A 115343-nucleotide genomic window follows, 5' to 3' on the forward strand; every position below is an offset into this window, starting at 1 on the left:
TCGGCGAAGACACCTCGACCCCGGAGGAGCCCGCCACGCACGAGGACGAGCCGGACGACGCCACGGAGTCCACCGCGCGCCCGCCGGTCCCCGGCCAGTACCTGACCCTCCGCGAGTACCGCGAGCAGACCGAGCGCAAGTACATCGTCGACACCCTGAAGCTCACCGGCTGGAACATCTCCCGCACCGCGGTGGTCCTCGGCGTCGAGCGCACGAACCTCCACAAGAAGATCCGCGGCTACCAGATCAAGCGCGGCGAGGGTTGAGTTGCCAGAGTCCGCTTCGCCGCGAGAACAACCCCGCAGGGTCGTGCTCGAGTCCTCGGGGCGAAACAACCCGCTCGACGACGACTTCTTTGCGACGATCGACAGCGATGCGAAGGCATATCTGCTCGGCTGGATCGCGAGCGACGGCTCGATCCACAAGAACGGGTCGATCTCGATCTACATCCATCAGAAGGACGCCTACGTCCTGGAGCAGCTACGCGACGCCGTGTGCCCAGCGCTGCCGATTCGGCCCAAGAAGGGCACTCTCCTGCGTGGCCTCTCGTTCTCGTCCAAGGCGATCGTTCGAGATGTGTGTCGGTGGCTCGGCATCACCCCCGGAAAGAAGGATGCCGTCGTCCGCTTTCCGGCGCTCCCCACCGACGCTCTCAAGTGGGCCTTCGTCCGCGGCTTCTTCGACGGCGACGGCTCTGTCTCCTCGCCCCGAGCGGGGAAGAAGAACGGAACGCCGTACCCGCGATGCACGATCGCCAGCACGTCCGAGAAGCTCCTCGAAGCGATCGAGACGTTCTGCGCGATTCCATGTCATCGCGGTCGCCGGCACATCGAGTGGGCCGGCAACAACGCGCTGGACTTCATGGCGCGCATCTACGAGGGAGCACCGACCGCGCTCGTTCGCAAGCGGAGTCTCTACGAGGACTGGGCGGCCTGGGTGCCGAGCTTGAGTGGGACCGGCGACCATGGACGCGAGCTCTCGTTCCGCTGGGTGAAGTGCCTCGACCAGGCTCGCGCTCCAACGAAGGCGCATGCCTCCGACTCCGGCTATGACCTGATGCTCCTCGAAGCGGGGCACCGCGTCGGCAAGGTCCAGTTCTTTCGGACGGGCGTGAAGATTCAGCCGTCCTACGGGTGGTACTTCGACCTCGTGCCTCGAAGCTCGATCTCGAAGACGGGCTACATGCTCGCCAACAGCATCGGCGTCATCGACCGGACCTACGTCGGTGAGGTCCTCGTCCCCCTCATCAAGGTCGACGAAAACGCGCGCGACCTCGAGCTGCCCGCACGCATCGTTCAAATCGTTCCGCGGCCGATTGTCCACGCCGCGTTCATCGAGGTCCCGTCCCTCGAAGAGAGCACGCGCGGAAGCGGTGGCTTCGGCTCGACGGGCGTGCGCTGAGAACCGACCACGACGCAGCTTCGCGCGGAGATGACCACACCACGCTCCCGTCGCGTACAAATCCGCGCCATTCTGCGTGGACGATTGCGTCCTGCGTGTGCGTCTCGGGTTAGTCTCCATTCGTGCACGGCGTTGCCGACGCTCAGATGACCCCGCGCGCGGTGGGTCGTTACGTGCTCTACGGAGAGCTCGCGTCCGGCGGTATGGCCACCGTCCACTTCGGACGGCTGAGCGGGCCGGTCGGGTTCTCGCGCACGGTCGCGATCAAGCGGCTGCACCCGCACTTCGCGAAGGACCCCGAGTTCGTCACGATGTTCCTCGACGAGGCGCGCCTCTGCGGGCGCATCCGTCACCCCAACGTCGTGCCGACGCTCGACGTCGTCACGGTGGATGGCGAGATCTTCATCGTCATGGAGTACGTCGCCGGCGAGGCGCTCTCCAAGCTCCTCCGCACCGCCGCGCAGAAGAACGTCCTCATGCCGCCGAAGGTGGCGGCCACGATCATGTCCTCCGTCCTCCACGGCCTCCACGCCGCGCACCAGACGAAGGACGAGCACGGCCGCGAGCTCGGCATCGTGCACCGTGACGTCTCCCCGCAGAACGTGCTCGTCGGCGCGGACGGCACCGCGCGCGTCCTCGACTTCGGCGTCGCCAAGGCGGCGGGCCGACTCCAGACCACGCGCGACGGGCAGGTCAAAGGCAAGATCGCGTACATGCCGCCGGAGCAGCTCTCCGGCGCGCCGGTGAACAAGCAAGTCGACATCTACGCCGCCGGCGTCGTGCTCTGGGAGATGCTCACCGGTCGCCGCCTCTTCGACGGCGAGACCGAGGCGATCGTCCTCGCGCGCGCGCTCGAAGGCACCGTCGATCCGCCGAGCTCCCACAACGCGTTCCTCGAGCCCGCGATCGACGGCATCGTCCTCCGCGGCCTCGCGCGCGATCCGGAGATGCGTTACGCGACCGCGCGCGAGATGGCGCTCGCGATCGAGCAGACGATCGGCCTCGCCTCGCCCTCCGAGGTCGGCGAGTGGGTCGAGATGGTCTCCGGCGACGAGCTCGCGCGCCGCGCGCAGACGATCAGCGCGATCGAGGTCGCCGCGCTCAACGCCGCCAACGAGCCGCCGAAGATCAGCCTCTCGAAGCAGCCCCTCTCCGAGCCGCACTCGCAGGTCTCGAGCATCTCGGTCTCGCGTCCGGCGGTGAGCATGGCGCCGCCGAAGCGCACCTCGCCGAAGCTCATCGTCGCGGCCTTCGCCCTGCTCGCGTCGATCGGCGGAACGCTCGGCACGATCGCGATGAAGAACGTGCTCGCGGGTCCACATCGCGGCGAGGTCAATCAGCTCGCGAGCGAGCCGAAGCGCACGATCGTGTTCCTCTCTCCGCCGGAGAAGGCGGCGCGCGAGACGCCCGCGCCGCCGGCCGCGCCCGTCGTCACGTTCAAGCCGCCGCCCGTCATCACGAAGCCGCCGCCGAAGCCGCCGGCGAAGAGCTGCGATCCCCCCTACAGCGTCGATGGGAACGGCCATCGGGTGTACAACAAACCGTGGTGCTACTGACGCGTCGCTGATGCTCGCTCGCCTCAGTCGCCCGAGCATCACGTAAGTTTTCCGGTCCGATCGAGACCTATACGCTGTAGCCTCCGACGCTGGAGGCTGGACTCGATGAGGCAACGTACGTGCTGGACGCTGGCTGCCGTGACGACGGTGATCACCACCTTCGCCACCGAAGCGATCGCGTTCGCGGCATCCGATGCCGAGCAATGCGCGGCCGCCGCCGGTCAAGCACAGGAGCTGAAGGACGAAGCCAAGTACCGCCGCGCGCGCGAGCAGCTCCTCATCTGCGCGCGCGACGTGTGTCCGGGACCAATCAAGAGCGACTGCGGTCGCTGGCTCACCGAGGTCGATCGCGATGCGCCGACGGTGGTGCTCGGCGCGCGCGACGCGAAGGGCGACCTCACCGACGTGAAGGTCTCGATGGACGGCGTCACCGTCCAGGAGAAGCTCGACGGCAAGCCGATCCTCGTCGACGCCGGCGAGCACACCTTCACGTTCGAGTCGAAGGACGGCTCGGTGAAGGAAGAGAAGGTGCTCCTCCGTGCCGCGGAGAAGGCGCGTCCGATCATCGTCACCTTCTCGAGCGGCGGCCCGCAGCCTCCGCCGGAGCCTCCGCCCGACCCCACCGGCGGCGGCTCGCTCGTGTTGCCGATCATCCTCGCCGGCGTCGCGGTCGTGGGCCTCGGCACGTTCGCGTTCATGGGCCTCACCGGCAAGGGCGAGGTCGACGACCTCGAGAAGTCGAACTGCAAGCCGAACTGCGACAGCGACAAGGTCGACAGCGCGCGGACGAAGCTCATCATCGCGGACATCGGTCTCGTCGGCGGCCTCATCGCCGGTGGCGTGGCCACCTACCTCTTCCTCACGCGCCCGAAGGCGCCCGAGGTGAAGACCGCCGCCAAGAACGAGTCCTTCCTCGGCCGGATGCGGCTCGATGGAGGGATTGTCGCGGGCGGTGCGATGGCCGGACTTTCCGCGAAGTTCTGAGCGCTCGTTCGCGTCCGCCAGCTCTATAATCGCCTCGAACGTCTTGGGTCGAGGCGCCGCCGCAAAGCAAGGAAAGCGCAAGGGGGACTTCCTCGCCGGGAAGTACCTCCTCGAGGACTGCCTCGGCGTCGGCGGCATGGGCGAGGTCTACCGCGCGACGAACGTGTCGCTCGGCCGCAAGGTCGCGATCAAGGTCCTCGCCGCCGAGTACGCGAACATCGACGACGACGTGAACCGCTTCCTCCGCGAGGCGCGGGCGGCGGCGGCGGTCACCCACGCGAACGTGGTCGACGTGTTCGACGTCTCGCGCGACGACGACGGGACCCCCTTCATCGTGCAAGAGCTCCTCGACGGCGAGGACCTCGAGAAGTACCTGAAGGCGCGCGGCGGCACGCTCTCGGCGGAGGAGACGCTCGAGATCATGATCCCGGTCGCGGACGCGGTCGCCGCCGCGCACGCGCGGAAGGTGGTGCATCGTGACCTGAAGCCCGCGAACATCTTCCTCGCGAAGTCGGGGACGAAGATCACGCCCAAGGTCCTCGACTTCGGTGCCTGCCTCTTCCCCACCATCGCGGAGCGCTCCGCGAAAGAGGCGCGCATGCTCATCGGCACGCCGCACTACATGGCGCCGGAGCAGATCATCAGCAAGGCGGAGGTCGACGCGCGATCGGACGTCTGGGCGCTCGGCGTCATCCTCTACGAGATGATGGTCGGCGAGACGCCGTTCGAGGCCGCGACCGCCGGCGCCGTCCTCGAGAAGGTGAAGACCACGCCGGTGCCGCCGCTCCGCCAGCGCGCGCGAAACGCCCCCGCCGAGGTCGAGCAAGTGATTGCAAAATGCACGGAGCGCGATCGCGAGCGGCGCTACGCCGACGGCGCCGCGGTGCGCGCCGCGCTCGAGGCCGCGCGGAAGAAGCTCCGCGGCGACCCCTCCTCCACGCGCATGGCCACGCTCGACGCGCCCGTCGCCGCCGCCGCCGCGCCGCCGCCGCCGCTGCGCGCGGCCCCGCGCATCCCGTCCCTCGACGCGCCGGGCATCCCGCGCGCCGCTCCGAAGTCGAAGCTCGACTCGCTCGACATCCCCTTCCCCGCCGACGCCGGACCGGCGAAGCGGCCGCTCATGACGCTGAGCTCCCCCGGCAGCGAGCCGCCGGCGCGCGCGAAGCTCGACTCGCTCGACATCCCGCTCCCGGGCGAGGTGCCGATGCCGGCCTCCGCCGAGCGCCCCATCGCCGCGAGCCGCGATCCCTCGGGCCTCCGGAGCATGCCCGACCCCTCCGGCGTCCGCTCGATCGGCGTCGAAGACCCCGCCGCGCTGGATCTCCACGCCCTCGACCTCGAACCGCCCAGCCCGCTCGCCCCGCTCGCCCCGCTCGCCCCGCTCGATCGCGAGGAGGCGCGAGGAGCGGGACCGTCGTCACTCCCGCCGATCCTCTTCGGCGCCGCGCCGGCGGTGTCGATCCCCGGGCCCGCCGGGGTCCCGCGCGAAGACCTCACCTCGTCGCGCTCGCGCCCGAAGACGCCGGCGCTCTCGTCGGGCGGCGAGATGCGCCCCGTCGGTCCGCCCGCGGTGCGCGCGCAGGACTTCGTGAAGGAACGAGTCGCCCCGCCGGTCGAGTGGCGGCTCACCGACACCCTCAAGCTCGGCGCTCGCGTCGCGGTCCCGGCCGTCTTCGTGTTCCTCGCCGCGGGCCTGGTCCCGCCGCTGAGCCAGCCGGTCGGCCACGCGCTGCGCGGCGACTCCCCGCTCGCGAGCGGCATCTTCACCGTCGTCTCGCTCATCGTCGCGGCGGGCCTCTGCGCGCGCGCCGCGATGATCGAGCGCACGCGCCTCGCCTGGACCGCCGCGGCGGCGGGCGTGTTGTTCGGCATCGCGATGATCATCACGACGTTCTCGGCGAGCGAGGTCTCCGTCCTCGACGCGCCCGCCTCGACCGCGAACCTCGCGACGTTCGTCTGCCCGCTCGCCCCGCTCGTCCTCGCCTTCGACTGGCTCACGAAGGCTCGCGACGCGTGGCACGATCCCTACTCGAAGGCCGAGGCGACGCGCGGCGCGCTCCTCGCGTCGCTCTTCCTCTTCCTCACGCTCGCGTTCAGCCCGGTCGGCGCGGTGCGCGCCCCGCCGCGTCCGCTCCACGCGATCAAGGCGATGCTCGCGCATACGCCCCCGCCGGCGCCGCAGCAACCTCCGCCGCAAGCCCCGTAGTCGCGCCTCGGAGCGCGTGGTAGGTCCGCGTCATCATGGCGAAGGATCTGGTCCTCATCCTCGACTTCGGCTCGCAGACGACGCAGCTCATCGCGCGCCGCGTCCGCGAGCAGAAGGTCTACTGCGAGATCCATCCCTGCACGCTGACGTTCGAGCAGGTCCGCGCGATGGAGCCGCGCGCGCTGATCCTCTCGGGCGGCCCCGCGAGCGTCTACGAAGACGGCGCGCCCACGGTCGACAAGCGGGTCTTCGAGCTCGGCGTCCCGGTCCTCGCGATCTGCTACGGCATGCAGCTCATGGCGCACCTCCTCGGCGGGAAGGTGGAGAAGGCCGCCAAGCGCGAGTTCGGCCTCGCGCAGCTCGCGATCGCGGACACGAGCGGCCTCTTCCACCGCTTCAAGAAGGGCGAGTCGATCGAGGTCTGGATGAGCCACGGCGACCGCGTCGACGCGATGCCGGCGGGGTTCACCACCATCGGCGAGTCGGGCAACACCCCGTTCTGCGCCGTCGCCGATCCATCCAAGAAGTTCTACGGCGTGCAGTTCCATCCCGAGGTGGTGCACACGCCGCGCGGCACGGACATGATCGCCTCGTTCCTCTTCGAGGTCGCCGGGCTCCATCCGACCTGGACGCCGGGCTCCTTCACCGACGAGGCCGTCGCGGCGGTGAAGGCGAAGGTCGCGCCCGACGAGCACGCGATCTGCGGCCTCTCCGGCGGCGTCGACTCCTCCGTCGCGGCGGTGCTCTGCCACAAGGCGCTCGGCGCGCGGCTCACCTGCATCTTCGTGGACAACGGCCTCCTCCGCCAGGGCGAGTACGAGCAGGTCGTCTCCACCTTCCGCGAGACCTTCCAGCTCAACCTGGTCCCGGTCGACGCGAGCGAGAAGTTCCTCTCCGCGCTGAAGGGCGTCACCGACCCGGAGCAAAAGCGAAAAATCATCGGTAAAGTCTTCATCGATGTCTTCGATGAAGAAGCGGCCAAAGTGAAAAACGCCGCCCACCTCGTCCAGGGCACGCTCTACCCCGACGTCATCGAGTCGGTCTCGTTCAAGGGCCCGAGCGCGGTCATCAAGAGCCACCACAACGTCGGCGGCCTGCCCGAGCACATGAAGCTGAAGCTCATCGAGCCTCTGCGCGAGCTCTTCAAGGACGAGGTCCGCGCCTGCGGCGAGGCGCTCGGGATGCCGCGCGACATCCTCTGGCGCCAGCCTTTCCCGGGGCCGGGCCTCGCGATCCGCTGTCTCGGTGAGGTGACGCCGGAGCGCCTCGCGGTCCTCCGCGCGGCGGACCACATCGTGACGGAGGAGATCCGCGCGGCGGGCCTCTACGACAAGATCTGGCAGAGCTTCTGCGCGCTCCTCCCCGTGCGGAGCGTCGGCGTGATGGGCGACCACCGCACCTACGAGGAGACGTGCGCCATCCGCGCGGTCACGAGCGTCGACGGCATGACCGCCGACTGGGCGGCGATCCCGTACGAAGTCCTCGGCCGCATGTCGAACCGCATCATCAACGAGGTCCGCGGCATCAACCGCGTCGTCTACGACATCTCCTCGAAGCCCCCCGCCACGATCGAATGGGAGTGACGCGCCTCCCCCACCCGGGCGGGGCCGCGGCCGCAGCTTCCACCGATCCCCTTCGTCCACCGCCGGGCGGGGTCGAAACGCACATGGCGACGCGAGGTTCATTTTATGGCCCGCACGACGTCGTCTCGTGTTTCGGCGTGATCGCGTGGGGCGCTGGTGGGCCTTCTCACCTACGGCGTCCTCTCCTCGCCGCCGGCGCCTTCGCTGCGCGGCTCGTCTCTCTCGTGCTCTTGCTCGCGCTCGTGCTCTCCGTCGCGTCGTGCGGGCCGGCGAAGGAGGTCCGGCGCGTCTCGCTCCGCATGACGGGCTCGCCGTCGCAGGCCTCGGTCACGATCGACGACATCTTCGTCGGCCGCCTCGAGACCGTCGCCGCCCGCGGCGTCGCCCTCCCGCTCGGCCCACACCACGTGACGGTCGAAGCCGCCGGCTTCTTCCCCAACGACCAGGTCATCGAAGCGACCGAAGCCGCCTCCCCGATCCGCCTCGACGTCCACCTCATCCCAATCCCCGACTGACCCATCGTCGACCTCACGGCCACACGCGGCCGCCGCCGAATCAGTCGCGAGGCCGCGGGCGGCCGACGTCGCGCGTGATGGGGCTGAATCGGCGTGGTCGTGCGACGCCGCGCTTGCATCCCCGGCGGAATTTCGGCATGTTCCGCGCCGATATGGCGAATCGCGCGATTTGGGGCATGAGGAAGCGTCACGAGTGGCTGGCTACGCCGCTCAAGAAGAAGCGTGTGAAGCGGGCGACCCGCGTTCGTTGCGGTCTGCAGGACGCGCTCGACCGCAAGTCCGACAAGAGCGAGCCCCAGGCCTGAGCCCCCACCTCCGACCGCCAAGCGCCGAACGCCCCACGCGTTCCGGCGCTTGCACCGTTTTGTGCGCTCGCCGCCTTCGCAACGTCGGCGCGCCCGAGTCGGTGCGCACGAGCCGGTGCGCACGAGCCGCGGGTCACGCGCCCGAGTGGCGGTCGCCGTCGCTCGTCGTGGCGGCCCAGCTCATCGTGCGGGTCGTGCGCGCGAGGCCGAGGGAGCCGTCGGGGCGGACGAGGATGGCGCCGCCGGTGCCTCGCGTCCGCGCCTCCATCGTCGCGAGGGCGCGGCGGACCGCGTCGGCGGGTGGACCCGCGGCGTCGACCGCGGTCTTCGCGAGGCACACGCGCATCATCATCTCGCCGTGGCCCGTCGTCGAGCACGCGCCCGCGACGTCGTCCGCGTAGGTGCCGGCGCCGACGAGCGGCGAGTCGCCGACGCGACCGGCGAGCTTGTTCACCATCCCGCCCGTGCTCGTCGCCGCCGCGACGTGTCCGTTCGCGTCGCGCGCGACCGCCCCCACCGTCCCGCCGGTCTCGACCTGCGTCGTCCGCAGCCGCTTCGCCGCGGCCCAGCGCGTGCGCGCGTGCTCCGTGATCATCGCGTCGAGCTCCGCTCGCATGAAGCCGTGCGCGAGCGCGAACCGGACCGCGCCTTCGCCGGCGAGGAGCACGTGGCGCGAGGCATCCATCACCCGCCGCGCGATCGCGATCGGGTTCCGGAACGGCGGCAGCGCGCAGACCGCCCCCGCGCGCAGATCGGCGCCGTCCATGATCGCGGCGTCGAGCTCGATGACGCCGTCTTCGTTGAGGCACGCGCCGGTCCCGGCGTTGAAGAGCGGATCGTCCTCGAGCGCCTCGACCGCGCGCTGCACGGCGTCGAGCGCGGAGCCTCCCGCCGCGAGCACGTTCGCGCCCGCGGCGGCCGCGCGCGCGCAGCCCTCGACGTGGAGCGGGAGCCGCGCGGGCGCCACCTCCCCCGCGCCGCCGTGCACGAGGATCGACCACGCCGCCGGGCCGCGCGTCCACGTCACGTGAGCCGCCGGTCCTCGATCCCGCCGAAGTCCCAGCGCAGCCGCGCGAGCGCGAGCGCGAGGAGCAGGAGCGGCGGGATCACCGCCGCCGCCGCCGGCACGAGCCGCACCGCGGCCGCCTGGAAGAGGATCAGCGTGAAGAGCGCACACGCGATCGCCTCCGCGAACGCGGTCGCGCGCATCCGCCGGCGGAGCCGCGCGTCGAGGAGGCTCCGCCGCAGCGCCGCCCGCGCCGACACGAGCGCGAGCGCGAGGCCCGCGAGCGCGGTCGACCCCGCCGCCGCGAAGCGCGCGCCGCGCGGGAGGCCCTCGTCCGGAGCCGGCGGCGGCAGCTCGAGCGGCGTCGTGGCGCCGTCGTCCTCCACGCGCACGCCGAGGCTCGTGCTCTCGAAGCCCTGCGGCGTGAGCACGAACGCGTCCGCGTGCGCGGCGCGAGGATAGAACCCGCTGATGTCCACCGCCGGCACCGCCGCGATCGTGATCGCGACGACGAGGGACGGGAGCGCCGCGCCCATCGCCGCCGCGCGCGACGTCTCGGCGGGCGATCGCCCGAGCGCCTCGAAGGCGCGCGACTCTTCGCGGAGGCGCGCGGTGCCGAGCGCGAGCGCCGCGCCGACCGCGCTGCACAGCGGCGCGAGCGGGAGCGAACGGCTCGCCCGCGCCCCGGCCGTGAGCTGCCCCTCGTCGCTCGCCGCGGTGACGATCCACACGACGACGAGCCCGAGCACCGCCGCCCCGAACGCACGGCTCAGCGCGCGAAGGTCCCAGGGGTTCACGGCGGCCTAGTTCGCGTAGACCGAGGGGGCGATCGCGCTCCCCGTGATCGAGAGCGAGACCTGGATCGTGGTCAGACCGCGCGCGCACGAGGCGCCGATCGAGATCCCATGGGACGAGGCGACCTTCGGATCCGCCTGCGGCGGGACCATCACGAGGAGTCGGATCCCCTTCCCCTGCTTCGTCGACTCGACGACGCTGAGGTTGTTCGGCGTGATCTCGCCGAGCGCGACGTCGTCCTGCGTGAACGCGACGTCGATCTCGACGAGGCGCCCGCCTGCCGCGAGGACCGGGCCTCCGTCGCCCTTCGCGCTCTTCGATGCGCCCGCGTCGCCGGCGACGAAGACCGCGGTGATCGTGGGCTGGGGTCCGTCGAAGCACGTCGGCAGCGGCATCGGATCGACGACGCCGTACGGCTCGGGATCGCCGGGCTTGTGGCTGTCGGCGAGGCCCTTCGACTTGCCGCAGCTCACGACGATTCCGGCGCCGACCGCGGTGAGGACCTTGAGCCGCGCGAGCGCACGCGCGCGCACGCTCGACGGATGCGCCTGCGACGGCGCGGGCAGGACCTCGGGCATGAGCGCGAGGCGGCGCTTCGGCGGATGCTGGCTCGTGCTCATGCGACGGCGACCTCCCGGGCGCGCTGGAGCGGCGTCGCGACGCGATCGCCGAGGAACGTGAGCGGCTTTCCACGCTGGACCTTGTCGAGGAGCGCCTGCGCGAGATCGGCCGCTCGCTGGCGCACCGAGTCCTCCGCCGCGCGCAGGAACGTGGCCTCCCGCGCGACGAGCTCGTTCTCGGCCGAGAGAGGATTACCCTTTTTCACGAATTCTACGATCCGCTCGAGTGAGTCGGCGCTCGATCGCGACATCACGCGCGAGAGCTCCTTGCCCTCCTCGAGCCATTCGGGGCGGAAGAGGTCGCGATGGAAGTGGCGGAAGACCTCGACGTCGAAGCGCGTCCCCATGATGCGGTTCGCGAGCGCGTCGGCGCCGAAGTTGCGCGTCTCGAAGCAGCGCATCGAGAGCTGGAACACGCGCTCCGCGAGCGGATCGCCGAGGGTGTAGTCCCACGAGAGGTAGTCGCCGCGCGCGCGACCTTCCTGCTGCATGCGCGCGAGGAGCGGCGTGCCGGCGTAGAGCTCGACGCGGCCGAAGTTCGAGGGGAACTCCGCCGCGTAGCGCATGAACGCGATGTTGATCTCGATGCTCTCGAGCGTGGTGTCGGGATCGAAGAGCAGCATGTTGAAGCACGAGTACATGTCGAGCGCGCGCGCGACCTCGATCGAGCGGTGGTTCTGCTTCGACTGCGACCAGCGCTGGAGCGTGGAGAGCCCCTGGTCCGCGTCGGTCTCGATCCCGATGTAACAGCGGATGCACTTGAGCCGCGTCTTCAGCACCTCGAAGACGGGCAGCGTCACGTCGGTCGGCCGCGCCTTCACCACCGTCGCGAACTCGCCGATGCCGCGGCGCTCGAGCGCGTCGGCGAGCGCGTTGAAGCGCTCGATGTTCTTCTTGTGACCGGGGACGAAGAAGTTGTCGTCGTGGAAGACGAAGACGTCGATCCCGCGCTCCTTCTGCATCGCGACCATCTCCGCCGCGACGTCCTCGACGTCGCGCAGGCGGTAGCGCTTCCCCGGCAAGCTCTGCTCGTGCCACGCGGCGATGCAGCAGAACGAGCAGTTCGCGTAGCAGCCGCGGCTCGACACGAGCGGCGAGATCGCGTGCCCGAAGCACGCCGCCGGCTCGCCGCGCCGATCGGGCCACGGCAGCTTCGCGAGGTCCGGCAGCGCGGGGTGCCCCGTCGCGTAGGCGATCCCGTTCGCGTCGCGGAGCCAGAGCCCGGCGATCCCGTCGAGCGCTTCGCCGCGGCCGACGCGCTCGACGAGCGCGACGAACGTCTCCTCCGCCTCCTGCACGCAGATCGAGTCGAGCTCCGGGAAGTCGGTCATGATCTCGCGCGCGGCGAAGGTGCCGAAGTGACCGCCGGCGGTGACGTGCCCGGTGAAGCCGCCCTCGCGCAGCGCGACGACGAAGGCGAGGAAGTCGTTGGCGCGCCACTGGAACGCGAGCGACACGCCGACGACCGCCGGCTTGCGCGCGAGGACGTGCTCGAGCGCGGGCGCGAAGTCGCCGTCGACGTTGAACCCGACGATGTCGCTCGTGTGCCCTCGCTCCGAGAGCGCGGCGGCGATGTAGCGAAGGCTCAGGTTCTCTTCGATCTCGGGCCCCACCAGCGCGACGTGAACCATGGCTCGACCGTATCAAACTTGGCCGACCCGGTCCGGCTTGGGTACCGGTCGAAGATGCTCCGGCTTCGAGGACTTCTCCCGCTCGCCGCCGTCGTCGCCGTCATCGCGGCGTGCTCCGGCAAGGACCCGTACGAGCCCGGCGAGGCGGTCGGGACCTTCCGCGTCACGGGCCAGCTCACGCAGACCACGTGCGGCCAGCCGCCGAACCCATGGGAGTTCGACGTAAAGGTGAACCGTGACGGCTCCACGCTCTACTGGATCCAGGGCGCGCAGCCGATCGCAGGCGAGGTCGACGCCAGCGGCCGCACCACGATGAAGGCGAGCTTCGTGCACGAGGTGCGCCCCGCCGACGAGCGCAAGAAGCTCGCCGCGTGCTCCATCGCGCGCACCGACGTCCTCGCGATGGCGCTCGCGCGCGCGGACGAGCGTCCCGCGGCCGACCCCGCGGACGTGCGGAGCTTCAGCGGCATCATCAGTTACACGTTCGCGCCGACGGAGGGCTCGAGCTGCGACGATCAGCTCACCGCGACGGGCGGCGGTTACGACGCGCTGCCGTGCGTCGTCTCGTACCAGCTCACCGCGAAGATGACGAAGCCGGCCGAGTCGAACTGATGACCTCACGAGGAAATCTCGCGCCGAGCCCTGGCTGGCGCATGTTCGAGTGTTAGACTCCAATCATCCGTTGCGTTCGGGACCGCGAGGCCCCGGATGGTCCGGCGGAGGAGCACCTTCGCATGCGCGACAAAGGCCCCGGAGCTAGCGCTCCACCAAGGAAACGTTCGCGCGAGGCGACGGCATCGTCCGTCGGGCCCGCGAACGCCGGCACGACCGGAGGAGGAAAAGCAAATCATGCAGAATCGTAGTGGCTCTCATCCGGGAGAGCGTACGTAACGAATGCGCTGATCACGTCAGCGCACGGTCGTCGTCGCCCCGCATGACCTGAACGGGCCATGCTCGGTGACGCGTCGCGGCCCCGGACCTAGAGGGCCGACGCTGCGGGGGTGAACCAAAGAGCAAGCGCCCGCAGCGCCGCGCAAGCGGAATGGCCCGGATCGCCTCGCGCGATCCGGGCCGTTTCTTTCACCGGACCTGGACCGTGACGTCCTCGCCTGCGACCGTCAAGACGAGGACGACGACGTGTTGATTCGTCGACCAGTGGGTGACGACCTCGGTGAGGTCCTTCGTCGCCTTCAGGACGCAGCGAAGTCCGTTCGTGGTCGCCGCGCGCTCGACCACCTCCAGTCGCTGGCCGGTCGAGTCGCTCGCCGCGCACTCGCTGACGGTGACGTCTCCCTCCGCGTACGACAGGGCGACCTCGAGGAAGCGAATGCCGGACGCCTCCGACTCGGCGCGCTTCACGAACGACGCCGTCACGGTGGGCTGAGGCCGGGCGTAGTAGCTCGGCGGCGGCATCGGGTCGACGACGCCGTATCCGGAGTCGTGGCAACCGGCCGCGGCAACGCCCGCGCCGGCGAGGAGCTTCAGACGCGCAAGCGTTCGCGCACGGACGTGACTCATGCCTCTTCCCTCCCTACCCGAGCCTTGCCAGCTTACCAGCGCCCCCGGATTGACGCGCCAGACGCGAATGCGTAGCCTCCCCTCACTCTGCGGGACTAACTCAGTTGGTAGAGTGCCAGCTTCCCAAGCTGGATGTCGCGGGTTCGAACCCCGTGTCCCGCTCCGATAGGGCTCCGAGCGTTCAGCGCGAGGTCGTTGCGGGGTTGTACAGATCGGCGAGGTCGTGGATGGCGACGCCCGTGAGCTTGGACTTTGGGCGTGAGATGACGAAGACGTGCTCGCGGATGGTGCGACCGCCGGTGGGGTAGCGTGCGGACCGCACGGGGCGCGATCGCTGGACGGCGTTGCCAGCGGCACTCCCCGAGATCGAGATCCCAGAGGCGCTGGAGCACGGAAGGAAGCTCGGGGCTCGCCTCGCACAGCCACTGGAACTCGTCGAGGACGATGACCAGCTTCTTCCCCTTCGGCGCAGCTGCGACGACGACTCCCAGGTGGCGGGCGCCGTCTCGGCGAGAGCAGGAACCCTCAGCCACTCCGCGGCAGCTCGCATGAAGTTCGCGATCTGCGGCCCTCGCAGCTTGCTGCTCGCCGTGAAGTACACGCCCGGCTTCTTGTCGATGAAGCGAAGGAGGAGCTCGGTCTTGCCGAGCATCCAGCTCCGCGCGGCGCCCGATGAAGTCTCTCACCGGCATGGGTGACATGTTGCTTTGCGATGACTTACTAAGTCGACGCTTAGTAAGTCAGGCGTGAGCTTCACTTCGCGCAGCGGTAGGCGTAGCCGTTGTAGTCGGCGAGGGTGACGTGGCCGTAGGGGGCCGAGAACGTCGGCTCGGAGCGATACACGTAGTCGGCGCCTTGCGCCGCGGCCGCGTTTCGGAGGTCGTTCAGCGCGTAGGCGGCGAGGCCGGGCTTGTCGAGGCCGACGATCGAGCCCTCGATGACGCCGCCGGCGCGACCGTGCACGTCGGCCAGGCGCTCGCACGACGGAGCAGGCGGCGACGTCGACGCGACGACCGCCGCGCCCGCCGGCGTGAGCGCGGGACGATGACAGCCCGCGAGAGCGACGAGCATCAGCGGCATGAGCTCGAGCCGTCCTATCGCCGCGCGGCTCCAGAGCGCTCGTGCGGGCGCGCGGTCGCGGATCGCCATGTCGTTCGGAGCGTATCGCGGGTCTCCGGAACGTGCTCCCTTTCGGCGCGGCCCGGACGCAGACGCAGCACCTCACGACGTCGGTCGCACGCGTCTCGCTGCGGTGGTGGTCGTGGGACCATCGGGGGGTGGGAGCGACGCGACGAGGCTCGCGATGTTCGCGAGCGCCGCGAGGGTACCGACGGGTGCGCCCGCCTTGCCTCCCGGGAGCGCGGTGAGGTGACCTCTGCGCCTCGGCTCGTCGAGAGCGTGCGCGAAGACTCGCGTTCGAATCGCTCGCACGTGACCGCCGCGACGCAGCGGACCGCCCACGAGGGCGTACGTCAAAGTGGCAAGAGAGAACGCGACCGGATGACGTTATGACCCGTGCTGGCCGAGCGGGCATACGGAAGCTCGCGGAAGGACGCGCGGCACTGGGCTTGCTCGACGCGATGCCATGAGCTCTCTCGCCAAACGTGTCGTGGTCGTCGTCGCCGTCGGGATCGGCGTCGTCGGGGCCGCGAAGATCTTCGGACGCAACGACGACGCGGCGCGCTTCGCCGCGGAGAAGAACCGGGTCGACGCCGAGTGCCGCGCCTACCGGAGCGACCCGCGCCATCGCCACGCCGCGGTGTGCCGCGGGAGCGACGCCTACGAGCCCAAGGCGATACCGCTGCGCAAGAGCGCGGTCGCAGCGCTCGACGGCGCGCGCGTGTTGCTCGCGCGCGCCGACACGCGCGGCGCCGAGGCCGCCGTCCGCCGCGCGCTCGACGTCCTCGGCGAGCTCGACCAGCTCGGGACGTTCATCGCGCAGATCGTCGCGAACAGCGTCGTGCGCGACACCCTCGACCTCCTCGCCGCGCACCCCGCGCTCGACGCCCGCGCGCTCCTCCGCGACGTGCGCCTCGACGTCCACAAACCGTTCGAGGCGGAGCGGCTCCAGCGCGAGTGGACGCTCGTGCACTGGAACGACATGCCGGGAGAGCAGGGCCGTCGCAGCGACGGCGACCTCGCCGACGAGATCGCCGCGAACGAGGCCCAGTTCGACGCCATGCACGAGGCCGTCGTCCGCCGCCGCGACGTCGCCGCGTGCGAGGCTGCCGCGCAGAAGGACCTCACCGTCGCCGTCCCCTCCGTCCTCTGCGTCAAGGTGCACGAGGTCGTACGCACCGCCGCGCGCCTCGACGCCGCGCGCCGATGAGGGCTATCGTGGACACGTGGGCCCCCCCTTCCGCGTCCGTGTCGGCGACTCGCGCACGGGACCCATCTTCCGCTTCGAGAGCGACAGCTTCTCGATCGGGCGGACGCAATCGAACGATCTCGTCCTCCCCGACGAGTCGGTCGGGCTGCGTCACGCCCGCGTCGAGCGCACGGACGTAGGCGCCGCGTTCATCGTCGTCGACGTTCGCACGAACGCGCGGACGAGGCGCGACGAGGGCGAGCCCTTCACGATCGGATGCTACGAGCTCCGGCTGCTCGATCGCGATCCGCCCGCCGCCGAGGAGCAGACGTTCCTCGACGCGCTCGAGCGCGGCCCGACCGACGACGAGACCCGCAGCGTCTACGCCGACTGGCTCGAGGAGCAGGGCCGCCCGCTCGAAGCCGAGTTCCTCCGCGCGCAGATCGAGATCCGCGGGCTCGCGGCCGACAGCGTTCGCTTCGCGATGCTCTCGGGGCGCGTGCGCGAGATCGGGCGCGACCTCCCGCCGAGCTGGCGCCGCACCGTCGCGCGGCCCCCGGTCGAGAAATGCCATACGCGCTTCGAGGTCACCTGCCCCAAGGCGTGGGACAAGATGACGCCGACGGCGAACCCGAACCAGCGCCACTGCGGGACGTGCGACCAAATCGTGTATTATGCACGCACCGTGGAGGAGGCGCGGCTGCACGCGATGAACCGCCGCTGCCTCGTCGTCGACGTCGTGCCGCTCCGTAAGCGCGGCGACCTCGACGCGCCGCCGCCGATGATGATGGCGGGCATGCCGGCCCCTCCCCCTCGGCTCCTCCGCGGAAGGTGATCCGTCCCCGCGTCCGTCTCTGGGCGTTGCTCGCGGGGCCCGCCGTCGTCGTCGCGTGCGGCGCGCGCACGGGGCTCGGGTTCGAGCTCGCGCCGGACGACGACACCGACACGATGGACGCGACGGCGCGGCTGGACGCGCGCGCGGAGATCGACGCGGGCATCGTCACCTGCGTCGATGGGCGCTTCCCGCTTCGCCGCGCCTCGCCCGCGGTCATGTTCGTCCTCGATCGCTCGCTGTCGATGCGGCAGAGCCTCGCCGGCGCGTCGCGCTGGCAGACGCTGCGGAGCTCGCTCGCCGCCGCGCTGCCGCCAGTCGACGACACGATGGAGCTCGGCGCGCTCGTCTACCCGATCTCGAACGGCGGCGCGCAGAGCTGCGTCGTCCCCGGCGCGCCGGACCTCTTCCCCACGTTCCGGAACGTCGACGCGCTGATCGACCTCCTCGACGCGAACGGCCCGCGCGGATCGACCCCGACCGCCGACGCGATCGACAGTGCCGCGACCGCGCTCTACGGGTTCCGCGCCGCGTCGCGCGCGCGCGCGATGGTGCTCGCGACCGACGGCGAGCCGACCTGCAACCCGAGCCTCGACGGCGACACGTGCGACTGCGTCGACGGCCGCTGCCGCGGGAACCCGCGCGGCTGCCTCGACGACGCCCGCACCGCCGATCGCCTCGCGTTCCATCGCGACCGCGGGCTGCCCACCTACGTGATCGGGATCCAGGACGCGAACAACTCGCGGCTCGTCAGCGTCCTCAATCGCCTCGCCGACGCCGGCGGCCGCGCGCGCAACGGCGCGCGCCGGTACTACGAGGCCACGTCGCAGGCGCAGCTCACGCTCGCGCTCTCCACGATCCGCGATCAGGTCAGCGCCTGCACGTACCTCACGACCTCGGTGCCGACCGAGAACGGGAGCATCTCGTTGCTACTCGACGGGCTCCCGATCGACGGAGCGGACTGGTCGTGGAGCAACCGCGCCAACGGCGAGATCCTCTTCGCCGGCACCGCGTGCGACGTCGCCCGCGACGCGGTGCTCGAGGTCGACGTCCGCTGCGACGTCCGCGACGAGTGAGCCGTGAAGCCGAAGCCCGCGCAGGTCTGTGTCGTCGTCGCGCTCGCGGGCGCGCTCGTTCGCCTCGCCCTCGCCTTCCGCGACGAGACGTACCTCGATCGTCTCTTCGTCCCCGACGACACGTACTACACGCTCGCGATCGCGCGGTCGATCGCGCGCGGGCTCGGCCCCAGCGCCGACGGAGCTCACCTCACGAACGGGTTCCAGCCGCTCCTCGCGTTCTTGCTCGTCCCGATCGCGAGCCTTCGCGGCGCGCTCGCGATCGGCGCGATCGCCGACGGCGTCACGGCGTGGTGCCTCGGTCTCCTCGCGCGGCGGAGCGCGGGCTCCGACGTCGCCGCCGTAGCCGCGACGACGATCTGGGCGCTCTCGCCCTCGGCCGTCGCCGTCTCCTCGAACGGCCTCGAGACGTCGCTGACGATCGCGTGCGTCACCGGCGCGCTCGTGCTCTGGCAGAAGGACACGTCGCGCTGGCTCACCGGCGCCGCCCTCGGCCTCTGCCTCCTCGCGCGCGTCGACACCGTGTTCGTCGTCGTCGCCGTCGGCGTGCTCACGCTCCGGCGCGACGGGCTCCGCGCGACGTGGCCGCTCGCCGCCGGCGCGGCCGCCGTCGTCGCGCCGTGGTGGATCTACTCGCTGAGCCGCTTCGGCACCTTCGTCCCCGAGAGCGGCGCGGCGGTCCGCGAGCAGGCGATGATGTACCGCGCGGCCGGGATGGTGATCCGCGATCAGGTCGCGTGGGCGGCCGGCGCGATCGTCGGTCCGCCGTTCGTCGACTGGACGCCGCTCCGCGAATTCCTCGGCAAGACGGCGTCCGGGATCGGGCTCGTCATCGGCGTCCTCTGCGCCGGCGCAGCGGTCTGGCTCTTCCGGCGCACGCGCGACGACGTCGTCCGCGCGGCCCTCGCGTACGCGCTCGCGCTCTTCGCGTTCTATTCGCTCTACCTCCCCGCGACGTGGTTCTTTCGCCGCTACCTCGCGCCGATCCACGCCGTCACCGCGCTCGTCGTCGCGCTCCACGTGCGGCGCCGCGCGTGGGCGGGGTGGTGCTTGCTCGCGCTCGTCGCGATCGGACGGCTCGCGCTCGCGACGCCGGTGATGACGATCGATCAGGGACATCACGGCGCGAAGGGCTACCGCGAGCCGGCGCGTCAGGTCCTCGCGCTCGCGCCGCCGGGCGCGGTCGTGGGCTCGTTCCAGAGCGGAGCGCTCGCGTGGTTCGCGGACGGGACCGGGCGCGCGGTCGTGAACCTCGACGGCGTCGTCGACCGCGAGGCCGCGCGCGCGGTGCGCGAGCACCACCTCGCGGCGTTCGCACGATCGCGCGGCGTCACGCACTTCGCCGACTGGGAGGTCAACGTGAAGCGCTTCCGCGAGCGCGCCGGGGACGCGACGTTCGTGCTCCGCCGCGTCGGCGAAGCAGAGCCGCAAGGCCGCGACGAGCGCTTCGTCCTCTACGCGATCGACTGGCCGGACTGAGGAGGCTCAGGCCGCGCGCGCGTGGGTGCAGAGGATCTCGCCGAGGACGATCTCGATCTCGCTCAGCGTCGCGGGCTTCTCGACGAAGCGTGTGCCGATGATCGCGAGGAGATCGTCGTCGACGTTCGATCGCGCGACCCCGGTGAGGATGAGCGCGCGCGCGGCTTGCTCCGGGAGGATCCGGTCGAGCGCGAGGATGAACTGCTTGCCGCTCATCCCGCCGAGCGTGAGGTCGCAGATGATCGCGTCGTACCGCTGGCCGTTCGCGATCTCGGTGAGCGCGACCTCCGCGTCGTCCCGCTCGTTGACGGAGTAGCGACGCTTCAGCCCGCGCACCAGCGCGCGTCTGAGCATCGCGTCGTCGTCGATCACGAGAACGGACGGCCCGGTCGGTTGCGACCTCGGAGGCAAGTTACCCATGCCTCACTGAACGGCCGCCTGAACCGCAACAACAGCCCTGCGCCCCATTTTTCTTCGCTCGTAGGCCCGCGAAATTTGCGCGCAATTCGGCGCGTCAGCGAAAAAAAGACCGAATTGACGCGGTGCATGAATGCAAAGGTGGGATATAGGTGCTAGCCGACCCAACGCTTTCGGTGGCCATGGGGAAAACGGCCACGAGATTCGGAAGATTCGGAAGGAGCCGAGCAGCCCATGATGCAGACCAGCCGCGCAGACGATCGACGGGAAACGACACGCACTCCGGCGGTGCTCGCGGTGGGGCTCGCGACCGACGCGAAGGCCAACCGTCACGGCGTCACGCGCGACCTCAGCACGAAGGGCCTGCTCATCGTCACGCCGAGCCACTTCTCGAAGGGCGACCGCCTGAAGATCACGGTGCACGGCAACGACGGCGGCGTCGACGTCGAGGGCCGCGTGGCCCGCGTCGACGAGAACCCGATCTCGTCGCCCGAGCTCTGGCGCTACCGCGTCGGCGTCGAGCTCGATCGGCCGCTCCCCGAGGAGCTCGTCGACGTCGTCGCGAAGGCTTAAGCCGTCGCCGTCGCGGCGGCCTTGCCGCCCTTCTTCAGGACGTACTTCGCGAAGAGACCGACCGGCACGAGCGGACCGGCGAGCACGATCGAGGCCGCGACGACGCCGAGCGCGGCGACGGCGGTGAGCGCGAAGAGCGCCACGTCCGTGAGGGTCGCCTTCGGGCGCGTCGTGCACGGCGTGAAGCGCGCGCGTGCCTCGCCCACCGTCATGCCGAGCAGCGTCGCGACGTCTTCGCCGTACGTGCTCTGCTCGCGGCGGCCGCGCACGAACGCGCGGAAGGTCCGGCGCGGCGCGCCGAACAGGCCCGCCCCCAGCCCGCCGAGGTTCAGCCACCACGCGGCGTAGAAGTCCTTGCACCCCGCGCCGAGCTCCCAGGCTCCGATTTCCATCTCGCCGGTGAAATCGGTGTCGTAGCCGGTCAAGAGGTGATGCGCGTCGTGATGCGCGAGCGCGCGCGCACGTCCCTTCGTGTTCGGAAAGGGCACGGAGAACGGGCCGACGTAGAAGTCGACCCACGCGTCGTCGTAGCCACCGTCCGCCCCGAACTGGTTCACCGCGAAGTACCGATCCCGCGCCGCCCGCATGGTCATCTCGTTCTCGTAAACCGTCTTCATGGCTTCCGTTTCCTTTGACTGAGCGTACTCAGTGAGTACACTCAATTCATGACCTCTCCGGCGGCTCCGCGCAAGGGCAAATCGGCGGCGCCGCGCAAACGCGCCGAAATGCGCGCGGAGACCCGGGCCGCGGTGAAGCAGGCGGCGTTCGAGCTGTTCGCGACGCAGGGCTTCGACGAGACGACGACGCAGGCGGTGGCCGAGCGCGCGGAGGTCGCGGCGGGCACGGTGTTCGTGCACGCAAAGGACAAGGTCGACCTCCTCTCTCTCGTGATGCACGACCTCCTCGCGGAGGTCCTCGCCGAGCGCCTCGCGACGCTGCCGGAGGGCCCACTCCTCGAGCGCTACCTCCACGTGTTCCGCGGGATCTTCGCGATGTACGCGAGGCATCCGAAGCTCGCCGCCGCGTTCGTGCGAACGCTCCCCGCCGCGCGCGGGCCCAACACGGACCAGGTGAACGCGCTCACGTTCGACTTCCTCCATCGCCTCGCCGTGCTCTTCACGGAGGCGCAGCAGAAGGGCGAGGTCGCCGCCAACCTCAACCCGATCGTCTGCGTGCAGAACGTGTTCGGGCTCTATCTCATGGTCCTCATGACGTGGCTCTCGGGGCACGTGCCGATCGAGGCGCTCGACGCGTTCCTGCGCGCGTCGCTCGAGGTCCAGTTCCGCGGCTTCCGCCCGTGAGCCGGCCGGGTCGACGGGTCTTAGAGGAGCGGCGGAAGCGCGAGCAGCGCGTAGAGCGCGCCGATCACCGCGAGGACGACGAGGACGATCGCCAGCGCCGGGCTCATCGGTGTGCCCACGTCCTCGACGGGGCGAGGGCGCTCCGCGCGAGGCCGCACGGACGGCACGCGCGGCTCCGCCACGCGCATGGGCGGGAGCGACGGCGGGAGGTCGACGGCCTCGTCGCCGACGTCGACGAACTCCTCCGCGCGCGGCGGCGTGCTCTTGTCGTCCTCGGCGTCGGGCGACGACGCCGAGAGCGTCGCCGCCTCCTCTGCGCCGCGCACGAGATCGAGGAGATCGATCGCGTCGGCCGACGAGGGACGACCGGTGAACCCTTCGTCGTTCTGTGAGTCGTCCACGTCTGCCAAAACCCCGCCCTCGTCGTCTCGAGCTAGATTCTCCCTGACCCCCGTGCGGCAAGCAACCGCGAGCAAGCTCCTCCTTCTTCTCCTGGCGCCGGGATGCGCGCGCCCGGCCCCTGCACCGGCGCCTGCGCCCGATCCGACGAACGCCGCCGCGCCGCAGCCCGCTCCCCCGCGCGCGCCCGATCCGGCGGTCGTCGAAGTCGAAGCGGAAGACGCCGGCGCGACCGACGCCGCGGTCGAGATCCGGCCGCTCGCGCGCGAGGCGGTGGACGGGCCGCACGAGGAGCTCGCCCTCGAGGCCGGCCGGCCGGTCTTCTACGCGCTCGCGAAGGAGGCCTCCGTCGAGCCGCGCCTCATCGGACACCTTCACGGAGTGTGCGGAGCGCCGTCGTACGCGTGCGGCAAGTGGATCGGCGCCGGCAGCGCGGCCGGCATCATGGTTTGTCCGACGGGGAACGCGCGCTGCGGGGATCCGTCGCTCGGGCCGCCGAGCTGGGAGGCCCCGTCGTGGGGCGAGCTCGTCGGCATCATGGACAAGGACCTCGAAGCCGCGGTCGCGAAGGTCGCGAAGAAGAAGCCGCTCTCGCGCGAAGGCGCCATCCTCACCGGCTACTCTCGCGGCGCCTACGCCGCGCCATCGATCGCGCGCGCGCACCCGAAGCGATGGCGCCACCTCGTGCTCATCGAGGCGAACGCGCCGCTCACGCCCGCGGGCCTCCGCGCGGCGGGCGTGCGGTCGGTCGCGCTCATCGCCGGCGAGCATGGCACCGAGATCCGCGGCATGAAGAAGACGGAGGCCGCGCTCGAGGCCGAGTCCTTCCCAGCGAAGCTCTTCGTGATGCGAAAGACCGGCCACCCCTACTCCGCAGACATGGAAGACGTCATGAGCGCCGCCCTCACCTTCGTCCTCACCCACGACACGGACTAACCCAACCTCGCGCGTCCGAACGAGCATCCCAGAACGCACAGACCACAACCGCCCCAATAGCTAAACCGGTCAATTAGTTAAATTCGATAAATGAGCTAAGGGCCTGCCCGGGCAGCGTTGCGGGGCGCCTCGGCCCAGCTTCGCCCCGCCATCGAGAAGGGGCGGCGCCGGCGAGCGGCCACGGTCGGGTGCCGAAGCCCGACGTTGAACCGCGGACAAGCTGGCAGGGGACGCCGGCAGCGGCTGCCCCACGCGCGAGGCGAGAGCCGTGATGTCCGGACCGAAGCCCCGACGTTGCAAGCGGGCCCCAGAAGCGGCCGCGTAGCACCCCGAGCACGCAGCGGGGGACCGCGTGTCTGGGGGTGTCAGGCCGAAGCCCCGACCTTGCAAGCGGGCCCCAGAAGCGGCCGCGAAAGCGGGCGCGTAGCGCCCCGAGCGCGCAGCGCGAGGGCCGTGTCTGGGGTGGGGTGTCGGGGCAACGCCCCGACCTTGCATGCCGGCCCCAGAAGCGGCCGCGAATGCGGGCGCGTAGCGCCCCGAGCGCGCAGCGCGAGGGCCGTGTCTGGGGTGGGGTGTCGGGGCAACGCCCCGACGTTGCAAGCCGGCCCCAGAAGCGGCCGCGAATGCGGGCGCGTAGCGCCCCGAGCGCGCAGCGCGAGGGCCGTGTCTGGGGTGGGGGTGTCGGGGGCAAAGCCCCCGACGTTGAGAGATACCTAAGCTCGCCAAGCGAGGGCGACGAGGTGCACCGTGATCCCCGTCTTCTTTGGCTTGTTCACGACCGATTCGAGCGGCAAGGTCGCGGGGTCGTGTGTCGTCGCGATCGCGGCGAGCTTGGATTGGGCTTCGCGTTGGAGGTCGGCGTAGCGTGCCGTCAGCGTCGCGAGGTCCTCCTTGTCGCGTGCGGCGTTGCGCGAGTTGCGGGAGGCGCTGCCGACCTTGCGCAGCGCGCCGCCGGCGCTCCGCGCGGTGAGAAGACCGAGCGCGGCGACGGCGAACCCGCCCCTCTCCTCGTGGCGCTCGGCGGAGTCCTGCTTGCGGCGGATGCGGTCCTGGAGCGTCTCGAGCTTCTTGCCGTACTTCTCGCGCACGTCGGCGATCTCGGCGTCGCGCCGCTCGCGCGCGAGGAGCGCGAGCCGGGCGCGGAAGGCGCGCTCGTCCTCGTTCGGCGCGGACATCACCTTGTGCTCCTTGCTCTTCAGGCGCGCGATCCCCTGCGTGCGCGCGAGCCAGCTCGCGAGCTCGGTCGACCACTTCGCGTAGCTCTTCGCGTCGAGCGCGCCGCCGGGCGGCGCCGCGAACCGCGCCCCAGGGACGGGATCGCTCGCGAGATCGCGGAGCGCGATCCCGCCCGCCCACTTCGCGTCCTCCCAGCGCACCGGCACCGGACCGTCCGCGATCGGCGTCGTGAACATGACCTCGCGCGTGAAGTCGAGGCCCGTCTTCGCGTCCTCGAAGTGAACGCGCGCCGCGCCGATCACCATCGGTCGATAGAGCGCGCCCGGCTGCGTCGTCGGGAAGAAGACCTCCTGCACGCCGGGCGGGACCACCGGCCGCGCGCCGCCGTCGTCCGCGCGGACCGGCATCGCGGCCGTCACCGGCAGCGCCGGCGCCGGGCCCGCGAGCCGCTTGATCTCCTCCTTCGTCAGCGGACCGCGGAGGTACGAGAGCGTCCAGCGCGACTCGATCACCGCGGGCGACGGCGCGTGGACGTCGTGCACGAGGAACTGACGCTTGCCGAGGCTCGAGAGGAGCTTGTCCATCGCGCCGCGATCGAACGAGGACTGCGCGCCCTCGAGACCGTCGAGGACGCGCGCCTTGTCGCGCTCGGTCTGGAGCCGGCCGATGATCCACGTGCCGGCGTTCGCGAGACCTTTGTAGTCGAGGTCGACCGGGTTCTGCGTCGCGAGGACGATCCCGAGGCCGAACGCCCGCGCCTGCTTCAACAGCGTGAGGAGCGGCCGCTTCGACGGCGGCATCGCGACGGGCGGGAAGTAACCGACGACCTCGTCCATGAAGAAGAGCGCACGGAGCGAGGGCGTTCCCGGCTGCGCGCGCATCCACGCGACGAGCTGACCGAGGAGGAGCGAGACGAAGAACATGCGATCGGCGTCGCCGAGGTGAGCGATCGAGAGGATCGCGATGCGCGGCCTTCCCTCCTTCGTCCAGAGGAGGCGGCCGACGTCGAGCGGCGCGCCCTCGAGCCACGCGTCGAACCCGGGCGACGCGAGGAGCGCGTTGTAGGCGACGGCGAGCTCGAAGCGCTCCTTCTTCGGGAAGAACGACTCGAGGCCGAGGACGCCGAGCTTGTCGAACGGAGGATCCTGGATCCGGAGCACGAGGCCGGCGAGATCGAGGCTCTCGCCCGCCGCCCAGGCGCGGTGGAGGATCGTCGCGACGAGGACGTGCTCGCGGCTCTTGCCCGGCTCGGCTTGCACGCCGACGAGGCCGAGGAGGCTCGTCGCGACCTGCGCGACGCGCTCGGTCATCCCCTCGCCGTCCGCGCGCTCCTCCGGCGACGGCAGCGCGAGCGAGCCCGCGATCGAGATCGGCCGCCCCGCGCGGCTCCCCGGCGTGTAGATCGTGACGTCGGCCGCCGCGCGGAGCCGCTCGATGCGCGCGCCGTCCTGCCCCCACGCCGCGAGGCCCTCCTTCCAGCGCTGCGCCTCGGCGGCGGGATCGGAGCCGTGCGGCGCCCACGGCGCGAAGTCCGCCTGCGCGAGGCTCGGGAACGTGAGGAGCAAGTTCCCGAGGTCGCCCTTCGGGTCGACGACGATCGCCGGGATGCCGTCGATCGCCGCCTCTTCGAGGAGGCCGATCGAGAGGCCGGTCTTGCCGCTCCCGGTCATCCCGATGACGACGCCGTGGGTCGTCAGGTGGCGCGCGTCGTAGAGGAAGGGCTGCCCGGCGGGCTCCGGCGCCACCGTACGGCCGAGGTAGAAGGCGCCCAGCTTCTCGAAATCCACGGGATCCTGCGTAGTTTCCACCGTTCAGCGGTCTACCATGGAGCGGATCGCGCGCGGACCACACGTCAACATAAAAATCGCGCGAAACGGGTTGCTCGTCGGCAGATGGACGCTAAACACCCACATGCGCTCGAAGTTGTTGCTTGGGGGTCTTACTTCCGTTGCACTCGCCACGATGGTGGGGCTCCTCTCCGGTTGCCCGTCGGAGACCATCTACACCACCGCGGACGGCGGCGGTGGCGACGGAGGGTCGACGATCCCGAAGAGGCCGCGCGTCCCCGTCGACGGCGAAGAGCCCGACGAGCCGGACGACAGCACCGAGCCGAGCCCGGTGGTCGAGAACTTCGACATCAAGGGGACGAAGATCGCCGAAGCGAGCTCGATCCCGATCGGCATGATCGGCGACGACATCATCATCTACGACACGGCGGCGAAGACCCTCCTCGCCCAGCCGTACACCGGCGGAGAGGCGACCAAGATCGCGGACGTCCCCGGCTACGGCGCGACGCCCACGACCGAGAACTTCCGCGTGTCGGGCGGCGTCGTCGCGGTGTGGAAGGAGCTGAACGCCGAGTTCGTCGGAAAGCTCAACGTCTGGACGCGCGAGGGCGGCCTCAAGGAGCTCGACACGAACTCCTACGCGACGCTGTTCGTCGGGAGCCCGGACGCGAAGCGCGTCAACTACCTGAAGGACCCGACGTTCGACGCGAGCACGCCGAAGAAGATCCAGACCGTGGCGGTCGTCGGCATGAACCTCGACGGCTCGCAGCGCCAGGCGCTGGAGGGCACGTTCGCGCTCAACATGGTCGCGTCGAAGACGTGCCCACCGCAGTTCATCCCCGGCGGCGCCGGCTCGCTCTGGGTGAAGTACTGCCTCGGCAGCTCCCCAACCGTCGGCCGCGCCCGCCTCGTCCTCCTCACCAGCACCGGCCCGCTCCGCGTCGACGGCATCGACGTCAACTCGGCCGACACGCTCCGCGGCGACACCCCGTTCGCGCCCGGTCCCCTCACCTTCGCGGTCGAGCTCAGCCCCGCGGAGACGGGCGGCAAGGGTCGCCTCATCAACCTCCAAGCCACCCCGCCCTCCTCGCAGTACATCGAGGACGGCGTCGTCAGCGGCACGATCATCGGCGACCAGCTCTTCTGGATCACCGCCGACGGCAAGCTGAAGCAGCAGAAGACCGACCTCACCGGCACGGCGAAGGAGCTCGCCGCCGACGCGGCGCAGCTCTTCGGCGCGAGCGCCAACGGCCAGTACATCGGCTACGTCCAGAAGGGCGCCGCCGCGTCGGTCAAGGACGTGCTCCTCGACGTGAAGACGGACCCGGCGCCCGCGCCCGTCATCCTCGGGGACGACGCGAAGATCCCGAACGCGATCTTCACCTCCGACAACAAGAACCTCCTCTACGTCGCGAACGACACGTACCGCGTCCGCGACCTCGCGGCCGGTGCGGTGAAGGACGCGACGAAGCCGGCGTACGGCTTCCGCGCCGCGCCGAACGGCAGCGCGCTCATCTACACGCAGAAGACGGCGACGAACCAGCCCGGCACGTTCTTCTACCAAGTCGGCTTCGTCCCCGACATGGTCGCCGGCGGCAAGCCGCAGTCGCTCACGTTCGCGCTCGCGACGCAGGTCTATTACAAGGAGTCGAAGGTCATCTTCCGCTACGCGCGCCCCGCCGAGGGCGGCGGCGGCATCTACATCGCCGACCTCCCGACGAACGCGCCCCCGCCGCCTCCTCCCCCGCCCGACGCCGGCACCGACGCGGCGCCCTGAACGCTCAGAGCTGGCTGACGCAGGCGGCCAGCGGAAAACACAAGGTGACGACGAGCATCACGAGCGCGGCGACGCGAGCGTGGTGCTCGAGCGTTTTTGGCGCGTGAAGCTCCCAATCTCCGACATCGGCCACCGCCGGCACGCCGCACGACGTGCAGTAGGCCCGGCCGGCCGAAAAGATCAGCTCTGTCGTGGGGGTATACACGGAGCAACGCTCGCAGCGAGCCGTGTCGCAAGTCGCCCAACCGTGCATGAGCCTCTACCGTAACCACGGCGCGCCAAATGTTCCGGCCGGCGCGTGATACGACACGGCCATGCCGCGCAACGTGAAGGTCGGGTTGATTCAAGCCGCAACTCCCTACGAAGACGGGTGGAGCATCCAGAAGACGCAACAAGCCGCGCTGGACGCCCACATGCCGCTCATCGAGCAAGCCGGAAAAGAGGGCGTACAGATCCTCGGGCTGCAGGAGATCTTCAACGGTCCCTACTTCTGCCCGAGCCAGGACAAGTTCTGGTACGACGCGACCGAGGCGATCCCGGGTCCGACGACCGAGCTGATGCAGCCCATCTGCAAGAAGTACGAGATGGCGATGGTCGTGCCGCTCTACGAGCGCGATCAGCCGGGCGTCTACTACAACAGCGCGGCGGTCATCGACGCCGACGGCACGTACCTCGGCAAGTACCGCAAGCATCACATCCCGCACACGTCGCAGTTCTGGGAGAAGTTCTTCTTTCGCCCCGGAAACCTCGGATTTCCCGTCTTCCAGACGCGCTACGGCAAGGTCGGCGTCTACATCTGCTACGACCGCCACTTCCCCGAGGGCGCGCGCGCGCTCGGCTTGAACGGCGCCGAGATCGTCTTCAACCCGTCCGCCACCGTCGCGGGGCTCTCGCAGTACCTCTGGAAGCTCGAGCAACCCGCGCACGCGGTCGCGAACGGCTACTTCGTCGCCGCCTCGAACCGCGTCGGCACCGAGGCCCCGTGGAACATCGGCAAGTTCTACGGCACGAGCTACATCGTCGACCCGCGCGGCAACATGCTGAGCGTCGGCTCGGAGGACAAGAGCGAGCTCGTCACCGCCACCTGCGATCTCGACCTGATCGAGGAGGTGCGGAAGACGTGGCAGTTCTACCGCGATCGCCGCCCCGACGCGTACGGCGACCTCACGAAGCCGTGATCGCGCCTGCGGCCGTGATGCTTGCCTAGCGCCGTAATCTCCGAGATGATTTGCCTTTCTCGGCGGGAGGCGACCGGATGGCGGATCGAAAATGGAGCAGCGCGGAGCTCCGGAAGAAGCACAAGGAGGTGCTCTTTCCGAGCGTCGGCACCTTCTACGAAGAGCCCGTTTGTCTCGACGAAGGCAAGGGCGCGCGGCTCAAGGATCTCGACGGTCGCGAGTACCTCGACTTCTTCGGCGGCATCCTCACCGTGTCGCTCGGGCAGACCCACCCGAAGGTCAACGCCGCGCTCCACGCCCAGATCGATCGCCTCGGCCACGTCTCCACGCTCTACCCCACCGTCGGGATCGTCGAGCTCGCGGAGAAGCTGCTCTCGCTCGCGCCCGGCAAGATCGGCAAGGCGGGGAAGGCGTTCTTCACCGCGAGCGGCACCGAGGCGGACGAGACCGCGGTGGCCCTCGCGCAGATCGCGACCGGGCGGCAGGAGCTCATCGCGCTCCGCCACGGCTACTCGGGGCGCTCGCTCCTCGCGCAGTCGCTCACCGCGAACAAGAACTACCGCGCGGTGCAGAGCCAGGTCGCCGGCATCAAGCACGCGCACTCGCCGTACTGCTACCGCTGCCCCTTCGACGCGACGCCCGAGCACTGCAGCATGAAGTGCGCGACCGACATCGAGGAGCTGATCCAGACGACGACCACCGGCCAGATCGCCGGCTTCCTCGCGGAGCCGATCCAGGGCGTCGGCGGCTTCATCGTCGCGCCGAACGGCTACTTCAAGGTCGCGACCGACATCGTCCGGAAGTACGGCGGCCTCTTCATCTGCGACGAGGTGCAGACCGGCTTCGGCCGCACCGGCGGCAAGATGTGGGGGATCGAGCACCACGACGGCGTCGAGCCCGACATCATGACGATGGCGAAGGGGATCGCGAACGGCCTCCCGATCGGCGCGTGCCTCGCGACCGTGCCGGTCGCCGACACGTGGAAGGTCGGCAACATCGCGACGTACGGCGGCAACCCGATCTCGACCGCGGCCGCGAACGCGACGATCGACGTCATCGTCGAGGAGAAGCTCACCGAGAACGCGACCGCGATGGGCGGCCTCCTCCGGCAGGGCCTCGAGGCGCTGAAGAAGCGCTTCCCCAAGACGATCGGCGACGTGCGCGGCAAGGGCCTCATGCAGGCGCTCGAGCTCGTGAAGGACGAGACGGCGAAGGACCGCACGCCGAACGTCGAGGCCACCACGCGCCTCTTCGAGGAGACGAAGAAGCGTGGTCTCCTCATCGGACGCGGCGGCCTCTACGGCAACGTCATCCGCATCGCGCCCGCGCTCAACGTCACCAAGTCGGAGATCGACGAGGGCCTCAAGGCGCTCGAAGAGTCGCTCGCCGCGTTCGCTTCCTGAGGGACCAAGCCAATGACCTTGTCCAAGCTACCGACCGATCGCCTCGAGAACGCCCTCCCCGACAAGAAGCCGCTCTACACCGCGGCCGAAGCGAAGACGGAGGCGGACCGCTGCCTTTACTGCTCGGACGCGCCTTGCATCAAGGCGTGTCCGACCGAGATCGACATCCCCACCTTCATCAAGAAGATCGCCTCCGGCAACGTCCGCGGCAGCGCGCGCACGATCTTCGAGCAGAACCTCCTCGGCTACTCCTGCGCCCGCGTCTGCCCGGTCGAGGTGCTCTGCCAGGGCGACTGCGTCTACACCGGCTGGGGCCGCGACCCGATCAACATCGGACGCCTCCAGCGCTTCGCGACCGAGACCGCCACCGCGAAGGACGCGGCGCCGGTGCTGAAGAAGAACGTCGACGTCGGCACGGCGAAGAAGAAGGTCGCCGCGATCGGCGGCGGTCCCGCTTCCCTCGCCTTCGCCGGTTACCTCGCGCTCGAGGGCCACGAGGCGGTCGTCTTCGAGAAGCGACCGTACGCGGGCGGCCTCAACACGACCGGCATCGCGCCGTACAAGCTCCACTCCCACGACGCGCTCCATGAAGTGGAGTGGGTGCGCGAGCTCGGCGTCGACGTGCAGACCGGGATCGAGGTCGGCGGCGACGACGGGCCCGGGAAGATCTCCACGAAGAAGCTGCTCGAGACCTACGACGCCGTGTTCCTCGGGATCGGCCTCGGCGCCGACACGAAGCTGGGGATCCCGGGCGAGGACGGGCCCGGCGTCTACGGCGCGACCGAATGGATCGAGAAGATGAAGCTCGAGCTCGGGGGCGGCCAGCGCGAGGAGTACGCCGGCAAGCGAGCGATCGTCGTCGGCGGCGGCAACACCGCGATCGACGTCGCGCGCGAGTGCGCCCTCCTCGGCTGCGCCGACGTCGCGATGGCCTACCGCCGCGGCGTCCCCGAGATGAGCGGCTACGCGCACGAGATGGCGGCGGGGCGGAAGGAAGGCGTGCGCCTCGTCGGCCACGTGCAGCCGGTCGCGTACGTGCGCGACGCGGCGGGCAAGCTCGTCGCGCTCAAGGTCGCGCAGACGGACAAGGACGCGAAGCCGATCCCCGGCACCGAGCACGACCTCCCCTGCGACTACGTCTTCCTCGCGATCGGCCAGTCGAAGCTGCGCGACATGGCGAAGGAGCTCGGCGGCGTCGAGCTCGACAAGCGCGGCTGCGTCGTCGTCGCCGACCCGAAGACCTGCGCGACCGGCAACCCGAAGGTCTTCGCCGGCGGCGACTGCATCAACGGCGGCAAGGAAGTCGTCAACGCCGTCGCCGACGGCCGCAACGCTGCTCGTACCCTCATCGCCCGCTGGGCCGCGAAGTAGAAGGAAGAAGAACCATGGCTGATCTCAGCATCGACTTCGCGGGCATCAAGAGCCCGAACCCCTTCTGGCTCGCGTCCGCTCCGCCGGCGAACAGCGGCGAGCAGGTCATGCGCGCGTTCGACGCCGGCTGGGGCGGCGCGGTGTGGAAGACGCTCGGCGATCCGATCATGAACGTGACGAGCCGCTTCGGCGGCGTCGACTACGACGGCCGCAAGCTGATGGGGCTCAACAACATCGAGCTCATCACCGACCGCCCGCTCGAGGTGAACCTCAAGGAGATCCGCGAGGTCAAGAAGCGGTACCCGAAGCACGTCGTCATCGCCTCGCTCATGACCGAGACGAGGAACGACTGGAAGGTGCTCATCGAGAAGTGCCAGGACGCCGGGGTCGACGGCTTCGAGCTGAACTTCGGCTGCCCGCACGGCATGTGCGAGCGCGGGATGGGCTCCTCCGTCGGTCAGGAGCCCAAGCTCCTCGCCGAGATCACGAGCTGGACGAAGGAGTTCTCGAAGCTCCCCGTCCTCGTGAAGCTCACCCCCAACACCGGCGACATCGTCGAGGCCGGCCTCGCCGCGGTCGCGGGGAAGGCCGACGGCATCGCCCTCATCAACACGATCAAGAGCATCGTCGGCGTCGACCTCGACCGCCTCGTCCCGAACCCGCGCGTCGGCAAGGCCTCCACCAACGGCGGCTACTGCGGCCCCGCGGTGAAGCCGATCGCGCTCCACATGGTCGCCGCCCTCGCGCGCGAGGAGGGCATCAAGATCCCGATCTCGGGCATCGGCGGCATCTCGAACTGGCGCGACGCGGCCGAGTTCATCGCCCTCGGCTCGACCTCCGTGCAGGTCTGCACCGCGGTCATGCACTACGGCTACCGCATCGTCGAGGACATGATCGACGGCCTCTCCGAGTACCTCGACTCGATGAACATGAAGAGCGTGAACGACCTCCGCGGTCGCGCGACCTCGGCCTACCAGGAGTGGGGCGATCTCGATCTCTCGTACAAGCTCGTCGCGAGCATCGACCCGAAGACGTGCATCGGCTGCCAGCTCTGCGTGACCGCGTGCCACGACGGCGCGCACCAGTGCATCTTCACCGGCCCCGACGACAAGCCGCGCCCGCCGCACGCGCACGCGCACGGCCCCGCGAAGGCGCCGAAGCCGCTCCCGATCGGCGCGATCGCGGGCGACCGCGTCCCGTGGATCGACGAGCCGGAGTGCGTAGGCTGCAACCTCTGCCAGCTCGTGTGCCCCGTCCCCGGGTGCATCACGATGGAGGAGCGTCCGAGCGGCAAGCCGCAGGAGACGTGGAACGATCGCGTGAAGGCCGGGCGCAACAAGCTCCCCGGCGGCATCCACGACGGCACCTGAGCGCCGAACGGTGACGAAGAAGGAATCCATGCCGGCGGAGTCGCTCCCGCCCGTCTCGGGTACGTCCGCGCGCGCGGACGTGCTCGATCGCGCGAGCCTCGTGAAGACGATCATCGACGCCGTCCCCGGCGGCGTCGTGCACGTCGCGGCGGACGGCTCCATCGTCGAGGCGAACGCGGAGGCGCTCCGCATCCTCGGCTACAAGTTCGACATCCTCACGAAGCGGTACATCGCCGACTTCGACGCGGAGACCCTCCACGAAGACGGCTCCCCTTGCCCGCTCGAGGACTACCCCGTCGCGCTCGTGCTCACGACCGGCAAGCCGCAAGGGCCGACGACGATCGGGATCCGGCGCCCCGACGGCCAGACGTCGTGGGCGGTCTTCCGCGCGGTGCCGACGAACGCCCCGAGCGGCGCGCTCACCGGCGCGATCGTGACGTTCCTCGACATCACCGATCGCAAGCGCGCGGAGATCGCGCTCCAGCAGAGCGAGGTGAAGTGGCGGCTCCTGGCGGAGAACATGCCGGACTTCGTCGTGATCGGAGATCGCGAGGCGCGCATCCAGTCGATCAACCGCCTCCTCCCCGGCTACGTGCTCGAGGAGGTGATCGGCAGCTACGGCTGGCAGCACGTCGATCCTCAACACGCGGAGCACTGGAAGGAGCGCTACCGCGAGGTCCTCGAGACGGGGCAGCCCGTGCGCTTCGACACGCGGAGCGAGTTCAAGGGCACGCAGGTCTGGTACGAGACCGTCCTCGCGCCGCTCGGCGGCGAGCGCATCCTCTGGGTCGCGCGCGACGTCACCGAGCGCCGCACGATGATCACGAAGCTCGCGGAGAAGGAGCGGCTCGCGAGCGTCGGCATGGTCGCGGCGAGCGTCGCGCACGAGATCATGAACCCGCTCACGTACGTCCTCGCGAACCTCGACTTCGCGATCGGCGACAAGTGCGAGTCGGAGGAGCGGCGCATGAGGTCGCTCACCGACGCGCGCGAGGGCGCGGCGCGCATGCAGCAGATCGTGTGGGACCTCCGCTCGCTCGGGCGCGTCGGCGCGCAGGAGCTGTTCTACGTCGACGCGCGCGCCGTCCTCGAGACCGCGCTCCGCCTCGCGAACCCGGAGGTGATCCGCCTCCCGACGAGGCTCGTCGTCGAGCTCGCCGAGGTGCCGGGTGTGCTCGCGAGCGAGTCGCGCCTCTGCCAGGTCTTCATCAACCTGCTCGTCAACGCGGCGCAGGCGATGGAGTCGCGCCCCGCCGAGGAGCGCGTGCTCGAGGTCCACACGCGCACGAACGCCGATCAGAGCATGGTCGCGGTCGACATCTCCGACACCGGGATGGGCATCGCGCCGGAGCACCTCGGGCGCATCTTCGATCCGTTCTTCACCACGAAGCGGAGCGGCACCGGCCTCGGCCTCTCGATCTCGCGCGACTGCATCGAGCGCATGGGCGGCCGCATCGAGGTGACGAGCGAAGAAGGCCGCGGCACGACCTTCACCGTCTGGCTCTCGACCCAGCGCACGCTGCCCTCGAGCACATCGAGCACATCGAGCACATCGAGCACCGAGCCGTAGGCTCGGGCGAGCAGCGGCGGAGGAGGCGCCCGCCTCCGACGGCTGCTCGCGGGGGTGCAGGGGGCGCAGCCCCCTGCAACTAGAACGACAAGCGCACGCCGTTCGCGCCGACGAAGGTGCCGGGCGGCGTGCTGCCCGTCTTCGGCGAGCTCGTGAGGTAGAAGTAGACGCCGGCGACGAGGCCGACCGCGCCGACGACGAAGCCGACGGTGGAGATCGTGCCCATCGTGCGACCGCTGTCGACGTCGCCCTGGACCGAGGACGGGCAGCGCGTGCCCTGACACTGGTCCTCGATCTCGCTCTTCTTCGACGTCGCCATCAGGCCGAAGATCGTACCGACCGCGATGCCCGCGGCGCCGACGCCGACGCCGACGTAGGCCGGGACGCGGCTCGGCTGCTCCCGCGGCTCCGGCTGCGCGGGCGGCGGGAGCGGCGGCGGCGCGACCGGCGGCGGCGCCGGCGCGGGAGCGACGACCGGCTCCGGCTTCGGCGCGTTGGGATCGACCTCGAGCGTCAGCGCCACCGAGTCGTTGCCGCCCTCCTGGAGCGTCACCTTCGCGCGCGCGGTCTTGTAGCCCGGCGCGGAGGCCTCGACCTCGTGCTCGCCCGGATCGGTGGGGCGGTTCATGTTGAGGTTCGCCGGCGGGACGACCTCGCCGTCGAGCTTCACGACGTATTGCCCCTCCGGGCCCGCGACCGCGATCTTGAGCTTCGCGATCTTCGGCTTCGCCTCGGCGAGGACCTTCTTCGCGCGCTCCTGCGCGGCCGCGAACGCGGCGGGGGCGTTGGGAGCGAGCGTCTCGCGCACGACCTTGTTGAGGTTCTCGGTGCCTTCGACGAGCTTGCCGACCTGCACCTGGCACTCGCCGAGGCGCGCGAGCGTCGTCGGCGCGTGAAAGAGCTTCTCCGAGCGCGCGAGCTTCTCGATCGCGTCCTGGCAGTTGCCCGCGTCCGCGAGCTTCACGCCCTCTTGCCCGAGCGCGCGCGCGGCGCTCACGTCCGCCGAGCTCGGCTCCTCCTGCGCGAACGCCGTCAGCGGGCAGAGCGTGATGATGGCGGTCGCGACGACGACCCTCGTTCCCCTGGCGAACATCGTCGCAGGCTACACGAAGCGCGCGCGATCAGTAGCCCAGATCCGGCTCTTCCGAAGCGGGCGCGGCGGACTTCGCGGACGACGGCTTCGGGCGCGGAAGGGCCGGACGGCTCGTCCCCGTCGCGGGACGGAACCCGACGAAGGGCTGCGCCGGAGCGGCCGCGGTCGCGGGCGCCGGCGTCGCGGTGGCGTCGGCGGTCTCCACCGGCGCGGCGGACGGCGCGGCCGCCGTCGTCGTCGTCGCGGGAGGCGCGGCCGCCGTCACCGGCGCCGGCGGCGAGGTCTTCGTCTCCGGCGTCGCGACCGGAGCGGCGGCGGTCGCCGGTGGCGGCGACGCGCGGTACGTCGCGGCGAGCGCGCCCGCGACGATGGCGGCGACCGCGAGGACGCCGAGCACGATCGCGAACCCGCGCTTCTTCTCCGGCGGCGGCGCGCTCTCCGTCGCCGCGACGATCGAGGACACCTGCGGCGCCGACGCGGGCGCGGAGGGCGCCGCGATCGGGACGCTGCTCGGCGGGATCGGCGGGGACGACGTGTCGGTCGGCAGGCCCGGCGCGCGCGGGATCGGCGTGTACAGGAAGTCCGACGGCGCCGGCGGCATCGTGCTGTTGACCTGCAGGTTCGCGGTCGCCTGCCCCGCCGCCTGGAGCACCGCGACCGCGCGCTCGACGTTGAGGCGCGTGCGCTTCGGACCGAAGGGCATCAGCGCGACCGCGAGCTCCGCGATGTTCTGGAAGCGCTTGTTCGCGTCCTTCTGGAGGCACTTCGTGATGACCTCGACGAGCCCGGACGGGAGGTCGTTGCGGAACATCTCGATCGGACGCGGCTGCGCCTCGAGGATCGCCGCGCAGATCTCGGTGATCGACTGGCCGTCGAACGCGGTCTGCCCGGTGAGCATCTCGTAGATGACCATCCCGAGCGACCAGATGTCGGAGCGCACGTCGACGCTGTCGGTCACGCGCACTTGCTCCGGGGACATGTAGAGCGGCGTCCCCATCAGGTTCACCGTCTTCACGAGCGGGACCGCGTTCTTGAAGATGGAGCCGCTGAGCGCCGCCTTCGAGATCCCGAAGTCGAGCACCTTCACGATGCGGATGCCGCCCGCGCGCTCGGTGAGGAGCAGGTTCTCCGGCTTGATGTCGCGATGGACGATGCCCTTCGAGTGCGCGACCGCGAGCGCCTCGCAGACCTGGAGCGCGTACTCCACCGCCGTGCGCGGACCGACCGTGCCGGTCTCTTCGACGACGGAGCCGAGGTCCTTGCCGTCGAGGTACTCCATGACCATGTACGGCATGCCCTCGGGCGTCGTGCCGACGTCATGAACCGTCGCGACGTACTCGCTCTTGATCGCCGCCGCCGCCTTCGCCTCGCGCGCGAAGCGACCGACCATCGCGTTGTCGACGAGCATCTCGGGGCGCAGACACTTGATCGCCACCGTCTCGTCGAGCTCGACGTTCTTCGCCTCGAAGACGATGCCGACCGCGCCGGAGCCGATGACGCGACCGACGAGGTACTTGCCGTCGAGGAGCTGGCCCGTCGTGAGCCCGAAGTCCTTCACCGCCGCCGCGTCCGACTTCGACGCGACGACACCGCTGCTGGTGAGGGGACTGTTTTCGGCCTCCGTCTTCACGAGCTCGAGCCGGCGTGCACCGCGTTCATCCATGGGCATCCTCTCGTGTTTCCCGATGGGACCACGGATCGGGATAGCCGGCAACGCGTTCTCCCTGACAAACCGGCACTTTGTGGCTCCGAGGTATGACCCGGGCGCCGTGGCTCGATGGCACGGGCTACTCGCAGTAGCCGAAGCTGCAGGTCGGGCGCGACGCAGGGCACGTCGACGACTCGGTGCAGCTCTGGCAGCCGGCCGGGGTCTCGCCCGGCGACGCCGCCTCGAACGCGCAGTCGCAGCGCAAGGACGGCTCGAACGGGGTGAGCGGCGCGCCCTCCTTCGCGCGCGTCACGCGCATCGCGCACTGCGGGACGTTGCCGACGACCTTGAGCGCGCCGAAGAGATCGACCGACTTCACCGGCGCCTCCTGGCGGTTGACCATGACGTACGCGAGCAGCTTCACCGCCGCGTTGCGCGCGGTGGCCGTCGCGCCGTTCGCCTCGAGGACCAGGTTCTGCGCCGCGACGGGATCGCCCGCGACGGTGCGGACGAGCACGTGGAGCGGGATCCAGAGGAAGTAGTGACCGTCGCGGACGTTGCGGCGATTGAACGCGCCCGGCGAGCTGTCGGGATAGAAGCCGACCTTCTGTCCGAAGTGCTGGAACGCGAGCGCCTTCATCACGTCGCGGTTGATGTCGACGATCTCCGACGCGCTGATCCCGATCGTCTTGACCGGGTTGTCGGAGAACTGGAGCGCGTTCTTCATGTTGCTCGAGCCGCTCGAGTCGCGGCCGCGGAGGCCGCCGATCGGGAGGCCGAGCGAGCGCGCGACGGTCTGCTGGTTGGCCGAGCTGGCGGTGCGGCGGAAGATGTAGAGCTCGTCCGTCCACGGCGCGACGCCGGACGCGGCGCCGAAGCCGTAGACCTTGTAGGCCGCCTCGGCGCTGATCACGAGCTCGGTGGAGGTCTTCGGCGTCGCGAGCATGATCGGGTTCACGGGCCCGAGCAGATCCTGGACGTCGGGCGGGAGCTGCACGTTCTGCGAGAGCCCCTCCTGCCCCGCGCAGCTGTCGGCGAAGAGCGCGGAGAGGTTGATGTCGGCCGGGTGCTCCTCCTCGAGCGTGCACTTTCGCGCCGTCCCCGCGGAGTCGTAGTAGACGATCTCGCCCGAGAGCTTCGGCGTGTTGAGGATGCGGCTCGCGACGCCGACGCACGACGACTTCTCGGAGTAGTACATCGTCGCGCCCGCGCCTGGCGCGGCGGAGCCCATCGCCTTCGCGATGACGTCCATCGGGAAGCCGGTCGCGCCGAGGATCATCACCGGGTTCGGGAGGTTCAGCGGACACGGGGCGGCGGTAGGCGCCGGTCCCGCGTCGTCGACCGGTGGCGGCGGCGCGCCCGCGTCGAAGGGAGGCGGCGTCGGTCCACCGTCGACGAGCGGCGGCTGCGGCGTGTTCGGATCGTAGCCCGCGATGCGGGCGGCGTTGTCGAACGGCACGAAGTCCGACGCCGTGCACGCGTTGAGGATCTCGTCCTGGTTCGTCGGCGCGCAGCGCCAGCAGCCGCGGCCGCCGAAGCCGGCCGGATCGAAGCAGCCGCCGTCGTCCGTGTCGGAGGCGTCGGGCGTGTCCCCGCCGTCGGGTGAGCCCGTGTCGGTGACGTTCGAGCCCGCGTCGTCGAGCGCGCCGACCTCGAACTGATCGAAGTCGAGCAACGAGGAGCACGCGACCGCGAACGACGCGATCACGAGCGCGAAGAAATAGAACGTCCTCGCTTCGATCCGACCGCCAAGGCTCCGCATGGCCGCGCAGCCTACTCGAGTCTGCGGCGCGCTTGCAGCAGTGATCTAGTGCCAGTGGTCGAGCGGCAGCGGCGAGTCGAGGTCCTCGACCTCGATCCCGAGATCGCGCCGCAGCATCGGGCTCCGCGACGGCGAAGCGACGGCGTTCGGCTTGTAGCTGTGGGCGGCGGCGGGGAACGCGCCGCTTCGGACGTCGGCCACGTAGGCGGCGATCGCGTCGACCGCGAGGTCACCGAGGTTCGCGAACCTCTTGGCGAATTTCGGCTGATGCCCGCGCGACAGGCCGAGGAGATCGGTGCACACGAGGACCTGACCGTCGCACCCCGCGCCGGCGCCGATGCCGATCGTCGGGACGGAGACGAGCGACGTGATGCGCTCCGCGAGATCCGGCGGCACCGCCTCGAGGACGATCGCGAACGCGCCGGCCTGCTCGACCGCGATCGCGTCGGCGAGGACCTTCTCCGCGCCTTCTCCCCTCCCCTGCACCTTGAAGCCGCCGAGCGCGTGCACGCTCTGCGGCGTGAGCCCGACGTGACCGACGACGGGGATCCCCGCGCGCACGATCCGATGCACGTGCTCGGCGACCTCCTGGCCGCCCTCGAGCTTCACGCTCTCGCACGCCCCGTCCTTCATCAGCTTGCCCGCGCTCTCGACCGCCTGCGCGGGCGAGACCTGGTAGCTCATGAACGGGAGATCGCCGGTGAGGTGCGCCGTCGTCAGCGCGCGCGCGACGGCGCGAGAGTGGTACGCCATCTCCTCGAGCGTGACCGGGATCGTCGTCGAGAGACCTTGCACGATCATGCCGAGGGAGTCCCCGACGAGGACCATGTCGGCGCCGGCCTCGTCGACGAGGCGCGCCATCGTATAATCGTAGGCCGTCACCATCGCGATCTTCGCGCCGCCCTTGCGCGCGCGGAGATCGGGGACGGTGACCTTCTTCGCCGCCGGTGACGGCTTCTGCGGACCCGAGCTGTACATGTCGATTGGTCGCGGCCGGCGAGCCGGTCCACGCCTCCTTCTCTTTGCTCTAGCGCCGGCTCTTCGTTGCGACAAGGTTGGTTCTCGCGCAGGTCCGCGGTAAAGGACGAGGCCTGCCCCGCTCCCGCCTTTTCTTCGGATTCTCCCTCCTCGCCACGGCCTGCCTCGCCGCTTGCGATCGGCCGCCTTCGGTCGAGCTCAAGGAGTGGACGCCGGCGGATCACGACGGCGAAAAAAAGACCGGCGGCCCCGCCGCGAAGCAGGGGGAGAAGGGCGACGCGGGCGGGACGCCGGCGCTCGTCGAGATCGCGTGGCGGAACCAGTGCGCGACCTGCCACGGCCCCGCCGGCAAGGGCGACGGCCCGCAGGGTCCGATGTTCAAGGCGGCCGACCTCTCGACGCCCGCGGTGCAGGACAAGCTGAAGGACGAGGACATCGCCGCCGCGATCACGAACGGCAAGGGGCGCATGCCGAAGTTCGATCTCCCGCCCGACGTCGTGCAGGGCCTCGTCACGCGCGTCCGCTCGTTCCGCGCGAACTGAAGCGGAGGAGCGAATGAACCGGCGCCGGATCGGCTCGCTCGTGTTCCTCGCGGTCGGGCTCGCGATCGCCTTCTTCCTCGCGAACGACGCGCCGCAGGAGCAGCACGTGCGCGTCGTCCTCGGGAGCGGCGCGCCGGAGGTGACCGGCGTCACGCTCTCGTACCTCGGCGCGGGCGGCGACGTCGCGGACGAGACCCACTTCACCTACGCGCCGGGGAAGGCGCCGCGCGTCGTCGCGCACGAGCCGAAGCTCCCGCACGGCGACTACCAGCTCCGCGTCGACGTCGCCGCGACGCCGCCCGACGCTTCGACGGAGATTCACCGCTCCGTCGAAAGGCAGGTTACGCTGAAGGGCGGCAGCGCCCAGGTCGACGTCTCGAGCGCCATCGTTCATGACTGAAGAGAAGGAACCCGTCCCCGCCGCCAAGGCGCCTTCGCCCGAGGTCTCGACGCGCGCCGCCGCCAGCGTCGTCGGCGCGCCGGCGGGCGTGCTCGCGGTCGTGCTCAGCGGATCGGCGAAGGGCACGAGCAAGGTCGTCGGCGGCCGCTTCACGATCGGCAAGGCGAACGACAACGACCTCGTCCTCGGCGACGACACGGTGTCCCGCCACCACTGCGAGATCCTCCGCGCGCCGGACGGGCTCCACGTGCGCGACCTCGAGTCGACGAACGGCACGAAGATCGACGGCACGCGCGTGCGCGAGGCGACGCTCCAGCCGGGCAACGTCCTCAAGGTCGGCGAGGTCGAGATCCACTTCCGTCCCGCGGCGCAGAAGGTCGAGGTCCTCCCGAGCGACAAGACCAGCTTCGGCGGCGCGATCGGGCACAGCCTGCCGATGCGGACGATCTTCGGCGTGCTCGAGCGCATCGCGCCGACCGACGCGACCGTGCTCCTCGAGGGCGAGACCGGCACCGGCAAGGACGTCCTCGCGCGCGCGATCGCGAGCACGTCGGGGCGCGCGAACAAACCGTTCCTCGTCGTCGACTGCGGCGCGGTCACCTACTCCCTCATCGAGAGCGAGCTCTTCGGGCACGAGCGCGGCGCGTTCACCGGCGCGGTCTCCACCCGCCAAGGCGCGTTCGAGCTCGCCGACGGCGGCACCGTGTTCCTCGACGAGATCGGCGAGCTCCCGCTCGACGTGCAGCCGAAGCTCCTCCGCGTGCTCGAGACGCGCGAGTTCCGCCGCGTCGGCGGGAACAAGACGCTCGCGACCAACGTGCGCGTCATCGCGGCGACGAAGCGCGACCTCCAGCGCGAGGTCGGCGCCGGCAAGTTCCGGGAGGACCTCTACTTCCGCCTCGCGGTCGTGCCGGTCACGGTCCCTCCCCTCCGCGCGCGGCGCGAGGACATCCCCAACATCGTGACGCACATCTTGAAGGCGGCCGGCGGCGAGGGGCTCACCGTGCCGTCCGACACGATGCAGTCGCTCGTCGCGCACGAGTGGCCCGGCAACGTGCGCGAGCTCCGCAACGTCCTCGAGCGCTCGATCTACATGGCGCACGCGATGGGCTCGACCGAGATCGGGGTCGTCACGCTGCCGACCGCGCACGGCGGCGCGGAGGCGGCGTTCCACTTCGAGCCGACCCAGAGCTACCGCGAGACGCGCGCGAAGTACGACGCGGAGTTCGAGAAGCGCTACGTGAAGTGGCTGCTCTCACGCCACAACGGCAACATCTCCGCCGCCGCGCGCGAGGCGAAGATGGACCGAAAGCACCTCCACGACATGGCCAAGAAGCACGGCCTCCGCGGCAACGACGCCGAGGACTGAGCAAGGCCACGCGGCGCGCGCGCCGAGGGTGCTACGATCGTGAAGCGATGGGCGAACCGGCCGAGGAGATCGGGGTCTCCTTCCGAGAATTCTGGGAGTACGAGGGCCTCCCCGAGACGCGCTACGAGCTCTTCAGCGGAGAAATCGTGGCGATGAACCAACCTTCGCTGCGGCACGGCGCGCTCCAAGGATCCCTCATCGGAGAGCTCATGCGCACGCTCGAGGGCCGGTGCCAGGTGCTGGGGCCGGTGGGCGTCTACTGCGAAGCCACCGGAGACGCGTTCGGTCCCGACGTCATCGTGCTCTGTGAGCCGGCGATCTACGACAAGGAGATCGGGCGCGCGCTTACGAACCCGAGCGCCATCTTCGAGATCCTCTCCCCGGGCACGTCGAAGATCGACACCCATGAGAAGCTCCCGGCGTACAAGGCCATTCCGTCCTTGCGCGAGTACGTCCTGGTCTCGCAACGAAAGAGGCTCATCCAACTTCACAGGAGGACGAGCAGCGGCTGGATCAGCGAACAGTATTCCTCGGGCGCTCTTCGCATCTGCGATGGCGAGATCACGGTCGAAGCGATCTACGAACGCGTGGACACCTCGGCGCTCTTGCCGCGTTGAGCGCCGATCGACGGAGCCGTGCTGCTACGGGCTCAGGGACGGAACACCGTCACCGAGCGCGCGCCGGTGCGGGTCGAGAGCATCATCGCGGAGCTGTTCGGGATCGGGAGGAGCTCGTCGTCGGTGTTCGTGCGGCACCCCGTGAGGACGGTGGGGCTCGGCCAGAGCTGCGTGATCAGCTCGCCGCCGCCGGAGTCGCACGACCTCGGCGCGTAGAGCACCTGGCCGTCGCCGCTCAGCTCGACGCTGAACGAGTAGTTGTAGTCGACGCCCTTGTCGAACGCGCCGAGCGTGTTGCCGGTCCGGTCGTCGACGAGGCGGATCGACTCCGCGCGCGTCGCGCGGTCCTTCACGCCGAGGACGAAGCGGTTCGTCGCCGGGGTCGTCCGATCGAGCTGGAGCTCGAGGTTCTCCTCCTTCGGGATCGCGACCGCGGGCGCGATCGCGCCGTCGACCGGCGTGACGCCGAGCCAGTTCGGCTTCGAGCCGCGCTCGGGCCCGCCGCGGAAGACCAGCGTCGAGCGATCGGTGCTCACGCGGAACCAGAGCAGGTCCGGATCCGTCACGAGCGTGCGCGGGACCCCGGTCCCGCCGAGGCTCGCGCGCTCGATCGCCCAGGTCCCGTCCAGCTTCTGCGCGGAGTACACGACGTGCGACGCCGCGACCTTCGCGACGTCGGCGATCTGCTTGAACGGGCCCGCGATCACGCGGACGGCGCCGGTCTTGGCCTCGACGCGCGCGACGGAGTAGCCGTCGGCGGAGCGGCCGACCTTCGCGAGGTAACCGTACCCGTCGAAGGTGTCGCGAAGCGAGGTCAGGACCGGCGCGGCGGGGCTCACCGACGCGCTCAACGTCGGCGTCGAGGGCACCGGATCGAGGACGCGGAGCGTGCGGCCGCCCTGGCTGAGGAGCATGCGGCGCGACGACGTCGTGCTCCAGAGCGAGACCGCCGACGCGCTCACGTACGGGACGTGCTCGACGAGCCGCGGGGTCGTCGATCCGACCTTCCCGACGACGAGCTTCTGGCCGCCGCTGGCGTACGCGAGGAACGCGATGTCACCGGCCTCCGTGATCGTGATCCCCTCGAGGGGCTCGCGCATGCCCTCGAGCGGGATCTTCGTGACGACGACGTCCCAGGTCGTCCGGAACGTCGCGACGTTGAAGTCGTACGAGCCGTCGGCGTGACGGAGCGCCCAGTACACGTACTTGCCGGTCGTGCCGGCGGCGAGGACCTTGTCCGTCGCCTTGTAGCTGCCCGCGCGCGTCGCCGCGCCGCCGCCGCGGACGCTCCGGCGCACGATCCGGCCCTCCCCGCTCGCGCCGACGCACTCCACGTAGACGATCCATTCGCCGTCGTCGGTGCCGACGGGCTTGCTGCAGGCGACGAGCTGCGTCGACGTCGCGATCGCGTCCTCGCTCTCGGCGGTCGACTCGTCCGGCGCCGCGCACGCGGCGGCGGAGAGCGCGAAGGAAAGGAGCCCGAGCGAGGTCATCCGACGAAACATGCGGCGGGTCATAGTCGCGCTCCGATCCAGCGCAACGGGAAAAGTGCACGCCGCCTCGCCCTCCGGAGCGAAAAACCTTCCCTGAAAAATATGCGCCCGCGGCTAGCGGCAACTCACCGCCTTGAGCGCGCATGCGGCGAGTGAGAGATTTCAGCTCTCCGACATGACACCAAAAAGCATCCGCCCGAGCCGAGGACTCTCCGACGATCCCCTCTGGTACAAGGACGCCGTCATCTACGAGGCGCGCGTCCGCTCGTTCTTCGACGCGAACGGCGACGGCATCGGAGACTTCCAGGGGCTCCGGCAGAAGCTCGACTACCTCGCCGATCTCGGCGTCACCGCGATCTGGATCCTCCCGCACTACCCCTCGCCGGGGCGCGACGACGGGTACGACTGCGCGGACTACACCGGCGTGCACCCGGACGTCGGCACGATCGAGGACTTCGACGAGTTCGTGCGGGAGGCGCACCGGCGCGGCGTCCGCGTGATCACCGAGCTCGTGATGAACCACACCTCGGACCAGCACCCGTGGTTCCAGCGCGCGCGGCGCGCGGCGCCGGGGTCGCCGGAGCGCGACTTCTACGTCTGGAGCGACGATCCGGACAAGTACAAGGACGCGCGCATCATCTTCCGCGACTTCGAGCCTTCGAACTGGTCGTGGGACCCGATCGCGAAGTCGTACTACTGGCATCGCTTCTTCGCGCACCAGCCCGACCTCAACTTCGAGAACCCCGCCGTCCACCAGGCGATGTTCGACACGGTCGACTTCTGGCTCGCGCGCGGCGTCGACGGCCTCCGGCTCGACGCGGTGCCGTACCTCTACGAGGAGGAGGGCACCAACTGCGAGAACCTCCCCCGCACCCACGTGTTCCTGAAGAAGCTCCGCGCCCACGTCGACGCGAAGTTCCCGAACCGCCTCCTCCTCGCGGAGGCGAACCAGTGGCCCGAGGACGCCGCCGCCTACTTCGGCAACGGCGACGAGTGCCACATGAACTTCCACTTCCCGATCATGCCGCGCCTCTTCATGTCGATTCACATGGAGGACCGGTTCCCGATCATCGACATCCTCCGCCAGACGCCGGAGCTGCACCCGACCTGCCAGTGGGGCATGTTCCTCCGCAACCACGACGAGCTCACGCTCGAGATGGTGACCGACGAGGAGCGCGATTACATGTATCGTGCATATGCGCACGAGCAGAAGATGCGCATCAACCTCGGCATCCGGCGCCGCCTCGCGCCGCTCGTGTCGAACGACCGCAAGAAGATGGAGCTCCTGAACGGGCTCCTCTTCTCGATGCCGGGGACGCCGATCCTCTACTACGGCGACGAGATCGGCATGGGCGACAACGTGTGGCTCGGCGATCGCAACGGCGTGCGCACGCCGATGCAGTGGAGCGCGGACCGCAACGCGGGCTTCTCGCGCGCGAACCCGCAGAGCCTCATCCTCCCGATCATCATCGACCCCGAGTACCACTACGAAGCGCTCAACGTGGAGATGCAGCAGTCCAACGGGAGCTCGCTCCTGTGGTGGACGAAGCGGCTCATCGCGCTCCGGAAGCGGTACCGCGCGTTCGGTCGCGGGACGGTGGAGTTCCTCCACCCCTCGAACCCCCGCGTCCTCGCCTTCATCCGCCAGTGGGAGGACGAGACGATCCTCGTCGTCGCGAACCTCTCCCGTCACGTCCAGTACGCCGAGCTCGATCTCGCGGCCTTCGACGGGAAGGTGCCCGTCGAGCTGATGGGCAAGACGCGGTTCCCGACCGTGAACGGCTCGCAGAGCTACATGCTCACCCTCGGCGGGCACGACTTCTACTGGTTCTCGATCGAGGTGCCGCGCGGCGCGACCGAGGGGCGGCCGAGCCTCGCCGGGCCGATCAACCTGCTCTGCACGAGCGTGCAGTCGCTCCTGTTCGGCGACGAACGCTCGCTCCTCGACGACGCGCTGCCGACCTTCCTCGTCGGGCGCGGCCTCGCCGACACGTCGATCGTCGCGGCGAAGGTGATCGAGTCGGTCACCCTCACCGACGGCGACGAGCCGCTCGTCTACGTGCTCACGCGCGTGGAGTACGGCGATCAGGAGCCGGAGACGTTCGCGATCCCGCTCGCGGTCGTCGCGGAGGCCCCGCCGAACGCGTCGCTCGTCGCGGGGCTCCAGCTCCCGAGCGGCGAGAGGAAGGCGCTCGTCGAGGCCACGACCGAGACCGCCGCGCGCGTGCTGGTGGAGGCCGCGACGAAGGGCACGACCTTCGCCGCCTCGAGCGGGAAGATCGTCGGCGGCCTCGTCGCGGGGGCGAGCCTCGACACGAGCACGCTCGGCGAGCCGCGCGTGCTCGGCACCGATCGCCTCGGCGTGACGATCGCCTACGGCGACCGCGCGGTGCTCAAGCTGCTCTACCGCGTCGAGGAAGGGACCGAGCCCGAGCTCGAGGTCGCGCGCTTCTTCCGCGGGACCGAGACCCCGATCACGCCGCGGGTCCTCGGGTTCGTCGAGCGCCGCGTCGGCCGCGGCGAGCCCGCGACGCTCGCGCTGCTCGAGGAGTACGTCGTCAACGAAGGCACCGCCTGGCAGCAGGCGCGGAGCGAGGTCGGCCGCGTCTACGAGTACGTCCTCGCGCAGCCGGCCGACATCGCCGCGCCCGCGCTCCCCTCCGCGTCGCTCCTCGAGCTCGCGATGCTCGATCCGCCCGCGCAGCACGCCGAGATCGCCGGCGCCTACCGCGACTGGGCGGTCCTCCTCGGCCGCCGCACCGCCGAGCTCCACATCGCGCTCGCGCGCTCGGAGGACCCCGCGTTCGCGCCGACGGCGTACTCGGTGATGGACCAGCGCTCGAAGTACCAGAGCGCGCGCAACCTCGTCGGCCGCGGGCTCGGCTCGCTCCGCCGCGCGCTCGACACCCTGCCCGCCGGAACGCGTGAGAGCGCGGCGCGCCTCGCCGCGATCGAGCCGCAGATCCTCGCCCGCTTCGAGCCGATCCTCACGACGCGCATCGAGTCGCTCCAGGTCCGCGGTCACGGCAACCTCCACCTCGGCCGCGCGCTCTTCACCGGGAAGGACTACATGCTCATCGGCGCGGGCGGCGGGCGCGACCGGCGGCTGACCGAGCGGCGGCGCAAGCGCGGCGCGCTGCGCGACGTCGGGAGCATGATCCGATCGTTCCACTACGCGGCGGCGACGTCGCTCCTCGCGCTCCGCCCCGAGGACCAGACGCGCGCCGATCCGTGGGGCTGGCTCTGGCAGACGTGGGCGACCGCGGCCTACCTCCGCGGCTACCTCGAGACGGCGACGGGCCAGCCCTTCCTCGCGCCGCCGCCGATGCTCGGCGTCCTCCTCGACGCGGCCATCATCGAGAAGGCCTTCGCCGAGCTACGGAGCGAGGTCGCGCATCGCCCGGAGATGGCGTGGATCCCGATCCAGGGGATCCTCCGCTACATCCGCTGAAACGAGCAACCGGCGGCGTCGGCGGCCGACTCGCCGCCCATGACCGAATACGTCCGAGGCGTCGGGCACCTCCGCTGGCGCGAGCCCGATCCCACGCCCCCGCCGGATGCCGCGCCGGCGTCTCCTCCCACCGTTCTCGAGCGCCTCCCGTCCGCGCGCGAAGACGCGGTCCGCGACGCGATGCTCGCGGCGGCGGCGAGGAACGCGACGGCGGGACCTCCGCCGCCGCCCAACGATCGGATCCTGTACCTCGGGCTCAACCCGAGCGCGGCGGCGGAGTCGGCGGCGCTCGCCGCGGACGTCACGATCGCCGTCTCGGGCTCGTCGATCGTCGCTTGCGGAGGCAAGGACCACGACCTCGCGACCGACGTGGGCGTCCACTCCTTCGCCGCCGCCCTCGCCGCGGAGCACGGGCTCTCGCCCGCGCAGCGCACCACCGTGACGACGGTGCTGAAGCGCGCCGACCCGATCGGCCGCGACGAGCTCGCGCGCCTCGCGCTCGCGTGGGCGCCGGCCGAGCGCGGCGCGTCGGTGCCGTCCCGCCTCGTGATCTCGGGGCACTCGATGATGGGGCACATGTACAACGACGCGGGGACGGCGGCGTTCAACCTCCAAGACGTCCGCGATCTGGCGCGGGCGTTCCCGCGCGCGGCGGAGCAGATCGAAGACGTCCACGTCGGCGGCTGCTACTCCGAGAACGAGGTGCAGGATCCGGCCTCTTGGCGCGGGGTCTTCCAGCACGTGAAGACGATCTGGGGCTACGGCGGGTTCTCGCCGCTCGGGCCGGTCGATCACATGAAGGCCTGGAAGACCGCGACGGCGGGGCGCGCGGAGTCGATCGACAAGAACGTCCTCCTCGCGCGGGCGCCCGCGACGGCGTGGACGAAGAGCCAGGGCGTCATCGGGGAGACCGTCTCGCTCGAGAAGCGGCGCGAGAACGCGCGCGACGCGGACGACGTCTTCGCCGACCTCGTCTCGGGAAAGATCCGCGTGACGCACGCGCATCAGCCGAACGCCGAGCGGGCGTACGACGCCTACGGCAGCGTCGCGGCGCACCGGAACGCCGATCCGGCGGAGCGCGCCCGCGCGGCGGAGCGGCAGGGGCAGGTCTTCCGCATCCGCTTCTGGGAGCAGAGCGTCCGCGCGCAGGTCGCGCGCGCGTACGGCGCGGCGATCGACGAGGCGATGACGACCGCAGGCCTGCCGAAGATCGACGTCGCGACCGCGACGCGTAAAGAGCTGATGGACGCGTTCGAGGCGCTCCGCGCGAAGACGGGCGCGCTCCCGCCGCTGCTGGATCGGATCGCGAAGCTCGATCCGCGCGTGATCGATCACAAGTGGTGCGTGTGATCCCGGCTCAGAACAGCGCGCCGGCGGTGAGGCCGAAGATGAAGGCGCGCGCGTTCTCGATCGGCCGGCCGGCGAGGGTGTACTCGTCGTAGGAGAACTGGATCAGGTCGAACGACGCGCCGACCTTGGCGCTCTCGAGGATGCCGAGGAGGCGCGGCTTGCCGCCCTCGAACCGCGGGGCGGGGCGGATCGTGTACGCGACGCGCGCGCCGAGGCCGAGGCTCCAGAACGGCGAGAGCTCGCGATCGCCGGTGAAATACTGACCCTTCGGGCCGAGCGGGGGATCGCCGCCGGTGTAGTCGTCGCTCCAGAAGAGCGCGCCGCTCTGCTTGTAGTAGCGGCCGCGCGCGGTGACGCGGAAGCTCTCGAAGAGGTAGCGCTCGGCCTCGAGCTCGCCGGTGCCGCTCGTGACGTCCCAGGTGTCGCGGTAGATGCGGCCGGTCAGGCGGAACGCGACCTTGATCGGGCGGACGTAGAAGTTCATCCGGAGCGCGAGCGCCTGGCGCGCGCGCTGCTCCGGATGATGCTCCTGCGCCTTGAGGCCCTGCGCGACGATGACGCTGCGGTACGGGTTCGACTGGAACCCCTCGATGAGCTGCGCGGTGTACGCGAGCTGCGTCGCGAAGACGGGCGTCCACGCCTGCGTCCAGCTCGCCTGGAAGCCGTCGATGTCGAGGCGCTCGCGCGCGCGGAGCGGGTTCTTCGTGAAGCAGCCGCTCGAGTCTTCGAGCGCGCGGAAGCGCGGGGCGGTGTCGTTCACCGCCTGCACGCGGTTGCAGACGGAGTCGAAGTTGCGCGCGTACGAGATCTCGAGCTGGGTGTTGTGGCCGTACGCGTCCGTCTTCGCGCCGACGAAGACGTTGTGCGAGCGGTAGTCGTTCTCGGTCCCGTAGGTGTACGCGGCGGTGTACGCGACGTCGCCCTTCCGCAGCGTGAGCCCGCCGTTCGGCGAGTGGCGCACGTCGCGCACGCTCGCGGTGGTGATGACGTCGGCGCCGGCGTTCACGCTCTGGTACGCGGGGCCGGCCTTGGTCGCGACGCTCGCGCCCGAGACGACGTCGGCCTCGTAGCCGCCGCGGATCGTGATCCACTCCCACGGCGTCGCCTGCGCCGCGACGCCCGGGGTGTAGACCGTCATGTTCGAGCGCGTCGGCGCCTCGTGGTAGAGCGTGTGCGCGGTGTCGACCTCCGCGACCTGCGCGGACGCCTCCCGGCTCGCGAGCGACGCGAGCGCGGTGACTGCACAAGCAAACAGCAGCCGCCCTAGTTGCAGCCGCATCCTCCACCCGAGACGCCGCCCCCGCCGTACGAGCCTTCGCGGTTGTCGATCGCGTGCCGGAGCTGCGCCGCGGCCTGCGGGTCGCCCTCGAACTGCATGATCGGATCCGCCAGCACCGAGCGCTGGGCGGGCTTCACGGTGACGCAACCGGCGAGGCTGCTCAGCGCGACGAAACATGCAAAATACAACTTCATCAGAAGTACACTCCGAACCCGCCGGCGTAGGTCTGGGCGTTCTTGAAGCTCTCCGCGTCGAAGAGCGTCATGTTGGTGACCTCGAGGCGCACGAGGATGCGGCCGCGGAGCGCCATCAGGATGCCGCCGCCGGCGCGCGCCATGTAGAGGTCTTCCCTCTTGAGCACGAACGAGTCGGTGTTCGGCCGCGTGCTGATGCCGCCCGCGCCGATGCCGAGGAACGGGCAGATCGCCCAGCTCGGCGCGAAGTGCACGGTGACGCCGCCGCCGTAGAGGATCTGGGAGCCGTCGGCGGTGAGGGCGTTGCCGATGTAGCCGTCGAGGGTGACGGTGCGGTGCACGACGAGCGAGGGCCGGGCCTCGAGGTAGCCGAACGCGCGCGTGGTGTCGTCGCGGATCGGGATCGCGAGGATGCCGCCGAGGATCGCGAAGCCGGCGGTGGTGCCTTCGAGCGGCGGCGTCGCGAAGAGGCCGGGGCGCGACGGCGCGTCGGGCTCGCCGGGGCGCACGGCGAAGACCTGCATCTCGTCGCCGATGCCGAAGGCGCGGCGGCCGTCGGGGAGGACGACGGCGAGCCAGAAGCCGGTCCCTTGCCGACCGTCGACGGCGAAGGTCTCGCCGCGGTGGGCGGTGTAGATCGCGCGCGAGGAGATGCTGGGCCCGGTCCGGAGCTCGGCCGAGTCGACGACGACCCGCGCGAAGGCCTCCGGGTCCTCGGCCGCGCTCGCGACGCGCGCGACGAGCAGCGCGACGCAGGCGACGGCGAGCGCGAGGAGGCGGCGCATCATCGGAGCGCCCATTCGCGGAGGACCTCGACGACGGGATCGTTGGGGTCGAACACCTTGCGGGGGTGGTTCTGGCCGGTGGGGCGGAGGAGGAGGGGCGCGGTGTTGACGTCGCGGCTCATGACGAGCGTGACGGCTTGGAGGTTGCCCTGCGCGGCGCCGCCCGCGCCGATCTGCGCGCGGCTGGTGGGTCGTCCGTTGGCGCAGTCGATCGGGGCGTGGTTCGCGATCGCCATGCCGCTCACCGCGCCGGAGTTGAAGTGGCAGCCGTTCGCGGCGTCGCCGAACGCGGGATCGCCGGGCCCACACTTCTTCGCGACGAGGAGCTCCGGCTCGACGCGACAGAAGAAGAAGTCCGCATCGAAGTTCTCGTCCGGGACGACGAAGTTCGGCCCAGGATCGACCGTCGTGCACCCCGCAGTCGCGACCGCCGCGCCCACGAGCCAGAGCCAGCAGAGCCGCGGCACGCGCCGACGATAAACCGTGTCTCCCGATCTCTCAATGACCCAACGTCAGGGGCTTCGCCCCCGACACCCCCACCCCGGGACACGGCCCTCGCGCTGCGCGCTCGGGGCGCTTCGCGCCCGCTTGCGCGGCCGCTTCCCGGGGCCCCGTCGGGTAGCCGCGCGGGATATGGCTCCTTGCGCTGCGTGCTCGAGGCGCTTCGCGCTCGCGCGCGCGGACCTAACGTCAGGGGCTTCGCCCCCGACACCCCCACCCCGGGACACGGCCCTCGCGCTTCGCGCTCGGGGCGCTTCGCGCCCGCTTGCGCGGCCGCTTCCCGGGGCCCCGTCGGGTAGCCGCGCGGGATATGCCTCCTTGCGCTTCGCGCTCGGGGCGCTTCGCGCCCGCTTGCGCGGCCGCTTCCCGGGGCCCCGTCGGGTAGCCGCTCGGGATATGGCTCCGGGCCCATATGGGCGGGCGGTCGCTCGGACTCGCTCGGGGCTCGCTTGCGCGGGCCCGCTTGGGACATGACCTTCGCGCACGCGCTTGGGCGTTTCGGCCCGAGCGCGGCTTCCGGGTCTCGTTTGGCGCTCCCTCCCTGGGCGGGTGCTCGGGACATGGCTCTTGCGCCTTGAGCTCGAGGCGCTTTCACGCTCGCGTGCGCAGGCCCGCTCGCTTGCGCAGGCCCGCTCAGGACATGGCCTTCGTGCACGCGCTTGGGCGTTTTGGCCCGAGCGCGCGGCTTCCGGCCTGTGCGTTGAGCGCTGCTCGGGTATGGCCTTGCGTTGCGTGGTCGGTTCCGAGCTCGGGTCCGGGCGCCCGTTCTGTGCCGCTTCATCGCCGAGCTGCGGGCCGCGCGGGTTTGCGAGGGGACTACGCGCGGGCCCGAGTGCGCGCTGCGCGCCGGGGGCGCGCGTCTGATGCTGCGTGACCGCGCCCCGGAACGACGTAGCGAAAGGCAGAGGCCGCCAGCGCCCCAGACCGACGACGTAGCGAAAGGCCGGAGGCCGTGCGAGGCCCATATCGAAACGCTCATGGGTACGAATGCGCCGTTCGGGTCGGACGGCGAGCAAGCCTGGCCTTGACAGCTGGGTGGGTTCGGGCGTGGGTGGGGGGACACGGGGGCGTTGGCTCGGGGACGCGGTCGGGCGGGATGGTTTGTGTCGCAGGCGCGGCGAAATGTTCGGAACTGCTTTTGGAAGTGAACACCTACATTTGGGCGCGAAGATGGAACCTTTCGTGCGAAAGGTCGCCGCGTAGACGATGCCGTTTCTGATTGATGGGGCGCGCCCGAACCGACTAGAAGTTTCCCCCTCACCGCTAAGTGTCGTAGCTTGTCTTACATGTAGGGTGCAGCTTGCCCTCACTCATGCGGAGAGTATGGAATGAAGCTCACTCCCTGGTACCTCGCAGCGCTCGCACCCATCGCCATCGCCGGCTGTTCGGGCGCGCTCATGGGCCATGTCGCCGTCCTTGCCGTCACCGTCGCGATCTTCGTGGGTACCCTGTCGCTCGGGCGGAATCACGCCCCCGCGGCCGGCACGACCGACGTCGCGCAGCTCGACAAGGCCGCCTGATCTAGCGTCCGATGGTCGGACGGCCGTGCCTCGTCTGATCGCCATCGCTGCCTTCGCCACGCTCGTCGCCGCGGCTGCCGCGTGCGACAGCCCGGGCTTCACGACCCGCGGGACCCGCGAGCCGTCGTCGACGCCGGGCACGAGCTCGCCGTCGCCGGCGCCCATGTCGCATCGCCCGCCGCCGGCGGGCTCGCACGGCAAGCCGTCGCCGGCGCCGGCGAGCAAGCCTCAGCCGTCGAGCGCGCCTTCGTTCGGGCCCGCGCCGTCGCCGAACCCGCTGCCGCCTCCGCCCCCTCCCCCGATGGGGCGATGATCGCCTAAGCTGCGCGGTCGACCATGGCGCTGGTGCGGACGGACGGACTGAAAGAGCTCGACGAGTTCACGCTCGCCGACCTCGAAGCCGTGCGCCTCGTGCTGCGCGGCGACTCCGTCGTCGACTGGCATCGGCTCAACTTCGCCGACGAAGAAGAGGTCCGCGACTTCCTCCGCGCGCAGGAGTTCCACCCCGACGAGCCCGCCGATCGCGCGCGGATGAACGCGATCAAGAGCGAGGCGATCAACTACCTGCGGCGCCACTTCGAGTACCCGATCCCGAAGCCGGTGGAGCAAGCGTCGATCGAGGACCTGTTCCTCCTCGCGACGGGGCGCGGCCATCGTCAGACCTGCGCGTGCACGATCCTGAAGTGCACGCACATCATCCATCACCTCGACGGGCGCGAGCTGCTCTTCATGCTCCCGATGTCGGACGCCGAGATCTTCCACCTCGTCGAGGAGAAGGTCTACCGCGTCATCGGGAGCATGCTCGCCGAGGGCTTCCCGATCACCGAGTTCGTCGGCGGCCGCAAGAACAAGGACTCGCTCTACACGAAGCTCCTCTCGAAGCGCGAGGCGGTCTCGGCGCAGATCTTCGACAAGCTCCGCTTCCGCATCGTGTGCCGCGAGCGCGAGGACATCTTCCCCGTCCTCCAGTACCTCACGAAGAAGCTGTTCCCGTTCAACTACGTGATCCCGGGGCAGAGCATCAACTCGATGTTCAACTTCAAGCGGTACTGCCAGCAGAACCGCCACCTCAAGGGGTTCCTCTCCGAGATGCAGGCCGGCGCCGACGAGGAGCTCACGCCGACCGACAACATCTTCTCGGCCGACAACTACCACGTCATCCACTACGTCGTGGACATGCCGGTCCGCCTCCCGCGGAAGCTCCTCGAGCGCGCGCCGCAGCAGGCGTGGGCGCTCGGGCCCGTCGTCTTCGTCATCTGCGAGTTCCAGGTCATCGACCGCGCGACCGAGGCCTCGAACGAGCAGGGCGAGGCATCGCATGCAAAGTACAAGGACCGCCAGAAGAAGGCCGTCATCCGCCGCCTCCAGCTCGGCATGCGCGAGATGCGGACGCCGCCGCGCCGCGACGACGTGGTCCGCAGCGACTCGGTCCCCCCGCCCTCCCCGCAGCCGGTCTCGCCCGCGCCGCCGCCCGTCGCCGCGGCGCCCGAGGAGCCGGAGCCGGAGAAGCGGAAGCCCGAGAGCCGGCGCCGCCCGAAGGGCCCGAAGAGCCGCCGCTGAGTCGCTGAGTCGAGTCGTTGGGCCCGTCAGTCCGGATCGCGGACGAAGCGCAGGATGACGGGGAGGAAGAAGACGAACATCGCGACCGTGATCATCGCGCACGTGATCGCGAGGCCGACCGCGAAGTTCGTTCCGTCGTGGGTCTTGAGCGCGCGCTCGTAGAGCGCGACGTCGGGGGAGCGCTTCTTGCGGAGCGACGCGATGTCCTGGCGCAGCTCGAACTGCCGGAGGAGCACGCGGATCGCGTAGATCGGCGTCTCCCAGACCTTCGCCGGCGGCGTCGGGTAGCGCGCGATCATCACCGCCGCGTCCGGCTGCGCGGGCGGCATGAACGCGAGCGGCGGCTGCTGCGCCTGCTGCGGCGCGACCTGCGGCGACGACGGCGGCGCGAGGTTGTTCGGCGTCGACTGCTGCGCCGCCATCTGCGCCGCCATGTGGGGATCGCTCGTCGGCCTCCCCGAGCGCGCGGGGAGCGGCTGCGGCATCGGCTCGGAGTGAGCCGGGTACGCGCCGGAGGCGCCGGTGCGGCCGGGCGGATGGCTCGGCCCGGAGGCGGGGCCGGGCCCGAGCGAGCCGGACGACGGCGGCGCCGCGGGGCGAATCGGGGTGTCGAGCTCGAGCGAGATGCCGGAGCTGCCGTCGTCGTCGTCGCCGAGGCCGCCGAGCGTGCCGCCCGAGTAGGAGCTCGCGCCGACCGACGCGCCGCTGCCCGAGCCGCGCTCGATCGCGTCCCACTCGTCGTCGTCGGAGGCGGGCGCGGCGGCGGGCTTCTTCGCCGCAGCGATGGGTCCCTTCCCGCACGACGGACATGGCCCACCGCTCGGGTTCACCACGGCCTTCTTGCAGAAGGGACAGACGGTCATCGCGGACTGCGGAAGAATACGCCACCCCGCTTCGCTTTTGCGAACGAGTGGACTACGGTGCACCGCCATGCGGCTCTACGGCGCCAAGGTCGGACCACTTTCGCAGGAGGTCGTCCGTGCGCTCGTCTCGGGCAAGGAAATCGAGACGGACGCGCCGAAAGAGGTGGTCGCCGACATCGAGGCGGTCCTCAAGAGCTATCTCGATACGGAGAAAACCGTCGACGACAAGACCCGCGAGCTGCTCCAGCGGACCGGGCGTGGCCCCTCCGAATTCCAGAAGGTTCGCGCGCAGATCGCCGAGAGCCACGGCATCAAGGTCGGCGACGAGGCGCTCGACTACCTGCTCGATCAGGTCGTCGAGATGCTCATGCACTCGCATCACGTCGAGGAGGTCTTCGCCGAGGACATCGCGCTTCGCCGCAAGATGGCGCCGATCTTCAAGAAATTCATGGGCGCCGACGACGAGCTCGAGACCGAGGTCCGCGCCCAGCTGCGCCACGTGAAGGAAGGCACCGCGCAGTGGGACATCGAGCACGCGCGCGTGATGGAGATCGTGAAGCGCAAGCGCGGCCTGTCCTGAGATGAAGAGCATGACCGGCTTCGGGGCCGGGGACGTGCTCTTCGCCGGCGGCAAGCTCACGATCGAGATCCGCGCGGTCAACCATCGCTACCTCGACCTCCGGATCCGCGCGCCGGCGCAGCTGCCGGACCTCGCGAACGTCGTCGACTCGCTCGCGCGCGAGCGGCTCACGCGCGGGCGCTTCGACGTCACGGTGCGCCTCGACGGCGGGGCGCTCGGGGCCGTCGTCCTCGATCGCGAGCGCGCGCGCTCCGTCTTCGCCGCGCTGACGGAGCTCCGCGACGAGCTCGCGCCCGGCGTCGACGTGCCGCTCTCGCTCCTCGGCGCGGTGCCGGACCTGTTCGTCCCCGCCCTCGACGACGACGACGCGCTGAACGCCGCGCTCGTCGCCGCCTTCGACGCCGCCCGCGCCGCCCTCGACGAGATGCGGCGGCGCGAGGGCGACGCGCTCGCGGCCGACCTGCGGCGGCGGCTCGCTTCGGTCCGCCGCCTCGCGGGGGCGGTGGCGGAGCGCGCGCCGGCGATGGCGGAGGCCTACCGCGCGCGGCTGACGGAGAAGATCGCGCGGCTCGGCCTCGAGCCCGATCCGACGCGCCTCGCGCAGGAGGTCGTCCTCTACGCCGACCGCGCCGACGTGGCGGAGGAGCTCACGCGCATCGAGGGGCACGCCGCGCACCTCGAGGGGATGCTCGCGTGCGACGGGGCGATCGGCCGGCGCCTCGACTTCCTGCTCCAGGAGATGGCGCGCGAGGTGAACACGATCGGCGCGAAGAGCCAGGACGTCGCCGTCGCGCACGCGGTGGTCGATCTCAAGACCGAGATCGAACGCATGCGCGAGCAGGTGCAGAACGTCGAGTAGCGAGCTACCATCCCGCCTCCCATGAGCGATCCGTTCCTGCTCCTCATCCTTTCGTCGCCGAGCGGGGCGGGCAAGACGACGCTCACGCGCAAGCTCCGCGAGAAGTTCCCCAACCTCCGCTTCAGCGTCTCGCACACGACGCGGAAGCCGCGCGCGACGGAGGAGAACGGCCGCGACTACCACTTCATCAACCGCAAGGACTTCGACGAGCTCGTCGAGCGCGAGGCGTTCCTCGAGTGGGCGCACGTCCACGAGAACTGCTACGGCACGAGCCTCGGCGAGATCGAGCGCGCGAAGGCGGACCCGCAGTGCGCCGGCATCATCTTCGACATCGACTACCAGGGCGCGCGCCAGATCCGGGCGAAGGTCCCGGAGGCGATCGCGGTGTTCATCCTCCCGCCGTCGATGATCGAGCTCGAGCGCCGCCTGAAGGGGCGCAACAGCGAGACCGAGGAGATGGTGCGGAAGCGCTTCGCCGCGGCGCAGGTGGAAATCGAGCATTACGGCTTTTTCGACTACCTCGTCGTCAACGACGAAATCGACAAGGCGTTCGGCGACCTCGAGGGCATCATCCTCGCCGAGCGGAGCCGGCGCCATCGCCGCGCGGAGCTGGCGGAGCGCCTGCTCCGGGCCGGCAAGCTCTGACACGCCAGCTCGTCGGGCCTTCGCGCGAACGCGTCGCGATCAGCCGCTGGTGATGGTCTTGCCTTCTTCCGGCTTGGCTTCGGGGATGTCGGTCGCGTCGGGCGGGGCTTCGGAGCCGTCGGCGAGGCGCGCGCTCGTCTCGCCCGCGTTCGCGGCGTCGGCGGCGGGAGGCGTCGCCTCGTCGAGGGCGGCGCTCGCGACGAGGCCGGCGGGCGCGAGCGCCGCGTCGGTGGTCTCCAGCGGGACGTCGGCCGCGAGCGGGGTCGGGCGCCGGCCGCGGCGGGACGTGAGCATGTCGATCGCCATGAGCGCGACGCCGACGCAGATCGCGATGTCGGCCACGTTGAAGGTGGGCCAGTGGTCGGTGACGACGTGCTTCGGGTAATACTTCGCGACGAGCTCGTTGAGCTTCTTGATCCAGTCGGCGCGGTAGTCGATGAAGTCGATGACGTAGCCGTACCGGATGCGGTCGAACACGTTGCCGAGCGCGCCGCCGAGGACGAGCGGGAGGCCCCACTTGAGCGCGTACTGCCGCGGCTGGAGCCGGCGGTAGAGCGTGACGATGAACGCGATCGCGGCGACGGAGACGAGGAGGAAGAAGGGGCGGCGGACGTTCTCGCTCTCGCCCTGCAAGAGTCCCCACGCGCCACCTTTGTTCTTCGCGAGGACGAACATGAGGTGGTTGTCGATGACGGTGACGAACGTCGGGTACTCGACGAGGCGCTTCTCCGCCCAGAGCTTCGTGCCGACGTCCGAGACGAGGGAGACGATCGAGACCACGGCGAGGAACACCGCCGACGGACGCGGTCCGAGGATCGTCTCCGGGATCGCCTTCGACGTGCCGTCCGGCCGGCCGAGCCGCTCGACGCCGGGCGCGAGCTCGGGCTCGGCAGGCGGCTCCGCGGCGGCAGGCGGCTCCGCGGCGGCGGGCGGCTCCGCGGCGGCGGCGGGCTCGGTGGGGGCAGCCTCTGCCGTAGCGGGCGCGTCTTCTTTCGACTCGGGTTCGCTCATTCTGTTGCGCGGATGTTCAGCACCGCGGGGAGCCGCGCACGCTACTCGAAATCCCGTTCGCAAACGAGCCTTTCGCACGAAAAGAAGGAAACGGCAGACACCTGCTTGCATGTTCAGCGGCGGATGTTTAGTATCCCTTCCCCATGCCCAACCGCCGGAGAAGCGTCGCCGCGCCCTGGGAAAGCCCGCGCGGGGTCGATGCGGTCGTCGATCGCTGGCTCGAGAGCCGGATCGTGCGGCCGTGCGTGATGGCCGACGAGACGGTGCCCGGCAAGGCCTCGCGCATGGCGCCCTTCCCCGCGGCGCTCCCCACGCAGCTCGCCTTCGCGCTGCGCGGGCGCGGGGTCGAGGAGCTCTACGAGCACCAGGCGCGCGCGTACGCGGCGGTCGAGAGCGGGGCCCGCGGCGTGGTCGTCGCGACGCCGACCGCGAGCGGCAAGAGCTACTGCTTCCATCTCCCTGTGCTCGCGGCACAAATCGCGGACGCGGACGCGCGTGCCATCTACATCTACCCGACGAAGGCGCTCGCGCGCGATCAGGAGGCGAGCCTCCGCGATCTGATGAAGGCGGCCGGCAACGATCGCGGCGCGGTGGTCTACGACGGCGACACGCCCGGCGACGCGCGGCGGGCGGCGCGGGAGCGCTCCGGCATCGTCCTCACGAACCCGGACATGCTGCACGCGGGCGTCCTCCCGCATCACACCGCGTGGGCGCGCACGTTCCAGAACCTCAAGCTCGTCGTGGTCGACGAGCTCCACACGTACAAGGGCGTCTTCGGCTCGCACGTCGCGAACGTGCTCCGGCGCCTCCTCCGCGTCGCGCGGTTCCACGGGTCGAGCCCGATCCTCATCGGCGCGACCGCGACGATCGGCAACCCGCGCGAGCACGCCGCGCGAATGTTCTCGCTCGATCCGGAGGAGATCGCCGCGATCACGGAGAGCGGCGCGCCCGAGGGCGAGCGGCGCGTGTTCCTCTACAACCCACCGGTGGTGAACGACGAGCTCGGCATCCGCGCGAGCTACGTGAAGCAAGCCGTCATGCTCGCGACGGACCTCGTACGCGCGAAGGTCCCCACCATCGTGTTCGGGCAGTCGCGGAACAACGTCGAGGTCATGCTGCGGTACCTGCGCGACAGGGTGCAGCCCGAGATCGACGCGTCTCGGATCATGGGCTACCGCGGCGGCTACCTCCCCGAGCAGCGGCGCGAGATCGAGCGGAAGCTCCGCGAGGGCGAGGTGCTCTGCGTCGTCGCGACGAACGCGCTCGAGCTCGGCATCGACATCGGCGCGCTCGACGCCGTGGTGTGCGCCGGCTACCCGGGCTCGGTCGCGGCGACGTGGCAGCGGTTCGGGCGCGCGGGCCGGCGCAAGGGCCGGAGCATCTGCGTCCTCGTCACCTCGAGCGCGCCGCTCGATCAGTTCCTCGCGCGCGAGCCGGGGTATCTCCTCGGCGCGCCGGTGGAGGAGGCGCGCATCGATCCGGACAACCCGGAGATCCTCGTCCAGCACGTGAAGTGCGCGGCGTTCGAGCTCCCGTTCAAGCGCGGCGAGCGCTTCGGCAACCTCGACGCGGAGGGCACCGCCTCCGCGCTCGAGCTCCTCGAGCGGCATCAGGTCGTGCACGAGAACAACGGCACGTTCCACTGGGCGGCGGACGCGTACCCCGCGAACAACGTGTCGCTCCGGAGCGTCGGCTGGGACAACGTCGTCATCATCGACGCCGAGCGCGACAAAACGCTCGCCGAGATCGACTGGCGCGGCGCGCACTCGATGGTGCACGAGCAGGCGATCTACCAGCACGACGGCGAGTGCTGGCAGGTCGAGCGGTTCGACTACGAGAACCACAAGGCTTTCGTGCGCAAGGTGAAGCCGGACTACTGGACCGACGCGATGACGTACACGACGGTGAGCGTCCTCGAGGAGTTCGGCACCGGACACCTCGCCGAGCCGTGGCCCACCGGCTGGGGTGAGGTCTCGGTCGTGGAGAAGGTCGTCGGCTACAAGAAGATCAAGTTCTACACGCACGAGAACGCGGGCTACGGCGACGTGCGTCTCCCCGAGATGCAGATGCACACGACCGCGTTCTGGCTCACCGTGCCGGAGGAGGTCTGCGCCTCGATCCCGCAAGGCCGCGCCGCGGCGATCGACGGCCTCCGCGGCATCGGCGTCGCGCTCGAGACCGTCGCCACGCTCGCGCTGATGTGCGATCCGCGCGACCTCGGCACGACGATGGGCGACAGCTCGCTCGACGGGCAGACGACGGTGACGGAGGACGGCGAGGTCGTGGCGGTCCCGCGCCGCGTCCGCGGCGGCCCCGCCCCGGGCTACGACCCGACCCTCTTCTTGTACGAGCACACGCCCGGCGGCATCGGGCTCTCCGAGCGCATCTTCGCCCAGCGCGACCTCCTGCTCGCGCGCGCGCTCCGCCTCGTGCAGGGTTGCCCGTGCGCGAGCGGCTGCCCCGCCTGCGTCGGCCCCGCGGGCGAAGATCGCAAGCGCATCGCCGTCACCCTCATGCAACGCGCGCTCGGCAACATGCGCGCGCTCGCCGTCTAGCCCGGCGGCGCGAGGCCACGTAGTCTTCGGGCGTGGCTCGTGTTCGCGCTTGGCTTCTTGGGGTGGCGCTCGGTCCGGTCGCGCTCGGCGTCTTCGGGGCGTGCTTGCCGGGCGCGGGGCCGGGGCTCGCGCTCGACGACGCGGCGGCGCCCGACTTTCAGCTCGGCGGGGACGGCGGCGCCGTGCGCGTCGACGCGGACCTCGGCGATCCGTTCGCGATCGTCGGGCTCACGCCGTCGCATGGGCCCTTCACCGGCGGGACGCGGACGCGCATCGACGGGCGCGGCTTCTCCTCGAAGCTGCGCGTGTTCGTTCGCGAGCGCGAGGTGCCGAGCGAGAGCGTCCTCGCGAGCGATCCGACGCGCGCGGCGATCGACACGCCGCCGGGCGAGCCGGGGTTCGCGGAGGTAAAGGTCCGCGACGACAAGACCGGGATGGAGCGCGTCCTCGCGAACGGGTTCTTCTACGACCCCGTCGTGATCTCGCCGTCCTCCGGCGCGACGAGCGGCGGGACGCGCATCGCGCTCGAAGGCAGCGGGACGAGCTGGGTCGCCGGGACCACCGTCAGCATCGGCGGCGCGGCGTGCTCCGACGTCGTCGTGAGGTCCGCGACGCGGCTCGAGTGCGTCACGCCGGCGGGCGCGCCCGGGGCGAAGGACCTCGTCGTCACCGTGCCCGGCGCATCGCCGGTCCAGGTGCGCGACGCCTTCACCTACTCCGACTCGGTCGACGGCTTCCGCGGCGGCCTCTCCGGCGGCGCGCTCGCGGGGCGGATCAAGGTGATCGCGTTCGATCAGCTCCTCGGCATCCCGCTGCCGGGGGCGCACGTGATCGTCGGCGACGACCTCGCGTCGCGGAGGCGCACGGCGGAGAGCGGCGTCGTCGAGATCCCCGACATCACGACGGACAAGGTCACGATCACGGTGGCGGCGAAGTGCCATGCGCCGATCACGTACGTCGACGTGCCGGTCGACACCGTCACGGTGTACCTCCCCTTCGTCTTCGAGCCGGCGTGCCTCAAGCTCATCGACGAGCTCGAGGACCCCGTGTCGTTCCCGGGCGGCGCGGGCCCGCGCCTCGGCGGCTTCGTCGACGGCGAGGTCATCTTCCCGAGCGGCACGCAGGAGTTCGACCGCGGCGTGTGGACGACGGTCCCTCTCCCCAAGAAGCCGACCGAGCGACGCGCGGCCTACCTCTTCGAGGCGTCGACGTCGCCGAACGGCGTGTTCCAGCTCCCGCCCGCCTCGCAGGCGATCACGCCGGAGACCGACGGCACCACCGGATACAAGTACTCGCTCCTCACCTTCCCCGGCAACGCGACCGTGTACGCGATCGCGGGGCTCGAGGACCGGAGCGATCCGGCGAACCCGCAGTTCACGCCGTACTCGATGGGCGTCGTGCGCGGCGTCAACGTCCCCTCGCGCGAGCGCGTCAGCGCGATCGACATCAAGATGGACATCTTGTTCGATCACGAGGTGCGCATCGCGGCCAACCCGCCGCCGCCCGCGATGCGCGGCCCCGATCGCTTCAACGCGTCGATCGCGCTCACCCTCGGCGCGAGCGGCTACGCGATCCTTCCGCGCGGCACGCGCACGAGCGCGCTCCCCACCCCCGAGGAGATCTCCTTCGTCGGCGTGCCCGCGCTCGATCGCGCGCTCGCGAACGAGCAGTACGTCATCGGCGGGATCGCGGCGACGGGCGACTTCCTCCAGCTCCCCGCGAGCGTGGTCTCGCGCGTGCGCACGAGCGACGCGAACGGCCCGGTGTCGCTCGGCGGCTTCCTCCCCGTCCCCGTGCCGAAGGCGCCGAGCGCCGGCGTCTGGAACGGCACGCGCGTCGAGGTCGAAGGGGTCGGCGCGAACGCGAGCCTCAACGAGCTCACCGTCTCCTCCGCCGACGGCCTCGTGGTCTGGACCATCATAGCGCCCGGCAACGTCTCCGCGTTCGACCTCCCGAACCTCGCCGCGCTCACGGCGGGGACGGAGGACGATCCGCCGGTGGGCATCCGCGAGGGCCGCGTCGTCACGAACGTCTACAGCGCGCGCATCGATCGCTTCGAGTACGGCGCGCTGCGGAGCGGGCAGCTCAGCGCGGGGGCGTGGAACGCCTACGCCGCCGACACCGTCGTCGGCGTCTACGCCCCGCCGGGGAAGTGACGATGCGTGCACGCGCGCTCGCGGCCGCGGCGCTCCTCGTTGCCGCCGGCTCGTGCCGGTTCGATCCGTCGTACCGCGACGAGCTCGAGCCGATCGTCGACCCCTGCGTCGAAGGCGTGGTGCAGTGCAGCGGCGCGACGCTCGCGCGCTGCGAGGGGAAGAAGCTCGTCCCGATCGACGAGTGCGGCGCGCGCTCGCTCACCTGCGCGCCGTCGCTGCTCCGCTGCACGCCCTGCCTCCCGGGCGGGACCGTGTGCGCGGGGCAGGAGCTCCATCGCTGCACGGCGGAGGGAGAGCTCGGGGAGACGATGGTCACCTGCGACGGCGACAAGGGCGAGGAGTGTCGGCTCGACGGCTGCGTGAACCTCTGCACCGAGGCGGCGCAGATCAAGTCGAACGTCGGCTGCGAGTATTGGGGCGTCGACCTCGACAACGCGGTGACCTCCTCCGGCAACGCGGCCGCGCAGCAATACGCGATCATCGTCAGCAACCCGCATCCGCAGATCGTCGCGCGCGTCACGGTGGAGGAGGACACCGCGAAGCCGGGCGAGCCCGCGAACGTCCGCACCGTCGCGCAGGCGTCGGTCGGCCCGCGCAGCCTCGAGGTCTTCCGCCTCGGCCCGAAGGAGGTCGACGGCTCGACGCCGGACGGACCGCCGAACAACGGCACCCACACCGCGCTCACGCGAGGTGCGTTCCGCGTCCGGTCGCACGTCCCGATCGTCGCGTACCAGTTCAACCCGCTCGACAACGTCAACGTCTTCTCGAACGACGCGTCGCTCCTCCTCCCGACCTTCGCCCTGACCACGACCGGGCGCCGCTCCTACGTCGTCGCGAGCTGGCCGCAGACGATCGCGCGGAGCGACGTGCCGGACACCACCTTCCGCTCCGACCTCCGCGCCTTCCTCACGATCGTGGGGACCGCGCCCGACACGAAGGTCCACCTGAAGACGAAGGCGCGCATCGTCCCCGGCGGCCCGTTCGAGGACGGCGTGCCGAAGGACGGCGAGGTCGACGCGACGCTGCAGCCGTTCGACGTCCTGAACCTCGAGACCGGCGACTTCAACGCCGACTTCACCGGCTCGCTCATCGACGCCGACGGTCCCGTCGTCGTGTTCGTCGGCAGCGAGGCGAGCGACGCCCCGTTCTTCGAGAAGCTCAGCGATCGCTACTGCTGCGCCGACCACCTCGAGGACCAGCTCACGCCGCTCCGCGCGGTCGGCAAGCGCTACGCGATCGGACGCGTCCCGAGCCGCACGCGCGCGCTCGCCTCCGCCGGGGCCGCGATCGCGCCGTTCAACGAGCCGGAGTACTACCGCGTCGTCGCCACCGCGGAGGGCGCGACGACGGTGACGACGACGCTCGGCGGCGAGCCCGCGACCTTCGTCCTCGACGGCGAGGGCGCGCACAAGACGTTCGCCGCCGATCGCGACTTCGTGCTCAACGCGACGAAACCCGTCATCGTCGCCGACGTGCAGGCGAGCCAGGACGCGGCCGGGATCAAGTCGAACCTCCCCGGCGGCGATCCGAGCATCACGCTCCTGCCGCCGGTCGAGCAGTGGCGCCTCGACAACGTCTTCCTCACGCCCGACAAATACTCGTTCGACTTCGTCGTCATCTCCGCCCCCGCCGGCGCGACCGTCTTCCTCGACGGCCTCCCCGTCGACGCGAAGCTCTGCGAGGTCGCGCCGAACGGCTTCGAGTTCCAGGTCTTTCGCTGCCAGCTCTCCTTCCCCGCCTACGACGCGGCGAAGGCGGAGCTGCTCCCCGGCCGCCAGAACGACGGCGTCCATCGCGTGCAGTCGGACGTGCCGGTGGGCGTGATCGTGTACGGCTTCGATCGGTTCGTCAGCTACGCCTACGCCGCGGGCACGCAGCTCGTCGACGTCGACCCGAACTGACGGATGCGGCGGGCGGTCGTCCTCCTCTCCGTCGGGCTCCTCGTCGCGGCGTGCCGCTTCGATCCCGCGTACCGCGACGTCCTCGAGCCGCTCGGCGCGACGTGCACCGAGGGCGCGATCGCGTGCCGGGGCGCGAAGCTCACCCGCTGCGACGCGAGCGCGATCACGGTGCTCGACGACTGCGGCGCGCGCGGGCTCGCCTGCGCCGACGTCCTCGGCGCGTGCTCCTTCTGTGTCCCCGGCGCCCTCGAGTGCGAGGGCAACGACGTCATGAAGTGCGCCGATGACGGGCAGACCCGCGACGTCGCCGAGCGCTGCGACGGCGCGGCCGGGATCGCCTGCGAGCGCGGCGCGTGCGTCGATCTCTGCGCCGACGCGCGGGCGAAGCGCTCGAACGTCGGCTGCGAGTACTGGCCGGTCGACCTCGACAACGTCGTGCTCCCCGACGGAAACGCCGCGATCCAGCAGTTCGCCGTCATCGTGACGAACCCGCACCCGACCCTCGCCGCGACGATCACGGTCGAGGAGGACCTCTCCGCGCCCGGCACGCCCGCCGCCGATCCGCGGAAGGTCCTCACCGTCTCGCTCCCGCCCGGACAGCTCGAGGTCATCAAGCTCGGGCCGAAGGAGGTCGACGGCTCGCCGCCGGGGATGCCGAACACCGGGACCGGGACCGCCCTCACGCGCGGCGCGTTCCGCCTTCGCTCGACGGCGCCGATCATCGCGTACCAGTTCAACCCGCTCGAGAACGTCAACGTGCGCTCCAACGACGCGACGGTGCTCCTCCCCACCTCCGCGCTCGCGGGCGAGAGCGTCCGCTACGTCGTCGCGGGCTGGCCGCAGACGATCGCGCAGACCGACGAGCCCGCGACGAACTACGGCCAGCATCTCCGCGCCTTCCTCACCGTCGTCGGCACCGCCCCCGACACGAAGGTGAAGATCACGCCGACCGCGCGCGTGATCGCGGGCGGTCCGTTCCCGCAAGGGATCGCGAAGGGGACGCCGATCGAGGTCACGCTCCAGCCCTTCGACGTCCTGAACCTCGAGACCGGCGACTTCAAGGCCGACTTCACCGGCTCCACCGTGCAGGCCGATCGCGCGATCGTCGTCTACGTCGGGAGCGAGGCGAGCGACGCGCCGATCTACGACGTCCTCCGCGACCGGCAGTGCTGCGCGGACCACCTCGAGACGCAGGTCGTCCCCGTCCGCGTCGTCGGCAAACGCTACGCGATCGGCCGCATGCCGAACCGCAGCCGCGCCGTGAGCGCCGCCGGCGCGCCGGTCGGGCTCTCGCCGGAGCCGGAGCTCTACCGCGTCGTCGCGGCGACCGAAGGGACGACCCACGTGACGACGACGCTCGATCCGCCGTGGGACGCCTTCGACCTCGACGGCGCCGGCGCGAACGTGATCATCGACGCGCTCCGCGACTTCCGGCTCGAGGCGTCGGCGCCGGTCCTCGTCGCCGACGTGCAGGTCGGCCAGCAAGCGGCCGGCATCCGGATCGAGAGCGGCCTCCCCGGCGGCGATCCGAGCTTGCTCCTCGTCCCGCCGATCGAGCAATGGCGGAGCGAATACGTCGTCCTCACGCCCGACAAATACGCGTTCGACTTCCTCGTCGTCACCGCGCCGAACGGCGTCTCGGTCTTCGTCGACGGGCTGCCGGCGGGCCCCGGGCTCTGCGACGTGAACGCGGACGCGACGACGGGCTTCACCGTGTACCGCTGCCAGCTCTCGTTCCCGATCCTCGATCCGGCGCGCCAGCCGCCCGACAACGTCCAGCCCGGGGAGCAGAACGACGGAGTCCATCGCGTCGTCGCCGACGCGCCGGTGAGCGTCCTCGTCTACGGCTTCGACTACCGCGTAAGCTACGCGTACGCCGGCGGCACCGAGCTCGTCGACATCAACCCCGATTGATCGGCGCGCCTACCGCGTGTAGCGCATCGGCGCGAGCTTCCACTCCGTGAGGAGCGGGATCCGCGCGGACGGACCCGACTGCCGGACGGCGCGCGCGCAGTCCTCGTCCGTGATGCGGCGCGGACCGAACGGCGACGCGTCGGAGGCGTCGGAGTCCATGAGGAGCGTCGGCGTGTCGACGCCGTAGTCGTCGGGGTGACCGGGCTCGTCGAGGATCACGTGCCCGAGCTCGTGCGCGAGGGTGAGGCTCGTCCGCCGCGCGCGCACGCCGGCGCGATCGAGGATGACGACGTTGCGCATGCTGGAGCCGTCGCTGCCGATGAACGACTCGCCGATGCGGCCGCCGCCGCCGAAGAACGGGACGACGATGACCTCGATCGTCCGCGGATCGCCGTCGTCGACCGCCTTCACGAGCGCGCGCTCCTCGAGCGTGCCCGCGACGGAGTCGGTGTCGCCGAAGTGCTGGAGGCCGTCGCTCAGGTCGACCGCGCCGACGCGGACCGTCATCGTCTTCTCGGTCGACGAAGACAGCTCCGCGTTCGCGAGCTGGCCATCGGCCTTGCGGAGCAGCACGTCGACGCTCGGCGCCGCGCCGGACGAGATGCGCGCGTTCTCGGAGACCGCCGCCTTGAAGCCGGCCGCGAGCGCGACGCGCTGCAGCTCGAGCGCGGCCTGGCGCGTGGACCATCCCGGCTTCAGCGTGAACGCGACCGCCTTGCCTTCGATCTTGAGCCGCACGTCGCCGCCGGTCGCGGGGAGACCGAGGTCGTCGCCGAGCGCGACGAGGTAGGCCGGCGGCGGGTTCACGAGCTTCACGTCGAGCTGGGAGGTGACGCCGAACGAGAGGCCGCACTGGCCCCACGTCGCCGACGCGACCGCGAGCTCCTGCCGGACCGCCGCGATCGCGCCCGCGTCGGTGCCGCCGACCGACGGCGCGCCGCCGGGCGTGAGGCGCATGACGATCGGCCGGATCGTGACGCGGTAACGCCCGATCGCGCCGGCGCTCGTGTGGCGCGGGCCCGCGACGCGGATCGCCTGGAGCTTCTTCCCCTTCGCGTCGCGCACGACGATCGCGCCGCCGACCTCGGCCTTCAGCGATCGCATCGAGACGAGCGGGTGGCGACGGTCGACGTCGTCGACGACGAGGCGGAGCGGCGCGCTCGCGACGCAGGCGAGGTCGGCGCGACCGGCGTCGCACGCCGCGCGGGCGAAGGGCGGAGAGAGGGTGTCGATCGACGTACCGTCGGCGGCGAGGGACTCGACCGCGATCGTGCCGAGCGACGCGCCGAGCGGCGACGAGAGCACGACGCGCAGCGCGTCGGGATCGTCGACGATCTGCTCGACGTCCTCGAGATCGATGCGCGCCGGCGGCGTGCGATCGAGCGAGGCCCGCTCCGTCGCGAGATCGACGACGCGCTTCTGGCCGTCGCGCATGCCGACGCCGTGGACGTCGATCGCGAGCCCGCTCTCGCGGCGATCGGGCCAGCGCACGGTGAGGAGCACGCTGCCGGCCGAGACCCCCTGCACCTGCGCGCCGGCGGGGACGCGCTCGCCCCACGCGACGACGCGGCCGCCGCTCAAGAGCCGCGCGTGCTCGTGGCCCTTCGCGGGCGTGAGCGTCGCGCCGGCGAAGCGGCCCTCGAGCGTGAGCGCGTCGACGCGCGCGGCGGGGGTGACGACGTCGGTCGTCGCGTCGGCGCGATCGTCCGCGTCGTCGTCGTCGCGATCGGCGACGAGGGAGATGCGCTCGGTGATCGGCGGCGTGACGCCGTCGGTCGCTTGCGAGGTCACCTTCGCCGCGCGCTCCTGCGCGTGCGCCCGCGTCGTCAGGCCTCCGAGGAGGACGAGGCAAGCGAGAGGCAAAGCGCGCGAGACCAACTCATGGAGTGTAGCCTCGATTCGCGATTATTCGAGCCAACCCCACTGGATCCAGCGGAGCGCGGTCTCGGAGGTAACGACGAAGTCGGCCTCGCGGTGCGTCGCGTGGGCGGCCCGCACGAGCGCGCCCCACGCCACGCTCGTGAGCGAGCGCGACGTCGTGAGCTCGTCCGAGAGGTCGCGCGCCTTCTGCCGGACGGCGGCGCGCTCCGGCCCGGAGGCGGAGTCCCAGAGCGCCGCGACGGCAAGCCCGCGGAGCTCGTCGCGCTTGCCGTCGAGCGCGCACTCGACGAGGGCGGCGCGCATGTCGTCGCGGCCGTGGTCGCGCGCGAGGTACGAGGCGGCGCGCACCGCGACCTCGTCCGCGAGCGGCGTCGTCTTCGCGAGGCCCTCGAGCATGGGCTTGCAGCTCGGAGCGCGAGCGTGCGCCATGCGGAAGAGGAAGGTGGTGTCCCGATCGGCGCTCGGCCGATCGGAGAGGCGCGCGACGAGCTCGACGGTGGGGCGCGTCGCCGGCGACGGCACCGCCGGCGCGTTCGGGGTCACGCTCGCGCGCGTCTCGGCGAGGGCCCACGAGACGAGCGACCACGCCGCCCGCGCGCTCGTCGGTCCGACGTTGGCCTTCTGCGTCGCCTCGAGGAACGGCCCGTCGTCTCCCGCCTTCGCCGCGACGTCGGCGAGGACGAGCCAGCGGCCGAGGTGACGCTCAGCGCCGCGCAGCACCGCGAGCGCGGGCCCGACCGAGACGGCGATCGGCTCCGCGCGCGTGAGCGGAACGAAGAGGTCCACGCAGAGCGAGATGCGGTGGCTCTCCTTGATCATCGGCGCGATGGCGGTGAGGTGCGCGCCGTTCGACTCGCGGCGGCACACGCGCGCGGTCTCGGCGCCGAAGGCGAGGTGCGACTGACGGCTCGCGGCGAGCTTCCCGAGCGGCGCGGCGAGGGACGTATCGCGACAGAAGCACGCGGCGCTCAGGGTGGCGTTGCCGCCGGCGTCGTCGGCGGCGAGCGCGGCCTTGAGGATCGTGGCGGCGCGCGGATCGTTCTCCTCCGCGACGGTGCGGATGCTCGCGGCGTACAGCTCGCGCGCGAAGGAGCCGCGCCGGACCATGACCGACGCGGCCTCGGCGATCGTGCCGCGGAGGGCGGGGCTGAGCCGACCGATCGCGCGGAGCGCGCCGCCGAGCTTCACCTCGCTCGCGGGCTTGCGCTTCAGCGCGGCGTCGAGCTCGTCTTCGAAGCGCGCCCGCGTCGCCTTGTCGACGATCTCCGTGCGCGCGACCGACGGCTTCGCCGGACGCACATCGATGCGCTTCGCCTTGCCCGTCTGCGTCGCCATTCCCCCGCCGAGGATTATCACAGCACGACGTGAGTCGACCTTCGATCGACCGCGCGACGAATAATAGGTGCGCGCGTTGGATCTTCTTGACTACGAACGCGCATCACGACCCCGCTAGGAGCGCGCGATCGTCAGCCGGACCTGATCGCCTTCGACGTCGACCTCGCGCGCGGCGGCGCCGGCAGGAGCGAGCGTCACGGTCGTCGCGAGGCACTCGCCTACGATCACCTTCTCGTTCGCGGTGACGACGCGCTTCGTGCGGTCGGTGCCCTCGATCGTGAGCGCGATGCGGTCGACGAACTCGAGGCCGAGCTCCTTGCGCGCGGTCTGGATGCGGTTCAACAGCTCGCGCAGGTAGCCGAGGTCCTTGAGCGCGTCGTCGAGGCGCGTGTCGAGTACGACGACGCCGATCCGTCCGCCCGCCGCCGCCCAGCCCTCCTTCGCGTCGAACGCGACCTCGACGTCCTCGCGATCGAGGTCCACGCCGTGCACGTTCGCCTTGCCGTCGGCGAGCAGCTTGCCGACGAGCGCCTGCGCGTCGGCCGCGCTCATCGCGCCCATCGACTTCTTCAGGTCCTGCGCCTGCTTCCCCATCCCCTTCTGCCCGAGGGTGCGGAAGTTCGGCTTCACCTTGTACGTGACGTACTCGTCCGCCTGGCTCGTGAGCACCTCGACCTCGAGCACGTTGAGCTCGTCCGCGATCATCTCGTGGTACGGCGCGAGGCGGTCCGCCATCGTCGCGTCGGCGAGGATCAGCTTCGCGACGCCGAGCGGCTGGCGCACCTTCAGCTTCGCCTGCGTGCGGACCTGGAGGCCGAGGCTGACGAGGTCGCGCACCGCCTCGATCGAGCGCGAGAGGCCGCGATCGACGAGCGCCGCGTCGTGGGCCGGCCACGTCGTGAGGTGGACCGACGCGTCGGCGTGGCCCGCGCCCTTCACCGCGAGGTTCCGCCAGATCGTGTCGCTGAGGTACGGCGTGAACGGCGCCATCACCCGCGCGACGGTCGTGAGGCACGTGTAGAGCGTCTCGTACGCCGCGCGCTTGCTCGCGCCGAGCCTGCCCTCCTCGAGCGGAGACCAGAAGCGATCGCGCGAGCGGCGGACGTACCAGTTCGAGAGCGCGTCGACGAACGCGGTGATGCGGCCCGTCGCGGTGTAGAGGTCGTAGCCGTCGAGGTCCTTCGTGACGGCGTCGACCATGAGGTGGAGCTCGGAGAGGATCCAGCGATCGATCTCCGGCCGCTCCTTCGGCGGGATCGGCGCCTGGGTGGGGTCGAAGCCGTCGATGTTCGCGTAGATGGTGAAGAACGAGTAGACGTTCCGGAGCTTGACCAGCGTCTCCTTCTGGAGCTCACGCACGTTCGCGAGCGAGTGGCGCGTGTTCGACCACGGCGGGTTCGACGCGTAGAAGAACCAGCGGAACGCGTCCGCGCCCGGCGACGGCATCGACGGATCGATGAGCGCGACGCGCTGATGCTCGGGGAGGAACGGCACCTCGGAGGGCTTCAGGCTCGCGGGGGCGAGCGTGAGCTTCAACTCCGCGCGGTCGGCTTCGTGGAGCACGACCACGCGGCGCGGGAGGCCCTTGCCGATCTTCGCCGTCATCGTGGTGTCCTTCCCGACGATGACCTTCGCGCCCTCCTTGAGGTCCATGCCCTCGAGGTCTTCCTTCGCGATGAAGGCGGTCCCCTTCTCCGCGGCGACGCCCTTGTGCTCGCCGGCGACGGCGAACTGCATCTCGACCTTGTCGAGGATGATGTCGGGGCTCGTGTAGTTGCCCTTCGACTTCGACTCCTTCTTGCCCTCCTTGTCCGAGACGAGACCGAGGACGATGCACGTCTTGTACGGATGCGGGATCGAGCGGACCGGCGCGAGGCCGTACTTCTTCTGCGTCTCCTCGTCGAACACGAGCGTGGAGATCATGAGGAGCGAGTAGAACCAGCCGCGGGTCTGGTCGATCGCCTCGCTGATGAAGTCGGCGGGGAAGCTCTGCTTGAACTCCTCCTGGCCTTTGTGCGGGAAGCCCCACTGCGCGAACGGCATGCAGCCGGAGTCGAACCAGCAGTCGATGACCTCGGGCACGCGGCGGTAGGTCCCCTCCTCGCCCGGGTTCTGCCACGTGACCTGATCGATCCACGGCTTGTGGACGATGAGGTGGTCGTTGAGCGACGGGTCCTTCTTCTTCGCCTCGCTCCAGTGATCGAAGGCGCGCGGGTTCTTCGCGAGGATCGCGTCGACCGAGGACGGCGTCTCCATCTTGCCGGTCACGTCGTTGATCCAGACGTTGAGCGGCGTGCCCCAGTAGCGCTCGCGCGAGAGCGCCCAGTCGACGTTGTTCGCGAGGAAGTCGCCCATGCGTCCTTCCTTGATGTGCTCGGGCAGCCAGCTCACCGCGCGGTTGTTCGCGATCGCCTGGTCCTTGAGCTGCGTCGTGCGGATGTACCACGCGGGGCGCGCGAGCTGGATGAGCGGGTCCTGGTCGGAGCGCCAGCAGAACGGGTACGGGTGGCGGTACTGCTCGGCGTGGATGAGGAGGCCCTTCGCCTTGAGGTCCTCCTGGAGGTCCTTGTCCGCCTCCTTCACCCAGCGGCCGGCGTAGCCGCGACCGACGTCCTTCATCTCGTCGATGAACGTGCCGTCCGGCTTCACCGCGCAGAAGATGGCGGCGTCCGCGCCGTAGAGCTTCCGGTGCGCCTGGAAGTCGTCCTCGCCGAACGCGGGCGCGATGTGGACGATGCCGGTGCCGGCGTCGAGCGTGACGAAGTCGGCGGTGATCACGCGCCAGGCCGTGTCGGGCGCGCCTTCTTTGAAGAGGTCGAAGGGCGGCTCGTACCGCTGCCCTGCGAGCGCGCCGGCGGGGAGCGTCTCGACCACGGTGAGGTCGGTGCCGAGCTTCTTCGCGACGGCGTCGACGAGGTCCTTCGCGACGACGAGCTCCATCTCGAGCGCCTTCTTCGTCGCGGCGGACTTCACCTTCTCGGGATCGCCTTTGACGACGGCGTACTCGTACTTCGGGTTGATCGCCGCGTACATGTTGGACGGCAGGGTCCACGGCGTCGTCGTCCACACCGCGAGCGCGCGCTTCGGGTGGCCGGCGAGGGGGAACGCGACGAACACGGACGGATCGTCGACCTCCTTGTAGCCGAGGCCGACCTCGGCGGAGGAGAGCGCGGTGCCGCCCTGGGCCCACCACCAGACGACCTTGTGGCCCTGGTAGAGGAGGCCCTTCTCGAAGAGCTGCGAGAGCGCCCACCACACGCTCTCGACGTAGGAGCGGTGGTACGTGACGTACGCGTTCTCGAGGTCGGCCCAGTAGGCGACGCGCTCGGTGTTGTACTCCCAGACGTTCGTGTACCGGAACACGGACTCGATGCAGCGCTTCACGAACGGCTCGACGCCGTAGGCCTCGATCGCGGCCTTGCCGTGGATGTGGAGCTCCTTCTCGACCTCGACCTCGACCGGGAGCCCGTGCGTGTCCCAGCCCGCCTTGCGCGCGACGTGGTAGCCGCGCATCGTCTTGTAGCGAGGGAAGAGGTCCTTCACGACGCGCGTGAGGACGTGGCCGTTGTGCGGGAGGCCGTTCGCGGTGGGGGGGCCTTCGTAGAAGACGAAGGGGGCGCCGCCCTTCGTCTTCGCGAGCGACTTCTCGAAGATCTTCCCCTCTTTCCAGAACGCGAGGATCTCTCGCTCGTCGCGCGGGAAATCGAGCTCGGTGCGGACCTTGTCGAAGCGAGGCGTCGTCGTCATGGGGAGCCGGAGTTTGTACCAGGGGCCGCCGGCCTCTGGTAGCACCCTGGAAGCATGCGCACGCGGCTCCCGCTCTGCACCCTCGCGAGCGTGCCGAGCGCGCTGGGCGCGCTGTGCATGCTGAGCGTGCTGAGCCTCGCGTCCGTCGCGCGCGCGCAGGGCGTCGCGCTCTCGCGCTTCGAGCCGGCGCCGCGCGGGAGCCGCTTCTTCTACGCCGACTCGCTCGACCTCGGCCGTGCCGATCCGGCCGACACGCGTCCGCTCGTCGCGGCGGGCGTCGCGGCGAGCTGGGCGCCGCAGCTCAACACGTGGGGCGACCTCTCGCAGGGCAGGCGCAACACGCTCGTCCGCCACACGACGGAGCTCCATCCTTCTGCCTCGGTCGCGCTCGTGCCGGGCGCGCGGTTCGCGCTCTCGGTGCCGGTCGTCGCCTACCAGCGGGGCGAGAACACGAGCCTCTCCGGCATCCGCTACCTCGCGCCGGTCACGCCGGCGGTCGGCGACGTCCGCGCGAGCTTCGACCTCCGCTTCTTCGGCTCGCCGTCGCGCGACGTGAACGGCTTCGCGATCGCGGGCGGCGTCGTCGCCTGGCTCCCGACCGGCTCCTCCGCCGCCTACGCGAGCGACGACTTCACGCGCTTCGCGATCAACCTCTCCGCCGCCGCCCGCTACCGCTGGCTCCTCGCCTCGACACGTGTAGGTTACACATTTCGCCGCGACGCCTACTTCGGCGGCTCGCGCGTCGGCCCGGAGGTCAACGCCGCCGCCGGCGTCGCGGCGACGTGGCGGAAGATGACGCTCGGCCCGGAGCTCGTCGCATCGTCGGTCATCGACTCCGAGCTCGCGAAGCGCGCGACGCCGGTGGAGCTCCTCGTCGGCCTGCACGACGACGTGGGCCCGCTCCGCCTCGGCGCCGCGGTCAGCTTCGCGCTCGTCCGGGGCATGGGCACCGCCGACGTCCGCGGCGTCTTCACCGTCGAGTGGCTCGGCCCCGACGTCACCGAGCTCCGCGACCACGACCACGACGGCGTCCCCGACCACGAGGACCTCTGCCCCGAGCTCGCGGGCCACACGGACCGCGGCGGCTGCCCGCCGAGCCCCGCGCCCACGGAGCCGCCCCCTCCTCCCGAGCCCACGAACCCACCGCCCGAGCCCACGGACGAGCCACCAGCGCTACCCCCAGCGCCGGACCCTCCCCTCGAGCCCACGGACCCTGCTCGATAGTCGAAGCGACTTTACGTGCATGATGCACGAGAACGACGGCTGCCGCATCGTGAAGCGGAGCTCGTTAGTCGCCGTCCTCGCGACGCGAGAACCGCGCGAGCTCGAGGCACGTGGTGAGCAGGCTCGACGCCTCTCGGAGGCGCGCTTCGATCGCGTCCGGAGACAGGTCGATCTTCGCGTCGAGGCGCCGATCGGCCCGGAGATCGCTCAACGCGCTCGCTCGCCGGAGACGCGCTTCGACCTCTTCCGGCGAGGGGATCATCGGTCGATCTCCCTGAGCTTCTCGATGTCAGCGACGTCGAGCGGCCGCGCCGCCGCCGCCTTCATCGCGATGAGAGCATCCCGCGAGACGACCGAGAGCCCGCGACCCCCGGCGGTGAGGCGCTGTCGCGAGGTCCACGCCGAGAGCAGCGGCTCGTCGGCGAGAATGAGGTCGAGCGTCATGATCTCGCTTGGCGTTCCTGCCTTGCCTGGCTCGGCACGACTGACGCGCTGGAGCCGCATTCCATCACGAAAGGTCATCGGCAGCGCCCGGATGTCCTTGGTGGCGCGAGGAGCTCCCCACACCGCGACCGCGAGACCACCTACCAGCGCATACTCGACGGAATCACGATCGAGCTCGTCGACGAGCGCCATCAGCTCCTCGAACAGCGTCACGTCGGTGAGCATAGCGCGTTCGAGCGTGCCCATCGGTCAGAGCCCCGCACCGGAGGTGTTGCGCAATGGGTGATGGACCGAGGATCCACGTCGAAGGGCGTGACGGGATGCGGCGGGGACCACATTCCCGGTGATTTTGCGGGTCGGGGGATGGAACGAAGCGTGCTCGCTTCAGATCGGGTCCATGTCGTTCGTCCTTCCCGGCAATGCTCGCCAGCTCCGCTTCACCGGCGAAGCGAAGGCGTTCACCGGCGACGACACGGGCGCCCCGGTCGCGCTCGGCAAGCCCCGCGTTCGCAAGGCGACCACCACGCCGCCGCCGGCTCCGATCCCCACGCCGTCGATGACGCCCGCGCCGATGGCGACCTCGCGTCCGCGCAACACGACCGGCCCGCAGAGCATGACGCCGGCCTCCCCCGGCAACAGTCATCGTCTCAACACGCCGGTCCCGCAGTACACCGGCGCGAGCCCGTCGATCCGCGCGAAGCGTGGCGACGTCGACGAAGAGATGCAGACGATGGCGCTCGATCGCGAGTGCCACGACGTCCTCCCCGACGGCCTCAGCGGCCAGGGCGGCCTCAGCCCGACCCGCCGTCCCCCGCCGTCCGCCTCCGCGCGCGGCCCCGCCCCGGCCCCGGCGCCGATCCCGCACTTCCGCCCCGCCAACGGCGGCGCGCAGGTCCAGATGCAGACCGTGCTCGCCCCCAACGCCGACGGAAGCAAGCCGAAGGGCGCCCCCCTCGCGCTCTGGCTCTTCGCCGCCGTCCTCGCGGGTATCCTGAGCTACCACGTCACGCCGGCGATCATGAGCCACTTCGAGCCCCCACCCGCCGCGAAGATCACTCCGGCCATCTAGGCTCTCGGTACCCTCAGCGTCAGCCACTCGCCCGCGTCCGGCGGTCGAGACAGCGCGGGCGATAGGCGAGCTTGTAGAGGCGACTCGCAAGCGACGCGCTCCACGTCGAGATTTTCTTTAGGCGTGCACGACTCTCCAGTCCGCCGCTACGCCTTCGGTATGCGGCGTCGCGTCGGCGTAACCGCCGCCGCCCTTGCGGACGCTGCGATGGCTACTCCGCGGCGTTGACGGTGGCGTCGGTGTCGGCGCCTCGCTTCTTTTGGACGAGGGCCATCGCGTTGTTGAGGGTGGTGACCTCGACGAGCTCGGCGTCGGCGATCTTCACCTGGTACTTGCGCTCGATCGCCGCGACGATTTCGACGCCCATCATCGAGTCGATGCCGAGGTCCTTGAACGCCACGTCGTCGGGGATTTCGTCCTTTTCGGCGATCTCGGCGATCAGCGCGCGGAGCTCTTCTTTAAGGTTCGTCATCAGGTCCTCTGCTCCTGTTTCCTCGATTCGACGGCGTTGAGCAAATCTTCGACAGTCACGACGCCGGCGAGACACTCGTCCGGGATCTGGATGCGCAGCTCGCGCTCGAGCGAGCCGATGATCTCCAGCATCCCCAGCGAGTCGATCCCCAGCTCCGCGATCTTCGAGCTCTCCATCACTCCCTGAAAGTCCCGCTCCGCGACCTCGGTCGCCGTGTTGCGGAAGGTGTCGAGGAGCTCGGAACGACTGGGCATGACTTCGTGGTCTCGAACGTTCTGCGAAGCGCGCTACGCGCTCGCACCGGCGTCTTCCGGCTTTCCGGTGTTGTCTTGCACGGCGCGGGCCCGCGGCAGTGTGCCGTCCAGATACATCTGCTTCGTCTTGCGCCGCTGCGGCTTGCCGCTCGACGTACGCGGCAGCGTCCCCTGCGGGACGATCGCCACTTCGTGCGTAGTCAGCGAGAAATTCGAGAGGATCGCCTCCGCGATCGCCTTCTCGAGCGCGGCCGCGTCGGACTGGAACGCCTCCGCCGCCACGACCAGCTGCTCGGCCCTCCCCTCCGGTCCGTCCACATCCACCGAGAACGCCACGACGTTGCCGCGGCGCACACTGGGAAGCTCGCTCACGACCCACTCGAGGTCGTTGGGGTAGAAGTTGCGCCCCCGCACGATGATCATGTCCTTCAGCCGGCCGCAGATGAAGACCTCCGGCCTCCCGTCGGCGCGCGTGACCGTGTAGCCGAGATCGCCCGTGTAGAGCCACGTCGCGCCGTCGGGGCCCGGCTTGAACGCCTCCGCCGTGAGCTCCGGCTCGTTGTAGTAGCCCGCCGAGACCGAGGGGCCGCGCGTGATGATCTGGCCGACCTGACGGTCGCCGAGCTTCGCGCCGTTCTCGTCGACGACCGCGACGTGATGCTCCGGGAACGGATGCCCGCAGCTCACGAGCTCCTGGCCCTGACTCTGGTCCTCACCCTCGGCCGCCGGCTTCGCCTCGCCCTTCTCGAGCGACGCCTTCTCGATCGTGTCGGTGCGAACGCCCGTGAAGTGCGGGACGAACGTGATCGCGAGCGTCGCCTCCGCCATCCCGTACGACGGGAGGAACGCGCGCGCGTCGAACTTCGCCGGCGCGAGCTTCGCCGCGAACTCACGCAGCGTGCGCGCCTGAATCGGCTCCGCCCCGCAGCCGGCGCGATGGAGACACGAGAGATCGAGCTCCGTGATGTCCTTGTCTTTGATCCGCTTCGTGACGAGCTGGTACGCGAAATTGGGCGCGTACGTGATCGTGCCGCGGTGCTGGTGGATCTTGTCGAGCCAGATGCGCGGGTTGCGGACGAAGCTCGCGGTCGGAAGGAAGACGACCGGGATGTCGGTGAACAAGGTGCCGATCGCGAAGCCGATGAGCCCCATGTCGTGGAAGAGCGGGAGCCACGTCACGCCCTTGTCGAAGGACGAGTCCTTCGCGAGGCCGTGGATCATGAAGCTCTCGCTGTTCCAGGCGAGGTTCCGGTGCGTGACCATCACGCCCTTCGGCCGCGACGTGCTGCCGGACGTGAACTGGAGGAACGCGAGATCGCCGGGTTCTACCTGCACGTCGACCGTCGCCGGCGCGTCGGTCGCGGCGAGCTCGTCGACGGTGAGCACGCCGCGGAGCTTCGGCGCGCGCGGCGCGGCCGGGTCGACGTATTGCTTCGTCGCGGTGGTCGTGAGGAGGAGCGAGGCGCCCGACGCGTTCGCGATGTGCGCGACCGTGTCGTGGTAGCCCTCGATGTTCTTGAACGAGAGCTGCGGCGAGATCGGGACCGGCACGATGCCGCCCATCACCGCGCCGAGGAACGAGAGGACGAACTCGTCGGGATCCGGCACCGCGATCGCGAGGCGATCGCCCTTCGTGAGGCCGCGCGCGTGGAGCTGCGCCGCGCGTCTCTCCGCCTCGATGCCGAGGTCCTTGAACGAGCAGAAACGCTCGCTGCCGTCGGCCCGCACGAAGACGAAGCCGCGCTCGGTGCGATCGCGGAGCTGGCGGAGGGCCTCGGCGAGCGTCGGGGGCACGCGCGACGGATCGCGATCGCGCGATCGCTCGATTTCCTGGGCGAGATCCGTCATTGGGCGCGCGTCTCTTACTTGTCGCGACACGATCGCGCAAGGCGTCAAACGCTGATCAGGTGTTGCGTAATGTGCGGCGCGCGCGAACATCGTTACGCACCGCGCCAAGTGGTTCAACCATGCGATGAATCACGGGATTTCCGCCGATTGCAGCTCGAAAGCCTCGCGAGGTATAAGCCGCCCGTGCGCGTCTTCATCACGGGCGTCGGTGTCGTCAGCTCGATCGGGCTGGGTAAGGACGCCTTCTTCCGCGCGCTCGCCGAAGGAAAGAGCGGGATCTCCCCCGTCGAGTCGTTCGACGCGTCGAGCCTCGGGCGCTCCAACGCGGGCGAGGTGAAGGGCTTCGTCGCGCGCGATCACCTGAGCGCGGCGGAGACGCGGCGCATGGGCCGCTGCTCGCAGATGGCGCTCGCCGCCGCGCGCATGGCGATCGCGGACGCCGCGCTCCCCGAGCAAGCGCTCCACGGTCCGCGCGCGTCGGTCGTCCTCGGCACGACGATGGGCGAGGCCGACGTGCTCGAGGACCTCGACCACGCGTGGATCGCGAAGGGCGCCGCCGGCGTCCGCCGCGCGTGGATCCCGAAGTACGGATCGACCCTCCTCTCCGTTCACGTCGCGCGCGCCGTCGGCTCCGAGGGCGCGGTCCTCACCCTCCCCGCCGCGTGCGCCGCGGGCAACTACGCGATCGGGCTCGCGTCCGATCTCCTCCGCGCCGGCCGGGCCGACGTCATCGTCACCGGCGCCGCCGAGATGCTGCAGGAGCTCCAGTACTCCGGCTTCGTGCGCCTCGCCGCGATGGCGCAGGAGCGGTGCCAGCCGTTCGACCTCCACCGGCAGGGCCTCATCCTCGGCGAAGGCGCGGGCGTCCTCGTCCTCGAGTCGGAGGCGCACGCGGTGAAGCGGAACGCGCGCGTGCTCGCCGAGGTCGGCGGCCACGGCATGACGTGCGACGCGTACCACATCACGCGGCCGCACCCCGAGGCGGCCGGCAGCATCAGCGCGATGAAGCAGGCGATCGAGCGGAGCGGCCTCGAGCCCGACGCGATCGACTTCGTGAACGCGCACGGCACCGGGACGAAGCACAACGACAGCGCCGAGTCGAAGGTGATGCGCGACGTCTTCGGCGAGCGGAAGGTGCCGATCTCGAGCATGAAGAGCATGCTCGGTCACTGCATGGGCGCCGCGAGCGCGCTCGAGGCGATCGGCTGCTTGCTCACCCTCGAGCAAGGCCTCTACCCGCCCACGATCGGCTACGAGACGCCCGATCCCGAGTGCGACGTCGACGTCGTCGCGAACGTCGCGCGCAAGGGCAAGGCCGACATCGTGCTGAACAACTCGCTCGCCTTCGGCGGCTACAACTCGGTCACGTGCCTGGCGAAGCCGGGCCGCTTGCCGGCGGTGACGTGATGAAGCCGCGCGCCGTCACGGGGCTCGGGATCGCGAGCGCGCTCGGCACGAGCACGCCGGACTTCTTCGAGGCGTTCCGCTCCGGCGCGCCGCGGACGATCGCCGACCGCCCGCCGCTCACGAGCTTCGACGCGTCGGGCTACCACGATCCTCCGATCGTCGAGGTGCCCTCCTTCGATCCGACGAAGCACCTCGGCGACAAGGGGCTCCGCACCCTCGATCGCCTCACGAAGCTCCTCGTCGTCGCCGCGCGCCTCGCGCTCCACGACGCGGGGCTGAAGAAAGACGGCGCGTTCGGACCGCTCCAGCCGACCGACGTCGGCGTGTGCTGCTCGAACGCGTACGGCAGCCTCGAGGCGATCACGGAGCTCGATCGCGTCGCCGTCCTGGAAGATGCAAGATACATCAATCCGGCGAAGTTCCCGAACACGGTCTCGAACAGCGCGGCCGGGTACGTGAGCATCTGGGAGGACCTCCGCGCGCTCAACGTCAGCGTGTCGGACGGCAACTGCGGCGCGCTCGACGCGGTCTCGTGCGCGGACATCTTCTTCGAGACGAACCGCGCGCAGGCGATCCTCACCGGCGGCGGTGAGTCGATGAGCGAGGCGCTCTACCTCGCGTTCGATCGCCTCGGCGTCCTCGGCGCCACCGTCCCCGGCTTCGGCGACCGCACGCGGCTCGGCGAGGGCGCGGCGTTCCTCGTCCTCGAGCCGCTCGAGCGCGCGACGAAGCGGGGCGCGAAGGTGCTCGCCACCGTCGACGGCTACGGCACCGCGTTCGTCGGACCGAAGGACGACGCGTCGCTCCTCTTCGCGTCGAGCACGTCGCTCGAGCGCGCGATCGGGACCGCGCTCGAGGACGCGGGCGTGACGCCGGGCGACGTCGACCTCGTCGTGTCGGGGCTCGCCGGGATCGAGCGCATCGACCGCGAGGAGCGCGCCGCGATCGCGAAGGCGATCGGACCCGACGTCGCGGTCGCGGCGCCGAAGCAGGTCTTCGGCGAGACCCTCGGCGCGGGCGGGGCGCTCGCGATGGCGGCGGCGTGCGCGTGGCTCGACGGCGCGCCGCCGAGCTGCCTCGCGTCGGGCAAGCCCCCGGCGAAGGTCGCGACCGTGCTCGTCACGTCGATGGGCTACTACGGCAACGCGTCGGCGGTCGTGATGAAGCGCGTAAGCCAAGCGCCGCCCGCGGATCAGGTCGCGTCGGCCTCGTCGTCGGGCGTCTGATCCTTCTTCTCGATCTTCTTCGGACCCTTGTTCGGGTTCTTGCTCGGCTTCGTGCTGGAGCCGCCGCCGGCGCTGGAGCCCGAGCCGCTTCCGCCGGTACCGGATTCCGCCGAGCTGGACGACGATCCACCGCCGCCGCCGCCACCTCCGCCGAGGCCCGTCATGTTCAGCTCCGTCGTCGCCTTTCCGGCGGTGGACGCCGAGCGTTTGTGGATCCCCTTCGCGCCTGCTCCCGCGAGCGCCGAGACGCAGACGAGGATGAAGGCGTATTCGACGAGGGCGGCTCCACGAACGCGACGCTTGCTCATGCGATGTTGTTCAGCATGCATCACGCCAACGTGCGTGTTTCGCTATCTGCGCGAACGAGCACACGAGTCGTGCTGTCAAGATGGATCCCTGGCGTTGTTTTGCAGACAACGCATCCCCAGGGGTGATCGCGCCTTGCGCAATTCGGACATTTTCAGCCGAAACGGATAGCTGGATCGCTGGAATCCTCGCGCGCAAGGCGGGTCTGTGCCAGAAGGGCCGCAGAATGAGCTGGCTCGACGAGAAGGCCCACGCGGAGCTCGCGCGCATCCGCGAGGCGAAGGAAAACCAGGTCTATCCGTACTTCCGCGAGTTCGAGAAGGGCGGCCTGCACAACAGCATCGGCGGCCGGCTGATCATCAACTTCAGCTCGAACGACTACCTCGGCCTCACCGATCACCCGAAGGTGAAGGAGGCGGCGAAGAAGGCGGTCGAGAAGTACGCGTGCGGCCTCTCGAGCGCGCGGCCGCAGGCGACGACGGTCGAGCACGTCGAGCTCGAGCAGCGCCTCGCGAAGTGGTTCGGTTTCGACAGCTGCCTCACGTTCACGACCGGCTACCAGGCGATGGTCGGGACCATCTCCGCGATCGCGGACAAGGACACGACCCTCATCCTCGACAGCTACAGCCACGCCTGCATCCTCGACGGCTCCTTCCTCGCCGCCGGGGTGCCGGGGCGCGCGCCCGAGATCCGGTTTTTCAACCACAACTCGGCGAAGAGCCTCGAGCGCATCCTGAAGACGCGCGAGCGCAAGAACGCGCTCGTCCTCGTCGAGGGCATCTACTCGCTCGACGGCGACAAGGGGCACATCGCCGAGTTCGTCGAGATCTGCGCGCGCTACGACGCGGTCCTCCTCGTCGACGACGCGCACGGCACCGGCACCCTCGGGGCGAAGGGCACCGGCATCGTCGAGGAGCTCGGCCTCCACGGCAAGGTGCCGATCGTCGTGTCGACGTTCTCGAAGACGTTCGGCGGCATCGGCGGCATCCTCCTCGGCTCGCAGGACGTCACCGACCTCGTGAAGAACAGCGCGCGGAGCTTCCTCTTCAGCGCGACCCTCCCCGTCCCCGTCGTCGCGGCGGCGAGCACGATCCTCGACATGCTCGAGAGCGACGGCCCCGCCCTCGTGAAGGAGCTCCATCAGAAGTCGGAGTACTTCCGCGGCAAGCTGAAGGAGGCCGGCTTCGAGCTCGGCACGAGCAACACGCACATCATGCCGGTCATGTGCCGCGAGGAGCGGAAGACGCTCTTCATGCACGTCGCGCTCCTCGAGTGCGGCGTGATGATGGTGCCGCTCGTCTACCCGTCGGTGAAGCAGGGCGAGGAGCGGCTCCGCGTGAACATCACGCGCGGCCACACGCAAGAGGACATGGACACCGCCCTCGAGCTCTTGAAGTCCTACGGCGAGGCGTTCTTCGTCCTGTCGGGCGAGGACATCGGCCCGCTCGAAGCGAGCGCTTAGCTCGCCTGCTTCGACTCCTGGAGCTTCATCAGCGCCTTCGCGATGTCCTCGACCGTCGCGATGTCGGAGAGGACGTCGTTGGGGATCGAGACCTCGAAGCGGTCCTCGACGTCGGCGACGAGCTCCATCACGCCGAGCGAGTCGAGCCCGAGATCGTTCTGGATGTGGTCCTTCGGGCCGATCGCGCGGCCGCTGTCCACGTGCTTCCTCAGGATCTCCGTCGTGATGCTCAGCGTCTCGTCGTACGTCGACATGGCGGACCAGGTTACCGCCGGACGCGCCACGTCGCTACGATCGCCGCGCCCGCGCCGCGCCGCGTCGAAACGGCGCATCGAGGACGCGCGCGACGGCGGCGGGATCGGCGGCATCGAAGAGCGAACGGATGACGGCGACGCCGTCGGCGCCCGCGACCGCGCACGCTTCGACCTTGTCCGGCCCGACGCCGCCGAGGGCGTAGATCCGCGCGCCGCCTTCGGGCGGGCCGAGCCGCTTCGCCTCGACGAGCGCCTTCGGTCCGCGCGGCGTCGCCTTGTCCGGCGTCGCGAAGATCGGGCTCACGAGGAGCGCCTCGACGTTCCCGGCGAGCGCGGAGACGTCGTCGCTCGAGTGCGCGGGCGCGGAGATCCACGCGTTGTCGGCGACGGCGCAGACCGCCGCGACCGCCTCGCGCTTGCCCGCCACGTGCACGCCGTCGGCGCCGCTGTCGAGCGCGAGCTCGATGACGTCGCGCGCGTCGGGGCGCGCCGCGTTGAGGACGAAGGGCGCGCGCGCCTTCTTCGTCACGTCGCGGAGGCGGCGCGCGGCCTTCGTCAGCTCCGCGATCGACGCCGCCTTGTCGCGCAGCTGCACCATGAGCGCGCCGGGATCGACCGCCGCGCTCGCCTTCTCGATCACCTCGCACGCGCGGTCGAGCGTGTACCGCGGATCCGTCACGAGGATGATCGAGGGCGCGATCACTTGCTCTCGCCCAGCTCCGCCCGCGCGGCGGGCACGTGCCGGTTCGAGGGGAAGTGCTCCACGAGGTAGCGCAGGGTCTGCTTCGCGGCCTCCTCGTTCCCCTTCGCGTGGAAGTCCTGCGCGAGGTCGTAGAGCGCGTCGCCGTCGTTCGGCGTCGGCTTGCCCGACTCGTACCCGCCGCCGCCGCACTGGAACGGCGCGGTCGTCCCGATCGAGAGCGCGAGCGCGCCGGCGACGAGCGCGCGCATCATTCGATCAGACCGGCGGTGGGGCTCGACGCGTTCGCGTAGCGCGTCTTCGACATGCGACCCGCGCGCCGCGCCAAACGTCCGGCGCGGACGGCGTCCTTCATCGCCGTCGCCATCAGCACGGGGTCCTTCGCGTGCGCGATCGCCGTGTTCATGAGGACGCCGTCGCAGCCGAGCTCCATCGCGATCGCGGCGTCGCTCGCGGTGCCGACGCCGGCGTCGACGATGACGGGGACCTTCGCGTGCTCGAGGATGATCGAGAGGTTGTGCGGATTGCGGATGCCGAGGCCGCTGCCGATCGGCGCCGCGAGCGGCATGACCGCGGCGCACCCGAGGTCCTCGAGCTTGCGGCAGAGGATCGGATCGTCGATGCAATACGGCAGGACGGTGAAGCCCTCCTTCACGAGCGTCTTCGCGGCCTCGAGCGTCTGCTCGTTGTCGGGGTAGAGCGTCTTCGGATCGCCGATGACCTCGAGCTTCACCATCGACGCGATGCCGAGCTCGCGCGCGAGGCGCAGCGTGCGCACCGCCTCGTCCGCGGTGTAGCAGCCGGCGGTGTTGGGGAGCAGCGTCCAGCTCTTCCGTTGTAGGAGCGACATGAGCGAGCCGCTCGACTTGTCGGCGAGGTCGACGCGACGGAGCGCGACCGTCACGATCTCCGCGCCCGACGCGTCGATCGCGCGCTCGGTCTCGGCGACGTCCTTGTACTTGCCGGTGCCGACGATCAGCCGGCTGCCGAAGCTCCTGCCCGCGATGACGAGCGCGTCTTCCATGGGCCCCGATTAGCCTGCGCGGCGAGGGGCGACAAGTCGCGCCAGCGCCGGTGGAGCCACATCCACGAAGCGGGCTCGCGCCGGACGAAGTCCTCGAGCGCCGCGGTCGCGCGGCGCGCGGCGGCGTCGATCCAAAGACCCGCGCGATCGCTGCAGGAACGTGCGGGGATCACGTCGAGCACGGAGGCGCGGCCCTCCGTCGCGCCGATGACGAGGACGGTGGCGCGCGACCGCCACGCGACGATCGCCGGCGCGCGGTCCACGACGGCGCGCGCGCCGAGGAAACGCACCGCGAGGCCGGGCCGATCCGGCACCTGATCGATCGGCATCGCGACGACGTCGCCGGCCGCGAGCGCGCGCCCCGCCGCCGCGAGCGCGCCCTCCGGCGCGATGACGTGCACGCCGAGCCGCGCGCGGAGCCGCGCGAGGAGCCGATCGATCCAGCGCGTGCTCATCGGCTTCGCGACGACCGAGAGCCGCCGCCCGCGCGCCGCGAGCAGCCGCGCCGCCGCCGCCGCCGCGAGCTCCCAGTTCCCGGTGTGCGACGCGAACAGCACGACCGGTCCGCGCGCGATCGCCGCCGCGAGCGGCTCCTCGTCGATCGCCGGCAGCGGCCGCCCGCGCAAGAACGCGACGAGCGCGACGCCGAGCGCGCGGTACATCCGGACCGCGGTCCCCTTCGCGTCGGCCACGCCCGCACGGACCATCGCCGCCTCGACGTGCGCGCGGCGAACGCGCAAGACCGAGCCCGCGAGCCACCCGATCGCGACGCCGAGAGCGCGCATCGTCATCGCGCGGCCGGCCGGACGAGCAAACGATGGCCGCTCGCGTCGTCGGCGTCGAGGAAGCCGGCGCGGCGCAGGCGCGCGAGCGTCGCCGTGTCCTCGCGCGTCGCGACGCGGATCGTCGTCGTCACACCGCGGCGAAGCCGGCGGGGCGGCGCGCCTTGTCGTTGCCGCCCTCGAGCGCGACCGCGAAGACGTCGGAGGTGACGATCGCGATCGTCTGCTTCGGGTTCTTCCCATAGATGAGCTCGCCGTCGAACTTCACGTTCTCGAGCTTCTGGAAGGCGAGGCTCGCGCCGTCGTGCGCGACGTGCAGCGTCACGCTCGACCCCTCCGGCAGCGAGAAGCCGTCCTTGTCGGACTTCGCACCGGAGCTCTTGAGGATGGCTTCGATCTGATCGCGCGTCATGGTGGATGACGTTTAGCTTGCGCGCGCCGTCTGCGAAAGGGACATTCGAGCGGTGGCGGCGAAGGACCAGCGGAGCGTCGATCCGGGGGATCGCCACGCCAAGGAGCCACCTCCGCCGGACCAGGAGGTCACCCTCGTCCGCGGACCCGACCTCGCGCGGAAGCCGATGCCGGACGAGATCGTCGTCCTGCGGCAGATCCGGAAGTCCTTCGGCGAGCAGGAGATCCTCAAGGGGATCGATCTGGTCGCGAGGAAGAACGAGACCACCGTCATCATCGGCGGCTCCGGCGCGGGCAAGACCACGCTCCTCCGCATCATCGTCGGCCTCGAGCGCGCGACGAGCGGCCACATCTTCATCGACGGCGAGGACGTCACGCGCGTGTCGGAGCGGGACCTCAACCGCGTCCGCATGAAGTTCGGGATGGTCTACCAGTACGCGGCGCTCCTCGACTCGATCAGCGTCTTCGACAACGTCGCGTTCCCGCTCGTCGAGCACACGAAGCTCTCGAAGAAGGAGATCAGGGAGCGCGTGATGGGCAAGCTCGAGATCCTCGGGCTCGATCCGAACGTCGTCGCGCCGAAGTTTCCGTCGCAGCTCTCGGGCGGCATGCGCAAGCGCGTCGGCCTCGCGCGCGCGCTCATGCTCGAGCCGCCGATCCTCGTCTACGACGAGCCGACCTCGGGCCTCGATCCGCTCACGAGCCGCCTCGTCGACGACCTCATCGAGGAGATGCGGCAGCGCTTCGGCGTGACGAGCATCGTGATCTCGCACGACATCGCGAGCTGCTTCCGCATCGCGCACCAGGCCGTTTTGGTGATCCAGGGGCAGGTCGAAGCGGCCGGTCCGCCCGACGCGCTCCTCGCCGGCGACAGCCAGGTAGCCCGCGATTTCATTCGAAACTCCGCGGTCGACACCGCCAACGTGAGCCGCGTGAGCGACAGCACCACACCGCAAAATTCCAGTGGCGGATCAGAAAAGTGAGGGCCCGACGTGCGCGTCGCCGGTCCGCGGGTATGCTGTAGGGAGATGACGCCGATGCGGCACTTGCCCATGCAGCAGACGGACGCGAAGGCGGTCATCTCCGTGCTGCTGGGGCTCACGAGCTTCGTGCTCGGCCCCGCGACGGGCATCCCCGCCGTCATCGTCGGCTCGATCGCGCGCCGCGACATCGCGCGCTCGAACGGCACGCTCACCGGCAACACCATCGCCGGCGCGGGGACGCTCGCGGGCTTCTTCGGGATGGGCTTCTTCGCCGTCGTGTTCCTCTGGCTCGGCACCGCGGTCCTCGCGCCGTCGACCGACGCCGCGCTAATGACGGTCGACGACTCCTCCGCGCAGGCGAAGGTCACCGCGCCGGTCCGCCCGGCGCCCGAGCGCATCGAGCTCGAGCCGTTTCACCCGACGACGCGCTGAACGATCCGCCTCAGCACCGGCAGCCGCTCGACCGCGAGGAGCGGCGCGAACGCGATCCCGCTGAGCGGGTAGAAGAAGCCGATCGCCATCGTCGCGAGGATCCCGGCGTGGAACGCCCACGTCGCGAGCGCCCACGCTCGCCCGGCCCTCGGCGACGCGAGCGCGACCGGCGCGCCGAGCTCCACCAAGAGCGTGTAGATCGCAAGGATCTGGAGGAGCGGCCGCGAGCCCGCGACGACGGGCGCGAGAGGAGAGTAGAGCGAGCCGAGCTCGATCTTGCGGAGCGCGTCCCACGCGAGCCACGCGCCGAGCGCCTCGCCGGTGAGCCACGCCCCTCCCCCGCTCCGCAGCTTCGACACGCCCGCCACGAAGTACACCACCGCCGTCGCGACCGCGCACGTGCGGAGGACCCAGCCCGCCGTCGCCTCGTCCCGGCGCGCGCCCGCGAGCGCGAGCACGCCGACGTGGACGAGGAACAGGTTCTCGGAGTGGAGGAGCTTGCCCCACGAGTTCGCGTACGACAGGACCCACAAGAGCGACGCGAAGAACGCGGGCGCCACGATCGCGAGGCGCCTGCCGAGCGTGAACGCGAGCCCGAGCGCGACGCACGCGAGCGCGAGGGTCCACGTCGCCGCGGGCGGCAGCGGCGACGAGAGCAGACGCACGACGCCGGCGGGCGCGAAGCTCGACGTTTGGTAGCGCGAGAAGTCCGCGACGTAGCGGATGCGCCCGAGCACGTAGAAGGTCGCGAAGAGGCCGACGAGGAACCGCACCGCGGCGAGCCGCTCCGGCGGCGCGACCGGCCTCCACGTCACGGGCGCCTCGGCACGTCGCAGCGTGCGTGGACCGTGCGCGCGAGCGGCGCGCGCTCGTCGTCCTGGAAGTAGCGGGTCGAGTCGAACTCGCTCGTGACGATCTCGATCGCGACGCCCTCCGTCGCGCGCGCCGCGATGCCGGCGCAGAGCGCGCGCGCGGTCCCGCCGTCGATCGCGCGCATCACGATCATGCCCGCGACCATCGGCTCCGGCGTCCCGACGAGCGACGGCGCGGCCGGCGCGCGACCGCCGTCCGCCTGCACCACGAGCGCGTGCGCGAGGGTCGCGGTGCGCCCGATGTCGCGAGAGAACATCGGGTAGCTCGAGATCGGGAAGTCGTCCCAGCCCACCGGCCGCGCGAGCGGCGACGAGAGCAGCGCCGCGATCCCGATCGTGATCGCGGCGCGCTTCACGCGAACGTCGCCGCGGCTTCGCGCATCGTCACGAAAGTGTAGCCCGCCGCCGCTAGCTCGGCGCACGCCGCGAGGATCGCGTCGACCTTCCGCGCCTGCGCGACGCGGACGTCGGGCTGATGGGGCAGGAGCTCCTCGAGGCCGTCGGCGGCGTCGAGGACGTCGATCCCGTGCAGCTCGAGGTTCACGAGCGGCTCACCCACGCACATCTTCGCGAGCCAGCGCGCGCGCGTCGGGCCGGCGAGCGTCACGGAGGTGCCGATGAACGGGAGGCGGAGGCCGCGCGTGACCTGGACCGGGATCTCGAGCACGCCGCCGCCGCGCCGCCAGTACGGCGTGCCGGTGCGGTACGGCCGCGTCGGCGCGCGGAGGACGTTCGGGGTGTCGACGATCGAGCGGCTCCGCCGGCCGCGCAGCGCGATGAGCCCGATCGCGGCCGTCTTCGCGGTCCAGTACGCGGGGCACGGGAACACCGACGCGTCGTAGGCGACGTCTTCCTCGGCGAGGACCTCGAAGACCTCGTCGCTGACGGTGTAGCCCGGCGCGCGAAAGCCGACCGGGCGCTTGCCGCACGCCGCTTCGATCGCGGCGGCGCCGTGGACGACCTGCCGCCGGATCTCCTCCTTGCCGAGGCGAACGAGGTCGTAGCGGTGATCGAGCGAGTGGTTCGCGATCTCGTGACCGTCCAGCGCCGCCGCGCGCAGCCGATCGCGCGACGCGGAGCGCTCGAGGTCGCGACCGATCGCGAAGAGCGTCAGCGGGAACCCGCCCGCGTCGGCGAGGCCGCGGAGGCGGTCGATCGCGACGTCGTAGACGAGCGTGCCGGCCCCGCCACGTGGCGTGACGCCGTGGATCTCGAAGTAGTGATGGATCTCGTCGAGGTCGACGCTGACCGACGCGAGGCGCACCGCCGCGTTGTAGCGCGAGCTTCTACGGCGCGGAAGCGACCTTCTTCGTATCGCCGTCGAACGTGAGGTCGGCGACCGCGGCCTGGAGCTCGACCTGCGCGACCATCAGCTTCTCCTGCAGCGCGACGACCTCCACCGTGCGCGCGCTGTTCTTCGCGGTGAGCTCGGCGAGCTTCTTCTCCAGCGTCTGCGCCAGCGCGCCGCCGCTCTTCACCGCCTTCAGCGTCGCGAGCTGGTTCTTCAGCTCCTCGATCCGCGTCTGCTCCTCGCGGATCGAGTGCTGCGTCACCGTGATCTGGTCCTCGGTCTTCGCCATCGTGAGCCCGAGGTCCTTGAGGTGCTCGACGCGCGTCTTCAGCGCGTCGTCGCTCTTCGCGAGGTACGCGCGCACGAGCTCGAGCGCGCCGGCGGCGCGGATGTCGGTATTGCGAGGGAACGCCGTCGCCTCCTCGATCTCGACCTCCGCGCTGCCGTTCGGCTCGAGGTCCACCTTGAAGAGGCTCGCGTCGGCGAGGTGATCGCTCGAGTCGCTCGCGCCCGGCGCGGGGCTCCGCGTGTCCGGGAACTTCGCGAGCTTGTAGCCCGGCGTCACCGCGTACTTGAGGTACACCGTCGCGCGCTCGCCCATCCGGTTCGTGAACGCGAAGGTCTTCTTCCGCGTGTGCTTGATGTCGGTCTTGAAGACGCCGTGGCTCACCCCCGCGATGCGCGTGATCTCGTCGCGCTCGCTCGTCGTCTGGTCGACCGCGATCTGGCGATCGAGCGCGAACGGCACGAACGCGATCGACTTCGCGGGGACCGGATCGGCGAGGCCTTCGCCGACGAAGCGGCCGTCGCCGAAGACGCTGACGGGCCCGCTCTCGAGCGCGCCGTCGCTCGGGTTGCGGAAGCGGATCGTGCGGTACGGGAAGCGCGCGTCGCCGCGCGGGTTCGTGGGATCGTAGAGGTAGACGACCTCGCCCTCGGTCGCGGCCTTGAGGATCGCGACCATCGCGGAGGTGCCCTTCGGCACCGTCATCGGCGCATCCGACTCGAAGTGCGAGGTCCCGATCGGCTCCGTGCTCGGCGGTCCCGACAGCGCCCCGTCGTCGTGCTCGAGCGCCGCCGCCGCGGCGGCCGGGGCGTGTGCGGCCGCTTTCGCGACCGCGCGCTGCTGCGCGAACTGATCGTTGTAAGAGAGCGCCTCGCGCTCGACCACCTTGAGGCCGCGGAGATCGAAGCGGAAGCTCATCGCCGAGCTCGCCCCCACCCCGAGGCGGACGTCCTTCCAGTCCTCGCCCGAGGCGTTGTCGACGATCGCCCACGCCTGGAGCTCCACCTCCCCCGTCTTGCCGACCACGACGCGGTAGCTCGGCTTCCACGCCGGCGCGCCCGTCACGTACGTGAGGCGAAGCCGGCGCTTCGTCGGCGTCGGCTTGCCGCCGATCTTCAGCGCCATGAGCCCGCCCTCGTCGCCGTTCGGCACGTAGGAGACGGGCACGGGCTCGCCGGTCGCGAGGTCGGAGACGGTCAGCGACTTCAGCAAGTCGTCGACCTTCTCGCGCGGGACGGCGAGGGTCATCGTCTCGCCCTCGACGTCGGCGAAGCGCTCGACGTAGGCGACGCCGTTCCGGTAGACGACGACGCGGCCGGGGGACGGCGGCGTCTTCGCGGCCGCGGAAGGAGCCGTGTTTCGCGGCATCGCCGCGGTCCCGCAGCCCGCCAGCGCGAACGCGGCGGCTGCGACCAAGAAGGTGCGCATGGCCGCCTCTACGGCCGCGCGAGAGAGAGGATCTATTTCTTCTCGAGGCCGAGGCGCGTCGCGAGGAACGTGTAGATCAGCGCGTCGACGTGGGCGGCCTGCGTCCGATCGGCCGCCCCGCCGTGCCCGCCCTCGATGTTCTCGTAGTAGAGCGGCTTGTGGCCGAGCGCCTCGAGCTTCGCCACCATCTTCCGCGCGTGGCCGGGGTGGACGCGGTCGTCCTTCGTCGAGGTCGTGTAGAGGACCGGCGGGTACGACGCCTCGCGCTTCACGTTCTGGAACGGCGAGTACCTCGCGAGCGCGGCCCACTCCTCCGGCTTGTCGGGATCGCCGTACTCGCCCATCCACGACGCACCGGCGAGGAGCTTGTGGTAGCGCTTCATGTCGGTGAGCGGCACGCGGCTCACGACCGCGCCGAACAGCTCCGGCCGCTGCGTGAGCATCACGCTCGTGAGGAGGCCGCCGTTGCTGCCGCCGAGGATCCCGAGCGTCTGCTTCGTCGCGACGCCGCGCGCGACGAGGTCCTCCGCGACGGCGATGAAGTCGTCGTACGCGTTCTGCCGCTTCTCCTTCATCGCGGCGTGGTGCCACTCCGGCCCGTACTCCCCGCCCCCGCGGATGTTCGCGAGGACGAAGGTGCCGCCGCGCTCGAGCCAGCCCGCGCCGACCGACGCGCGGTACCCCGGCTGCTGCGAGAGGCCGAAGCCGCCGTACGCCTCGAGCAGCGTCGCGCCGGCGGCGCGGCCCTTCTTGCCGACCTCGAAGTACGGGACCTTCGTGCCGTCCTTCGAGGTCGCGAAGTGCTGCGTCGTCTCGAGGCCGTCGGCCTCGAAGAACGACGGCATCTTCTTGAGCTCCTCGCGCTTGCCGGTGACGAGGCTGCCGAGGCTCAAGGTGCTCGGGACGGTGAAGTCCTCGAGCCAGATCCAGACGTCGTCCGACGTCCAGTGGTCGTAGGCCTGCACGACGATGGAGCCGGCGCTCTCCTTCATCGGCGTCCCGACCCACGGCGCCTTCTCGTTCGCGCGCTTGAAGACGGTGACCTCGCGCCGGACGTCGTTCAGCGTCGTCAGGACGACCTGGTTCCTCGTGCTCGTCCACCCCGCGAACGCGGAGCGCGCGGTGGGCTCGAAGAGGACCTGGAAGTCGCGCTTCCCGGCGCGGTACGCGTCGTACTTGGTCGTGAGGAGCGTCCCGTTCTTGTAGGTCTTGCCGCCGGGCACCGGCGTCCAATCGCTCTTCACGCGGATGAACACGTCGTCGTCGCGAACGCCGAAATCGGCGTCTTCGGGTTTGTCGACACGAACGAGCTTGTCGCCCTCGCGGAAGTGGAGCTCCTTGCGCTCGAAGTCGATCGAGCGCGTGCAGAAGTCACGGAACCGGTTCTTGTGGTCCCACGTGCGGCCGCACGTGGCGCCGTTGTCCGTCTCTTTCCCCTCGAAGACGGTCTTCGCGGCGGAGAGCGGCGTGCCGCGCTTCCACTCCTTGCTGACGCGCGCGTAGCCGGCGCGCGTGAGCGAGCCGGGCCCGTAGTCGGTGCCGACGTAGATCGTGCTCTCGTCCTTCCACGCGAGGTCGTGTTTCCCCTCCGGGAGCTCGAAGCCGCCCTTGACGAAGTCCTTCTTGTCGGTGTCGAGCTCGCGCACGATCGTCGCGTCGCCGCCGCCCTTCGAGAGGCTGACGAGGCACCGCTTGTAGAGCGGCCGCAGGCACTGCGCGCCCTTGTAGACGTAGCTCTGGCCCTCGGACTTGTTGAGCGCGTCGACGTCGAGGAGCGTCGTCCAGGCGGGCGCCGCCTTCTTGTATTCTGCAAGCGTCGTCTCGCGCCACACGCCGCGCGGATGCTCCTTGTCGGTCCAGAAGTTCCGGAGCTTCCCGTTCTCGACGTGGACGGCGGGGATCTTGTCCTTCGAGAGGTAGATCGCGGCGAGCCGCTCCTCGAGCGCCTTGAACCCGGGCTCGGCGGTGAGCTGCCCCTCCGACAGTGCGTTGTGCGTCTTCGCGAAGGCGATGGACCTCTCGCCGTTCACGTCCTCGAGCCACGCGAAGTCCTCGTCGTTCACCGCCGGCGGAGCAGGCGGCGGCGCGACGGCGCTGGCCGCCACCTTCGGCGCCGGTGGCGGCGCGGGCGGCGGCGCCGCGGCGCACGCGACGAGGACAGGGAGCACGGCGGACGCAAGGACGCGGACCTTCATTTCGGCGGACGGTATCACGTGCCACGCAACCGCGGCGCGCGATGGCCGATGACGCGGGAATGGGACACCACGCTGCTACGAATTGGGGGACTCTCTCGAAAACGCCGCTCCTCATCCTCGCGCTCGGCGCGATGGCGTGCGGGGACGGCGACGGCGACTGCACGAACACCGCGTCGTGCGGGCGGGCGGGACCGTCGAGCTCGGGCTCCGGAGCGCCCCGTGACGTTCCGTCGGCGAACGGCGGCGTGACCGACGCGGAGACGCCGGAGGAGCCCGGCGTCAAGGTCGTCTTCGGAGCGGACCCCGTCGTCGTCACGCAAGGCAAGAGCGCCGCGGTCCCGGTCACGATCGAGCGCCTCGGCGGCTTCACCGGCAGCGTCGTCCTCCAGCCGTTCGCGGCCAACCCGAAGGTCCACGTCCCGACGATCACGATCCCGGCGGACCAGACGGCGGGGGCGTTCACGGCCGAGGTCGCCGTCGATCTGCCGCAAGGTCCTCTTCCGCCGATCGCGGTGACGGCGCTCACGAGCGGCGCCGCGCTCGGAGAAGGATCGATCCGCCTCTTCGTCCGCGGACCGGCGGGCTCGCTCGACACGTCCTTCGGCGGCGGCGTCGTGGTCGGGACGCTGCCGAACACCCCGTTCACCCACGCCGTCGCCCAGCGCGACGGCAAGGTCATCGCGCTCGCCGTCACCGGCACGAACGCCGTCCGCGCCGTGCGCTTCAACACCGACGGCACCGTCGACGCGACCTACGGCGGCGGAACCGGCGCCGTCGCGACGTTCACGGACAAAGCCGACGAGACGCGCGCGGCCCTCGACGGCGCCGGACGTCTCTACGTCACCGGCGGCGGCGTCGCGCGCTTCACGACGGAGGGCGCGCTCGACCCGACCTGGGGCAACGGCGGAATCGCGGAGGCGGCGATCAAGAGGAAGTCCAAGACGTCGTTCGTCGACGTCGCGGTCGAGTCGAACGGCTCGGTCTTCGTCACCGAGCGCTGCGGCGTCGAGTGCGATACCACATCGTCCCTTCGCCTGACCCACCTGACGCCGAGCGGAGCGATCGACACCACCTTCTTCCGCGACCGCACGACGCCCGGAACGCACGTCGTGCGCGAGGGCTCCGGCTCACCGAGCTACAGCTTCGGCGGCGCGATCACGCTCGAGTCGGGCAGCGTCCTCGTCAGCTACACCGTCGTCGACGCCGCGGCGCCGCTGACGTTCTCGCCGCTGGTCACCGTGGTCAAGTGGGATGGAACGACGACGTCGGCCCACGGACGCGTGCTCGATCCCAACGAGGGCCGTCCGGCGACCGCCGTCTCGGCGGCGCGCAGCGCGTTCGTCGCCGCGGAGGACATGAACGTCGGGCTGACGCGCATCCGGCGCTACGATCCGAGCACGCTCGCGACGCTCCCCCTGAGCATAGGCACGGCCAAGCCGCTCGGCGGCATCCGTCCGTCGCTCGTGCTCGTGTCGGAGAAGACCCTCCGCGTCACGACCATTCACGCGCCCGCTTATGTCCGCATCCACCAGATGAGCGACGAGGGCGTCGACGACACGTCGTTCGCGCCCGACGGAGTGGTCACCCACTCCTTGCAGACCGGCGCCGACGGGGCCGTGATCTACGGAGCCTTCGTGCAACCCGACGGCAGCGTCATCGCGGTCGGCGGCGGCCGCGCCAGCGGGACCGACAAACGGAGCCGCATCGCGCGCGTGTGGCAGTAGTCTGACGTGGGCATGAGCACGGCGCGTTGGCTTCGAGTCGCCGTCGGCGTGGGGTCGGCGGGGGCGCTGGGAGTTGGGGTCCTCCTCGGGGCGTGCGCGCGCGAGAGGACCTGCGTCGACGTCGCGACGTGCGAGCCGGAAGGAGTCGGCGACGCCGTCGTCGCCGCGCGGGTCGGGGTGGCGGATGGGCGGCAGGTCGTCGTTCAAGGGGAGCAGACGAGCATCCCCGTTACGCTCGAACGTCAGGGCGCGAGCGGGGACGTCGTCCTCTCGTTCGCCGGGGCGCCCGACACCGTCACGATCGCGCCGGTCGTCGTCCCGAAGGACGAGACCGCCGCGACGGTCCTCGTCGACGTCGCCCTCGCTCATCCCCAAGGCTCGCTCGACGGCGTGACGGTGACGGCGCGTCTCGCGACCGGCGATACGACGCTCTCCGAAGCTCCGCTCCCGCTCTTCGTGCGCGGTCGGAGCGGCGCGATCGACACGACGTTCGGCGGCGGCAGCGTCGTAGGGACGCTCTACTCCCCCTTCACGCACGCGATTCGGCTCGACGACGGAGCCGTGATCGCGGTGGGTGCGGGCCACGATGAACCGGTATCCATCACGCGCTTCGGCGCCGACGGAACGCTCGACTCCGCGTTCGCCGACGCCGGCGTCGCGATAACCTCCGTACGGCACACCGCCGACAGCACGCTGGCGGTCTGGCCGCACGCGGCGATCGACGACGCGGGCCGGATCGTCGTGTCTTCGCACGGCCTCGCGCGATTCACGGCCGCGGGCCAGCCCGATGGTTCGTGGAACGGCGGTGGCGTGACGGCGCCCGGCATCGGCGGCGGAGAGCCCGGAGCCAACTTCGTCGACGTCGCAGCAGGACCGCAAGGCACCGTGCTCGCGCTCGAGAGCTGCGAGTCGCCGGCTTGCACGCAGCCCTACCTTCGCCTCGCGCGATTCACCGCGACCGGCTCGCTCGACACGACCTATGCGGCGCCCATTGGTGCTCGCGCGCTCCTCACCGGCGCGACGTTGTTGCCGGACGGACGCAACGCGCGCCGGCTCGCCCTCGCGGGTGACGGGACGGCCGTCGTCACGCACGCCGTCACGGAGGGCACGTCGCGCGGCGGTCGTGTCGCCCTGGTACCGCCGTTCGGCGCGGCGCCGGCGAGCGCCTCGTTCCCCGACGATCGCGACATCACGGCGGTGGCACTCACGCCCGGAGGCGGCATCCTCGTCGCCCGAAACACCGGCACACCCGGCGCCAAGACCATGCAGATCCAGATGCTGCGCTCGGACCTCTCGCCAGACCCGAGCTTCGGCGTGAGCGCGTGGGTCGATGGCGCGGCGGCGGTGCCGAGCTCCGTGCAGGTCGTCGACGGCGGCAAGGTGCTCGTCGCCGGAGTGTTCTACGATCGACACCACGTCTCACTCCAGCGCTTCATGCCCGACGGCAAGGCAGATACGGCCTACGGGAGCAACGGGTCGATCGTCGTCGACTTCGGCACGCCGGAGATCTCCGGCGCCTTCATCCAGCCTGACGCGAGCGTCCTCGTCGTCGGCCATACGAAGGCGAACGCCGACAGCGGCGCGCGCGTCGCGAGCCTCATCGTGCGCCTCTGGCAGTGAGCGCAACTGCGCTACGATCGCGCCGATGCGGACGATGGCGCTCGTCGCGTGGTCGCTCGGAGGGTGCGGGCTCGGCATCAGCGGGGCCGCGATCGAGCTCGCCGATGGGGGCGGGCCGCAGGCGGGGCCCGACGCCGCCGCGGCCGTCGACGACGCGAGCATCGGTGACGCCGGGGTCGACGCCGGCTCGACGTGCGATCCGACGAAGTGCGCGGGGCGGCGCTGCCTCCTCGACGGCGGCTGCAGCTTCTTCGCGGACTGCCGCGGGCTACGCGACGAGGGCGCGCCGACCGGGAACGGCGTGTACCCGCTGCGCCAAGAAGGTGGGACCAATACGTTCGACGCCTATTGCGAGATGACGCTCGCCGACGGCGGCTGGACGCTGGTCGGTCAGTCGGCCGGCACGCAAGAGAGCGACGACTTCGGCTGGGGTGAAGACACCGGCTCGGTCACCGATACGACGAGGCCGTATTCGATCGATGCCTTCGCGCGCCGACTCCGCATCACCGAGGTGCTCGCCGTCGTCGGCACGCGCGAGAGCCCCGTCGCCGCGTACGTCATACGGCCGCCCGCAAACTTCACGACCAACTTCGAAGCCAGCGCGGGGGCGGTGCTGGAGCGGAGGCGCATCATGAACCCCGCGTGCACCGATCCCACGATCGGAGCGGAGCCGTCGATGTTCGCTTGGATGGGTCACACCGAACGCGACGATCACTTCTTCTTCCGCGACGGCTCCAACCACGACGGCTACGGCCTTCGCGCGGTCGGTTGGCGCCTGAACTACGACGGCTGCCCCCAGGACGGTCGGTTCCACCAGAAGCACGGCATGCTCTTCGTGCGCTGACGCACGAAAGGCCGAGACGCGGGAGAGCGCCTCGGCCTTCGTCGTGGCGTGGGACCTGGGTCAGGCGCCGATCGTCTTCGCGACTTCGGCGGCGAGGTCTTCGCTCTTCTTTTCGATGCCCTCGCCGAGGGCGAAGCGGGCGAAGGCGTGGATCTTCACGTCGCCGCCGAGCTTCTTGCCGAGCTCGCCGCGGACCTTGTCGATCGAGCCGGCGCCCGGATCCCAGACGTTGTCCTGGCCGAGGAGGGTGACCTCCGAGTACCACTTGGTGATCTTGCCCTCGATGACCTTCGGCCACATCGCCTCGGGCGGGCCCTTCTTCGCCTGCGCCGCCTTCTTCTCCGCCGCGAGCTCCTCGGGCTTGAGGTCGGTCGCGGCCTCGAGCTCGGCGAGACGCGCGGTCGCGGCGTCGAGCTCCTCCTTCATCTGCGCCTGGTAGATCTCCTTCTGCTTCGCGATCTGCTCGGCGGAGACCTGGCTCTTGTCGACGACGAGCGGGCTCATCGCCGCGATCTGCATCGCGACGTTCTCGATGAACGGCTTGAAGTCCGCGTCGTCCTTCTTGCCCGCCGGCGCCTCGACCGAGACGAGCACGGCGACGCGACCGTTGTGGTTGTAGGCCTGGACGACGCCGTCGCCCTGCGCCTCGAGCACGTCCCAGCGGCGGACGACGATGTTCTCGCCCGTCTTGCCCGCGAGCTCGACGCGCGTCTCTTCGACCGTCTTGTCGGAGCCCGGGTACTTCTCGGCGCCGATGTCCTTGCCCTTCGCGAGGTTCGTCGCGACCGCGACGACGTTCTTCACGAAGCCCTTGAACTCGTCGCCGCGGGCGACGAAGTCCGTCTGGCAGTTGACCTCGACGATGACGCCCTTCTTGCGATCGGCGCTGACGTGCGCGGCGGCCTCGCCCTCGGCCGCGATCTTCCCCGCGCGGGCGGCGCCTTTGACGATGCCCTTCTTGAGGATGATCTCGACCGCCTTCTCGATGTCGCCTTCGGCTTCGGTGAGCGCGTTCTTGCAGTCGCTCATGCCCGCGGACGTACGCTCGCGGAGCTCCTTGATCATTGCGGGAGTAACAGCAGCCATGGTCTCAGGCTCCTTTCAGTTGCTCTGCTCGGGGTTCGCCGCCGGCGCGCCGCCCTCGGCGCTCGGCTCCTGCGGACGGCGGCGGCCATAGGAGACCTCCGCCTGCGGGCCGCGGCCACCGCCGCCGCCGCCACCCTCGGCGTCGCGACCGCCGAACTCCTTACGGCGCTGCGTGCCTTCGATGACCGCGTCGGCGATGCGCTGCGTGATGAGCTTGATCGAGCGGATCGCGTCGTCGTTGCCCGGGATCACGTAGTCGACGAGGTCCGGATCGCAGTTCGTGTCCGTGATCGCGATGATCGGGATGCCGAGCTTCTTCGCCTCGGACACCGCGATCGTCTCCATCGCCGGGTCGATGATGAAGACCGCGGCCGGGAGCGAGCTCATGTTCTTGAGGCCGCCGACGTACTTCTCGAAGCGCTCGCGCTCCTTCTCGAGGCGCGAGACCTCCTTCTTCGGGAGCTGGAGGTACGTGCCGTCCTCCTTCATGCGCTCGAGCTGGCGCATGCGATCGAGGCCCTGCTTGATCGTGCGGAAGTTCGTGAGCGTGCCGCCGAGCCAGCGGTTGATGACGTAGAAGGCGCCCGAACGAACGGCCTCCTCCTGGCAGATCTCCTGCGCCTGGCGCTTCGTGCCGACCATCAGAATGTTGCCGCCGCGCGCGACCGTCTCCGTGACGAAGTGGAACGCGCGCGCGAAGAGGCGCGCCGTCTGGTCGAGGTCGATGATGTGGATGCCGTTGCGCGCGCCGTAGATGAACGGGCGCATCTTCGGGTTCCAGCGCTTGGTCTGATGACCGAAGTGCACGCCCGCGTCGAGGAGCGAGCGGAGCGGGAGCGGGAAATCGTTCTTGAGCTGCGGGACTTCTTGCTGGGTCATGGCGCGCTTTCCTTTCGGTTGAGCCTCCGCTCCCCTCCGCGACCAGCAGGAAAAACCTGCACCGGATCGACGGTTTGCGCTGGGGAGCGTGTGGATTGGGTGGGCCGCGCATCCTAGTCGGCGCGCGATCCCCGTCAAGAGCCGCGGAGACCTTGTCGCGCCGTGGGTTGAGTGCGATGTTCCCGCCGCTTTGCGTCGCCTCGTCGTCGTCCTCGCCCTGCTCGTCGCCGCCTGCTCGGGCAACCACAAGCAGCCGGTCGGTCCCGCCCCCGAGTACGAAGACGCGCCGCCGCCCTCGTGGCTCCAGGAGGCGGGCACCCCACCGCCACCGCCCGCGCCCGAGCCCGAGCCACCGCCGCCCGCGCCGGAGCCGGAGCCGCCCGCCCTCGACGGAGGAGTTTCCTGATGGACCTCGCGCAGATCAGGCACGTCGCGCGGCTCGCGGAGCTGCGGCTCGACGAGAAGGAAGAGGAAGAGCTGACCGCGCAGGTCGGGCGCATCGTCGACTTCTTCAAGGAGCTCGACGCCGTCGACGTCTCGAACGTCCCGCCGACCTCGCACGTGACCGCGGCGGAGCAGCCGCCCCTGCGCCCCGACGAGGTCGTGCCGGGCGTCCCCCATGATGAAGCCCTCGCCGCCGCGCCGCACGCCGCGCACGGCGGGTTCGCCGTCCCGACCTTCGTGGAGTGACGAATGGACACCGTCGTCAGCATCGCCGAGGCCGTACGGAAGGGAGAGCGGAGCGCGCTCTCCGTCGCGGAGGAGTCGCTCGCCGCGATCGAGGCGCGGGACGGATCGCTCCACGCGTTCCTCACCGTCACGAAGGACGAGATGCTCGCGCAGGCGCGCGCGGTCGACGACAAGCGCGCGCGCGGCGAAGCGCTCGGCCTCCTCGCCGGCGTGCCGGTCGCGCTGAAAGATGCACTCTGCACACGTGGCGTCCCCACCACCGCGGCGTCCAAGATCCTCGACGGCTACAGACCGCCGTACGACGCCACTGTCGTCGCGCGCCTTCGCGCCGCCGACGCGATCGTGCCGGGGAAGACGAACCAGGACGAGTTCGCGATGGGCTCGTCGACGGAGCGCTCCGCGTACGGGCCGACGAAGAACCCCGTCGACGAGACGAAGAGCCCCGGCGGATCGTCGGGCGGGAGCGCGGTCGCGGTCGCGGCGGGGATGGCGCCCGCCTCGCTCGGGAGCGACACCGGCGGATCGATCCGGCAGCCGGCGGCGTTCACCGGCTGCGTCGGACTGAAGCCCACCTACGGGCGCGTCTCGCGCTTCGGGCTCATCGCGTTCGCGTCGTCGCTCGATCAGATCGGACCGTTCGCGAACGACGTGCGCGGCGCCGCGCGCGTCCTCTCGGTCATCGCCGGTCACGACGGCCACGACGCGACCTCGCTCGCGACGCCGCTGCCCGACCTCGAGGCCGCGTGCGGCCGGAGCGTGAAGGGCATGAAGCTCGGCGTCCCGGCGCAGTACTTCGCGAGCGGGCTCGATCCGGAGGTCGAGGCGAACGTGCGCGCCGCGATCGCGCGGCTCGAGAAGGACGGCTGCACCGTGCACCCGGTCGAGCTGTCGCACACGAAGCTCGCGGTCGCGACGTACTACGTGATCGCCACCGCGGAGGCGTCGAGCAACCTCGCGCGCTTCGACGGCGTCCGCTACGGGCTCCGCGTCGAGCCGGACGCGCGCGCCGCCGGCGACAAGCAGGCCTCCGCCCTCCGCGCGATGTACGGCGCGACGCGCGACGCGGGCTTCGGGCCGGAGGTGAAGCGGCGCATCCTCCTCGGCACGTTCGTGCTCTCCGCCGGCCACTACGACGCGTACTACCTGAAGGCGCAGAAGGTCCGCACCCTCATCAAGCGCGACTTCGAGCAGGCCTTCGCGAGCGTCGACGCCGTCGTCTGCCCCACCGCGCCGACGCCCGCGTTCGCCCTCGGCGAGAAGACGAGCGACCCGCTCTCGATGTACCTCTCCGACATCTACACGCTCCCCGCGTCGCTCGCGGGCCTCCCCGCGATCAGCGTGCCGGTCGCGCCCGCGAAGAGCGGGCTCCCGATCGGCCTCCAGATCATCGGCCGTCCCCTCGACGAGCCGACCGTGCTCTCCGTCGCGGCCGCGGCCGAGGCGTCCGCGCGTTGAGGGTCGCGCCGCTCGACGAGACGAACCTCGCGGGGCTGCAAGCGCTCTTCGCCGCCGCGCATTCGTCCTGCTACTGCCGCTGGTGGCACTTCGGCGGGACGAAGAACGAGTGGCTCGATCGCTGCGCGCATCGACCGGAGGAGAACGCGGCCGAGCAGGCCGCCGCCGTACGCGCGGGGGAAGCGGGAGCGCGCGGGCTCGTCGCGATCGACGACGCCGGCGCGGTGGTCGGCTGGCTCAAGCTCACGCCGCGCTCGGCGGTGCGGAAGCTCCGTTCATTACCCGTTTATCGAAGCCTCGACCTCGGGGACGAGGAGACGACGTGGTCGATCGGCTGCCTCCTCGTCCGCCCCGATCGGCGCCGCCACGGCGTCGCCCGCGCGCTCGTCCTCGCCGCGCCGGCCTTCGTGCGCGCCGGCGGAGGTCGCGCGATCGAGGCCTACCCGCGGCGCGCGGACTATCCGCTCTCGGACGAAGAGGCGTGGCACGGGCACGAGGCGATGTACCGCGCAGCGGGGTTCGAGGTCGTCCACGACGAACCGCCGTACCCGGTCTTAAGACGATCCACCCAGAGCGCCTGACGCACCGAAGACCGCTGTTGTTTTCGGCAGAAAGACGCTGCTCGGGTATGCTCTCGTGCGGTGGATTCGAGCTTGCCGGTGCTCGTGTCGCGTCTGCCCGATCGGCATTCGCTGGCACTTCTCGTGCGGGCTGCGCTGCGCAACGAGGTCGCCCAGGTCGAGCTCGATGCGGGCCCGCAGCGCGGCGAGGCGCATACGCTCGACCTGCACGTCAGCGGACAGCCGCCGCTCGCGCTCCTCGCCGAGCCGGCCGGTCCTCCGAAGAACGGGCACTTCCCGCTGCGGCTGCGCCCGCTCTACCGCGCGCAGGCGGCCCAGCTCTACGCGCTCCTGCAGCAGGAGAACGTGTCGGTCGACGGCCCGCCGCCGGACACGTCGCCGTCTCCGAACACGACGCTCGATCCGCCGCGCTTCGTCTCGCAGTCGATGCCGCGCGTCGAGTCGGCCAGCATGCGCGCGGCGGCGAACTCGACGACGAACCCGCCTCGCCCGCAGATCCAGCCCATCGCGCGGCCCGCCGCGACGACCGATCCGCAGCCGCTCCCCGCGCGCCACCCGAGCGCGGCCGCCGCGCCGAGCGGCGATCCGCGCCGCACCGCGCCGAGCGCGTCGTGGTCGAACCTCACCGCCGACCCGCGGCGCACGGCGCCGAGCAGCACCTGGAACCAGCGCATCGCGCCGGCGCCGCCGCCGTCTCCGCCGCAGATCGAGGAAGAGCCGCACGGCGCCGACGCCGACGATCCATCGCTCAGCGTGAGCGTCGTCTTCGAGCCGGACGACGTCCCGCTCGAGGTGCAGGCGATGCGCAGCAACACCACCGCCACGTACGGCTCGCCGCCGGTCGCGCGGCCGATCGAGGTGGAGATCCCGCCGGCGCCCGAGACGGACGAGGATCCCTTCCCCGCCGATCTCGAAGAGCCGAGCCTCAGCGTGAGCGTCGTCTTCGAGCCCGACGCGCTCCCGGCGGGGATCACCCTCGGCATCCCCTCGCCGCTCGGCGACGACGTCCCCGCGACGCAGACGACGCCCGAGAGCGACGTGCCGGCGACGATCGCGGACGTGGACGCGCTGCCGATCGAGGACGGGATCACGATCGACGTCGACGCCTCGCCGGTGACCGGCGTCGGCGCGGTGGACGACGCGGAGGCCGACGCGGTGCTGGCCGCGCTCGACGAGATGCCGCCGCCGACCACGCCGCCGCTCGACGAGAGCAGTGGCGCGGAGGCCGTCACCGCCGACGACTTCGGCGGCTTCTTCGACGAGGCGCTCGCGAACTTCCCGTCCGCCGCGCCGGACGCGATGGACGAGGCGTTCGAGGTCGCGCCGCCGGCCGAGGAGCCGCCCACCGACGACGTCGACGTCGACAGCGGCGGCACCGCGGCGATGGCGCACGCGCCGATCGCGTCGCTCGAGGACTTCCCGGACATCGACGAGCTGCCCGAGTCCGAGGACATGATGAAGACGCAGGTGCCTGCGTCGCAGCGGCGGGAGCTCGAGCTCGGACCGCTCGACGACGAGATGCCGCCGGTCCCGCTCCCCGGCTCGCTCGACGACGACGATGACGACGACGACGCGACGCTCATCCGCCTCCCGACCAAGGGGAAGCCGCCGCAGCCGCTCGAGCCGATCGTCCGGCCCGAAGCGCGCAGCCGGAAGGAGCACACGCCGACGCAGGAGACGCGCATCGGCGGCGGCAACATCAACATCGACGAGACGCAGGTCCCGCCGTCGCAGCCGCTGCCCGAGAGCCGCCCGAAGCCCGCGCGCCGCGGCCCGATCCCGGAGGACGACCAGGACACGACCGCGCTGCGGAAGGCGCCGGTGCCGCCGCCGTCGTCCGATCCGCACGATCCGAACGATCCCGCGATCGGCCGCCGGATCGCGGACGGCAAGTACGTGATCGAGTCGCTCATCGGCGCGGGCGCCGCCGGCGCGGTGTACCGCGCGACGCACCGCGAGCTCCGCCGCACCGTCGCGATCAAGCTGCTCCATCCGCACTACCAGCAAGACCCTCACTTCATGACGAGCTTCCGCGGCGAGGCGCTCGCGGCGAGCCAGCTCGATCACCCGAACGTCATGCGCGTCCTCGACTTCGGTCAGGAGCCGGACGGGCTCGTCTACATCGTGATGGAGTACCTCTCCGGGCGCACGCTGCAGCAGCGCCTCGACGAGGAGCGCCGCCTCCCGACCGAGAAGGCGGTCGAGGTCATGATCCAGGTCTGCGCCGCGCTCTCCGTCGCGCACGACCACGGGATCATCCATCGCGACATCAAGCCCGACAACATCATGCTCGTCCCGAGCCGGAACGACGAGGGCACCACCTTCGAGCTGGTGAAGGTCTGTGACTTCGGCATCGCCGCGCTCCAGAACCCGAACAAGGGCGACGAGGCCCTCGCCGCGACCGAGCACGTCATCGCCGGCACGCCCGAGTACATGTCGCCGGAGCAAGCGCGCGGCGCGGCGGTGGACGCGCGCGCCGACGTCTACGCTTGCGGGATCTGCCTCTACGAGCTCGTGACCGGACGCCCGCCGTTCCTCGGCAACAACGCGGCCGAGATCCTGATCAAGCAGCTCGACGAGACGCCGATCCCGCCGTCGCAGATCGTGAAGGGTCTCGATCCGATCATCGAGGAGATCATCCTTCGCGCGATCCAGAAGGACTCCAAGAAGCGTCATCAGTCCGCGCGCGAGATGCGGGTGGAGCTGAAGGAGCTCATCGATCCGGGCGACGCGCACGCGCAGGACGACGAGGACGAGCTCAGCATCGTCGAGAACGTCGCCGTCCTCGACGACCCCGCCTCCGGCTTCCCCGGCTTCTTCATCGCGTTCTCGAGCGCGGTCCTCCGCTTCGGGCGCTTCGAGCGCGGGCACAACGAGTCCGCGCAGGCGATGAAGGAGCTGCAGAAGCAGGTCCGCATCGCGCTGCGGGGGAGGAGCGAGCTCACCTTCGCGCGCCGCGACTCCGGCAAGACGCCCGGCTTCTGCGTGATGACCGGCACCGCCGAGATCGTCGACCTGAAGCGCCTCCTCGGCTCGCAGCTCATGGGCAGCTTCGGCGAGCCGTTCACGACCGAGCTCGTGAAGAAGGGCGTCGTCGCGCTGACCCTGCGCGAGGGGATCCCCGACGTCGAGCTCCACTACATCATCGAGATGCTCCTCGGCCCGTTCGCGCACGAGGACCTGCGGAAGGAGCTCCTCTCGAAGCCGCTCCGCAACATCTCGATCCTCTTCCCGGGCGACGTCGTCGGCCACACGCGGAAGCTCCACTGGAAGGTCGGCCTCTGCGCGGCGCGGCTCGCCCGCGATCTCCGCGCGCTCTGCAACATCCGCGGGATCAGCCTCAAGAAGATGCGCGAGACGCGCGACGAGCTCATCGGCGGGGTCGCGCGCCTCCTCACCCGCGGCGACGAGGTGAAGCAGTTCCTCTTCAACGCCGACCTCGTCGACGAGGCGGTCGCGAACCTGCGCGGCTTCTCCTCCTTCAAGGTCGCGCCGCTCGTCGTCGAGCGCGTCCTCCACGAGTCGTGCGCGGAGGCGGCGACGCTGCTCCTCCACGACCTCGACGCGGCGAGCCTCGACGAGCAGGAGCGGCTCCGCCCGTACCTCCACATGTTCGGGCAGCGCCTCGTCACCGAGCGCTCCCCGAAGTCCGACGCCGCGGTCGCGGAGATGTACCGCCGCAAGATCGTCTCGGAGGAGGAGATGCCGCGCGATCTCAAGGAGCAGATCCGCGCCGCGTCGCTCGCCGACGCGCTCGTCCGCGACGCGACGCAGTTCCTCCGGACGCTCGACATGATCCGCGACGGCGCGCAGTACGAGGACGAGATCGCGGTGCTTGAGACCGCGATGAGCACGCTCGCCCGCCGCGCGGAGACGACCGCGCTCATGGCGGTGATGAGCACGCTCTCGCACCACGCGAAGCCGTCGGGGAACACGCAGCGCGAGAACGCGGCCCTCCGCGCGATGAAGCGCATGATCGACGTCGAGCGCCTCGCGCCGACCGCGAACACGCTCCTCGTGGGGCCGCCGCACCAGCGCGAGGCGGCGCGGCAGCTCATCATCCTCGCCGGCTCCGTCGGCGCGCAGGCCCTCTACAACGCGCGTGAGGCGACGCAGGATCCCGCCGCGCGGCCGGTGTTCGTGCAGGTCATGCACGAGGCCGGACCGGCGGGTTGGAGCGTCATCGCGCAGATCCTGCCGCGCCTCGAGGTCGCGGGCGATCACGAGCTCGCGCTGGTCGAGGACCTCCTCCGCGCGCTGCCGGAGCGCGCCGATCCCGCGCTCGGCGAGGCGGTCTCGAAGTTCCTCTCCCACCCGGTCCTGCGCCAGATCGCGCTCACCGCGATCGTCCCGCTCTGGGGCGAGCGCGCGAAGAAGCCGCTCGTCGAGGCGCTCGAGTACGCGGACGAGCCGACCCGCATCGTCGCGCTCGGCGAGCTCCGCCGCCTCCACGCGATCGACGAGTACGTGTTCTCCGTCATCGAGCGGTTCCTCACGATGAAGGGCAGCGCGGGCGAGGACCTCCGCGTCGCCGCCGCCGCCGCGCTCGCCGACGCCGCCACGCCCGTCCGCACGCGCGCGGTGCAGATGCTCACGAAGGTGGTCGAGGGCAAGCGCGGCCTCGTCGCGCTCATCCGCGGGACCGGCGACAACGAGGAGACCGCGAGCGTGCTCGAGTCGATGGGCCGCGCGCTCCTCGCGCTCGATCGCAACGAAGGCCTGAAGGCGCTGAAGGGCCGCGTGTCCCGTTCGGACGGCGCGACCAAGCAGCGGCTCCAGGCCTTGCTCCAGAGCGCTCAGTAGGTCAGCGCTCGCACTTGCCGTTCTTCACGGTCAGGCCGGCGTCGCACTTCCAAGCGGAGCTGCGGTTCGTGCCGTTCGGATCCGAGTAGCAGTAGGTCTCGCCCTCACCGCCGCACGTGATGCACGAGCTGCCCTCGAGGCGCGTGCCGGCGTTGCACTTCCAAGCGGAGCTGCGGTTCGTGTTGTTCGGATCCGTGAAGCAGTAGGTTTGGCCGGCGTCACCGCACGCGACGCAGGTGTTGCCTTCGAGGCGCGTACCGGCGTTGCACTTCCAAGCGGAGCTGCGGTTCGTGTTGTTCGGATCCGTGAAGCAGTAGGTTTGGCCGGCGTCACCGCACGCGACGCAGGTGTTGCCTTCGAGGCGCGTGGCCGCGTCGCAGCGCCAGGCGGAGTTGCGGTTCGTTCCCTTCGGGTCGACGAAGCAGTACGTCTTGCCAGCCGCGCCACACGCGGTGCACTTGTCGCTCTCGAGGCGATGGCCGCCGTCGCACGAGTTGTCCGCGCAGACGGCCTGGGCTTCGCCACCGCAGGTCGGGGTCGGGTCGACCGGCTCGGGCTCGGTCGGCTCGGGCTCGGTCGGCTCGGTCGGCTCGGGCTCGGTCGGCTCGGTGCCGGGCTTGGTGGTGCCGGGCTCGGTGGCGCCGGGCTCGGTGGGCTCCGGCTTCGCGGCGCCGAAGTCGCGCGCGATCTGCTCGGGGGTCGCGGGGCCGAAGCCGTCTCTCGTGAGCGCGTAGTAGCCGGGGCCGGTGATGGTCACGTCGGGGCCCGCCCCGCTGTGGACGTCGATCTGGATGCCGCCGCTCGCCGGCGCGATCCACCACGTGGGCTTGCCCTGGAAGTCGCGCGTGACGAACGAGGGCGCGAGCGTCAGCTCGTGCGGCTCGATGAACGCGGTGTACGGCGCGAGCGCGCGCTTGTATTCGCGCGTGTTGACGCCGAAGAACGAGCCTTCGCGGCGCGCGTCGATGAACGCGACGGGCCAGAGGTCGAAGGGCTGGCCGATCGTCTGCGGCCGCGACGCGGGGAGGTCCTCCGGACGCTGGTGCTTGACGTTGTTGCTCCAGCCGGGCGTCTTCCGCAAACCGACGGCCTTGATCGCTTCGCCGGAGAGCTGCGCGTCGAGGAGGATCATGACCGGGAACGCGCTCCGCGGGAGCGAGCCGACGACGACGGTCCCGCCCGCCTCGACGTCGAGGGTCGTCCCGATCGGCGTCACCGTCGGCGAGATCATGCTCGCGGCGACGACCTTCACCGTGGCGCCGAGCGGATCCTCTCCGCGCGCGGTCGACGTGCACGAGAGCCGCGCGTCGGCGCCGACGACGTCGAACCAGCAGCGCGCGTACTCGCGCCCCTTCACCGCTGTGAGCGCCTTCACCTCGGTCTGTCGCGCCTCGCTCGTGCCGGTCTCGTCGGCGGGAGCGGTGCAGGCGGCGACGGCGATGGCGGAGAAGAGGAAAGATGTAAGGAGAAGGCGGGAGCTCATGTGCACCAATGTGTGCCAGATACATACCTCACCAAAACGGCCCTAACCGCTCGAAATTACATGATCACGCGCATCCCGCTCGCCCAACCATGGATCCCGGCGGATCCATCAAGGGGTCAGTCCAGGAACGGCTTCGAGGCGCGAAGGAGGTCGGCCGAGAGCGCGCAGAAGATCGTGCGGAGCGTCTCTTCGCGCGTCGCCACCTTCCGCATCGCCTTCGCGACGTCGTTGATCGCGACCGGGCCCTTCACGCACGCGAGGATCTGCTCCTCGGTGTCGGAGAAGCGGAAGGCCTGGAGGCGCACCGGCAGCGGGCTGACCGGCTCGATCGTCGCGTCCTCGAGCGGCGCGAGGAGGGCCTCGAGCTCCTCCTGGCCGTAGGCGTCGCGGATGCCGCGCGCGACGATGTCGAACGGATCGATCGGGAGCGGGAACGTCTCCTCGTGCGAGCGCGCGCCGCGCACGAAGGCCAGCTCGCCGCGCTGCCACGAGAACACCTCGGTCGTGCGATCGATCCTCTGCGCCTGGATCGCGCGCACGAGCTCGATCGGGCGGAGCACGCCGAGGCCGCAGAGCGCGTCGCCGAGGTGACCGTTGAAGCGCGGGAGCATCGCGAGCGCCATCTCCACCTCCATCCGGAGGACGGCGCCGCGCGCGACGAGGTGCTCGCCGAACAGCTCGCGCTTGTCGGTCGACACGACGAGCTCGGGGATCCCTTCGACGTAGTAGATCTTCTTCTTCCGCGTCTGGTCGCGGAGGTAGAGGCAGCCCGTCTCGCGCTTGCTCGCGATCTGGCAGAGGCGGCGCGGGAGGAGGAGCCGATCGATCGCCTGCGCCTGGTTCTGGGAGGAGAACACGCCCTCGTCCCAGCGGAACGCGGGGCTGTTCACGAAGCGCGCGAGCTCGGTGTAGCTGCCGACGTCGCGGAACGGCGACGTCTCCCGCGCGATGAGCGCGCGCTGATCGATCCCGCCGGTGACGAACATCTCGACGAGGCGCGGATACCCGAACGGCCCGAGCGTCGGTCCGCCCGGCATCTTCGCGCGGTAGATCGAGGGCGACACCTCGCGCATCTCGCCCGGGAGCGACGACGGTCGCGCGGGCGGCGCGACGGAGCCGCGCGGAGGTGTCGTCGGCATGCGCGATCCCGGCGCGGCGAGGCTCGCGGTCTGGCGCGTCCCGGTCTCGCTCTCCGGCTCCTCGTGGCGCGAGGGCGCGAGGCCGAGCCGCTCGATCCACGCCGCGAGCTTGCCGGGGCCGACTTGGAGGCGGCGGCGTCGGAGGACCTCCTCGAGCGCCTCCGCGAACGCGCCCGCGGTCGGGTAGCGGAGCGCGCGATCGCGGGCCATCGCGCGGAAGAGGATCGCCTTCACGTCGTCGGGGACGCGCGTGCCGGCGCGGTCGATCACGGAGAGGTCCGCGTCGCGGATGCGCATGAGCACGTCGATCTCGTTCGGCCCCGAGAAGAGCGGGCGGAGCATGACGAGCTCGGCGAGGACGATCGCGGCGGTGAAGAGATCGCTCCGCGCGTCGAGCTCCTTGCCGACGACCTGCTCGGGCGACATGTACCCGAGCTTGCCCTTGAGCTGCCCGGCGTCGGTGCGCCGCTCGATCTCCGCCGCGCGCGCGATGCCGAAGTCGGTGAGCTTCACCGCGCCGGAGCGATCGATGAGGACGTTGCCGGGGGACACGTCGCGGTGCACGAGCGCGAGGGGGCGGCCGTCCTCGTCGCGCGTGGAGTGGGCGTAGTCGAGGCCGCGGAGGACGCTGAGCACGATGTAGAGCGCGGCCTCGAGCGGGACCTCTTCGCCGCGGGCGGCCGCGGCGCGGACGAGGCGGGCGGCGGTCGTCCCGTCGACGTACTCCATCGCCATGTAGAGCTCGCCGTCGACGTCGCCGAAGTCGAACACCTGCACGATGTTCGGGTGCGCGAGGCGCGCGCAGACGCGGGCCTCGTCGATGAACATCGCGACGAAGTCGGAGTCCTGCGCGAGCTGCGGGAGGATCCGCTTCACCGCGACGACCTTCTGGAAGCCGTGCGGGCCCGCGCGCCGCGACAGGTACACTTCGGCCATACCGCCGGTGGCGATCCGTTCGATCAGCTCGTAAGGACCGAGCATGAGCGGGGCCGGATGGATCGACGCGCTCATCGGCGGTAGAAGCGTATCCCATGCCTTCTGGTTCCGGGACGCTCATTGGCAAGAAGCCGTCGGGAAGGGCGGTCGCGGTCACGGGCGCGGCGTCCTTCCTCGGGGCGAACCTGATCGGGCTCCTCGAGGAGGACCCCCGCATCGCCCGGATCGTCGCGGTCGACGTGAAGCCGCCGAGCACCGCGCAGCGGAAAACCCGTTTTTACGAGGTCGATTTCACCGGCGCCTCGGCGGAGGCTCGCCTCGTGGAGCTGCTCGGGGCGGAGCAGGCCGACACGCTCGTCCATCTCGCCTTCATGTCGTCACCGACCCACGCGACGGCACATGCCCACGAGCTGGAGAGCGTCGGCACCCGTCATGTTTTGGTTGCCGCGAGGCACGCGAACGTGCGCAAGGTCGTGGCCTGGTCGCAGACGCTCCTCTACGGCGCGAACCCCTCGAACCCGAACTACCTCACCGAGAAGCACCCGCTCCGCGCGCCGTCGAGCGAGCCGTGGTTCGCGGACAAGCTCGAGGCGGAGACGGAGCTCGCGCGCTTCGCCGATCGGTCGCCGGCCACGATCGTCACCGTCCTCCGCACCGCGCCGATCCTCGGGCCCACCGTGCGGAGCTACCTCACGCGCTGGCTCGCGCGCCGCCTCGTGCCGGTCGCGATGGGCTTCGACCCGCTGGTCCAGTTCCTCCACGAGGTCGACGCGATCGCGGCGTTCAAGCTCGCGATCGATCGCGATCACCCCGGCGTCTACAACATCGTCGGCGACGGGGTGCTCCCGCTGTCGACGGTCATCAAGCTCGCGGGGCGCCTCCCGCTGCCGGTCCCCCACCCGCTCGTGAGCACGGTCGGCGCGGCGCTCTGGCTGGCGCAGCTCGTCGACGCGCCGCCTTCTTTCATGCATTATCTCCGTTTCCTCTGCGTCGCCGACGGCGCGAAGGCACGCGAGAAGCTCGGCTTCCGCCCGGCGTACACGACGCGCGAGGCGGTCCTCGATTTCACCAACGCCCAACGTCTCCGCGACGTGAAGCTCCTCCACGAGGCGGTCTGATGGCGACGAAGAAAGCGGCGAAGGCTCCTCAACGTCGGGCAGCGCCCGACCGCCACCCCGCCGGCGCCCCGAGCACACGGCGCCCGAGCGTCACGTCGAAGCCCCCCTCCTCCCGCGCCTCGTCGACACGCACGCCCACGAAGCCCGCCGCCTCCGGCTCGACGCGCGGCTCGTCGACACGCACGCCGCCGAAACCCGCCGCCTCCAGCTCGACGCGCGGCTCGTCGACGCGCACGCCGCCGAAACCCGCCGCCTCCGGCTCGACGCGCGGCTCGTCGACGCGCACGCCGGACCGCGACGCGAAGCAGGACCGGCAGGGCAACGCCTCGAGCTCGCGCACGCCGGAGCGCGGTGGCTCCGCATCGCGCCCGTCAAGCCGCGACGACGCGCGTGGCGCGAAGCCCCTTCGCGCGGATGCGACCTCGCGCGCAGCCGACCGCGACGACGCGCGTGGCGCGAAGCCCCCTCGCGCGGACGCTACCTCGCGCGCAGCCGACCGCGACGACACGCGTAGCGCGAAGCCCCCTCGCGCGGACGCTACCTCGCGCGCGGCGGAGCGCGGAGGTCCGGCGACGTCGCGTCGGAGCCTCGAAGACCGCGCCGCCGCGGCCGCCACGATCGCTGGCGCGCGCCGCGACAGCGACACGAGCGCGGGCACCGGCTCGAATCTCCCCGCCGATGCGGCGCGCCGTGACGGTGCGGTGACGGAGGATGCGCGTCGCGACGGTGTCGCGGTGCACGTGAAGGACGACACCTCGCCCGTCGATTCGACGCGCGGGCCGCTCACGGCGCGCTCGAGCGTCGCGCCGGTGCCGGGACGCTCGCCGCGCGTCGAAGCCGCCCCCGCGGTGACCGACGCGCTGAAGCAAGACGCGCCGAAGCGCGGCGACGCGCGCGAGCTCGCGGCGTTGAAGCGCGCGACCGGGGACACGGCCGTCGTCGGCGACGTCGCGTTCGTGGAGCAGAAGCGCGCGGCGCTCATCGCCGCCTCCCCCGAGGCCGCGCCCCTCTCGAACGCGGCACCGACGTCCTTCGAGACGGCGATCGACTCCGCCGCGACCGACTCGATGGCGATGACCGCGGCCTACGGCAGCGAAGCCGAAGCCTCGACCGAGCCGCGCGGCGTCGCCAAGAAGAGCCGCAAAGCCCCCGACCCCGACGCCGCCACCGCCGTGACCGTGAACGAGCCCGTGCTCGCGCAGATCCGCGAGCTCGAAGCGCAGCTCGACAAGCTGATCGACGAGGCCTCGCGCCGCGATCTCTCCGCGCTCGCCGGCGACGACGACGACGACGACGACGCGGATGCCGATGCTGATGCCGAGGCGATGACCGAAGCCGCGGCAACCGAAGCAGCACCGGAAGCCGCTCCGGACGAGAGCACGCCCGAGCCGCCGCCGATGCCGGAGACGGAGCCCGATCTCCCCGCCTCCGCGCCCCTGCCGAGCCAGCGCCTCTCGAGCGCCGCGCTGCGCGAGAGCGAGCCGACCGCGTTCGACACCGCGCGCGAGCTACTCTCGAGCAACTTCTACCTCCGGAAGTGGGGGCGCGTCGCG

General features: G+C 70.7%; 103 protein-coding genes and 1 tRNA gene (2 of these 104 only partly in view). 56 read left to right on the forward strand and 48 right to left on the reverse strand.

The annotated features are described in order from the left end of the window. The 8 genes from KF837_29575 to KF837_29610 all read left to right on the forward strand — a co-directional run. Positions 1–266, forward strand: the 3' portion of a protein-coding gene (locus KF837_29575; GenBank protein ID MBX3231511.1) for a sigma-54-dependent Fis family transcriptional regulator. Its footprint begins 1570 nt before the window's first position; only the last 266 of its 1836 coding nucleotides appear in the window; its start codon lies off the left edge, out of view; its stop codon occupies positions 264–266. Positions 267–309: 43 nt separating this feature from the next. Further along, positions 310–1401, forward strand: coding sequence for a hypothetical protein (locus KF837_29580; GenBank protein ID MBX3231512.1), 1092 nt, complete (start codon positions 310–312; stop codon positions 1399–1401). Positions 1402–1523: 122 nt separating this feature from the next. Next, on the forward strand, positions 1524–2957 hold the full coding sequence (locus KF837_29585; protein MBX3231513.1) for a serine/threonine protein kinase: 1434 nt from the start codon (positions 1524–1526) through the stop codon (positions 2955–2957). Positions 2958–3095: 138 nt separating this feature from the next. Beyond that, positions 3096–3941, forward strand: a complete 846-nt coding sequence (locus KF837_29590) for a hypothetical protein (protein ID MBX3231514.1) — start codon at positions 3096–3098, stop codon at positions 3939–3941. 43 nt (positions 3942–3984) lie between these two features. Then, positions 3985–6147: a serine/threonine protein kinase gene (locus KF837_29595; GenBank protein MBX3231515.1), complete on the forward strand. Its 2163-nt coding sequence runs from the start codon at positions 3985–3987 to the stop codon at positions 6145–6147. Between the two features lie 35 nt (positions 6148–6182). Next, positions 6183–7730, forward strand: coding sequence for a glutamine-hydrolyzing GMP synthase (gene guaA, locus KF837_29600; GenBank protein ID MBX3231516.1), 1548 nt, complete (start codon positions 6183–6185; stop codon positions 7728–7730). Positions 7731–7954: 224 nt separating this feature from the next. Next, positions 7955–8245, forward strand: a complete 291-nt coding sequence (locus KF837_29605; GenBank protein MBX3231517.1) for a hypothetical protein — start codon at positions 7955–7957, stop codon at positions 8243–8245. Between the two features lie 137 nt (positions 8246–8382). After that, on the forward strand, positions 8383–8550 hold the full coding sequence (locus KF837_29610) for a hypothetical protein (GenBank protein MBX3231518.1): 168 nt from the start codon (positions 8383–8385) through the stop codon (positions 8548–8550). 133 nt (positions 8551–8683) lie between these two features. Here the strand turns inward: KF837_29610 and KF837_29615 are convergent, their stop codons facing one another. The 4 genes from KF837_29615 to KF837_29630 are packed head-to-tail and all read right to left on the reverse strand — an operon-like array spanning position 8684 to position 12602. Then, positions 8684–9577, reverse strand: a complete 894-nt coding sequence (locus tag KF837_29615) for an isoaspartyl peptidase/L-asparaginase (protein MBX3231519.1) — start codon at positions 9575–9577, stop codon at positions 8684–8686. Further along, positions 9574–10353, reverse strand: coding sequence for a hypothetical protein (locus tag KF837_29620; protein MBX3231520.1), 780 nt, complete (start codon positions 10351–10353; stop codon positions 9574–9576). Before KF837_29620 ends, KF837_29615 begins: the two co-directional genes overlap by 4 nt. A gap of 6 nt (positions 10354–10359) precedes the next feature. Next, positions 10360–10971 carry a hypothetical protein gene (locus KF837_29625; protein MBX3231521.1) on the reverse strand — a complete coding sequence of 204 codons (612 nt, stop codon included), beginning with the start codon at positions 10969–10971 and terminating at the stop codon, positions 10360–10362. Then, a complete protein-coding gene (locus KF837_29630; GenBank protein MBX3231522.1) occupies positions 10968–12602 on the reverse strand; it encodes a cobalamin-dependent protein in 1635 nt (544 codons plus the stop codon). The genes KF837_29625 and KF837_29630 overlap by 4 nt, the downstream gene beginning before the upstream one ends. 54 nt (positions 12603–12656) lie before the next feature. Here KF837_29630 and KF837_29635 point away from each other — a divergent pair, with 54 nt between their 5' ends. Further along, the gene (locus tag KF837_29635) at positions 12657–13214 is read left to right on the forward strand and encodes a hypothetical protein (GenBank protein ID MBX3231523.1); all 558 of its coding nucleotides are present in this window, start codon (positions 12657–12659) and stop codon (positions 13212–13214) included. Positions 13215–13682: 468 nt separating this feature from the next. On the opposite strand, the gene KF837_29640 is transcribed toward KF837_29635, so the two are convergent. Continuing rightward, entirely contained in the window at positions 13683–14120 is a 438-nt protein-coding gene (locus KF837_29640) for a hypothetical protein (GenBank protein MBX3231524.1), read from the reverse strand. A gap of 89 nt (positions 14121–14209) precedes the next feature. On the opposite strand from KF837_29640, the gene KF837_29645 reads away from it, so the two are divergent. Further along, positions 14210–14282, forward strand: a tRNA-Gly gene (locus KF837_29645). Between the two features lie 19 nt (positions 14283–14301). On the opposite strand, the gene KF837_29650 is transcribed toward KF837_29645, so the two are convergent. Together KF837_29650 and KF837_29655 are read right to left on the reverse strand one after the other, a co-directional pair. Next, entirely contained in the window at positions 14302–14442 is a 141-nt protein-coding gene (locus tag KF837_29650) for a hypothetical protein (GenBank protein MBX3231525.1), read from the reverse strand. Between the two features lie 431 nt (positions 14443–14873). Beyond that, positions 14874–15269, reverse strand: a complete 396-nt coding sequence (locus KF837_29655; GenBank protein MBX3231526.1) for a DUF4156 domain-containing protein — start codon at positions 15267–15269, stop codon at positions 14874–14876. Positions 15270–15705: 436 nt separating this feature from the next. Between KF837_29655 and KF837_29660 the strand changes: the two genes are divergently transcribed. From KF837_29660 to KF837_29675, 4 genes are read left to right on the forward strand one after another with little or no spacing between them, the layout of a single operon-like run. Continuing rightward, positions 15706–16449, forward strand: coding sequence for a hypothetical protein (locus KF837_29660; protein ID MBX3231527.1), 744 nt, complete (start codon positions 15706–15708; stop codon positions 16447–16449). Between the two features lie 16 nt (positions 16450–16465). Beyond that, positions 16466–17263: a TIGR02996 domain-containing protein gene (locus KF837_29665; GenBank protein ID MBX3231528.1), complete on the forward strand. Its 798-nt coding sequence runs from the start codon at positions 16466–16468 to the stop codon at positions 17261–17263. After that, complete coding sequence (locus tag KF837_29670) at positions 17260–18336, forward strand: VWA domain-containing protein (protein MBX3231529.1); 1077 nt, start codon at positions 17260–17262, stop codon at positions 18334–18336. The genes KF837_29665 and KF837_29670 overlap by 4 nt, the downstream gene beginning before the upstream one ends. Before the next feature lie 3 nt (positions 18337–18339). Beyond that, positions 18340–19815 (forward strand): hypothetical protein, encoded by a 1476-nt coding sequence (locus KF837_29675; protein ID MBX3231530.1) that lies wholly within the window; start codon positions 18340–18342, stop codon positions 19813–19815. 6 nt (positions 19816–19821) lie between these two features. Here KF837_29675 and KF837_29680 read toward each other — a convergent pair whose 3' ends face one another. Further along, positions 19822–20169, reverse strand: coding sequence for a response regulator (locus tag KF837_29680; GenBank protein ID MBX3231531.1), 348 nt, complete (start codon positions 20167–20169; stop codon positions 19822–19824). A 297-nt stretch (positions 20170–20466) separates the two neighbouring features. On the opposite strand from KF837_29680, the gene KF837_29685 reads away from it, so the two are divergent. Further along, complete coding sequence (locus KF837_29685) at positions 20467–20805, forward strand: PilZ domain-containing protein (GenBank protein ID MBX3231532.1); 339 nt, start codon at positions 20467–20469, stop codon at positions 20803–20805. Here the strand turns inward: KF837_29685 and KF837_29690 are convergent. Further along, positions 20802–21422, reverse strand: a complete 621-nt coding sequence (locus tag KF837_29690; protein ID MBX3231533.1) for a hypothetical protein — start codon at positions 21420–21422, stop codon at positions 20802–20804. The genes KF837_29685 and KF837_29690 overlap by 4 nt on opposite strands. Positions 21423–21470: 48 nt before the next feature. On the opposite strand from KF837_29690, the gene KF837_29695 reads away from it, so the two are divergent. Further along, positions 21471–22106, forward strand: coding sequence for a TetR/AcrR family transcriptional regulator (locus tag KF837_29695; GenBank protein ID MBX3231534.1), 636 nt, complete (start codon positions 21471–21473; stop codon positions 22104–22106). Positions 22107–22126: 20 nt separating this feature from the next. Here the strand turns inward: KF837_29695 and KF837_29700 are convergent, their stop codons facing one another. Next, the gene (locus tag KF837_29700) at positions 22127–22507 is read right to left on the reverse strand and encodes a hypothetical protein (GenBank protein MBX3231535.1); all 381 of its coding nucleotides are present in this window, start codon (positions 22505–22507) and stop codon (positions 22127–22129) included. A gap of 52 nt (positions 22508–22559) precedes the next feature. On the opposite strand from KF837_29700, the gene KF837_29705 reads away from it, so the two are divergent. After that, positions 22560–23441, forward strand: a complete 882-nt coding sequence (locus KF837_29705; protein ID MBX3231536.1) for a hypothetical protein — start codon at positions 22560–22562, stop codon at positions 23439–23441. A 713-nt stretch (positions 23442–24154) separates the two neighbouring features. Here KF837_29705 and KF837_29710 read toward each other — a convergent pair. Next, the gene (locus KF837_29710; protein MBX3231537.1) at positions 24155–26404 is read right to left on the reverse strand and encodes a DUF87 domain-containing protein; all 2250 of its coding nucleotides are present in this window, start codon (positions 26402–26404) and stop codon (positions 24155–24157) included. 175 nt (positions 26405–26579) lie between these two features. Here KF837_29710 and KF837_29715 point away from each other — a divergent pair, with 175 nt between their 5' ends. Then, complete coding sequence (locus KF837_29715; GenBank protein ID MBX3231538.1) at positions 26580–28181, forward strand: hypothetical protein; 1602 nt, start codon at positions 26580–26582, stop codon at positions 28179–28181. A 4-nt stretch (positions 28182–28185) separates the two neighbouring features. Here KF837_29715 and KF837_29720 read toward each other — a convergent pair whose 3' ends face one another. Next, positions 28186–28386 carry a hypothetical protein gene (locus KF837_29720; protein MBX3231539.1) on the reverse strand — a complete coding sequence of 67 codons (201 nt, stop codon included), beginning with the start codon at positions 28384–28386 and terminating at the stop codon, positions 28186–28188. Between the two features lie 109 nt (positions 28387–28495). Between KF837_29720 and KF837_29725 the strand changes: the two genes are divergently transcribed. The 5 genes from KF837_29725 to KF837_29745 all read left to right on the forward strand — a co-directional run bounded on the left by KF837_29725 (position 28496) and on the right by KF837_29745 (position 35073). Further along, positions 28496–29359, forward strand: a complete 864-nt coding sequence (locus KF837_29725) for an acyltransferase (protein ID MBX3231540.1) — start codon at positions 28496–28498, stop codon at positions 29357–29359. A 77-nt stretch (positions 29360–29436) separates the two neighbouring features. Then, a complete protein-coding gene (locus KF837_29730) occupies positions 29437–30762 on the forward strand; it encodes an aspartate aminotransferase family protein (protein MBX3231541.1) in 1326 nt (441 codons plus the stop codon). A gap of 12 nt (positions 30763–30774) precedes the next feature. Beyond that, the gene (locus tag KF837_29735) at positions 30775–32133 is read left to right on the forward strand and encodes an FAD-dependent oxidoreductase (protein ID MBX3231542.1); all 1359 of its coding nucleotides are present in this window, start codon (positions 30775–30777) and stop codon (positions 32131–32133) included. Positions 32134–32147: 14 nt separating this feature from the next. Continuing rightward, positions 32148–33503 carry an NAD-dependent dihydropyrimidine dehydrogenase subunit PreA gene (preA, locus tag KF837_29740; protein ID MBX3231543.1) on the forward strand — a complete coding sequence of 452 codons (1356 nt, stop codon included), beginning with the start codon at positions 32148–32150 and terminating at the stop codon, positions 33501–33503. 10 nt (positions 33504–33513) lie between these two features. Beyond that, positions 33514–35073, forward strand: a complete 1560-nt coding sequence (locus tag KF837_29745; protein MBX3231544.1) for a PAS domain S-box protein — start codon at positions 33514–33516, stop codon at positions 35071–35073. Positions 35074–35152: 79 nt separating this feature from the next. On the opposite strand, the gene KF837_29750 is transcribed toward KF837_29745, so the two are convergent. From KF837_29750 to panB, 4 genes are all read right to left on the reverse strand, one after another. After that, positions 35153–36166, reverse strand: coding sequence for a PEGA domain-containing protein (locus KF837_29750; protein MBX3231545.1), 1014 nt, complete (start codon positions 36164–36166; stop codon positions 35153–35155). 28 nt (positions 36167–36194) lie between these two features. Then, the gene (locus tag KF837_29755) at positions 36195–37829 is read right to left on the reverse strand and encodes a serine/threonine protein kinase (GenBank protein MBX3231546.1); all 1635 of its coding nucleotides are present in this window, start codon (positions 37827–37829) and stop codon (positions 36195–36197) included. Between the two features lie 124 nt (positions 37830–37953). Further along, complete coding sequence (locus KF837_29760) at positions 37954–39576, reverse strand: hypothetical protein (protein ID MBX3231547.1); 1623 nt, start codon at positions 39574–39576, stop codon at positions 37954–37956. 45 nt (positions 39577–39621) lie between these two features. Continuing rightward, positions 39622–40554, reverse strand: coding sequence for a 3-methyl-2-oxobutanoate hydroxymethyltransferase (panB, locus tag KF837_29765; protein ID MBX3231548.1), 933 nt, complete (start codon positions 40552–40554; stop codon positions 39622–39624). Between the two features lie 77 nt (positions 40555–40631). Here panB and KF837_29770 point away from each other — a divergent pair, with 77 nt between their 5' ends. Genes KF837_29770 through KF837_29785 form a run of 4 tightly spaced genes read left to right on the forward strand, consistent with a single transcriptional unit; the run spans position 40632 to position 43482 of the window. Continuing rightward, positions 40632–41096 (forward strand): cytochrome c, encoded by a 465-nt coding sequence (locus KF837_29770; GenBank protein ID MBX3231549.1) that lies wholly within the window; start codon positions 40632–40634, stop codon positions 41094–41096. A 13-nt stretch (positions 41097–41109) separates the two neighbouring features. Continuing rightward, positions 41110–41496, forward strand: coding sequence for a hypothetical protein (locus KF837_29775; protein ID MBX3231550.1), 387 nt, complete (start codon positions 41110–41112; stop codon positions 41494–41496). Continuing rightward, positions 41489–42865, forward strand: a complete 1377-nt coding sequence (locus KF837_29780; protein MBX3231551.1) for a sigma 54-interacting transcriptional regulator — start codon at positions 41489–41491, stop codon at positions 42863–42865. The genes KF837_29775 and KF837_29780 overlap by 8 nt, the downstream gene beginning before the upstream one ends. A 47-nt stretch (positions 42866–42912) precedes the next feature. Beyond that, positions 42913–43482: a Uma2 family endonuclease gene (locus KF837_29785; GenBank protein MBX3231552.1), complete on the forward strand. Its 570-nt coding sequence runs from the start codon at positions 42913–42915 to the stop codon at positions 43480–43482. Positions 43483–43514: 32 nt separating this feature from the next. On the opposite strand, the gene KF837_29790 is transcribed toward KF837_29785, so the two are convergent. Further along, positions 43515–44987, reverse strand: coding sequence for a hypothetical protein (locus KF837_29790; protein MBX3231553.1), 1473 nt, complete (start codon positions 44985–44987; stop codon positions 43515–43517). A 163-nt stretch (positions 44988–45150) separates the two neighbouring features. On the opposite strand from KF837_29790, the gene treS reads away from it, so the two are divergent. Both treS and KF837_29800 read left to right on the forward strand, forming a co-directional pair. Continuing rightward, on the forward strand, positions 45151–48426 hold the full coding sequence (treS, locus tag KF837_29795; protein ID MBX3231554.1) for a maltose alpha-D-glucosyltransferase: 3276 nt from the start codon (positions 45151–45153) through the stop codon (positions 48424–48426). A gap of 39 nt (positions 48427–48465) precedes the next feature. Next, entirely contained in the window at positions 48466–49776 is a 1311-nt protein-coding gene (locus KF837_29800; protein MBX3231555.1) for a hypothetical protein, read from the forward strand. Positions 49777–49783: 7 nt separating this feature from the next. Here the strand turns inward: KF837_29800 and KF837_29805 are convergent, their stop codons facing one another. From KF837_29805 to KF837_29820, 4 genes are read right to left on the reverse strand one after another with little or no spacing between them, the layout of a single operon-like run. Beyond that, entirely contained in the window at positions 49784–51055 is a 1272-nt protein-coding gene (locus KF837_29805) for a DUF3570 domain-containing protein (GenBank protein ID MBX3231556.1), read from the reverse strand. Continuing rightward, entirely contained in the window at positions 51040–51249 is a 210-nt protein-coding gene (locus KF837_29810; protein MBX3231557.1) for a DUF4266 domain-containing protein, read from the reverse strand. Before KF837_29810 ends, KF837_29805 begins: the two co-directional genes overlap by 16 nt. Next, the gene (locus KF837_29815; protein MBX3231558.1) at positions 51249–52049 is read right to left on the reverse strand and encodes a hypothetical protein; all 801 of its coding nucleotides are present in this window, start codon (positions 52047–52049) and stop codon (positions 51249–51251) included. Before KF837_29815 ends, KF837_29810 begins: the two co-directional genes overlap by 1 nt. After that, positions 52034–52501: a hypothetical protein gene (locus KF837_29820; protein MBX3231559.1), complete on the reverse strand. Its 468-nt coding sequence runs from the start codon at positions 52499–52501 to the stop codon at positions 52034–52036. The genes KF837_29815 and KF837_29820 overlap by 16 nt, the downstream gene beginning before the upstream one ends. Before the next feature lie 1362 nt (positions 52502–53863). Between KF837_29820 and KF837_29825 the strand changes: the two genes are divergently transcribed. Genes KF837_29825 through KF837_29835 form a run of 3 tightly spaced genes read left to right on the forward strand, consistent with a single transcriptional unit; the run spans position 53864 to position 55615 of the window. Next, entirely contained in the window at positions 53864–54055 is a 192-nt protein-coding gene (locus tag KF837_29825; protein ID MBX3231560.1) for a hypothetical protein, read from the forward strand. Between the two features lie 25 nt (positions 54056–54080). Continuing rightward, positions 54081–54368, forward strand: coding sequence for a hypothetical protein (locus KF837_29830; GenBank protein ID MBX3231561.1), 288 nt, complete (start codon positions 54081–54083; stop codon positions 54366–54368). A gap of 23 nt (positions 54369–54391) precedes the next feature. Next, positions 54392–55615 carry a TIGR04552 family protein gene (locus KF837_29835; protein MBX3231562.1) on the forward strand — a complete coding sequence of 408 codons (1224 nt, stop codon included), beginning with the start codon at positions 54392–54394 and terminating at the stop codon, positions 55613–55615. Between the two features lie 26 nt (positions 55616–55641). On the opposite strand, the gene KF837_29840 is transcribed toward KF837_29835, so the two are convergent. Then, positions 55642–56478, reverse strand: coding sequence for a hypothetical protein (locus KF837_29840; protein ID MBX3231563.1), 837 nt, complete (start codon positions 56476–56478; stop codon positions 55642–55644). Here KF837_29840 and KF837_29845 point away from each other — a divergent pair. From KF837_29845 to gmk, 3 genes are read left to right on the forward strand one after another with little or no spacing between them, the layout of a single operon-like run. After that, on the forward strand, positions 56456–57058 hold the full coding sequence (locus KF837_29845) for a DUF507 family protein (protein ID MBX3231564.1): 603 nt from the start codon (positions 56456–56458) through the stop codon (positions 57056–57058). The two genes, KF837_29840 and KF837_29845, sit on opposite strands and share 23 nt — an antisense overlap. Before the next feature lies 1 nt (position 57059). Then, complete coding sequence (locus KF837_29850) at positions 57060–57917, forward strand: YicC family protein (GenBank protein MBX3231565.1); 858 nt, start codon at positions 57060–57062, stop codon at positions 57915–57917. A 21-nt stretch (positions 57918–57938) separates the two neighbouring features. Next, positions 57939–58562: a guanylate kinase gene (gene gmk / locus KF837_29855; protein ID MBX3231566.1), complete on the forward strand. Its 624-nt coding sequence runs from the start codon at positions 57939–57941 to the stop codon at positions 58560–58562. 39 nt (positions 58563–58601) lie between these two features. On the opposite strand, the gene lspA is transcribed toward gmk, so the two are convergent. After that, a complete protein-coding gene (gene lspA, locus KF837_29860; GenBank protein ID MBX3231567.1) occupies positions 58602–59573 on the reverse strand; it encodes a signal peptidase II in 972 nt (323 codons plus the stop codon). 143 nt (positions 59574–59716) lie between these two features. Here lspA and KF837_29865 point away from each other — a divergent pair, with 143 nt between their 5' ends. From KF837_29865 to KF837_29880, 4 genes are all read left to right on the forward strand, one after another. Next, on the forward strand, positions 59717–62128 hold the full coding sequence (locus KF837_29865) for a DEAD/DEAH box helicase (GenBank protein MBX3231568.1): 2412 nt from the start codon (positions 59717–59719) through the stop codon (positions 62126–62128). Positions 62129–62190: 62 nt separating this feature from the next. Continuing rightward, a complete protein-coding gene (locus KF837_29870) occupies positions 62191–64284 on the forward strand; it encodes an IPT/TIG domain-containing protein (GenBank protein ID MBX3231569.1) in 2094 nt (697 codons plus the stop codon). 2 nt (positions 64285–64286) lie between these two features. Continuing rightward, positions 64287–66185, forward strand: coding sequence for an IgGFc-binding protein (locus tag KF837_29875; protein MBX3231570.1), 1899 nt, complete (start codon positions 64287–64289; stop codon positions 66183–66185). 3 nt (positions 66186–66188) lie between these two features. After that, entirely contained in the window at positions 66189–68099 is a 1911-nt protein-coding gene (locus KF837_29880) for an IgGFc-binding protein (GenBank protein ID MBX3231571.1), read from the forward strand. A gap of 9 nt (positions 68100–68108) precedes the next feature. Here KF837_29880 and KF837_29885 read toward each other — a convergent pair whose 3' ends face one another. The 3 genes from KF837_29885 to ileS form a co-directional block, all read right to left on the reverse strand. Next, positions 68109–69962, reverse strand: coding sequence for a hypothetical protein (locus KF837_29885; GenBank protein ID MBX3231572.1), 1854 nt, complete (start codon positions 69960–69962; stop codon positions 68109–68111). A gap of 42 nt (positions 69963–70004) precedes the next feature. Next, positions 70005–71315 carry a hypothetical protein gene (locus tag KF837_29890; protein ID MBX3231573.1) on the reverse strand — a complete coding sequence of 437 codons (1311 nt, stop codon included), beginning with the start codon at positions 71313–71315 and terminating at the stop codon, positions 70005–70007. 114 nt (positions 71316–71429) lie between these two features. Further along, positions 71430–75062: an isoleucine--tRNA ligase gene (gene ileS / locus KF837_29895; protein ID MBX3231574.1), complete on the reverse strand. Its 3633-nt coding sequence runs from the start codon at positions 75060–75062 to the stop codon at positions 71430–71432. Positions 75063–75116: 54 nt separating this feature from the next. Between ileS and KF837_29900 the strand changes: the two genes are divergently transcribed. Further along, complete coding sequence (locus tag KF837_29900; GenBank protein ID MBX3231575.1) at positions 75117–76286, forward strand: hypothetical protein; 1170 nt, start codon at positions 75117–75119, stop codon at positions 76284–76286. 64 nt (positions 76287–76350) lie between these two features. Here the strand turns inward: KF837_29900 and KF837_29905 are convergent, their stop codons facing one another. Together KF837_29905 and KF837_29910 are read right to left on the reverse strand one after the other, a co-directional pair. Beyond that, entirely contained in the window at positions 76351–76548 is a 198-nt protein-coding gene (locus tag KF837_29905) for a hypothetical protein (GenBank protein ID MBX3231576.1), read from the reverse strand. Next, positions 76545–76976, reverse strand: coding sequence for a hypothetical protein (locus KF837_29910; GenBank protein ID MBX3231577.1), 432 nt, complete (start codon positions 76974–76976; stop codon positions 76545–76547). Before KF837_29910 ends, KF837_29905 begins: the two co-directional genes overlap by 4 nt. A 151-nt stretch (positions 76977–77127) precedes the next feature. Between KF837_29910 and KF837_29915 the strand changes: the two genes are divergently transcribed. After that, the gene (locus tag KF837_29915; protein MBX3231578.1) at positions 77128–77799 is read left to right on the forward strand and encodes a hypothetical protein; all 672 of its coding nucleotides are present in this window, start codon (positions 77128–77130) and stop codon (positions 77797–77799) included. Positions 77800–78010: 211 nt separating this feature from the next. Here the strand turns inward: KF837_29915 and KF837_29920 are convergent, their stop codons facing one another. Genes KF837_29920 through KF837_29930 form a run of 3 tightly spaced genes read right to left on the reverse strand, consistent with a single transcriptional unit; the run spans position 78011 to position 80373 of the window. After that, on the reverse strand, positions 78011–78271 hold the full coding sequence (locus tag KF837_29920) for an acyl carrier protein (protein ID MBX3231579.1): 261 nt from the start codon (positions 78269–78271) through the stop codon (positions 78011–78013). Continuing rightward, complete coding sequence (locus KF837_29925; protein MBX3231580.1) at positions 78271–78525, reverse strand: acyl carrier protein; 255 nt, start codon at positions 78523–78525, stop codon at positions 78271–78273. Before KF837_29925 ends, KF837_29920 begins: the two co-directional genes overlap by 1 nt. Before the next feature lie 33 nt (positions 78526–78558). Continuing rightward, a complete protein-coding gene (locus KF837_29930; GenBank protein ID MBX3231581.1) occupies positions 78559–80373 on the reverse strand; it encodes a fatty acyl-AMP ligase in 1815 nt (604 codons plus the stop codon). Positions 80374–80556: 183 nt separating this feature from the next. Here KF837_29930 and KF837_29935 point away from each other — a divergent pair, with 183 nt between their 5' ends. Further along, the gene (locus tag KF837_29935) at positions 80557–81780 is read left to right on the forward strand and encodes a beta-ketoacyl-[acyl-carrier-protein] synthase family protein (GenBank protein MBX3231582.1); all 1224 of its coding nucleotides are present in this window, start codon (positions 80557–80559) and stop codon (positions 81778–81780) included. After that, positions 81780–83006 carry a hypothetical protein gene (locus tag KF837_29940; GenBank protein MBX3231583.1) on the forward strand — a complete coding sequence of 409 codons (1227 nt, stop codon included), beginning with the start codon at positions 81780–81782 and terminating at the stop codon, positions 83004–83006. Before KF837_29935 ends, KF837_29940 begins: the two co-directional genes overlap by 1 nt. Here the strand turns inward: KF837_29940 and KF837_29945 are convergent. Next, positions 82973–83314 carry a hypothetical protein gene (locus KF837_29945; GenBank protein ID MBX3231584.1) on the reverse strand — a complete coding sequence of 114 codons (342 nt, stop codon included), beginning with the start codon at positions 83312–83314 and terminating at the stop codon, positions 82973–82975. The genes KF837_29940 and KF837_29945 overlap by 34 nt on opposite strands. A gap of 224 nt (positions 83315–83538) precedes the next feature. On the opposite strand from KF837_29945, the gene KF837_29950 reads away from it, so the two are divergent. Further along, a complete protein-coding gene (locus KF837_29950; protein MBX3231585.1) occupies positions 83539–84774 on the forward strand; it encodes a pyridoxal phosphate-dependent aminotransferase family protein in 1236 nt (411 codons plus the stop codon). Here KF837_29950 and KF837_29955 read toward each other — a convergent pair. The 6 genes from KF837_29955 to KF837_29980 form a co-directional block, all read right to left on the reverse strand. Further along, positions 84771–85028 (reverse strand): acyl carrier protein, encoded by a 258-nt coding sequence (locus KF837_29955; GenBank protein ID MBX3231586.1) that lies wholly within the window; start codon positions 85026–85028, stop codon positions 84771–84773. The two genes, KF837_29950 and KF837_29955, sit on opposite strands and share 4 nt — an antisense overlap. Before the next feature lie 34 nt (positions 85029–85062). Continuing rightward, entirely contained in the window at positions 85063–85731 is a 669-nt protein-coding gene (locus KF837_29960) for a thiamine phosphate synthase (GenBank protein MBX3231587.1), read from the reverse strand. Then, entirely contained in the window at positions 85728–85982 is a 255-nt protein-coding gene (locus tag KF837_29965; GenBank protein ID MBX3231588.1) for a hypothetical protein, read from the reverse strand. The genes KF837_29960 and KF837_29965 overlap by 4 nt, the downstream gene beginning before the upstream one ends. Beyond that, positions 85979–86752: a thiazole synthase gene (locus tag KF837_29970; GenBank protein ID MBX3231589.1), complete on the reverse strand. Its 774-nt coding sequence runs from the start codon at positions 86750–86752 to the stop codon at positions 85979–85981. Before KF837_29970 ends, KF837_29965 begins: the two co-directional genes overlap by 4 nt. After that, complete coding sequence (locus KF837_29975) at positions 86704–87543, reverse strand: hypothetical protein (protein MBX3231590.1); 840 nt, start codon at positions 87541–87543, stop codon at positions 86704–86706. The genes KF837_29970 and KF837_29975 overlap by 49 nt, the downstream gene beginning before the upstream one ends. A 121-nt stretch (positions 87544–87664) precedes the next feature. Next, on the reverse strand, positions 87665–87946 hold the full coding sequence (locus KF837_29980; GenBank protein ID MBX3231591.1) for a hypothetical protein: 282 nt from the start codon (positions 87944–87946) through the stop codon (positions 87665–87667). Between the two features lie 166 nt (positions 87947–88112). On the opposite strand from KF837_29980, the gene KF837_29985 reads away from it, so the two are divergent. Both KF837_29985 and KF837_29990 read left to right on the forward strand, forming a co-directional pair. Next, a complete protein-coding gene (locus tag KF837_29985) occupies positions 88113–88928 on the forward strand; it encodes an ATP-binding cassette domain-containing protein (GenBank protein ID MBX3231592.1) in 816 nt (271 codons plus the stop codon). A 54-nt stretch (positions 88929–88982) separates the two neighbouring features. Next, complete coding sequence (locus tag KF837_29990) at positions 88983–89360, forward strand: DUF4190 domain-containing protein (protein ID MBX3231593.1); 378 nt, start codon at positions 88983–88985, stop codon at positions 89358–89360. On the opposite strand, the gene KF837_29995 is transcribed toward KF837_29990, so the two are convergent. Genes KF837_29995 through KF837_30015 form a run of 5 tightly spaced genes read right to left on the reverse strand, consistent with a single transcriptional unit; the run spans position 89342 to position 95432 of the window. Beyond that, a complete protein-coding gene (locus KF837_29995; protein ID MBX3231594.1) occupies positions 89342–90175 on the reverse strand; it encodes a hypothetical protein in 834 nt (277 codons plus the stop codon). The genes KF837_29990 and KF837_29995 overlap by 19 nt on opposite strands. Further along, entirely contained in the window at positions 90172–90588 is a 417-nt protein-coding gene (locus KF837_30000; protein MBX3231595.1) for a hypothetical protein, read from the reverse strand. Before KF837_30000 ends, KF837_29995 begins: the two co-directional genes overlap by 4 nt. Next, positions 90585–91496, reverse strand: coding sequence for a polysaccharide deacetylase family protein (locus tag KF837_30005; protein ID MBX3231596.1), 912 nt, complete (start codon positions 91494–91496; stop codon positions 90585–90587). The genes KF837_30000 and KF837_30005 overlap by 4 nt, the downstream gene beginning before the upstream one ends. A gap of 22 nt (positions 91497–91518) precedes the next feature. After that, on the reverse strand, positions 91519–93237 hold the full coding sequence (locus tag KF837_30010; protein MBX3231597.1) for a DUF4139 domain-containing protein: 1719 nt from the start codon (positions 93235–93237) through the stop codon (positions 91519–91521). Positions 93238–93269: 32 nt separating this feature from the next. Then, positions 93270–95432 carry a S9 family peptidase gene (locus KF837_30015; GenBank protein MBX3231598.1) on the reverse strand — a complete coding sequence of 721 codons (2163 nt, stop codon included), beginning with the start codon at positions 95430–95432 and terminating at the stop codon, positions 93270–93272. Between the two features lie 59 nt (positions 95433–95491). Here KF837_30015 and KF837_30020 point away from each other — a divergent pair, with 59 nt between their 5' ends. From KF837_30020 to KF837_30030, 3 genes are read left to right on the forward strand one after another with little or no spacing between them, the layout of a single operon-like run. Continuing rightward, the gene (locus KF837_30020; GenBank protein MBX3231599.1) at positions 95492–97156 is read left to right on the forward strand and encodes a hypothetical protein; all 1665 of its coding nucleotides are present in this window, start codon (positions 95492–95494) and stop codon (positions 97154–97156) included. A gap of 12 nt (positions 97157–97168) precedes the next feature. After that, the gene (locus KF837_30025; GenBank protein MBX3231600.1) at positions 97169–98776 is read left to right on the forward strand and encodes a hypothetical protein; all 1608 of its coding nucleotides are present in this window, start codon (positions 97169–97171) and stop codon (positions 98774–98776) included. 25 nt (positions 98777–98801) lie between these two features. Further along, entirely contained in the window at positions 98802–99620 is an 819-nt protein-coding gene (locus KF837_30030) for a hypothetical protein (GenBank protein ID MBX3231601.1), read from the forward strand. A 60-nt stretch (positions 99621–99680) separates the two neighbouring features. Here KF837_30030 and tsf read toward each other — a convergent pair whose 3' ends face one another. Together tsf and rpsB are read right to left on the reverse strand one after the other, a co-directional pair. Further along, a complete protein-coding gene (gene tsf, locus KF837_30035; GenBank protein MBX3231602.1) occupies positions 99681–100706 on the reverse strand; it encodes a translation elongation factor Ts in 1026 nt (341 codons plus the stop codon). A gap of 15 nt (positions 100707–100721) precedes the next feature. Continuing rightward, the gene (gene rpsB / locus KF837_30040; protein MBX3231603.1) at positions 100722–101585 is read right to left on the reverse strand and encodes a 30S ribosomal protein S2; all 864 of its coding nucleotides are present in this window, start codon (positions 101583–101585) and stop codon (positions 100722–100724) included. A 190-nt stretch (positions 101586–101775) separates the two neighbouring features. Here rpsB and KF837_30045 point away from each other — a divergent pair, with 190 nt between their 5' ends. The 5 genes from KF837_30045 to KF837_30065 all read left to right on the forward strand — a co-directional run bounded on the left by KF837_30045 (position 101776) and on the right by KF837_30065 (position 109114). Then, positions 101776–101991: a hypothetical protein gene (locus tag KF837_30045; protein ID MBX3231604.1), complete on the forward strand. Its 216-nt coding sequence runs from the start codon at positions 101776–101778 to the stop codon at positions 101989–101991. Next, a complete protein-coding gene (gene gatC / locus KF837_30050) occupies positions 101991–102275 on the forward strand; it encodes an Asp-tRNA(Asn)/Glu-tRNA(Gln) amidotransferase subunit GatC (GenBank protein ID MBX3231605.1) in 285 nt (94 codons plus the stop codon). The genes KF837_30045 and gatC overlap by 1 nt, the downstream gene beginning before the upstream one ends. A 3-nt stretch (positions 102276–102278) precedes the next feature. Continuing rightward, positions 102279–103730 carry an Asp-tRNA(Asn)/Glu-tRNA(Gln) amidotransferase subunit GatA gene (gene gatA / locus KF837_30055; GenBank protein ID MBX3231606.1) on the forward strand — a complete coding sequence of 484 codons (1452 nt, stop codon included), beginning with the start codon at positions 102279–102281 and terminating at the stop codon, positions 103728–103730. Then, a complete protein-coding gene (locus KF837_30060) occupies positions 103727–104311 on the forward strand; it encodes a GNAT family N-acetyltransferase (protein MBX3231607.1) in 585 nt (194 codons plus the stop codon). Before gatA ends, KF837_30060 begins: the two co-directional genes overlap by 4 nt. Before the next feature lie 123 nt (positions 104312–104434). After that, the gene (locus KF837_30065) at positions 104435–109114 is read left to right on the forward strand and encodes a protein kinase (GenBank protein ID MBX3231608.1); all 4680 of its coding nucleotides are present in this window, start codon (positions 104435–104437) and stop codon (positions 109112–109114) included. A 1-nt stretch (position 109115) separates the two neighbouring features. On the opposite strand, the gene KF837_30070 is transcribed toward KF837_30065, so the two are convergent. Together KF837_30070 and KF837_30075 are read right to left on the reverse strand one after the other, a co-directional pair. Next, positions 109116–110597, reverse strand: coding sequence for a hypothetical protein (locus tag KF837_30070; protein MBX3231609.1), 1482 nt, complete (start codon positions 110595–110597; stop codon positions 109116–109118). A gap of 116 nt (positions 110598–110713) precedes the next feature. Then, positions 110714–112747: a serine/threonine protein kinase gene (locus KF837_30075; GenBank protein MBX3231610.1), complete on the reverse strand. Its 2034-nt coding sequence runs from the start codon at positions 112745–112747 to the stop codon at positions 110714–110716. A 20-nt stretch (positions 112748–112767) separates the two neighbouring features. Here KF837_30075 and KF837_30080 point away from each other — a divergent pair, with 20 nt between their 5' ends. Then, the gene (locus KF837_30080) at positions 112768–113790 is read left to right on the forward strand and encodes an NAD-dependent epimerase/dehydratase family protein (GenBank protein MBX3231611.1); all 1023 of its coding nucleotides are present in this window, start codon (positions 112768–112770) and stop codon (positions 113788–113790) included. A 28-nt stretch (positions 113791–113818) separates the two neighbouring features. Here KF837_30080 and KF837_30085 read toward each other — a convergent pair whose 3' ends face one another. Beyond that, positions 113819–114076 carry a hypothetical protein gene (locus KF837_30085; protein ID MBX3231612.1) on the reverse strand — a complete coding sequence of 86 codons (258 nt, stop codon included), beginning with the start codon at positions 114074–114076 and terminating at the stop codon, positions 113819–113821. 787 nt (positions 114077–114863) lie between these two features. On the opposite strand from KF837_30085, the gene KF837_30090 reads away from it, so the two are divergent. Next, on the forward strand, positions 114864–115343 hold the beginning of the coding sequence (locus KF837_30090) for an acyltransferase family protein (protein ID MBX3231613.1). The gene runs 792 nt beyond the window's last position; only the first 480 of its 1272 coding nucleotides appear in the window; it begins with the start codon at positions 114864–114866; its stop codon lies beyond the right edge, outside the window.

The sequence above is a fragment of the Labilithrix sp. genome (assembly GCA_019637155.1).
Lineage (GTDB): Bacteria > Myxococcota_A > Polyangia > Polyangiales > Polyangiaceae > Labilithrix.

What these genes read in the sequence shown, in the direction of transcription:
- KF837_29685 (MBX3231532.1), top strand. Translation starts at nt 20,467, where the DNA reads ATGATGCAGACCAGCCGCGCAGACGATCGACGGGAAACGACACGCACT.
- KF837_29985 (MBX3231592.1), top strand. Translation starts at nt 88,113, where the DNA reads ATGCCGGACGAGATCGTCGTCCTGCGGCAGATCCGGAAGTCCTTCGGC.
- KF837_30080 (MBX3231611.1), top strand. Translation starts at nt 112,768, where the DNA reads ATGCCTTCTGGTTCCGGGACGCTCATTGGCAAGAAGCCGTCGGGAAGG.
- gatA (MBX3231606.1), top strand. Translation starts at nt 102,279, where the DNA reads ATGGACACCGTCGTCAGCATCGCCGAGGCCGTACGGAAGGGAGAGCGG.
- KF837_29915 (MBX3231578.1), top strand. Translation starts at nt 77,128, where the DNA reads ATGTCGTTCGTCCTTCCCGGCAATGCTCGCCAGCTCCGCTTCACCGGC.
- KF837_29955 (MBX3231586.1), bottom strand. Translation starts at nt 85,028, where the DNA reads ATGTCGACGTACGACGAGACGCTGAGCATCACGACGGAGATCCTGAGG.
- KF837_29900 (MBX3231575.1), top strand. Translation starts at nt 75,117, where the DNA reads ATGCGCACGCGGCTCCCGCTCTGCACCCTCGCGAGCGTGCCGAGCGCG.
- gmk (MBX3231566.1), top strand. Translation starts at nt 57,939, where the DNA reads ATGAGCGATCCGTTCCTGCTCCTCATCCTTTCGTCGCCGAGCGGGGCG.
- KF837_29965 (MBX3231588.1), bottom strand. Translation starts at nt 85,982, where the DNA reads ATGATGCGCGCGCTCGTCGCCGGCGCGCTCGCGCTCTCGATCGGGACG.
- KF837_29610 (MBX3231518.1), top strand. Translation starts at nt 8,383, where the DNA reads ATGTTCCGCGCCGATATGGCGAATCGCGCGATTTGGGGCATGAGGAAG.
- treS (MBX3231554.1), top strand. Translation starts at nt 45,151, where the DNA reads ATGACACCAAAAAGCATCCGCCCGAGCCGAGGACTCTCCGACGATCCC.
- KF837_30020 (MBX3231599.1), top strand. Translation starts at nt 95,492, where the DNA reads ATGGGACACCACGCTGCTACGAATTGGGGGACTCTCTCGAAAACGCCG.
- ileS (MBX3231574.1), bottom strand. Translation starts at nt 75,062, where the DNA reads ATGACGACGACGCCTCGCTTCGACAAGGTCCGCACCGAGCTCGATTTC.
- KF837_29815 (MBX3231558.1), bottom strand. Translation starts at nt 52,049, where the DNA reads ATGGGCGCTCCGATGATGCGCCGCCTCCTCGCGCTCGCCGTCGCCTGC.
- KF837_29640 (MBX3231524.1), bottom strand. Translation starts at nt 14,120, where the DNA reads ATGAGTCACGTCCGTGCGCGAACGCTTGCGCGTCTGAAGCTCCTCGCC.
- KF837_29800 (MBX3231555.1), top strand. Translation starts at nt 48,466, where the DNA reads ATGACCGAATACGTCCGAGGCGTCGGGCACCTCCGCTGGCGCGAGCCC.
- KF837_29690 (MBX3231533.1), bottom strand. Translation starts at nt 21,422, where the DNA reads ATGAAGACGGTTTACGAGAACGAGATGACCATGCGGGCGGCGCGGGAT.
- KF837_29810 (MBX3231557.1), bottom strand. Translation starts at nt 51,249, where the DNA reads ATGAAGTTGTATTTTGCATGTTTCGTCGCGCTGAGCAGCCTCGCCGGT.
- KF837_29750 (MBX3231545.1), bottom strand. Translation starts at nt 36,166, where the DNA reads ATGTTCGCCAGGGGAACGAGGGTCGTCGTCGCGACCGCCATCATCACG.
- KF837_29990 (MBX3231593.1), top strand. Translation starts at nt 88,983, where the DNA reads ATGCGGCACTTGCCCATGCAGCAGACGGACGCGAAGGCGGTCATCTCC.
- KF837_29905 (MBX3231576.1), bottom strand. Translation starts at nt 76,548, where the DNA reads ATGATCCCCTCGCCGGAAGAGGTCGAAGCGCGTCTCCGGCGAGCGAGC.
- KF837_29760 (MBX3231547.1), bottom strand. Translation starts at nt 39,576, where the DNA reads ATGCGGAGCCTTGGCGGTCGGATCGAAGCGAGGACGTTCTATTTCTTC.
- KF837_29805 (MBX3231556.1), bottom strand. Translation starts at nt 51,055, where the DNA reads ATGCGGCTGCAACTAGGGCGGCTGCTGTTTGCTTGTGCAGTCACCGCG.
- KF837_29840 (MBX3231563.1), bottom strand. Translation starts at nt 56,478, where the DNA reads ATGACCGTCTGTCCCTTCTGCAAGAAGGCCGTGGTGAACCCGAGCGGT.
- KF837_29660 (MBX3231527.1), top strand. Translation starts at nt 15,706, where the DNA reads ATGAGCTCTCTCGCCAAACGTGTCGTGGTCGTCGTCGCCGTCGGGATC.
- KF837_30015 (MBX3231598.1), bottom strand. Translation starts at nt 95,432, where the DNA reads ATGAAGGTCCGCGTCCTTGCGTCCGCCGTGCTCCCTGTCCTCGTCGCG.
- KF837_29970 (MBX3231589.1), bottom strand. Translation starts at nt 86,752, where the DNA reads ATGGAAGACGCGCTCGTCATCGCGGGCAGGAGCTTCGGCAGCCGGCTG.
- panB (MBX3231548.1), bottom strand. Translation starts at nt 40,554, where the DNA reads ATGTACAGCTCGGGTCCGCAGAAGCCGTCACCGGCGGCGAAGAAGGTC.
- KF837_29930 (MBX3231581.1), bottom strand. Translation starts at nt 80,373, where the DNA reads ATGACGGATCTCGCCCAGGAAATCGAGCGATCGCGCGATCGCGATCCG.
- KF837_29910 (MBX3231577.1), bottom strand. Translation starts at nt 76,976, where the DNA reads ATGGGCACGCTCGAACGCGCTATGCTCACCGACGTGACGCTGTTCGAG.
- KF837_29790 (MBX3231553.1), bottom strand. Translation starts at nt 44,987, where the DNA reads ATGTTTCGTCGGATGACCTCGCTCGGGCTCCTTTCCTTCGCGCTCTCC.
- KF837_29780 (MBX3231551.1), top strand. Translation starts at nt 41,489, where the DNA reads ATGACTGAAGAGAAGGAACCCGTCCCCGCCGCCAAGGCGCCTTCGCCC.
- KF837_29980 (MBX3231591.1), bottom strand. Translation starts at nt 87,946, where the DNA reads ATGACGCGCGATCAGATCGAAGCCATCCTCAAGAGCTCCGGTGCGAAG.
- KF837_29865 (MBX3231568.1), top strand. Translation starts at nt 59,717, where the DNA reads ATGCCCAACCGCCGGAGAAGCGTCGCCGCGCCCTGGGAAAGCCCGCGC.
- KF837_30025 (MBX3231600.1), top strand. Translation starts at nt 97,169, where the DNA reads ATGAGCACGGCGCGTTGGCTTCGAGTCGCCGTCGGCGTGGGGTCGGCG.
- KF837_29725 (MBX3231540.1), top strand. Translation starts at nt 28,496, where the DNA reads ATGCCGCGCAACGTGAAGGTCGGGTTGATTCAAGCCGCAACTCCCTAC.
- KF837_29940 (MBX3231583.1), top strand. Translation starts at nt 81,780, where the DNA reads ATGAAGCCGCGCGCCGTCACGGGGCTCGGGATCGCGAGCGCGCTCGGC.
- KF837_29680 (MBX3231531.1), bottom strand. Translation starts at nt 20,169, where the DNA reads ATGCTCAGACGCGCGCTGGTGCGCGGGCTGAAGCGTCGCTACTCCGTC.
- KF837_29655 (MBX3231526.1), bottom strand. Translation starts at nt 15,269, where the DNA reads ATGGCGATCCGCGACCGCGCGCCCGCACGAGCGCTCTGGAGCCGCGCG.
- KF837_29730 (MBX3231541.1), top strand. Translation starts at nt 29,437, where the DNA reads ATGGCGGATCGAAAATGGAGCAGCGCGGAGCTCCGGAAGAAGCACAAG.
- KF837_29775 (MBX3231550.1), top strand. Translation starts at nt 41,110, where the DNA reads ATGAACCGGCGCCGGATCGGCTCGCTCGTGTTCCTCGCGGTCGGGCTC.
- KF837_29755 (MBX3231546.1), bottom strand. Translation starts at nt 37,829, where the DNA reads ATGGATGAACGCGGTGCACGCCGGCTCGAGCTCGTGAAGACGGAGGCC.
- KF837_29945 (MBX3231584.1), bottom strand. Translation starts at nt 83,314, where the DNA reads ATGAGCAAGCGTCGCGTTCGTGGAGCCGCCCTCGTCGAATACGCCTTC.
- KF837_29880 (MBX3231571.1), top strand. Translation starts at nt 66,189, where the DNA reads ATGCGGCGGGCGGTCGTCCTCCTCTCCGTCGGGCTCCTCGTCGCGGCG.
- KF837_29835 (MBX3231562.1), top strand. Translation starts at nt 54,392, where the DNA reads ATGGCGCTGGTGCGGACGGACGGACTGAAAGAGCTCGACGAGTTCACG.
- KF837_29975 (MBX3231590.1), bottom strand. Translation starts at nt 87,543, where the DNA reads ATGACGATGCGCGCTCTCGGCGTCGCGATCGGGTGGCTCGCGGGCTCG.
- KF837_29785 (MBX3231552.1), top strand. Translation starts at nt 42,913, where the DNA reads ATGGGCGAACCGGCCGAGGAGATCGGGGTCTCCTTCCGAGAATTCTGG.
- KF837_29715 (MBX3231538.1), top strand. Translation starts at nt 26,580, where the DNA reads ATGGTGGGGCTCCTCTCCGGTTGCCCGTCGGAGACCATCTACACCACC.
- KF837_29850 (MBX3231565.1), top strand. Translation starts at nt 57,060, where the DNA reads ATGAAGAGCATGACCGGCTTCGGGGCCGGGGACGTGCTCTTCGCCGGC.
- KF837_30075 (MBX3231610.1), bottom strand. Translation starts at nt 112,747, where the DNA reads ATGAGCGCGTCGATCCATCCGGCCCCGCTCATGCTCGGTCCTTACGAG.
- gatC (MBX3231605.1), top strand. Translation starts at nt 101,991, where the DNA reads ATGGACCTCGCGCAGATCAGGCACGTCGCGCGGCTCGCGGAGCTGCGG.
- preA (MBX3231543.1), top strand. Translation starts at nt 32,148, where the DNA reads ATGGCTGATCTCAGCATCGACTTCGCGGGCATCAAGAGCCCGAACCCC.
- lspA (MBX3231567.1), bottom strand. Translation starts at nt 59,573, where the DNA reads ATGAGCGAACCCGAGTCGAAAGAAGACGCGCCCGCTACGGCAGAGGCT.
- KF837_29925 (MBX3231580.1), bottom strand. Translation starts at nt 78,525, where the DNA reads ATGCCCAGTCGTTCCGAGCTCCTCGACACCTTCCGCAACACGGCGACC.
- KF837_29695 (MBX3231534.1), top strand. Translation starts at nt 21,471, where the DNA reads ATGACCTCTCCGGCGGCTCCGCGCAAGGGCAAATCGGCGGCGCCGCGC.
- KF837_30030 (MBX3231601.1), top strand. Translation starts at nt 98,802, where the DNA reads ATGCGGACGATGGCGCTCGTCGCGTGGTCGCTCGGAGGGTGCGGGCTC.
- tsf (MBX3231602.1), bottom strand. Translation starts at nt 100,706, where the DNA reads ATGGCTGCTGTTACTCCCGCAATGATCAAGGAGCTCCGCGAGCGTACG.
- KF837_29920 (MBX3231579.1), bottom strand. Translation starts at nt 78,271, where the DNA reads ATGACGAACCTTAAAGAAGAGCTCCGCGCGCTGATCGCCGAGATCGCC.
- KF837_29875 (MBX3231570.1), top strand. Translation starts at nt 64,287, where the DNA reads ATGCGTGCACGCGCGCTCGCGGCCGCGGCGCTCCTCGTTGCCGCCGGC.
- rpsB (MBX3231603.1), bottom strand. Translation starts at nt 101,585, where the DNA reads ATGACCCAGCAAGAAGTCCCGCAGCTCAAGAACGATTTCCCGCTCCCG.
- KF837_29625 (MBX3231521.1), bottom strand. Translation starts at nt 10,971, where the DNA reads ATGAGCACGAGCCAGCATCCGCCGAAGCGCCGCCTCGCGCTCATGCCC.
- KF837_30070 (MBX3231609.1), bottom strand. Translation starts at nt 110,597, where the DNA reads ATGAGCTCCCGCCTTCTCCTTACATCTTTCCTCTTCTCCGCCATCGCC.
- KF837_30010 (MBX3231597.1), bottom strand. Translation starts at nt 93,237, where the DNA reads ATGCGCACCTTCTTGGTCGCAGCCGCCGCGTTCGCGCTGGCGGGCTGC.
- KF837_29735 (MBX3231542.1), top strand. Translation starts at nt 30,775, where the DNA reads ATGACCTTGTCCAAGCTACCGACCGATCGCCTCGAGAACGCCCTCCCC.
- KF837_29825 (MBX3231560.1), top strand. Translation starts at nt 53,864, where the DNA reads ATGAAGCTCACTCCCTGGTACCTCGCAGCGCTCGCACCCATCGCCATC.
- KF837_29635 (MBX3231523.1), top strand. Translation starts at nt 12,657, where the DNA reads ATGCTCCGGCTTCGAGGACTTCTCCCGCTCGCCGCCGTCGTCGCCGTC.
- guaA (MBX3231516.1), top strand. Translation starts at nt 6,183, where the DNA reads ATGGCGAAGGATCTGGTCCTCATCCTCGACTTCGGCTCGCAGACGACG.
- KF837_29950 (MBX3231585.1), top strand. Translation starts at nt 83,539, where the DNA reads ATGAGCTGGCTCGACGAGAAGGCCCACGCGGAGCTCGCGCGCATCCGC.
- KF837_29890 (MBX3231573.1), bottom strand. Translation starts at nt 71,315, where the DNA reads ATGGCGACGCAGACGGGCAAGGCGAAGCGCATCGATGTGCGTCCGGCG.
- KF837_29630 (MBX3231522.1), bottom strand. Translation starts at nt 12,602, where the DNA reads ATGGTTCACGTCGCGCTGGTGGGGCCCGAGATCGAAGAGAACCTGAGC.